Source organism: Glutamicibacter nicotianae, from assembly GCF_006539525.1.
Lineage (GTDB): Bacteria > Actinomycetota > Actinomycetes > Actinomycetales > Micrococcaceae > Glutamicibacter > Glutamicibacter nicotianae.
The window spans coordinates 228,687-344,029 of record NZ_BJNE01000001.1 but is presented as its reverse complement, the minus strand read 5'-3'; the positions used below and the strand labels follow the sequence as shown (position 1 = coordinate 344,029).

The 115,343-nt window shown below is 62.1% G+C and carries 104 protein-coding genes and 3 tRNA genes (2 of these 107 cut by a window edge); 70 read left to right on the top strand and 37 right to left on the bottom strand.

Annotated elements, in window-relative coordinates; translation table 11 throughout:
* From ANI01nite_RS01555 to ANI01nite_RS01545, 3 genes are all read left to right on the top strand, one after another.
* On the top strand, window positions 1-707 hold the end of the coding sequence (locus ANI01nite_RS01555; RefSeq protein ID WP_141355457.1) for a glyceraldehyde-3-phosphate dehydrogenase. 751 nt of this gene lie to the left of the window's left edge; only the last 707 of its 1,458 coding nucleotides appear in the window; the start codon falls outside the window, past its left edge; it ends in the stop codon at window positions 705-707.
* 145 nt (window positions 708-852) lie between these two features.
* On the top strand, window positions 853-1,479 hold the full coding sequence (locus ANI01nite_RS01550; protein ID WP_141355455.1) for a hypothetical protein: 627 nt from the start codon (window positions 853-855) through the stop codon (window positions 1,477-1,479).
* A gap of 143 nt (window positions 1,480-1,622) precedes the next feature.
* On the top strand, window positions 1,623-2,669 hold the full coding sequence (locus ANI01nite_RS01545) for a winged helix DNA-binding domain-containing protein (RefSeq protein ID WP_141355453.1): 1,047 nt from the start codon (window positions 1,623-1,625) through the stop codon (window positions 2,667-2,669).
* Window positions 2,670-2,695: 26 nt separating this feature from the next.
* On the opposite strand, the gene def (ANI01nite_RS01540) is transcribed toward ANI01nite_RS01545, so the two are convergent.
* The 3 genes from def (ANI01nite_RS01540) to ANI01nite_RS01530 all read right to left on the bottom strand — a co-directional run bounded on the left by def (ANI01nite_RS01540) (window position 2,696) and on the right by ANI01nite_RS01530 (window position 5,200).
* A complete protein-coding gene (gene def / locus ANI01nite_RS01540; protein WP_066138168.1) occupies window positions 2,696-3,268 on the bottom strand; it encodes a peptide deformylase in 573 nt (190 codons plus the stop codon).
* 24 nt (window positions 3,269-3,292) lie between these two features.
* The gene (locus ANI01nite_RS01535; RefSeq protein ID WP_141355451.1) at window positions 3,293-4,441 is read right to left on the bottom strand and encodes an acyl-CoA dehydrogenase family protein; all 1,149 of its coding nucleotides are present in this window, start codon (window positions 4,439-4,441) and stop codon (window positions 3,293-3,295) included.
* A 683-nt stretch (window positions 4,442-5,124) separates the two neighbouring features.
* Window positions 5,125-5,200: transfer RNA gene (locus tag ANI01nite_RS01530), tRNA-His, on the bottom strand.
* A 331-nt stretch (window positions 5,201-5,531) separates the two neighbouring features.
* Between ANI01nite_RS01530 and ANI01nite_RS01525 the strand changes: the two genes are divergently transcribed.
* Window positions 5,532-6,095, top strand: coding sequence for a DapH/DapD/GlmU-related protein (locus ANI01nite_RS01525; protein ID WP_141355807.1), 564 nt, complete (start codon window positions 5,532-5,534; stop codon window positions 6,093-6,095).
* Window positions 6,096-6,178: 83 nt separating this feature from the next.
* On the opposite strand, the gene ANI01nite_RS01520 is transcribed toward ANI01nite_RS01525, so the two are convergent.
* Window positions 6,179-6,254: transfer RNA gene (locus ANI01nite_RS01520), tRNA-His, on the bottom strand.
* Window positions 6,255-6,413: 159 nt separating this feature from the next.
* Complete coding sequence (orn, locus tag ANI01nite_RS01515) at window positions 6,414-7,025, bottom strand: oligoribonuclease (protein ID WP_121866784.1); 612 nt, start codon at window positions 7,023-7,025, stop codon at window positions 6,414-6,416.
* A gap of 185 nt (window positions 7,026-7,210) precedes the next feature.
* Here orn and mptB (ANI01nite_RS01510) point away from each other — a divergent pair, with 185 nt between their 5' ends.
* The 7 genes from mptB (ANI01nite_RS01510) to ANI01nite_RS01480 all read left to right on the top strand — a co-directional run bounded on the left by mptB (ANI01nite_RS01510) (window position 7,211) and on the right by ANI01nite_RS01480 (window position 15,762).
* On the top strand, window positions 7,211-8,764 hold the full coding sequence (gene mptB / locus ANI01nite_RS01510; protein WP_255314334.1) for a polyprenol phosphomannose-dependent alpha 1,6 mannosyltransferase MptB: 1,554 nt from the start codon (window positions 7,211-7,213) through the stop codon (window positions 8,762-8,764).
* A 5-nt stretch (window positions 8,765-8,769) separates the two neighbouring features.
* Entirely contained in the window at window positions 8,770-10,245 is a 1,476-nt protein-coding gene (gene mptB, locus ANI01nite_RS01505; protein WP_141355449.1) for a polyprenol phosphomannose-dependent alpha 1,6 mannosyltransferase MptB, read from the top strand.
* Between the two features lie 57 nt (window positions 10,246-10,302).
* Window positions 10,303-11,406, top strand: coding sequence for a VanZ family protein (locus ANI01nite_RS01500; RefSeq protein WP_141355447.1), 1,104 nt, complete (start codon window positions 10,303-10,305; stop codon window positions 11,404-11,406).
* 131 nt (window positions 11,407-11,537) lie between these two features.
* On the top strand, window positions 11,538-12,308 hold the full coding sequence (locus tag ANI01nite_RS01495) for a DUF2637 domain-containing protein (protein WP_052253742.1): 771 nt from the start codon (window positions 11,538-11,540) through the stop codon (window positions 12,306-12,308).
* An 82-nt stretch (window positions 12,309-12,390) separates the two neighbouring features.
* A complete protein-coding gene (locus ANI01nite_RS01490) occupies window positions 12,391-13,494 on the top strand; it encodes a GTP pyrophosphokinase (protein WP_066138183.1) in 1,104 nt (367 codons plus the stop codon).
* 150 nt (window positions 13,495-13,644) lie between these two features.
* Window positions 13,645-15,246, top strand: a complete 1,602-nt coding sequence (locus tag ANI01nite_RS01485; protein WP_141355445.1) for an ABC-F family ATP-binding cassette domain-containing protein — start codon at window positions 13,645-13,647, stop codon at window positions 15,244-15,246.
* Window positions 15,247-15,315: 69 nt separating this feature from the next.
* Window positions 15,316-15,762: a hypothetical protein gene (locus ANI01nite_RS01480; protein ID WP_141355443.1), complete on the top strand. Its 447-nt coding sequence runs from the start codon at window positions 15,316-15,318 to the stop codon at window positions 15,760-15,762.
* A 75-nt stretch (window positions 15,763-15,837) separates the two neighbouring features.
* On the opposite strand, the gene ANI01nite_RS01475 is transcribed toward ANI01nite_RS01480, so the two are convergent.
* The 3 genes from ANI01nite_RS01475 to ANI01nite_RS01465 are packed head-to-tail and all read right to left on the bottom strand — an operon-like array spanning window position 15,838 to window position 17,408.
* Window positions 15,838-16,746, bottom strand: coding sequence for an SURF1 family cytochrome oxidase biogenesis protein (locus ANI01nite_RS01475; protein ID WP_141355441.1), 909 nt, complete (start codon window positions 16,744-16,746; stop codon window positions 15,838-15,840).
* Window positions 16,747-16,992, bottom strand: a complete 246-nt coding sequence (locus tag ANI01nite_RS01470) for a hypothetical protein (protein WP_038990998.1) — start codon at window positions 16,990-16,992, stop codon at window positions 16,747-16,749.
* Window positions 16,992-17,408, bottom strand: coding sequence for a DUF3099 domain-containing protein (locus ANI01nite_RS01465; RefSeq protein WP_157801634.1), 417 nt, complete (start codon window positions 17,406-17,408; stop codon window positions 16,992-16,994). Before ANI01nite_RS01465 ends, ANI01nite_RS01470 begins: the two co-directional genes overlap by 1 nt.
* Window positions 17,409-17,623: 215 nt before the next feature.
* Between ANI01nite_RS01465 and ANI01nite_RS01460 the strand changes: the two genes are divergently transcribed.
* Together ANI01nite_RS01460 and ANI01nite_RS01455 are read left to right on the top strand one after the other, a co-directional pair.
* Window positions 17,624-18,346 (top strand): beta-ketoacyl-ACP reductase, encoded by a 723-nt coding sequence (locus tag ANI01nite_RS01460; RefSeq protein ID WP_038991000.1) that lies wholly within the window; start codon window positions 17,624-17,626, stop codon window positions 18,344-18,346.
* A 34-nt stretch (window positions 18,347-18,380) separates the two neighbouring features.
* Window positions 18,381-19,130, top strand: a complete 750-nt coding sequence (locus ANI01nite_RS01455) for an SDR family oxidoreductase (RefSeq protein WP_038991001.1) — start codon at window positions 18,381-18,383, stop codon at window positions 19,128-19,130.
* Window positions 19,131-19,276: 146 nt separating this feature from the next.
* Here ANI01nite_RS01455 and ANI01nite_RS01450 read toward each other — a convergent pair whose 3' ends face one another.
* A complete protein-coding gene (locus ANI01nite_RS01450) occupies window positions 19,277-20,917 on the bottom strand; it encodes a VanW family protein (RefSeq protein WP_255314333.1) in 1,641 nt (546 codons plus the stop codon).
* Window positions 20,918-21,186: 269 nt separating this feature from the next.
* Entirely contained in the window at window positions 21,187-22,107 is a 921-nt protein-coding gene (serB, locus tag ANI01nite_RS01445; RefSeq protein ID WP_141355437.1) for a phosphoserine phosphatase SerB, read from the bottom strand.
* 189 nt (window positions 22,108-22,296) lie between these two features.
* On the opposite strand from serB, the gene ANI01nite_RS01440 reads away from it, so the two are divergent.
* The 8 genes from ANI01nite_RS01440 (at window position 22,297) to ANI01nite_RS01405 (ending at window position 35,735) form a co-directional block, all read left to right on the top strand.
* Window positions 22,297-23,082 (top strand): ABC transporter ATP-binding protein, encoded by a 786-nt coding sequence (locus ANI01nite_RS01440; RefSeq protein ID WP_141355435.1) that lies wholly within the window; start codon window positions 22,297-22,299, stop codon window positions 23,080-23,082.
* A 28-nt stretch (window positions 23,083-23,110) separates the two neighbouring features.
* Window positions 23,111-23,908 (top strand): sulfite exporter TauE/SafE family protein, encoded by a 798-nt coding sequence (locus tag ANI01nite_RS01435; protein WP_141355433.1) that lies wholly within the window; start codon window positions 23,111-23,113, stop codon window positions 23,906-23,908.
* A 4-nt stretch (window positions 23,909-23,912) separates the two neighbouring features.
* A complete protein-coding gene (locus ANI01nite_RS01430) occupies window positions 23,913-24,830 on the top strand; it encodes a TrmH family RNA methyltransferase (protein WP_141355431.1) in 918 nt (305 codons plus the stop codon).
* A 112-nt stretch (window positions 24,831-24,942) separates the two neighbouring features.
* Window positions 24,943-26,916: a type I restriction-modification system subunit M gene (locus ANI01nite_RS01425; protein WP_141355429.1), complete on the top strand. Its 1,974-nt coding sequence runs from the start codon at window positions 24,943-24,945 to the stop codon at window positions 26,914-26,916.
* The gene (locus ANI01nite_RS01420; protein WP_141355427.1) at window positions 26,913-28,778 is read left to right on the top strand and encodes a DUF262 domain-containing protein; all 1,866 of its coding nucleotides are present in this window, start codon (window positions 26,913-26,915) and stop codon (window positions 28,776-28,778) included. Before ANI01nite_RS01425 ends, ANI01nite_RS01420 begins: the two co-directional genes overlap by 4 nt.
* Before the next feature lie 53 nt (window positions 28,779-28,831).
* Window positions 28,832-30,163 carry a restriction endonuclease subunit S gene (locus ANI01nite_RS16840; protein ID WP_174787658.1) on the top strand — a complete coding sequence of 444 codons (1,332 nt, stop codon included), beginning with the start codon at window positions 28,832-28,834 and terminating at the stop codon, window positions 30,161-30,163.
* Between the two features lie 2 nt (window positions 30,164-30,165).
* Window positions 30,166-33,102 (top strand): type I restriction endonuclease subunit R, encoded by a 2,937-nt coding sequence (locus ANI01nite_RS01410; protein WP_141355425.1) that lies wholly within the window; start codon window positions 30,166-30,168, stop codon window positions 33,100-33,102.
* 74 nt (window positions 33,103-33,176) lie between these two features.
* Window positions 33,177-35,735, top strand: coding sequence for an AAA family ATPase (locus ANI01nite_RS01405; protein ID WP_141355422.1), 2,559 nt, complete (start codon window positions 33,177-33,179; stop codon window positions 35,733-35,735).
* Between the two features lie 302 nt (window positions 35,736-36,037).
* Here ANI01nite_RS01405 and ANI01nite_RS01400 read toward each other — a convergent pair whose 3' ends face one another.
* Both ANI01nite_RS01400 and ANI01nite_RS01395 read right to left on the bottom strand, forming a co-directional pair.
* Entirely contained in the window at window positions 36,038-36,775 is a 738-nt protein-coding gene (locus ANI01nite_RS01400) for a hypothetical protein (protein ID WP_141355419.1), read from the bottom strand.
* A gap of 303 nt (window positions 36,776-37,078) precedes the next feature.
* Window positions 37,079-37,633 carry a recombinase family protein gene (locus ANI01nite_RS01395; RefSeq protein ID WP_141355417.1) on the bottom strand — a complete coding sequence of 185 codons (555 nt, stop codon included), beginning with the start codon at window positions 37,631-37,633 and terminating at the stop codon, window positions 37,079-37,081.
* A gap of 201 nt (window positions 37,634-37,834) precedes the next feature.
* Between ANI01nite_RS01395 and ANI01nite_RS01390 the strand changes: the two genes are divergently transcribed.
* The gene (locus ANI01nite_RS01390) at window positions 37,835-38,266 is read left to right on the top strand and encodes a TrmH family RNA methyltransferase (RefSeq protein WP_371858920.1); all 432 of its coding nucleotides are present in this window, start codon (window positions 37,835-37,837) and stop codon (window positions 38,264-38,266) included.
* Window positions 38,267-38,412: 146 nt separating this feature from the next.
* On the top strand, window positions 38,413-38,670 hold the full coding sequence (locus tag ANI01nite_RS01385; protein WP_038991006.1) for a type B 50S ribosomal protein L31: 258 nt from the start codon (window positions 38,413-38,415) through the stop codon (window positions 38,668-38,670).
* 431 nt (window positions 38,671-39,101) lie between these two features.
* On the opposite strand, the gene ANI01nite_RS01380 is transcribed toward ANI01nite_RS01385, so the two are convergent.
* A complete protein-coding gene (locus ANI01nite_RS01380) occupies window positions 39,102-40,700 on the bottom strand; it encodes an HNH endonuclease (RefSeq protein ID WP_141355414.1) in 1,599 nt (532 codons plus the stop codon).
* A gap of 170 nt (window positions 40,701-40,870) precedes the next feature.
* On the opposite strand from ANI01nite_RS01380, the gene lplAB reads away from it, so the two are divergent.
* Window positions 40,871-41,926, top strand: a complete 1,056-nt coding sequence (lplAB, locus tag ANI01nite_RS01375; protein WP_141355413.1) for a lipoate-protein ligase LplAB — start codon at window positions 40,871-40,873, stop codon at window positions 41,924-41,926.
* Between the two features lie 130 nt (window positions 41,927-42,056).
* On the opposite strand, the gene pepN is transcribed toward lplAB, so the two are convergent.
* Window positions 42,057-44,702, bottom strand: coding sequence for an aminopeptidase N (pepN, locus tag ANI01nite_RS01370; protein WP_141355411.1), 2,646 nt, complete (start codon window positions 44,700-44,702; stop codon window positions 42,057-42,059).
* Window positions 44,703-44,748: 46 nt separating this feature from the next.
* Window positions 44,749-45,480, bottom strand: a complete 732-nt coding sequence (locus ANI01nite_RS01365; protein ID WP_141355409.1) for a FadR/GntR family transcriptional regulator — start codon at window positions 45,478-45,480, stop codon at window positions 44,749-44,751.
* Between the two features lie 137 nt (window positions 45,481-45,617).
* Between ANI01nite_RS01365 and ANI01nite_RS01360 the strand changes: the two genes are divergently transcribed.
* From ANI01nite_RS01360 to ANI01nite_RS01315, 10 genes are all read left to right on the top strand, one after another.
* A complete protein-coding gene (locus ANI01nite_RS01360) occupies window positions 45,618-47,225 on the top strand; it encodes an ABC transporter substrate-binding protein (RefSeq protein WP_141355407.1) in 1,608 nt (535 codons plus the stop codon).
* A 118-nt stretch (window positions 47,226-47,343) separates the two neighbouring features.
* Window positions 47,344-48,300, top strand: coding sequence for an ABC transporter permease (locus ANI01nite_RS01355; RefSeq protein WP_038991012.1), 957 nt, complete (start codon window positions 47,344-47,346; stop codon window positions 48,298-48,300).
* An 11-nt stretch (window positions 48,301-48,311) separates the two neighbouring features.
* On the top strand, window positions 48,312-50,330 hold the full coding sequence (locus ANI01nite_RS01350) for a dipeptide/oligopeptide/nickel ABC transporter permease/ATP-binding protein (protein ID WP_141355405.1): 2,019 nt from the start codon (window positions 48,312-48,314) through the stop codon (window positions 50,328-50,330).
* Entirely contained in the window at window positions 50,327-51,133 is an 807-nt protein-coding gene (locus ANI01nite_RS01345) for an ABC transporter ATP-binding protein (RefSeq protein WP_141355403.1), read from the top strand. The genes ANI01nite_RS01350 and ANI01nite_RS01345 overlap by 4 nt, the downstream gene beginning before the upstream one ends.
* Before the next feature lie 60 nt (window positions 51,134-51,193).
* Complete coding sequence (locus ANI01nite_RS01340; RefSeq protein ID WP_141355401.1) at window positions 51,194-52,141, top strand: dihydrodipicolinate synthase family protein; 948 nt, start codon at window positions 51,194-51,196, stop codon at window positions 52,139-52,141.
* Between the two features lie 9 nt (window positions 52,142-52,150).
* Entirely contained in the window at window positions 52,151-53,092 is a 942-nt protein-coding gene (locus ANI01nite_RS01335) for an ROK family protein (RefSeq protein ID WP_141355399.1), read from the top strand.
* Window positions 53,092-53,784, top strand: coding sequence for an N-acetylmannosamine-6-phosphate 2-epimerase (locus ANI01nite_RS01330; RefSeq protein ID WP_141355397.1), 693 nt, complete (start codon window positions 53,092-53,094; stop codon window positions 53,782-53,784). Before ANI01nite_RS01335 ends, ANI01nite_RS01330 begins: the two co-directional genes overlap by 1 nt.
* Before the next feature lie 225 nt (window positions 53,785-54,009).
* Window positions 54,010-56,883 carry an exo-alpha-sialidase gene (locus ANI01nite_RS01325; protein ID WP_170214527.1) on the top strand — a complete coding sequence of 958 codons (2,874 nt, stop codon included), beginning with the start codon at window positions 54,010-54,012 and terminating at the stop codon, window positions 56,881-56,883.
* 120 nt (window positions 56,884-57,003) lie between these two features.
* A complete protein-coding gene (locus ANI01nite_RS01320) occupies window positions 57,004-57,579 on the top strand; it encodes a hypothetical protein (protein WP_141355393.1) in 576 nt (191 codons plus the stop codon).
* Between the two features lie 664 nt (window positions 57,580-58,243).
* The gene (locus ANI01nite_RS01315) at window positions 58,244-59,179 is read left to right on the top strand and encodes a dihydrodipicolinate synthase family protein (RefSeq protein WP_141355391.1); all 936 of its coding nucleotides are present in this window, start codon (window positions 58,244-58,246) and stop codon (window positions 59,177-59,179) included.
* Here ANI01nite_RS01315 and ANI01nite_RS01310 read toward each other — a convergent pair.
* Window positions 59,176-59,745 (bottom strand): GNAT family N-acetyltransferase, encoded by a 570-nt coding sequence (locus ANI01nite_RS01310; RefSeq protein ID WP_141355389.1) that lies wholly within the window; start codon window positions 59,743-59,745, stop codon window positions 59,176-59,178. The genes ANI01nite_RS01315 and ANI01nite_RS01310 overlap by 4 nt on opposite strands.
* 47 nt (window positions 59,746-59,792) lie before the next feature.
* Here ANI01nite_RS01310 and ANI01nite_RS01305 point away from each other — a divergent pair, with 47 nt between their 5' ends.
* On the top strand, window positions 59,793-60,281 hold the full coding sequence (locus ANI01nite_RS01305; protein WP_307723195.1) for a VOC family protein: 489 nt from the start codon (window positions 59,793-59,795) through the stop codon (window positions 60,279-60,281).
* 93 nt (window positions 60,282-60,374) lie between these two features.
* Here the strand turns inward: ANI01nite_RS01305 and ANI01nite_RS01300 are convergent, their stop codons facing one another.
* Entirely contained in the window at window positions 60,375-62,390 is a 2,016-nt protein-coding gene (locus ANI01nite_RS01300) for an acyl-CoA dehydrogenase family protein (RefSeq protein WP_141355387.1), read from the bottom strand.
* Window positions 62,391-62,441: 51 nt separating this feature from the next.
* Window positions 62,442-63,101, bottom strand: a complete 660-nt coding sequence (locus ANI01nite_RS01295) for a TetR/AcrR family transcriptional regulator (RefSeq protein WP_141355385.1) — start codon at window positions 63,099-63,101, stop codon at window positions 62,442-62,444.
* Between the two features lie 75 nt (window positions 63,102-63,176).
* On the opposite strand from ANI01nite_RS01295, the gene ANI01nite_RS01290 reads away from it, so the two are divergent.
* Genes ANI01nite_RS01290 through ANI01nite_RS01280 form a run of 3 tightly spaced genes read left to right on the top strand, consistent with a single transcriptional unit; the run spans window position 63,177 to window position 66,665 of the window.
* The gene (locus ANI01nite_RS01290) at window positions 63,177-64,472 is read left to right on the top strand and encodes an acetyl-CoA C-acetyltransferase (RefSeq protein ID WP_141355383.1); all 1,296 of its coding nucleotides are present in this window, start codon (window positions 63,177-63,179) and stop codon (window positions 64,470-64,472) included.
* The gene (locus tag ANI01nite_RS01285; RefSeq protein ID WP_141355381.1) at window positions 64,472-65,809 is read left to right on the top strand and encodes a 3-oxoacyl-ACP reductase; all 1,338 of its coding nucleotides are present in this window, start codon (window positions 64,472-64,474) and stop codon (window positions 65,807-65,809) included. The genes ANI01nite_RS01290 and ANI01nite_RS01285 overlap by 1 nt, the downstream gene beginning before the upstream one ends.
* Before the next feature lies 1 nt (window position 65,810).
* Window positions 65,811-66,665 (top strand): MaoC family dehydratase, encoded by an 855-nt coding sequence (locus tag ANI01nite_RS01280; RefSeq protein WP_141355379.1) that lies wholly within the window; start codon window positions 65,811-65,813, stop codon window positions 66,663-66,665.
* A 74-nt stretch (window positions 66,666-66,739) separates the two neighbouring features.
* Here ANI01nite_RS01280 and ANI01nite_RS01275 read toward each other — a convergent pair whose 3' ends face one another.
* From ANI01nite_RS01275 to ANI01nite_RS01265, 3 genes are all read right to left on the bottom strand, one after another.
* On the bottom strand, window positions 66,740-67,933 hold the full coding sequence (locus ANI01nite_RS01275) for a glycosyltransferase (RefSeq protein WP_141355377.1): 1,194 nt from the start codon (window positions 67,931-67,933) through the stop codon (window positions 66,740-66,742).
* Between the two features lie 63 nt (window positions 67,934-67,996).
* Window positions 67,997-68,977, bottom strand: a complete 981-nt coding sequence (locus ANI01nite_RS01270; protein WP_141355375.1) for an alpha/beta fold hydrolase — start codon at window positions 68,975-68,977, stop codon at window positions 67,997-67,999.
* 114 nt (window positions 68,978-69,091) lie between these two features.
* On the bottom strand, window positions 69,092-69,613 hold the full coding sequence (locus ANI01nite_RS01265) for a DUF2127 domain-containing protein (protein WP_141355373.1): 522 nt from the start codon (window positions 69,611-69,613) through the stop codon (window positions 69,092-69,094).
* Window positions 69,614-70,123: 510 nt separating this feature from the next.
* Between ANI01nite_RS01265 and ANI01nite_RS01260 the strand changes: the two genes are divergently transcribed.
* Window positions 70,124-70,208 (top strand) — tRNA-Leu (locus ANI01nite_RS01260).
* Here ANI01nite_RS01260 and ANI01nite_RS01255 read toward each other — a convergent pair.
* The 3 genes from ANI01nite_RS01255 to ANI01nite_RS01245 all read right to left on the bottom strand — a co-directional run bounded on the left by ANI01nite_RS01255 (window position 70,190) and on the right by ANI01nite_RS01245 (window position 73,914).
* Window positions 70,190-71,800 (bottom strand): FAD-dependent oxidoreductase, encoded by a 1,611-nt coding sequence (locus tag ANI01nite_RS01255; RefSeq protein WP_141355371.1) that lies wholly within the window; start codon window positions 71,798-71,800, stop codon window positions 70,190-70,192. The genes ANI01nite_RS01260 and ANI01nite_RS01255 overlap by 19 nt on opposite strands.
* A gap of 111 nt (window positions 71,801-71,911) precedes the next feature.
* Window positions 71,912-72,553 (bottom strand): NADPH-dependent F420 reductase, encoded by a 642-nt coding sequence (locus ANI01nite_RS01250; protein WP_038991029.1) that lies wholly within the window; start codon window positions 72,551-72,553, stop codon window positions 71,912-71,914.
* 80 nt (window positions 72,554-72,633) lie between these two features.
* Window positions 72,634-73,914 (bottom strand): Nramp family divalent metal transporter, encoded by a 1,281-nt coding sequence (locus ANI01nite_RS01245; RefSeq protein WP_141355369.1) that lies wholly within the window; start codon window positions 73,912-73,914, stop codon window positions 72,634-72,636.
* Between the two features lie 242 nt (window positions 73,915-74,156).
* Here ANI01nite_RS01245 and ANI01nite_RS01240 point away from each other — a divergent pair, with 242 nt between their 5' ends.
* The 5 genes from ANI01nite_RS01240 (at window position 74,157) to ANI01nite_RS01220 (ending at window position 79,810) form a co-directional block, all read left to right on the top strand.
* Window positions 74,157-74,825, top strand: a complete 669-nt coding sequence (locus tag ANI01nite_RS01240) for a response regulator transcription factor (protein WP_038991294.1) — start codon at window positions 74,157-74,159, stop codon at window positions 74,823-74,825.
* Window positions 74,822-76,258, top strand: coding sequence for a sensor histidine kinase (locus ANI01nite_RS01235; RefSeq protein WP_121866803.1), 1,437 nt, complete (start codon window positions 74,822-74,824; stop codon window positions 76,256-76,258). Before ANI01nite_RS01240 ends, ANI01nite_RS01235 begins: the two co-directional genes overlap by 4 nt.
* On the top strand, window positions 76,248-77,222 hold the full coding sequence (locus ANI01nite_RS01230; protein WP_141355367.1) for a TAXI family TRAP transporter solute-binding subunit: 975 nt from the start codon (window positions 76,248-76,250) through the stop codon (window positions 77,220-77,222). The genes ANI01nite_RS01235 and ANI01nite_RS01230 overlap by 11 nt, the downstream gene beginning before the upstream one ends.
* An 84-nt stretch (window positions 77,223-77,306) precedes the next feature.
* Window positions 77,307-78,623, top strand: coding sequence for a M20/M25/M40 family metallo-hydrolase (locus tag ANI01nite_RS01225; protein ID WP_141355365.1), 1,317 nt, complete (start codon window positions 77,307-77,309; stop codon window positions 78,621-78,623).
* Between the two features lie 47 nt (window positions 78,624-78,670).
* Window positions 78,671-79,810, top strand: a complete 1,140-nt coding sequence (locus ANI01nite_RS01220) for an acyl-CoA dehydrogenase family protein (RefSeq protein ID WP_141355363.1) — start codon at window positions 78,671-78,673, stop codon at window positions 79,808-79,810.
* Between the two features lie 33 nt (window positions 79,811-79,843).
* On the opposite strand, the gene ANI01nite_RS01215 is transcribed toward ANI01nite_RS01220, so the two are convergent.
* On the bottom strand, window positions 79,844-80,077 hold the full coding sequence (locus tag ANI01nite_RS01215; protein WP_141355361.1) for a DUF5703 family protein: 234 nt from the start codon (window positions 80,075-80,077) through the stop codon (window positions 79,844-79,846).
* 44 nt (window positions 80,078-80,121) lie between these two features.
* Between ANI01nite_RS01215 and ANI01nite_RS01210 the strand changes: the two genes are divergently transcribed.
* The 3 genes from ANI01nite_RS01210 to mshC all read left to right on the top strand — a co-directional run bounded on the left by ANI01nite_RS01210 (window position 80,122) and on the right by mshC (window position 82,624).
* Entirely contained in the window at window positions 80,122-80,331 is a 210-nt protein-coding gene (locus tag ANI01nite_RS01210; protein WP_038991037.1) for a hypothetical protein, read from the top strand.
* A 78-nt stretch (window positions 80,332-80,409) separates the two neighbouring features.
* Window positions 80,410-81,234: an undecaprenyl-diphosphate phosphatase gene (locus tag ANI01nite_RS01205; protein ID WP_073706253.1), complete on the top strand. Its 825-nt coding sequence runs from the start codon at window positions 80,410-80,412 to the stop codon at window positions 81,232-81,234.
* Between the two features lie 127 nt (window positions 81,235-81,361).
* Window positions 81,362-82,624 (top strand): cysteine--1-D-myo-inosityl 2-amino-2-deoxy-alpha-D-glucopyranoside ligase, encoded by a 1,263-nt coding sequence (mshC, locus tag ANI01nite_RS01200; protein ID WP_141355359.1) that lies wholly within the window; start codon window positions 81,362-81,364, stop codon window positions 82,622-82,624.
* A gap of 32 nt (window positions 82,625-82,656) precedes the next feature.
* Here mshC and ANI01nite_RS01195 read toward each other — a convergent pair whose 3' ends face one another.
* The gene (locus tag ANI01nite_RS01195; RefSeq protein WP_141355357.1) at window positions 82,657-83,565 is read right to left on the bottom strand and encodes a proteasome assembly chaperone family protein; all 909 of its coding nucleotides are present in this window, start codon (window positions 83,563-83,565) and stop codon (window positions 82,657-82,659) included.
* 83 nt (window positions 83,566-83,648) lie between these two features.
* Here ANI01nite_RS01195 and ANI01nite_RS01190 point away from each other — a divergent pair, with 83 nt between their 5' ends.
* From ANI01nite_RS01190 to ANI01nite_RS01115, 16 genes are all read left to right on the top strand, one after another.
* Window positions 83,649-84,362: an HAD family hydrolase gene (locus tag ANI01nite_RS01190; protein WP_141355355.1), complete on the top strand. Its 714-nt coding sequence runs from the start codon at window positions 83,649-83,651 to the stop codon at window positions 84,360-84,362.
* On the top strand, window positions 84,359-85,486 hold the full coding sequence (locus tag ANI01nite_RS01185; RefSeq protein ID WP_141355353.1) for a site-2 protease family protein: 1,128 nt from the start codon (window positions 84,359-84,361) through the stop codon (window positions 85,484-85,486). Before ANI01nite_RS01190 ends, ANI01nite_RS01185 begins: the two co-directional genes overlap by 4 nt.
* A gap of 42 nt (window positions 85,487-85,528) precedes the next feature.
* Entirely contained in the window at window positions 85,529-86,587 is a 1,059-nt protein-coding gene (locus ANI01nite_RS01180; protein ID WP_038991044.1) for a tRNA (adenine-N1)-methyltransferase, read from the top strand.
* A gap of 148 nt (window positions 86,588-86,735) precedes the next feature.
* Window positions 86,736-88,445: a proteasome ATPase gene (arc, locus tag ANI01nite_RS01175; RefSeq protein WP_369826762.1), complete on the top strand. Its 1,710-nt coding sequence runs from the start codon at window positions 86,736-86,738 to the stop codon at window positions 88,443-88,445.
* Window positions 88,442-90,058 (top strand): depupylase/deamidase Dop, encoded by a 1,617-nt coding sequence (gene dop, locus ANI01nite_RS01170; RefSeq protein WP_141355351.1) that lies wholly within the window; start codon window positions 88,442-88,444, stop codon window positions 90,056-90,058. The genes arc and dop overlap by 4 nt, the downstream gene beginning before the upstream one ends.
* Window positions 90,059-90,125: 67 nt before the next feature.
* Window positions 90,126-90,311 (top strand): ubiquitin-like protein Pup, encoded by a 186-nt coding sequence (locus ANI01nite_RS01165; protein ID WP_141355349.1) that lies wholly within the window; start codon window positions 90,126-90,128, stop codon window positions 90,309-90,311.
* A 78-nt stretch (window positions 90,312-90,389) separates the two neighbouring features.
* Window positions 90,390-91,763 (top strand): Pup--protein ligase, encoded by a 1,374-nt coding sequence (gene pafA, locus ANI01nite_RS01160; RefSeq protein ID WP_141355347.1) that lies wholly within the window; start codon window positions 90,390-90,392, stop codon window positions 91,761-91,763.
* A 121-nt stretch (window positions 91,764-91,884) separates the two neighbouring features.
* Window positions 91,885-92,820, top strand: a complete 936-nt coding sequence (locus ANI01nite_RS01155; protein WP_162989282.1) for an FKBP-type peptidyl-prolyl cis-trans isomerase — start codon at window positions 91,885-91,887, stop codon at window positions 92,818-92,820.
* A 16-nt stretch (window positions 92,821-92,836) separates the two neighbouring features.
* Window positions 92,837-93,232, top strand: a complete 396-nt coding sequence (locus ANI01nite_RS01150) for an FKBP-type peptidyl-prolyl cis-trans isomerase (RefSeq protein ID WP_066138294.1) — start codon at window positions 92,837-92,839, stop codon at window positions 93,230-93,232.
* 93 nt (window positions 93,233-93,325) lie between these two features.
* Window positions 93,326-95,332: a helix-turn-helix transcriptional regulator gene (locus ANI01nite_RS01145; RefSeq protein ID WP_066138297.1), complete on the top strand. Its 2,007-nt coding sequence runs from the start codon at window positions 93,326-93,328 to the stop codon at window positions 95,330-95,332.
* A 45-nt stretch (window positions 95,333-95,377) separates the two neighbouring features.
* Window positions 95,378-95,692: a hypothetical protein gene (locus ANI01nite_RS01140; RefSeq protein ID WP_143181014.1), complete on the top strand. Its 315-nt coding sequence runs from the start codon at window positions 95,378-95,380 to the stop codon at window positions 95,690-95,692.
* A 31-nt stretch (window positions 95,693-95,723) separates the two neighbouring features.
* Window positions 95,724-95,939 (top strand): Sec-independent protein translocase subunit TatA, encoded by a 216-nt coding sequence (tatA, locus tag ANI01nite_RS01135; protein ID WP_022875116.1) that lies wholly within the window; start codon window positions 95,724-95,726, stop codon window positions 95,937-95,939.
* A gap of 9 nt (window positions 95,940-95,948) precedes the next feature.
* Window positions 95,949-96,815, top strand: a complete 867-nt coding sequence (tatC, locus tag ANI01nite_RS01130) for a twin-arginine translocase subunit TatC (RefSeq protein ID WP_141355345.1) — start codon at window positions 95,949-95,951, stop codon at window positions 96,813-96,815.
* Window positions 96,816-96,843: 28 nt separating this feature from the next.
* A complete protein-coding gene (locus tag ANI01nite_RS01125; protein ID WP_141355343.1) occupies window positions 96,844-99,642 on the top strand; it encodes a DEAD/DEAH box helicase in 2,799 nt (932 codons plus the stop codon).
* A gap of 55 nt (window positions 99,643-99,697) precedes the next feature.
* Complete coding sequence (locus tag ANI01nite_RS01120) at window positions 99,698-101,302, top strand: amidohydrolase (RefSeq protein ID WP_141355341.1); 1,605 nt, start codon at window positions 99,698-99,700, stop codon at window positions 101,300-101,302.
* Window positions 101,303-101,712: 410 nt separating this feature from the next.
* Complete coding sequence (locus tag ANI01nite_RS01115) at window positions 101,713-102,441, top strand: polyprenol monophosphomannose synthase (RefSeq protein WP_038991057.1); 729 nt, start codon at window positions 101,713-101,715, stop codon at window positions 102,439-102,441.
* 255 nt (window positions 102,442-102,696) lie between these two features.
* Here ANI01nite_RS01115 and ANI01nite_RS01110 read toward each other — a convergent pair whose 3' ends face one another.
* The 6 genes from ANI01nite_RS01110 to zapE all read right to left on the bottom strand — a co-directional run bounded on the left by ANI01nite_RS01110 (window position 102,697) and on the right by zapE (window position 107,343).
* A complete protein-coding gene (locus tag ANI01nite_RS01110) occupies window positions 102,697-103,044 on the bottom strand; it encodes an RNA polymerase-binding protein RbpA (RefSeq protein WP_038991059.1) in 348 nt (115 codons plus the stop codon).
* Between the two features lie 184 nt (window positions 103,045-103,228).
* A complete protein-coding gene (locus tag ANI01nite_RS01105) occupies window positions 103,229-104,167 on the bottom strand; it encodes an SPFH domain-containing protein (protein WP_073706243.1) in 939 nt (312 codons plus the stop codon).
* 53 nt (window positions 104,168-104,220) lie between these two features.
* Window positions 104,221-104,697, bottom strand: coding sequence for an NfeD family protein (locus ANI01nite_RS01100; protein ID WP_038991063.1), 477 nt, complete (start codon window positions 104,695-104,697; stop codon window positions 104,221-104,223).
* Between the two features lie 104 nt (window positions 104,698-104,801).
* The gene (locus tag ANI01nite_RS01095; protein ID WP_141355339.1) at window positions 104,802-105,653 is read right to left on the bottom strand and encodes a putative RNA methyltransferase; all 852 of its coding nucleotides are present in this window, start codon (window positions 105,651-105,653) and stop codon (window positions 104,802-104,804) included.
* Window positions 105,653-106,294 (bottom strand): peptide deformylase, encoded by a 642-nt coding sequence (gene def, locus ANI01nite_RS01090; protein WP_038991065.1) that lies wholly within the window; start codon window positions 106,292-106,294, stop codon window positions 105,653-105,655. The genes ANI01nite_RS01095 and def (ANI01nite_RS01090) overlap by 1 nt, the downstream gene beginning before the upstream one ends.
* On the bottom strand, window positions 106,291-107,343 hold the full coding sequence (gene zapE, locus ANI01nite_RS01085) for an AFG1/ZapE family ATPase (RefSeq protein ID WP_170214526.1): 1,053 nt from the start codon (window positions 107,341-107,343) through the stop codon (window positions 106,291-106,293). The genes def (ANI01nite_RS01090) and zapE overlap by 4 nt, the downstream gene beginning before the upstream one ends.
* Window positions 107,344-107,662: 319 nt before the next feature.
* Here zapE and ANI01nite_RS01080 point away from each other — a divergent pair, with 319 nt between their 5' ends.
* Window positions 107,663-108,025 carry an ArsR/SmtB family transcription factor gene (locus tag ANI01nite_RS01080; protein WP_073706241.1) on the top strand — a complete coding sequence of 121 codons (363 nt, stop codon included), beginning with the start codon at window positions 107,663-107,665 and terminating at the stop codon, window positions 108,023-108,025.
* A 171-nt stretch (window positions 108,026-108,196) separates the two neighbouring features.
* Complete coding sequence (locus ANI01nite_RS17185; protein WP_141355334.1) at window positions 108,197-108,691, top strand: SRPBCC domain-containing protein; 495 nt, start codon at window positions 108,197-108,199, stop codon at window positions 108,689-108,691.
* Window positions 108,692-109,025: 334 nt separating this feature from the next.
* Here the strand turns inward: ANI01nite_RS17185 and ANI01nite_RS17130 are convergent, their stop codons facing one another.
* Both ANI01nite_RS17130 and ANI01nite_RS17125 read right to left on the bottom strand, forming a co-directional pair.
* On the bottom strand, window positions 109,026-109,379 hold the full coding sequence (locus ANI01nite_RS17130) for a hypothetical protein (RefSeq protein WP_307723194.1): 354 nt from the start codon (window positions 109,377-109,379) through the stop codon (window positions 109,026-109,028).
* Window positions 109,379-110,005, bottom strand: a complete 627-nt coding sequence (locus ANI01nite_RS17125; protein ID WP_307723193.1) for an arsenic resistance protein — start codon at window positions 110,003-110,005, stop codon at window positions 109,379-109,381. The genes ANI01nite_RS17130 and ANI01nite_RS17125 overlap by 1 nt, the downstream gene beginning before the upstream one ends.
* A 149-nt stretch (window positions 110,006-110,154) precedes the next feature.
* On the opposite strand from ANI01nite_RS17125, the gene ANI01nite_RS01065 reads away from it, so the two are divergent.
* A complete protein-coding gene (locus ANI01nite_RS01065; protein WP_038991071.1) occupies window positions 110,155-110,529 on the top strand; it encodes a DUF3054 domain-containing protein in 375 nt (124 codons plus the stop codon).
* Here ANI01nite_RS01065 and ANI01nite_RS16835 read toward each other — a convergent pair.
* Both ANI01nite_RS16835 and ANI01nite_RS01055 read right to left on the bottom strand, forming a co-directional pair.
* The gene (locus tag ANI01nite_RS16835) at window positions 110,518-111,060 is read right to left on the bottom strand and encodes a hypothetical protein (protein WP_174787657.1); all 543 of its coding nucleotides are present in this window, start codon (window positions 111,058-111,060) and stop codon (window positions 110,518-110,520) included. The genes ANI01nite_RS01065 and ANI01nite_RS16835 overlap by 12 nt on opposite strands.
* Complete coding sequence (locus ANI01nite_RS01055; RefSeq protein ID WP_141355332.1) at window positions 111,061-111,657, bottom strand: sigma factor-like helix-turn-helix DNA-binding protein; 597 nt, start codon at window positions 111,655-111,657, stop codon at window positions 111,061-111,063.
* A gap of 164 nt (window positions 111,658-111,821) precedes the next feature.
* On the opposite strand from ANI01nite_RS01055, the gene ANI01nite_RS01050 reads away from it, so the two are divergent.
* Complete coding sequence (locus tag ANI01nite_RS01050; protein WP_066138340.1) at window positions 111,822-112,103, top strand: Lrp/AsnC family transcriptional regulator; 282 nt, start codon at window positions 111,822-111,824, stop codon at window positions 112,101-112,103.
* An 84-nt stretch (window positions 112,104-112,187) separates the two neighbouring features.
* On the opposite strand, the gene trpD is transcribed toward ANI01nite_RS01050, so the two are convergent.
* A complete protein-coding gene (trpD, locus tag ANI01nite_RS01045) occupies window positions 112,188-113,255 on the bottom strand; it encodes an anthranilate phosphoribosyltransferase (RefSeq protein ID WP_141355330.1) in 1,068 nt (355 codons plus the stop codon).
* 287 nt (window positions 113,256-113,542) lie between these two features.
* Here trpD and ctaE point away from each other — a divergent pair, with 287 nt between their 5' ends.
* The 3 genes from ctaE to qcrA all read left to right on the top strand — a co-directional run.
* The gene (gene ctaE / locus ANI01nite_RS01040) at window positions 113,543-114,181 is read left to right on the top strand and encodes an aa3-type cytochrome oxidase subunit III (protein ID WP_038991074.1); all 639 of its coding nucleotides are present in this window, start codon (window positions 113,543-113,545) and stop codon (window positions 114,179-114,181) included.
* Window positions 114,182-114,257: 76 nt separating this feature from the next.
* Window positions 114,258-115,052, top strand: coding sequence for a cytochrome bc1 complex diheme cytochrome c subunit (gene qcrC, locus ANI01nite_RS01035; protein ID WP_073706237.1), 795 nt, complete (start codon window positions 114,258-114,260; stop codon window positions 115,050-115,052).
* A 70-nt stretch (window positions 115,053-115,122) separates the two neighbouring features.
* Window positions 115,123-115,343: the 5' end (the start) of a cytochrome bc1 complex Rieske iron-sulfur subunit gene (qcrA, locus tag ANI01nite_RS01030; RefSeq protein WP_066138349.1), read on the top strand. It continues 829 nt past the right edge of the window; the window shows 221 of its 1,050 coding nt (coding positions 1-221); it begins with the start codon at window positions 115,123-115,125; the stop codon falls past the right edge of the window.

Genomic DNA, 115,343 nt, shown 5'->3' with positions numbered 1-115,343 from the left:
TTTCCCGGGTCCTGCTGACCGCACCGGGCAAGGGCGATCTGAAGAACATCGTCCACGGCATCAACGATTCGTGGATCACCGCAGAAGACAAGATTGTCACCGCTGCATCGTGCACCACCAACGCCATCACCCCTGTGCTCAAGGCGCTGAACGAGAAGTTCGGCGTCACCCACGGGCACGTCGAGACCGTTCACTCGTTCACCAACGACCAGAACCTGATCGACAACTTCCACAAGGGCGAGCGCCGCGGCCGCTCGGCAGCGCTGAACATGGTGATCACCGAAACCGGTGCCGCCAAGGCTGTTGCCAAGGCCCTGCCGGAGTTCGAAGGCAAGCTGACCGGCAACGCCATCCGCGTTCCAACCCCGGATGTCTCCATGGCGATCTTGAACCTCAACCTTGAGAACGAGACCACCAAGGAAGAGCTGAACGCCTACCTGCGCGAGACCTCGCTGACCTCGAACCTGCACAAGCAGATCGACTACATCGATTCGCCTGAGGTTGTTTCCACCGACTTCGTCGGCTCGCGCCGCGCTGGCATCGTTGACGGCCTAGCCACCATCGTGTCCGGCAAGAATGCTGTCGTCTACGTTTGGTACGACAACGAATTCGGCTACTCCTGCCAGGTAGTCCGCGTCATCGAAACCATGGCCGGCACCCACCCAGCTGCAGTGCCTGCAGTGAAGGCAGAAGCCGTCACCGTCTAGGACCTCAAGGGTTTCCGCTGAAGAGACCATCCCAGCGCATCAAGCGTTGGGATGGTCCCTTCTTGCATGCCAGGATTGAGGCCGAACCTGTCCCAGGCGGGCAGAACCTGTTGCCAGGGTAAGTGCCCTGTGCAAAGCTCGGGGCATGATGCGATCAACGAATCCGGTTCTGCGCCACCGCGGGTGGCCAGCGGACATGTCGCTGTCCATGGATGATCACGCGCAGCCCATTACGATGCTGCAGTTCATCCGGCAGGCTTGGGGCCTGGCCGGAGATCTCGCCCTGCCCCAACTCAGCCCGTTTCCCGAGACGGGATCCTCGGCCCTGCCGGATGAAGTTGACCGGGACCTGTCGGAGCAACGATCGATCCAGACCTGGTCGAACGCGTGGGCGGGAAAGGCGCAGGGTGCCCACCGCATCCCCGGGCTGGCGGCAACTACCGCGGCAACCGGTCCAGCCACCGGCAATGATTTCTGGACCCAGCAGTACGGCGACGAGGGGATCGACCTCATCGCGTTCGAGCAATGGGAACGAATGTTCGATCTGTGGTTGGGATTGAATCCAGAACCGGTGCTGCGCAGCACGGAGGTCCAGCCGGTGCTGGTCGCCGCCTGGGAGCGCGGGCTGACGGATCTCACCGTGGTACCGTGGGCCGGGTACTGCATGTACCGGCTAGGCGATTCGCACCTGGCAACCTCCTTCGACACCGCCGCCAACTGCTCCCTGCTCAGGCAGGCGCTCGCCGAATGGATTCGCGCCCCGCTGAAGTGAGGCGTCGCCCGTTGCTGCGGCAGTCTTACGTCAACGACCATCTGCACACCACGGCGAGGCATGGCGGCTGCGGATCCGGCGGCACATCCGCTGCGCAGGGCTGCTAGGCTCTACGCCATCGGGAATGGAATCGAGGTGGACCGATGGACAGGACCAGGATGCTGGCAGCACGCATGGCCAGCCAGCTTCTGCTGGAACCGGCAGAATCCACGCTGCAAGCCTCAGAGCACATGCTCGCCTTCCAGTCCCAGGACTTCGCTGCAGGACGCTACGGGCTGGCCCAGCGCTCGACAGCCCAAGAATCCCGCCAGCAAGTCGACGAGCTGTTCACCGGCGGCCAGCTGGTCCGGTCGTGGACCATGCGGGGCACGCTGCACATCTGCGTCGCCGAGGATCTCCGGTGGCTGGTACGCTCAAGCCGTGAACGCACCCTGCGCTCAGCAGCCGCACGCCTGCGCGGACTGCAGATCGACGCGCAGGTCATTGACCTGACCGCCGGCGTCATCAGCTCGCATTTGCAGGAGTCCGGACAGGCCAGCCGAACCGAGCTCTTCAACGTGCTGAACCGGCACGGAATCGAGACGGACAAGCAACGCGGCTTGCACCTGCTGCAGATCCTTGCCCTGGACGGTTTGATCTGCCTGGGGCCCACCCCTGATGGTGCAAAGCTCACCGCCCAGGACTTCGTGCTCGTCGATCAATGGATCGCACGGCACCGGGAACCGGCGGATCCGCTGGCGGAAATATTGCGCCGCTATCTCAGCTCCCATGGGCCAGCCACCATCCGCGACGCAGCCTGGTATGCGGGGCAGACGTTTACTGCCATGAGAACCGCTGCCCAAGCCCTCGGCGACGTGCTGGTCAGCGCAGGCAGCGATGAGCGAGGAGAAGACTATTGGGTCATTGCCGGAAGCCTTGCCCACCGCGAGCTTGAATCGCCGCAGCTCACCCGGTTGCCGCTGCGCCTGCTGGGCCCCTTTGACGAGTACTACCTGGGCTATGCGGATCGGGCGCTGGCAGCCGAAGCACAGATGTCCCAGCAGATCCTGCCGGGAAAGAATGGCATGTTCCTGCCCTTCTGGCTTGAACAAGGCAGGGCGGCAAGGCTCTGGAATGCAGAAGCAGCGCCGACCGATCAACTCGGTGCGGCGCTGCATCAGCGGTATCTGGACTTCAAGACCGCCCGGTAGGCGGCTGCGTGGCAATCGACACTGGCCTAGTGGCCGAAGGGGTCCTCATCGGTACCCGGCAACCAGGTGTTGCCCGGTACGCCCCAGCCAAGAGCCTTCTTGGCCTTCTTCCACTTCTTTTCCCAGCGCGGCTGCAGCTTGTCCACGTATAGCAGGCCATCCAGATGGTCGTACTCGTGCTGCATGATGCGGGCGAACCAGCCATGGGCCTCGAAGGAGATCGGCTTGCCGAACTCGTCGAAGCCCTCCACCTTCGCGTAGTCGGCGCGCTGCAGCGGGTAGTTCAAGCCAGGTACGGACAAGCAGCCCTCCGAATGGTCATCGGGATGGGCAGGAGCCTGCGAAACCTTCGAAAGGGTCAGTTTGGGATTGATCACCACACCGCGCTCGGGAGCATCGTCCTGGTCCGCGAAGACGTAGGTGAACATGCGCAGGCCCAAACCAATCTGCGGAGCGGCCAGGCCGACACCGTGCGCCTCATCCATGGTGACGTGCATATCGGCAACGAGCTCGCGCAAGGCGTCGTCGAACTCGGTGACCTCCACCGCACGCTGGTGAAGTACAGGTTCTCCGTAAACAGTGATCTGCCGAATAGGCACGTGATCAGTTCCTTTCAAAAGTGCTTAGAGTGCTCGTCCAATAGTTTCACGCATGATCTCACTTGTGCCACCGAAAATGGTCAGCAAGCGCGAGGCGGTGAACGACTGGGCGATCGGGTACTCCATGATGTAGCCGTAGCCGCCATGGATCTGCAACGCCCGATCGGAAAGCTTCTTGGCGCTCTCACTAGCCCAAAGCTTGACCTCCGCGGCCTCTGCAGGATCCAGCTCGCCATCGTTGAACGCCAGCACAGCCCGATCCACGAAGCTCTGGGTGACATGCGCCTCAGTCTTCAGGTTGGCCAGCTCGAAACGGGTGTTCTGGTACTCGGTCAGCGCCTGGCCGAAAGTGGAGCGGTTCTGCGCATGCTCCAGCGCCTGCTCGAAGGACGCGGTGCAGATCGCCGACGCTGCTACGGCAATGGCCAAGCGGGCCTGGGGGAGGTGCGCCTTGACATAGGACAGGCCCTGGCCGACCTCGCCAACCAGATCGGCAGCCGTAACATGGACATCGTCGAAGAACAGCTCCGCGGTGTCAGAAGCGCGCAACCCGATCTTGTCGAAGGGGCTGCCATTGGTGTACCCCTCGGAACGCTCGACCATGAACAACGAGAAGGACTGCTCGGTGGCCCGTCCGCTCTCGCCATCGGTACGCGCCAGCACCAGCGCGGCATCGCCGAAGGCCGCATTGCCGATGAAAGTCTTCTGCCCGCTGATCAGCCAGTCATCTCCATCTCGGACCGCCTTGGTGCGTACGGCACGCAGGTCGGACCCCGCGCCAGGCTCGGTAAACGCGCAGGAGGTAATGGTGGAGCCATCGACCATGCGCGGCAGCCACTTGTCCTTGAGCTCGGCAGAACCGTAGGACAGCAGATAAGGCAGAACCAGATCGTCATGCAGGTGGAATGCCAATGCCACGGCCAGATGCCCGGCACGCACGAACTCCTCGTCAAGCACTACACGGAAGCGGTAGTCATCGATCCCCATGCCACCGAACTCCTCGGGCACGGCAAGACCCAGCAGGCCGTTTTCGCCGGCGGCCTGCCACACCTCACGAGGGATCTGGTGCTCCTTCTCCCACTGGGCGTATTTGCCGGAAATCTCCCGGGCATTGAACTCCGTAGCCAGTTCACGGAACTGCTCGTGGTCCTCTTCAAAGAGCGCGCGTTTCACAGGGGAGTACCTTTCGGTGGGTAGAACGAAGGCATGTAGCTCACTGGCTTGCCGAAGTACATGATCCATTATGGTTGCTCAGGCCAATTCATGCCTATTCGCCAGGGCAAACAACGATTCAAGTCACCAAATAACGCAAAAAGTCTCGAAAAACACGGGGTTAGACCTCGAAACGCCGAGTATTCGAACATACTTTCGAATCAGTGTTTCAACCTGCCGAAATATGACTTAATGCCTCATTTGGGCGGCGTTGCGCTCGCCGGTAGGGCCGAGTTTCCTGTTCATCTAGGCGCTTCCGTATCGTGCTTGCAGCTGGCCTCGGTAATGGACTGGGCTTGCCGGTCTTGCCCGTGCCTGGACTCGTGACTTTGCGTGGCGCGCAGCCCGATGCGTCTGCGCCCCCCGTGTGGTTGACGCTCCATTTGGACGGTTGATAGGCGGATTGCTGGTCGCTCTGGGCGGGGAGCAGCGAGGCAGCGTGACGAGGAGCTCGTCTGTTCAGTGAAACCGTTTTGCCCGTCTTGGGCATGACCTTGCATCTCACGGGTTCATGCGATGGCTGTCGGCGGTATGAAGTCGAACACTGAGCCAGGAAATGTGCCGCCGTGGTCATGGAGCTCCACAGTGCTGGAAGCAAAAAAGATCTGGTTCAGAATTTCCATTCCAAACCAGATCTTTCGAACTGGGGTGAGTAACGGGGTTTGAACCCGCGACCTTCTGGACCACAACCAGACGCTCTACCGACTGAGCTATACCCACCATGTCTACTTCGATACTAGTCAGAAGCTATAGCGCTCAAGATTTCGTACCGGGCAACGAAAATTACTATACACGCATTCGAGCCAGAAATACCAATTCGCCCAGTGCTGCCAATGGGATTGTGACGCGATGCTCATGATTCGTGATTGGGAACCTGTCGTGCGCTGCTGATCTGGCATAACGGGTGATGTTCAGTGCCATGTTGTTGCCCTTGCCTGCGGCGCCTGGTGCCACAGTGGTATGGCAAGTGAGGCGGACAACCTGGCTCCATGCGGATGCACGAAAGCCGCTATGGTTCGACCTAATGGCACGAATAGCTGATGGGGGAGTCATGGACGTTGATGATCTTTTGGAAGTGCTGGATTCCGGCCAGCGAATTGCCGCCGGTTCTGAGCTGCATGCTCTCATGCATAGCGCGAGCCAGGACGCGTTGCGCATCTGCGCGGAATTGAATAGCGGCTACCGCAGTCCACATGAAGTGCGCGAGCTCCTCCGGCAATTGACCGGCAGGCATGTTGACGAGTCGGTGGCGTTGTTCCCGCCGTTCAACTCGGACTTTGGACGCAATATCAAACTGGGCAAGCGCGTCTTCATCAATGCCGGGTGCAAGTTCCAGGACCAGGGCGGCATCAGCATCGGGGACGAGTGCTTGATCGGCCATAACGTCGTCGTGGCTACGCTCAACCATGATCTCGATCCTGCCCGTCGAGCTGACATGCTTCCGGCCCCGGTGAGCATTGGGCGCAATGTCTGGGTTGGCGCGAATGCGACGATACTTTCCGGCGTGACGATCGGCGACAATCCTGTGGTTGCTGCTGCCGCGGTGGTAACCAAGGATGTTCCTGCTGGTGCAGTGGTGGTCGGATCGCCAGCCAGGGTGGTGCGCACGGTCTGATCCTGCGCGGCGGCGCAATCTGGCGTGCGGGGAAAGCAAAAGGCTCGATTCGGAATTTCCATTCCGAATCGAGCCTTTACTGCTGGGGTGAGTAACGGGGTTTGAACCCGCGACCTTCTGGACCACAACCAGACGCTCTACCGACTGAGCTATACCCACCATGTTCGCTTCGATACTAGTCAGAACGCTTTTGCGAATCGATTCCGTATCGGGCAACGAGAAATACTATACACGCATTTTCCGCTTCGATGCCAATCGGAAAGCCCCTGGGCCACTGTGCAGTGCATCACCCATGCCCCAGGGGCTCATCCCTGGCAGCTAGCCGGCGCTCTGGCTGATCCCCGTGGCGATCTTCCGGGCCTCGTCGGAGGTTGGGCCTGGAGCCGGAACCATGATGGCTTGGCGGTAGTAGCGAAGCTCGTTGATCGAATCCTGGATGTCGCCCAGCGCCCGGTGGTTGCCGGTCTTGGCCGGAGCGCCATAGTGGGCCTTCGGGAACCAGCGGCGGCTCAATTCCTTCAGGGTCGACACATCGATAATGCGGTAGTGCAGGTGCTCGATGACCTCGGGCATATCGCGGGCCAAGAAGTTCTTGTCGGTTCCCACCGAGTTGCCGCCGAGCAGCGCCTTCTTCGGCTCCGGAACGTGCTTCTTGATGTAGTCGACCACCAGGCGCTGGGCTTCGGCCATGGAAATGCCGTTCTCCAGCTCGGGCAGCAGGCCGCTGGCCACATGCATATTGCGCACGAAGTCATCCATCTGCGCCAGAGCCGCCGGCTCGGGCTTGATGACAACCTGGATGCCCTCATCGACGATCTCCAGATCCGAGTCGGTAATGAGCACCGCTACTTCGATCAATGCGTCTTTAACCAGATCCAATCCGGTCATCTCGCAATCGATCCATACAATTTTTTCTGAATTACTAGCCACGCAACCAATCTACACTTCAGCGAACGCTGTGGGGGAGCGCACCCTCTTAACGGCGCGGAAGAACAGTGTCCCAACCGGACCGAAGGCATGGTGAATGCTAAAATCGTCTGAGATTTCCGGCTGTTGACGTGCCACGCTCGCAAGGGCGGAGCGCAGGTGACGCTGGCCTAATTACTCTCGAACTCATGTCCGTTACAGCCCGAGGTGCCAACGTGTCAGCCAGCAACCCAGCCGCAGTGAGCTCCCCGCCCTACGCTGGAGTGAACAGGACCCTTCTCAGCGGCGTCATCGGTTCCTCCCTGATCCTCTTCGGATCCTTCGGCACCGGCTGGCTGGCCAGCGTCTCCCCGCTGAACCGCGACCCGTTCTTCATCATGCTGCGCACCGAACCGGCCGGCGTGACTGCGTGCGTGATCCTGCTGGCCCTGGGCTGCTGGCTGCTCTTCCGCTCGTGGTGGCGGCTGGGACAGAAGCTCAAGGGCTGGGGCGAAGGGGCGCTGAAGGTGGTCCGCCGCGCCGTCTGGCTGTGGAGCATCCCGATGCTCGTCACCCTGCCGATCATGAGCCGCGACGTGTTCGCCTACATCGGCCAGGGCCGTTTGGTCGACGCCGGGCAGGATCCCTACGTTGACGGCATTTCCTCGCTGAACAACTGGTTCCAGCTGGGAACCGACACGATGTGGGCCCAGGACGGCACCCCCTATGGCCCGCTGTACCTGAGCATCGAATGGCTTGTGGTCAACATTGTCGGCGGTTCCACCGACGTGGCCATCCTGGCTTTCCGGGCCATCGCGTTCATCGGCGTGCTGCTGTGCCTGCACTTCGTTCCGAAGCTGGCCGAACTGCACGCGGTGTCCGGAGCCAAGGCCACCTGGATGACCGTGGCCAACCCGCTGTTCCTCGTCAACTTCGTGGCCAGCGCGCATAACGACTCGCTGATGACCGGCCTGGCCGTATGGGCTGTCTACCTGGCCTGCAAGCGCCACGGATTCTGGGCGGTGGTCGTGCTCGCCGCCTCGGTCGGCGTCAAGCCGATCACCCTGGTGCTGCTGCCGTTCATCGGCCTGCTCTGGGCAGGCCCGGAAGCCAAGTGGCCGCGCCGCATCCTGTACTGGTTCTACACCGGCATGCTGTTCCTCGCGCTGATGACCCTGGTGGGCTGGCTCAACGGCTACTGGTTCGGCTGGCTCTCGGTCATGCTCAACTACACCGGCGCCGGATTCTCGATCTACGCTCCGCTGGGCCTGGCGACCGTGGGCATCCAGAACATCTTCCATTCCTTCGGCTTGGATTCGGGCGGCGTACTGGACGTGGTCAAGACCGCTGGACGCCTGATCGGCGTGGTGATCGCCTTCGTGCTGATGTTCCGCGGCAAGTATTCGCACCTGGTGCAGCGCATGGCCATTGCGTTCACCGCGATCGTCGTGCTCTCCCCGGTGATCCAGCCGTGGTACCTGCTGTGGCTGCTGCCGTTCTTCGCCGTCACCGGGCTGCGCGACGACTGGCAGATGCTGTGGCTGCACCTGACCACCATCTTCTTCCTCGCCTACCAGGCCGCTGACCAGATCTTCGTCTGGCAGTTCCTGCAGGAGTCGCTGGTTCCGCGCGTCCAGCTGATTTCCTGGGGCATCTCGATTGCCTGCGCCGTGTACCTGGTCTTCTTCGATCCGAAGACCAAGAACATCTGCGCCGACCTGCTCAGCTCGACCAATTGGCTCAAGAAACGCAAGAAAGCCTAGTGGCAGTGCAGGAGCGAAAGCTGGAACCGCAACGCGCAAGCCTGCGGTCATTGTCCTGGCAAGGGTTCATCGCCTCGGCGCTGATCACCGTTGCCTCCTGGGGAATCGGCTGGTTCCCGCGCAACCAGCTTTCCCCGCTGGCCCGCACCGGCTTCTTCATCGAGTTCCGCACCGATGCGCCGGGGGTCATCATCTGCATCGTGCTGATGGCCGTGGGCATCGTCTGGCTGACCCGGACCTGGATCCTGGCCCGGCCATGGGTGCAGAGCGCAGGCGAGATCACCCGGAAAGAACTGAGCCGCCTGCTGGCCATGTGGTCCGCCCCGCTGATGCTCAGCTTCCCGATCCTCAGCCGAGATGTCTACTCCTATCTGGCGCAGGGCCGCATGCTGCACGCCGACAAATCCCCGTATGCCGAAGGCATCTCCGCGCTGCCCGGCTGGTTCGACGGGGGATCCGACGGCCTCTGGGCGCAGTCGCCCTCGCCCTACGGGCCGTTCTTCCTGGTGCTCTCGCGCATCATCTACTTCGTCTCCAACGGCATCCCCGAAGTCGGCGTGGGCCTGCTGCGCATCATCGCCGTGCTCGGCGTCTGGGGCTGCTACCACTACACCGCGAAGCTGGCAGCGAAAATGGGGCAGAGCCCCAACTGGGCCAACTGGGCGATCGTGGGCAATCCGCTGTTCCTGCTGACCATGATCGGCGGAGTCCACAACGACGCGCTGATGATTGCCGGCGTCTTCAGCGCCTTCGCCTACGCCTATGACCGCCGCCCGATGGCGGCCACCATGGCCCTGGCCATCGCCGTATCGGTCAAGCCCATCGTGCTGCTGGTGCTGCCATTCATCGGACTGGTGCTGCTTGGCCGCACCCGCACGATGCGCGCACGCTGGAAGATCTGGGTCAAGGTCGCGGTCATGTCGCTGACCTGGCTGCTGCTGATCGGCGCCGTCACCAACCTCTGGTTCGGCTGGCTGCCTGCCATGTTCACCGCGGGAGACGCGGCGTTCCCGTATGCTCCGGTCGGACTGATTGGCTGGTCGGTGAGCAACCTCGCAGGCCTGCTCGGCGCCGATATTTCGCTGGTGAATACCATCGTGGTGGCCATCTTCCAGTTGCTGTCCCTGGTGATCGTCGCGCGCTTGGCGCTGGCCAAGGACGCCTCCAGTCCGGTGCGCCTGGCGGCCTGGGCGCTTTCCGCGGTGGTGCTGCTCGCTCCGATCATCCAGCCCTGGTACATCCTGTGGCTGATTGCGCTGTTCGCCATTTCGCACAGGGTTGCCTGGGGATCGGAAAAGCTGATGATCCATGCATCGAGCATCATCCTCGTGGCGGTCTTCGTCGACCAGCTCTCCATCGAGCAGTGGCATTCGGCCTGGCTGATGAAGTCGCTGGCCGGCGTGGTGGTCCTGGGCCTGTTCGCCGCGCTCTTCACCGCCGATGCCGCCACCAAGCGGGTGCTGCGCGGGCCGGAAGCATAGCCAAGCTCACAGTCCGCGGCTCAGCTTCCTCACGGATTATTCCGCTTAGATGGAAATATGCAAACGATGTTCTGGCCAGCGACTATCGCGATCCTCGGCGGCGCCTTCTTCCTGGCCACCGCCGGCATCTTCCTGCTGGCCGTGCAATACCGCCGCCACGGACGGCTGTCCTGGCGCCGCACCATAACGACAGCCACCGCGGCGATCTACGGCTTCGGGCTCTTCAGCTACACCATGCTCCCGCTGCCCTCCTCGCGCGACGAATTCTGCCGGCCGGGCGTGGCCATCCCGCAGCTGGTTCCCGGACGGTTCCTCGACGACTTCAAGCTGGTTATCGTGGAGCGCGGGCTCAGCGGATTCGCGACCAGCTTCACGCTGTGGCAGGTGCTGTTCAACATCATCCTGTTCATGCCGCTGGGGATTTTGGCCGTGCGCTGGCTGCGCGGCAACATCATCACCGGGGTGCTACTGGGCTTCGCCGCCTCGCTGGCCATCGAGCTGACCCAATACACCGGGATCTGGGGGCTGTACACCTGCGCCTACCGCGTGGCCGATGTCGATGACCTGATCACCAACACCGCCGGCGCGCTGCTCGGCGCGGTCATCGCCTACCTGCCGATGTTCCGCTTCCTCTCGGGCCCCGTGGAAGCCGACGCCGCCCAGGCGCCGGCGCGGCCGGTCACCCGGGCCCGCCGGGCCCTGGCCAACGTCTTCGATGCGGGCTTCACCTCCGGTGCGCTGTTCGTCATCAGCGCCGCGCTGGAACTCCTTCAGCGACTGGGCGGCATGGAATTCGGCAAACAGTGGATGAACTTCTGGCTGCCGCTGATCGTGGTCTTCCTCGTCTTCTGGCTGCCGAGCCTGGCCCCGGGGCGGGCCACCCTCGGCCAGCGCTGCGCCTGGCTGATGGTCGCCAGCAAGCAGGGCGGGCCGTCCCCGGCAGGCAGGGCGTTGCTGCGCAGCCTGCTCGGGTTTGGCGGGATCAACTTCCTTTTCCAGATTTCCACCAGCATGGACGAGATCAGCGTCTACCCGCTGCTGAACATGCTTGCTGTGATCTATATCGCGATCAGCGCCTTCTACTTCATCTTCGACGCAGATCACCGGGGGCTGGCCGGAAAAATCAGCGGAACCGGATTCATCGACCGCCGCGCACTTTGACCCATGGCACCCCGGCAATGCCGGGTGCAAGCTAAAATGGAACGCGGTGGTCTGCGCCTTTCGGCGCGGTCCAGCACAACTCGCGTTTGAAGACATACCGTTAATCTCAAAAGATAGGTCTGCTCAGCAGCATGGAAGATAACAAACCAGAGGTCCCGGCCGAACCGCACCGCGCCGTCCTAGGCACGGCCGTAGGCGCGACGGTCCTCATTGCCGTCGGTGCATTCGTGCTCTCATTCGCGGCGTTGACCGACCTGGCAGAACGCTCGGGCATCAGCCCGCGCCTGGCATGGATCTGGCCAATCATCATCGACGGCATGATCGTTGCCGCCACCGTGGCCATCGTGGCCCTGAACGGCTTCAACCGCAAGGCCATGATCTACCCGTGGTCGCTGCTGTTCTTCGGCGCGATTGTTTCCACCGCGGCGAACTCCACCCATGCAATCCTGACCGTGGACTCCATCGAGAACGGCGTGCCGCCGCTGGTGTCCGCGCTGGTCGCCGCCATGCCGCCAATCGTCCTGCTGGCCATCACCCACCTGACCGTGCACATGTACCAGAAGAAGTCCGAAGCCGCGAAGCTGCGTGCCGAACTGGAGTACGACGAGGAAAAGGAAAACGCCGAGAAGTACGGCGTGGCCTATGACGATGGCTACAACGCGGCCTTGGCCGACACCAAGACCGCCGAGGAAGAACGCCTGGCCGCCCTGGAGCAGGAGCACCAGGACGCGCTGGCCCGGGCCCGCGCCGAAGGCATCGCCGCAGGCCGATCGGACTCGAAGGTCACCCCGATCAAGCAGAATGCGCAGCCAGCCAAGGAAACCAAGGCCGCCGCGCAGAAGAACGGCGAGGACAAGGCTCCATTGTTCGACGACATGGCCAAGCGCCTGTCCCGTCCATAGGACCCAGCCGCACCCGGTTGGCGCGTGAACACGAACTGAAGGACAGCATTTCAACAGAAGCTGAAGCATCCAGGAGGCATCAATGATGGATCCGGCGCAGGGCCAGGGGCACGACGAGTTCTCCGAGCAGATTGCGGCCGCCGTTGAGCAGTACAAGTCGGTGACCGGCGAACTGAATACCGTCATGTCTGCCATGAAGGCGAAGATCCGCCGGCTCTTCGCCAATTCCGAGGTGCAGCCGCTGTTCATCACCGGCCGGGTGAAATCCCCGCAATCCTTTGCGGCCAAGGCATCGCGCCGCCTGCAGGAGAATTCCGAGACCGCCCCGGTGCTCGAATTCCCCAACCCGCTGCGCGAAATCCACGACATGGTCGGCATCCGCATCATCGTGATGCTGCCCCATGAGATCCAGCAGGTAGCCAGCCTGATCAAGTCGCACCGCGACTCCTTCGACTGCCGCAGCGACCGCGAGAAGGACATCGGCTCGGTGGAGTCCGGAACCTACGGCTACTCCTCGCGCCACCTGCTGCTCAAGACCCGCAGCGAGCCGGTCGTGCGCAAATTCCAGGAAGCCCTCGGCAAGCCGGTGGTGGCCAGCGGCAACTTCGTCTTCGAGGTGCAGATCCGCACTGTGCTGCAGCATGCCTGGTCCGAAATGGAACATGACATCCGCTTCAAGCATCCCGGCGAAGCCGCCTGGAATCCGCAGATCGACCGCCACTTCACCGCGACCGCGGCGATGCTGGAGACGGTCGAGGACTACTTCACCGACATCGACGAGCTGTACCACCGGCTCAACGGCTACCACGATCAGCAGGGCGCCGGATCGGAGCCGCTGACCGGGGAGAAGATCGGCGAAATCTGGCAGACGCTGCTGCCGCATGTTGACCGCAAGCGCGATGACGACTGGTCCTGGGCCGCGGAGCTGCTCGGCGCCCACGGCATCGGCCAAACCTGGCAGCTGGCGCAGCTGCTGGACGCGAATGTGGTCACCGACGTGCGTGCCGCGCTGGACCACCGCTATTCGCCGGGCCCGGACCGGCTGCTGGACGACGTGCTCCTCTGGCGCTTCGGCAAGGACCACATTGAGAAGACCAGCGGGGGAGACCTGCGCCGCGAAGCCTCGTTGCGCCGCCGCCTGATCCAGATGATGGACTACCGCTCGCAGCTGGGCGCCAGGAACTGACCGGGCATCGAATTCTTTAACCAGCTCTACCCCGGAACTGTTAGTTTGTGCACGTTCGGCCAGCCGCGGAGCCGTTGGCCGGTAGACTAGTCAAGTTGCCCAATTTCTGGGCCGCACAGCTTTATTACCCGCGTGAAAGGGCCACACCATATGATTTCCGTAGCCAACCTTGAGCTACGCGTCGGCGCCCGCCTGCTGATGGACGAAGTGAACTTCCGCATCGACAAGGGCGACAAGATCGGACTGGTGGGTCGTAACGGTGCCGGAAAGACCACGATGACCAAGGTCCTCGCTGGAGAGACCCAGCCAACCGCTGGCGAAGTCACGCACAAGGGATCCATCGGCTACCTGCCTCAGGATCCCAAGACCCCTGACATGGAGCAGCTCGCGCGCAACCGCATCCTCGGCGCCCGTGGCCTGGATGTGGTGGTCACCAAGCTGGCCCAGAACCGCGAGGACATGGCCAGCGAGGATCCTGCGGTCTCCGCCAAGGCCCTGCGCCAGTACGACCGCCTGGAAGCTGAATTCATCGCCGCCGGCGGCTACGCCGCCGAATCCGAGGCCGCGGCCATCTGCGCCAACCTGGATCTGCCCGACCGGATCCTGGACCAGCCGCTGCGCACCCTCTCTGGCGGCCAGCGCCGCCGCGTGGAATTGGCCCGCATCCTCTACTCGGATGCCGAGACGCTGCTGCTCGACGAGCCCACCAACCACCTGGACGTCGACTCGATCATGTGGCTGCGCGACTTCATCAAGAACTACCCCGGCGGCGTGCTGATGATCAGCCACGACACCGGGCTGATGGAAGCCACCGTGAACAAGGTGCTGAACCTCGACGCGAACCGCGGCGTGGTCGATGTCTACAACATGAACTGGAAGCGCTACAAGGTCCAGCGCGAAACCGATGAGCGCGCCCGCAAGCGCGAGCGAGCCAACATCGAGAAGAAGGCCTCGGTCCTCTTGACCCAGGCGAACAGGATGAAGGCCCGCGCCTCCGGCGCCTCGGCCGCGCAATCCATGCTCAAGCGCGTGGACCGCATGCTCGCGGGATTGCAGGAAGAGCGCGCCTCCGACAAGGTCGCGGCCCTGCGCTTCCCGGATCCTGCCCCCTGCGGCAAGACCCCGCTCATGGCCGAAGGCCTGTCCAAGGCCTATGGCTCGCTGGAAATCTTCAACGACGTCTCGCTGGCCATCGACCGCGGCTCGAAGGTGGTCATCCTGGGACTGAACGGTGCCGGCAAGACCACCCTGCTGCGCATGCTCGCCGGCGTCTCCGAACCGGATACCGGGAAAATCGTTCCGGGCCACGGCCTGAAGATCGGCTACTTCGCCCAGGAGCATGACACCCTGGATCCGAATGCCAGCGTGCTGGAGAACATGCGCCGCAACGCGCCGGCGCACCTGAACGATGCTGACGTGCGTTCCATCCTCGGCTCCTTCCTGTTCGTCGGCGACGACGTCACCAAGCCGGCCGGTGTGCTCTCCGGCGGCGAGAAGACCCGTCTGGCCCTGGCCACCATCGTGGCCTCCAGCGCCAACGTGCTGCTGCTCGATGAGCCGACCAACAACCTGGACCCTGCCTCGCGCGCCGAGGTGCTCGGCGCGCTGTCCACCTTCCCGGGTGCCGTGGTCATGGTGTCCCACGATGAAGGCGCGGTCATGGCGCTGAAGCCCGAGCGCGTGGTCATCCTGCCCGATGGCGACGAGGACCTGTTCAGTGAGGACTACCTGGAATTGGTCTCGCTGACCTAGATCCTTACCAACACCAAAGAACTCTCGTAGGCTTGGCAGATCACCACCGTGAAGGGGATGTGCCAAGCCATGAGTGTTTTAAGACGCAGATTGCCGGTGCTCGCAGGCGCCGCAGCGCTGCTTGCCAGTACGCTGGCCGGTTGCGCAGTCCAGGTGCCCGACGAAGTCAACGCCCAATGGGCGCTGATCGACCCGGCTGGAGTGAATGCGTCGAGCACCAGCCTGGAACTCGGCGTGATGGGCCTTGCCTGCGCTTCAGGCAAGACCGGGGACGTCACCGCCACACATGTGGAGTTTGCCGATGGCCAGATCGCTATCGGCATTGCAGTTGAACCGCTGGAAGGCGAGGCGCAGGACTGCCAGAGCAACGAGACGGTGCCGTACACGCTTGAGCTTGGCGAGCCGGTGGGGGACCGCGTCCTGATTGATGCCTCCTGCTACGACCGGGCGGAACAGCAGGCCCCCAACTGCAGCGACGGCGGGATCCGCTGGAGCCCGCCGGCCACGCCAAGCTAAACGCCATGGAACGCGAAACCGCGCGGCACCAGGACTATGCCCACGTGCCGCGCGGTCTGCGTTTGCTGCGCACTGCTACTTCGCGGTGCCCCCTGGCGTATTCTCCGCCTCATCGAGCATTGCATCCTCGATGGCCTCGTCGGTCAGCGTGCCGTCGCGGCGGAACTTCTTCTCCTGCTTCGCCCGGATCTTGCGCACCTTGTGCATCGGCTCTTCCAAACCCAATGCCTCGGCTTCGGCCCGCTCTGCGGCTTCCTCGGCGTTCAGCTTCTTCTGCTGCCGGGCCGCATACCAGAAGCCGACGAAGGCCAGCACGCCGAAGATGTACCACTGGATCTCGTAGGAGAGGTGAGGGCCTTCGTCCATGTCCGGTGGATCGAGCTGCTGAGGCGCCTCGGCCGGGGCCGGGTCCTCTCCATACATCAGGCCGTAGGCGCCCTGTGCGATCTCATAATCCAGCTGCTTGGCATAGTCTTCGAGCTGGATGGAGGCCAACTGGCCGTCCGGGGCGCCGCGGTCCAAGCGGATTTCCGATGGCTTCAAGCGCACATCCACGGTTACCTTGCCCTCTGGCGGTGCCGGAACCGAATCCGGGTGGCCGCTTTCCTCGTTGCCGATCGGCAGGTAGCCGCGGTCGACGATGACAGTTTCGCCCTCGCTGGTCTTGAACGGCACCAGTACCTCGTAGCCGGGCCGGCCTGCCTTGATCCGGTTGCGCACGATCATGGTGTCCTCGGCGACGTATTCGCCGGTCAGCTCGGCGGTCATCCAGGTCTTGTCTTCGTCGAGATTGTGGAAGTTCTCCAGAGCCTGCTTGCCGGTCGCCGGCTCAGCGAAGTAGTTGCGGTTGACCCGTTCGATGCCTTCCAGGACGGCGTCGCGGCGGTCATTCTGCCAATTGCCCAAGGCAATGCACGCGGAGGCGAAGATGGCGACCAGTATCAGCCACCCGACCCAGCGGGTGCTCGCCAGAAAACGATACATCTACTTGCCTTCTCCTTCGTTGCCCTGCATTGGCAGCGTTTCCTTGTAGAGCAGCCGTTCCTTGAGGTAATTTTCGAGCCAGTCGCGATGTTCTTCGCAGGCCAGCCAGATTTTGCGCCGGTCCGGGGTATGGATTTTCGGATTGTTCCACAGCAGCTGGTAGTCGGCGCCTTGCCGGCAGCCCTTTCGCGAGCACTGGATTTCGGCGGCAGCGGGGAGGCCGCCTAGCGAACCTAGCAGATCCACTAGTCCTCCTTGGGGGAAGTTGTCGGGTGTTGCACTGGTTCCTCGTCATCGGCAAAGTTGCCGTCAATCACCTCTGGTTCCCGCTCCTGCTGCTGTGCGGTGTCCTTCGGCGCGTCGAGTTGATGGGCATCGGGCGCCCTGTAGAACTCGGCTGGCGGTTCACGCTTGGTCAGATCCGCACCTCCATTGGCGATCACCACAGCGATGTAGGGCAGGACCACCGCGCCAACCAGCAGGACCCAGCGAAGCCAGCCGTCGAAAAAGAAGGCGAGGACGAAGCAGACCAGGCGCACGGTCATTGAAATCGTGTATTTGCGCACACGGGTATCGCGCTCGGCGGTATGCGACTGGCGCGCTTCGGTAATGCGGTGAACTTCGGGTTGGCCGGAACCGTGGTTCATTGGCTGTGAGGACATGTAAAAGACTTCGCTTTGCAATACGGGATCTGCTCCCATTGTCTCACTTGTATCACCCAGAGGGTAATTTCTACGCGCTGTCGAAGCGGTAAAACTGGTGAGTAACTAATAGGATTGTTCACGGAGTAGCTACTTAACTAGGCAAAGTGCGCTTTCGACTGGCCCATGGAGGGTTTTCCATGCCAGGAACGCAAGCGCATGAACGGAGAAATACATTGACTACGGAACCAACCACTGGCCGCAGCGTCCTCGTGACCGGCGGCAACCGCGGAATCGGACTTGCTATTGCACGCGCATTCGAAGCCAACGGCGACAAGGTGGCCATCACCTACCGCAGCGGCGAGGTTCCCGCCGGACTGCTGGGTGTCAAGGCAGATGTCACCGACAGCGAGTCCATCGACGCAGCCTTCAAGGAAGTTGAAGCTGCGCACGGTCCAGTGGAAGTTCTTGTCGCCAATGCAGGAGTCACCAAGGACACCTTGCTGCTGCGCATGAGCGAAGACGACTTCACCTCGGTCATCGACACCAACCTCACCGGCGCCTTCCGCGTTATCAAGCGCGCATCCAAGGGCATGATCCGGCTCAAGCGCGGCCGCGTCGTGCTGATTTCCTCGGTCGTGGGCCTCTACGGTTCGCCAGGCCAGATCAACTACGCGGCCTCGAAGTCCGGTCTGGTCGGCATCGCCCGCTCGCTGACCCGCGAACTGGGTTCGCGCGGAATCACCGCCAACGTCGTGGCTCCGGGTTTCATCAACACCGAGATGACCGCCGTCTTGCCAGAGGAAACCCAGAAGGGATACCTCGAAAGCATTCCGGCCAACCGCTTTGCTGAACCAGAGGAAGTTGCCAACGTCGTCCGCTGGATCGCCAGCGATGAAGCAGCGTACATCTCCGGTGCCGTAATCCCGGTTGACGGCGGCCTGGGCATGGGCCACTAGAAGTTTTAAGCAAGAGATCTAAAGGAGTATCACCATGAGTGAATTCAAGGGTGCCGTTGTTACCGGTTCCTCCCGCGGCATCGGTGCAGTCACCGCTCAGCTGCTGGCCGAGCAGGGCATTGGCGTCGTGGTCAACTACCGCGCCAAGGCCCCACGCGCCAACAAGATCGTCGCCGCCATTGAGGAAAAGGGCGGCAAGGCAGTGGCCGTCGGCGCAGACCTGACCTCGGCCGAGGGTCCGCAGGCTCTGGTCGACGCCGCCGTGGAGAATTTCGGTTCGCTGGACGTCGTCGTGCTGAACGCTTCGGGCGGCATGGAAACCTCCATGGGCGAGAACTACGCGCTGCGCCTGAACCGCGACGCGCAGGTCGCGATGCTCCAGGCTGCGCTGCCCAAGCTCAGCGAGGGCGGCCGCGTGGTCTTCGTGACCAGCCACCAGGCGCACTTCATCAACGAAGTCAGCACCATGGACGCCTACGACGCCGTAGCGAAGTCGAAGCGTGCCGGCGAAGATGCATTGCGTGAAATGATCCCGGAGCTCGCCGAGAAGAACATCACCTTCGTGGTGGTTTCCGGCGACATGATCGAAGGCACGATCACCGCAACCCTGCTCAACCGCATGGAGCCAGGTGCCATCGACGCCCGCCGCGAAGCTGCCGGCAAGCTGTACTCCGTTGAGGAGTTCGGTGCCGAGGTAGCCAAGATGGTCTTCGCCGACGTCGAGACCGGCCACACCGAGCTGGTTGGCGGCGCGGGCGACTTCCTGACGCAGTCGGGCAAGTAGGCCCCGCAGCAACCTGCAGCAGCTGGCGGCCGGGACCCTGTTTCAGGGTTCCGGCCGCCAGCTTTTTCGTGCCGTGGCCGCAACAGCCGGCATGAAAAATCGCCGGGCACCTTCCGTAAAGGAGGCGCCCGGCGATTAGGGCAGATCTAGTCCTTCGGCTTTTCGCCGCAGACGATCTTATGCCATGGGCTGTAGGTCCAGCTCTTGGTTTCGGCCGGCAGCTTCTTGGAGCCGTCGATGGTCTCCCGGTAACGGGTGATATCGATGCTGAAGCCCTTCTTGCCGCCGGATTCCGAGACGCACTTCTCGGCCGGATTGTACTTGGTTTCCGGGTTGGTCAGGTTGTACTTCCCAGAGCTCTTCTGCGAGACATCCCAGTACTTGGTGGACCACAGGCGGGTATTGACCTTGTCGCCCGAAACCCATGCCTGGATCATCACGCCGTAGGGGGTGTTGTTCTCCCAGATCATGTCGATCTGGCCTTCCCACAGGGTAGCTTCGCGTCCTGCAGGGTAGCGTTCGAACCAGCGCGAATGCGGCTTGTGGGTGATGTCGTCGTAGCCGGCCAGGAAACCGACGTTGTACATCTGGGTGGAGATCTGCGAGAGCCCGCCGCCAACGGCTTCGGTACTGAAGCCGTTTTCCACAACCCCGGAGCTGTAGTAGCCGTTGGCCACGGTGATCGGGCCCAGGGCTTCGAGCAGCGAGAAGCGTTCGCCCGGCTTAATGATGTCCCCGTTGACGCGAGCCGAACCGGCACGCAGGTTCTTGGTGCGCACGGTGTCTGAGGCAGGGTACGGGGTGGAGAAGGTGACGATCGGTTCCTTGATGCCAAGCTTCTTCGCATCTGCGGTGGTGAAGTCCGCTTCCTTCTCGGTCATCTCGACTTCGGCAGTACGATTCTTGGCGGCCGTCGCGGCCAAGACCTTGGCACCGAGGCCCTTGGTCTCCAGCGAGATGCCCTTGGAGGACTTGATGATCGAAGGCTTGCCGTCCTTCAAGACGATCTGCGCATCCTTGGCGGTGCTGGAAAGATCGGAGTTCTTCGTTGCCGCCTTGTAGAGCTTCTTGTCGTCCAAGGCGATCGCCGGAGCACCGTCCTTGGGCGCGTAGCTGGCTGCCGCGGCAATGGATGCGACCGAGATGGTTGCTTTCTTCTTGCCCGAGGCCAGGGTGACTTCGTCCTTCAGCAGCGCCTTGACGTCCTTGTCGTAGAAGGCCTGCAGGGTGTCGGCAGAAATCTGCGGCTTGATGACATCGGCTGGCAGGGCGATCGCAGGGCCGGCAATTTCCCAGTCGTCGCTGATCAAGTCGGCGGCTTCCTCGGTCTTCAGCACGACGCCGTCAACGGGCTTGGTCAGCTTGGAGGTGCCGTCCTCGAATTCGATGGTTCCTTCGGCTACCTCGGCGTTGGCCTTCTTGGCCAGTGCATCGAGCTGCGCGGCCAGCTTGTCCTCGTCAACGTCTACTGCAGGGGTGACGTGGAACTCGCCGGTGAGGCGTTCGTAGAGTTTGACCGGGTTGACTTCGTAGGATGTCAGTTCATTGACGGTGTCTTCAACGTTCAGTTCCAGACCGGCTTTGGCGGGATCCAGTGTGTACTTTTCACCGTTGACAGTGACATCCACTGGCTCCTGAGCAAGGGGGAGAACCTCGCGTTCCAGCTCGGCGCGAGCCTGGTCCTTGTTCATGGATCCGATGTTCACACCCGCAATGGAGGCGTTGGCCGGGACCTGGGAGCTGACAAAGGCTGCTCCGCCGAAATATGCTGCGGCTACGGCTGCCACGCAAGAACCGGCAATGATCCAAGGCTTTGCCTTGCCCTTCTGCTTTTTCTTGTCTTGCTGAGAGTGAGTAGGCGTAGATGAGGAACTGTCCGGGGAGGGGGTCTGCACTGGTCTAGTAGCTCTTTCGAAAGCGATGGGGGCTCGGCGCGCGGCCAGGGCTAATGCCTCAAGCCGTTTCACGCATCAATAGAAATACTAACTGCTGGAACAACCGATCCAGATATCAAAAGCCCGTGAGCGCATAATCGTTATGCAGTTGTTGGATTCCACTAAGCCAAATCATCGAGAACCAGGTCGGCGATGGCATCCAAGCGCGAGAAGTCCAGACGCACGTCCGCTTCGTCGCGCAGGGCAGGCTTCGCGTTGAAAGCAACCCCCAACCCTGCGGCGGCAACCATGGCGAGGTCGTTGGCGCCATCTCCGGCGGCGATCGTTGCAGCCATCGGGATCTGGTGCTCCTGCGCCCAAGCGCGCAGCATTGTTTCCTTCATTTCACGGTCGACAATCTGGCCGTGAACGGTACCGTCAAGAATTCCTCCGGTGATCCCCAAGGTGTTGGCCAGCGCATGGTCCAGTCCGAGGTGGGCGGCCAGCGGATCCAGAATCTGCTGGAACCCGCCGGAAACTACACCGACCTTGTGCCCGGCCGCATGGAACCGCTTGACCAGGGATTCGGCGCCGTCGGAGAAGATAATGCGCTGGCCTACCTCGGCGAGGACATCAACTGGCAGATCCTTCAATGTAGCTACGCGCTGGATCAACGATTGGGCGAAGTCCAATTCGCCGCGCATCGCGGCCTCGGTCACCGCAGCCACTTCTTCTTCCCGTCCAGCGTGGGCGGCGAGCAATTCGATGACTTCCTGCTTGATCAAGGTGGAATCGACATCCATCAGCAGCAGGAGCTGTGGTGCCTCGGTAAGCTCGGCAGGCACCACAGCTACGCACAAGTCCGCGTAATCCAGTACCCCGTCGGCGACCAGGGCATCGACGAATTGCTTGGCAGCCTGCTGCAGCTGAGCGTGATCGGCCTGCTCGATGCGGAATTTGGCAACCAATCGCGCTTCCTTGGTTTTGATCCGGCTTTCGTCGGCATCCGGAATCAGTCCGGCTCCCGTTGCCCGCTGCAGGACAGCGGCGAAGTCGATGCGGGAAAGGGATGGGCGGGATGCGAAAACCAATGATGAAGCCATGCAACCATTTTTCATTGCCCCGGTGATTACGACCAAACATGACGTGCTGGCCCCGGGTGCAGGCACCGGTCCGATGGGCGCGAACTGGCATTGCAACAGGAGGCGATGCAGGTCAATCCGGCGATTTTTGGGACTTGCACGGCATTTCCGATTAGTGAAACAGGGGTGGAAAGTCTAATCTTGAATACCATGAGCGAAGTGCTAACTTTCAAAGATGTCAGCGTTGTACGCGGGCGAAAAGAACTGCTCAAGGACGTGTCCTGGGAAGTCAAAGAAGGACAGCGGTGGATCGTGATCGGCCCCAATGGCGCCGGCAAGTCGACCTTGATGAACATCGCAGCTACTCGGTTGCATCCCACCCGCGGTACCGCGGATATTCTTGGTGAACGCTTGGGCAAGGTTTCGGTCTTCGATCTGCGTCCGCTGATCGGCCTGAGCTCGGCCCTGGTTGCCAACTCCATTCCAGCCAACGAGACCGCGCTGAATGTGGTGCTCACTGCCGCCTACGGCATGACCGGCCGCTGGCGCGAGAAGTACGAGAAGCTCGATGAGCGCCGTGCTTTCCACCTGCTGCACAACTGGGGCATGTCGACCTTCATGAACCAGCCTTTCGGCAAGCTTTCCGAAGGCGAACGCAAGCGCGTGCTGATCGCCCGTGCCTTGATGACCGATCCCGAGCTGCTGATTCTCGATGAGCCGGCAGCTGGCCTGGACCTTGCCGGTCGCGAAGACCTGGTTGGCAAGCTGGCTGAACTGGCAGCCGACGACGATGCTCCAGCACTGGTTCTGGTGACTCACCACCTTGAAGAGGTGCCAGCGGGATTCACCCACATCTTGATGATGCGTGACGGCGAAGTCGTCGCCGCCGGCGAGATCGACTCCACGCTCAACGAAGAAAACCTGGAAGCAACCTACGGCCTGCCGCTGAGCCTGCGCCGTGAAGGTGGACGCTATTCGGCTTTCGCACGCAGCTAACAACAATAACTAAAGGGGAAAACTCCACGTGATCGAATTTTGGCGTGAAGCCCTGATCTTCCTTGGAGGACTCTGGGCCGGAACTATCAACACCGTCGTCGGGTCGGGCACCTTGGTCACTTTCCCCATTCTCGTGGCGTTGGGCACGGCACCGGTGAATGCCGTGGTCTCCAACGCCATGGGTCTGGTTGCTGGAGGGTTCTCCGGCGCCTGGGGCTACCGGCGGGAAGCCGCCAGCGTCAAGAAGACGCTGCTCAAGCTCGTGCCAGTCTCCTTGGCCGGCGGGTTGATCGGTTCACTGCTGCTATTGAATTTGCCGGAGTCGGTGTTCGGCGTCGTAGCGCCGGTGCTGCTGGTTTGCGCGCTGGTATTGGTGATCTTCCAGCCGCGCCTTTCCAAGTGGGCCAAGACCCGCCAGGCTGCGTCCGGCGGCACCGATCCGGACGATGCCGACCGTGCGCCGATTCCACTGGTGCTGTACATCCTGGTGTTCATCATCGGCGTGTACGGCGGCTATTTCACGGCCGCGCAGGGCGTACTGCTGATGGCCGTATTCGGTGTTTTCCTGCACGCTTCGCTGCAGCAGTCCAACGCCATCAAGGTAATACTTTCCTTGATCGTGAACCTTGTGGCGGCCGCGATGTACCTGATCATCGCGCCCGAGCGCATCCACTGGCTCATCGTGCTGCTGATTGCTGTCGGCTCGCTGATCGGCGGTTTCATCGGCGCCAAGGTGGGACGCAAGCTCTCGCCGGGATGGCTGCGCGCCGTCATCGTCATTCTGGGGCTGATTGCCATGGGCAACATGCTCTACAAGCTGGCGTAGCTTCGTGGCAGAAATTCTTAATCCTGCACGCATCTTGCAGGTGGCGGATCTGGAGGATCCCCGTCTCGATGAGTACCTCAGGCTCTCGGAGGCGCATCTGCGCATGCGCACCGATGTGGAAAATGGCCTCTACATCGCCGAGAGCACCAAAGTTGTCCAGCGTGCGATCAGTGCAGGCCATGTGCCACGCAGCTTCCTGCTCGCTGAAAAGCATCTGGATCAGCTGGCCGAGGAATTCAACCGCTTCCCGGACGCGCCGATATTCATCGGGGACGACCGGCAGCTTCAGGACTTGGTCGGCTTCCATCTGCACCGCGGCGCCATGGCCGCGATGAATCGTCCCGAACCGCTGGATCTGGACGAAGTGCTTGAGGCCAGTTCCCGGATTGCCATCTTGGAAGACATCGCAGACCATACGAACGTCAGGTGTTCCAAAAAATCCGGCGAGTCTGAGCTTGAGATTGAGTCTAAACGCTCACGCATCGCCGTGTTCGAGAACATTCAAGATCATACTAATCTCGGTGCGGCGTTCCGTAGTGCAGCGGCCATCGGAGTCGATGCAGTGTTGATTACGCCGCAGTGTGTGGATCCGCTGTATCGGCGGGCTGTTCGCGTATCTATGGGCACGGTCTTCCAAGTTCCTTGGGTCAGAGTAGAGGCTTGGCCTGAAGGTATTGAACAGCTCCAAGATGCGGGATACATCGTCGCTGGCATGACCCTCGCGGAAGGTTCGATCACGCTAGACGAACTGGTTGCCGAGGATCATCAAAAACTTGCGTTGGTATTCGGCAACGAAGGTCGCGGATTGAGCTCCGAAACAGAAGCAATGGTTAATCGCTGTGTCACGATTCCGATGATGGGCGGAGTCGACTCGCTGAACGTGGCTACCTCTGCTGCCGTGGCATTGTATGCGACGCGGTGATCCCGACACATGATCGTATACCGGGCGCTGATTAATTGTCTGAAAAGTATTTTGATATGTAATAGTGGATCAATCTCACCGATCGCTTTCTCGCAAACAAGAAGGAAGTCCCTTGTCGAACAGCCCTTTGGATCATGCTCGGATCGTGTCACTGATCTGGAGTATCGCCGATGACGTGCTTCGCGACCTTTACGTGCGAGGCAAGTACCGTGACGTGATCCTGCCGTTCACGGTACTTCGACGCCTAGACAGCGTTTTGGAGCCCACGCGTGACGCTGTCAAGGCGATGAAGGCGATGCTTGATGATGCGGGTATCGCCAATCAGGATGGTCCGCTTCGGCAGGCGGCGAAGCAGGATTTCTATAATTACTCCGGCTTCACCCTCAAGGATCTTCGCAGCATCTCGAATGCAACACGATTGCGACAGAACTTCGAGGCCTACCTCGATGGCTTCTCTCCGAACGTACAGGAGATCATCGATAACTTCGAGCTTCGCCACCAGCTCCCGCGCCTGACCAAGGCCGATGCCCTTGGGTCTCTGATCGAGAAGTTTCTCAGTCCCGACCTTGACTTGTCTCCGCGCGGTATTGACAACCACGGGATGGGCACCGTCTTTGAGGAGTTGGTGCGGAAATTCAACGAGGACAACAACGAGGAGGCAGGCGAACACTGGACTCCTCGTGACGCCGTGCGCTTGATGACGCGGTTGATGTTCGAGCCGATCGCTGATCAGATTCCTTCGGGCACGTACCGGCTGTACGACGGGGCCATGGGCACCGGCGGCATGCTGACTGTCGCCGAAGAGACTCTGAAGCAACTAACCGAGCCGTCAGGCAAGAAGATCTCCACGCACCTCTACGGGCAGGAGATCAACGCCGAGACTTATGCGATTGCGAAGGCTGATCTGATCTTGAAGGGTGAAGGTGCCGAAGCCGACAACATCGTCGGGGGTCCCGAATACTCAACCCTCTCGAACGACGCGTTTTCGGGGCAAGAATTCGATTTCATGCTCTCGAACCCGCCGTACGGCAAGAGCTGGAAAACGGACCAGGACCGCCTCGGCGGAGCAAAAAAGATCATCGACCCGCGATTTGTCGTTACCCACGGCGGAGACCCAGAATACTCGCTCGTCACTCGCAGCAGCGACGGACAACTGATGTTCCTGGCGAACCTCATCTCGAAGATGAAGCATGATACGGCTCGTGGGTCCCGCATCGCGTCCGTGCACAACGGGTCTTCGTTGTTCACCGGTGATGCGGGACAGGGGGAGAGTAATATTCGCCGTTGGATCATCGAGAATGACTGGCTCGAGGCCATCGTCGCGCTGCCGTTGAAGATGTTCTACAACACGGGCATCGCAACCTATGTGTGGGTTCTTTCGAATCGTAAGGAGGATCGTCGCAGGGGCAAAGTGCAGCTCATCGACGCAACCGATTGGGCGACACCCTTACGTAAGAACCTCGGCGAGAAGGGCGTTGAAGTCAGCGCAGCGGACGCCGACAAGGTGCTTGACGCCTTCGCGGCGTTCGACGACTACGCGGACACCGATCACTCGAAAGTCTTCGATGGCGTCGACTTCGGTTACCGTAAGATCACCGTCGAGCGTCCGCTCAGGCTTGCCGGGACCGATGCAAACCGTGTGTACACCGCAAAAGAGATCAAACAGTTGAAGGAAGACGGCGTGCGCGACGAGACTGCGCCGCCGGTCATCCGGAAGGCCCTCCCATATTCGGCGAAGCCTGATCCACTACATGGCCGGTACGAAGCGATCATCGACGGTCGCACCCGAGTCGTTGAGTACGAACCCGACACGGAACTGCGTGACACCGAGCAAGTGCCGCTGACCGAACCGGTTGGTGAATACGATGACGGTGTAGAAGCTTTCTTCCGCCGCGAGGTCGAGCCGTACGCGCCGGATGCTTGGATCGACAATTCGAAGACGAAGATCGGCTACGAGATTTCCTTCACTCGTCATTTCTACAAGCCTGTCCCTATGCGTTCTCTGGCTGAGATCCAGGCAGACATTCGTGCCCTTGAGGCGGAAACCGACAACCTGATCGCCGAGATTGCAGGAGACCTCGCATGAGCGAACGCGCGAACAGCATCGACGGATACGCTAAGACGATTTCGGAGGTACTGAAGGACAAGAAGTACTCGATCGACTACTACCAGCGCGAGTACAAGTGGGAATCGAAGCAGCTCGCCGAGCTTATCACTGACCTTACTGGGAAGTTCCTGCAGCTCTACAGCTCTGACCACAAGCGCACGGACGTGGGCGGCTACCCAGGTTACTATCTTGGATCGATCATCATCTCCCAGAAAGGTAATCAGCCGTTCATCGTCGATGGACAACAGCGCCTCACAACGCTCACCTTGCTCCTTACATACCTGCGACGCCTGCAGGCGGAGCTCGGAACCCCAGAAGTGAAGATCGACGAGCTAATCTACTCCGAGTCGTACGGCGAGAAGTCGTTCAACCTTGACGTCCCCGATCGCAATGACTGCATGCACGGTCTCTTCGAAACTGGCGAGTTTGAAGCGCTGCCCGAGTCCGTTGAGTCGGTGAGCACGCTCGTATCGCGGTACAGCGAGATCGAAGGGCTTTTCCCGGACGAGCTCAAGAGCGAGGTATTGCCCTACTTCATCGACTGGCTGAAAGACCGTGTCCAGATCGTACAGATCACCGCTTATAACGATGATGACGCGTACGCGATCTTCGAGACAATGAACGATCGCGGACTCAAGCTCACTCCGGCTGACATGCTAAAGGGATACCTGCTGGCGAATATTGACGACGGGAAACCGCGCGCGGCGGCTAACGATCTCTGGCGGTCATGGATGCGCCGGCTCGAAGACCTCGGCGAGGGACTTAGCTCCGACTTCCTAAAGACGTGGTTGCGCAGCCAGTACTCGACCAGAATCCGTGAGCGCAAGAAGGATGCCACACCACAGGACTGGGATCGGATCGGCACTGAGTTCCACCGCTGGCTACGTAACGATGCCAAGCGGGTCGGGCTGGAGTCGTCCGACGCGTTCAGCGACTTCGTGACCCGCAACCTGGATTTCTACGCGCGCCAGTACGAGCGCATCTCACGGGCCAAGTTATCGTTTGACGCCGCGAGCCCGCTACGATTCATCCGATTCAACGCAGATCACCGCTTCACCTTGCAAGATCAGATGCTGCTCGCACCACTGTGCATCGAGGACGACGTCGTAACCGTCGACACGAAGCTGGAAATCGTCGGCAGGTTCATCGACATCCTGCTCGCTTGGCGCATCTGGAACTCGCGTTCGACTGACTACTCCACGATGCAATATGCGATGACGACGCTCATGTTCCGTGTTCGTGGGCTCAGCGTGGGAGAACTCGCCCGGGAGCTCCACCGCTACCTATTGAACGAGGCGGAGAAGTTCGATACGAACGACGACCTAGTCGTGCACCAGCAGAACAGAGCGCAACTGCATCGGGTCCTCGCACGCATCACCGACCACGTCACGACATGCTCAGGTTTCGCATCGAACTACGTCGAGCTGACCGGAGGTAACGGCGTGCGGTACGAGGTCGAACACATCTGGGCAAACCACCCGAGCCGACACACGGACGAGTTCCCACAGGAGTCCGACTTCGCGCGCCACCGCAACCGTATCGGTGACCTGCTGCTTCTTCCTAAGCAGCACAACGGCAGCTACAACGACGACACCTACGAGCAGAAGCGCCCGCGCTACTACTCCCAGAATCTCCTTGCTGCATCGCTTGATCCGCAGGCGTACGAGAAGAATCCTGGCTTCCTGCGCTTTGTGGCCGACAGCGGACTCCATTTCCGTCCGTACGAAGCCTTCACCGCAAAGTCGATCACCGAACGTGGAGAGTTATATCGAGCCATCGCAAGCCAAGTCTGGGAACCAGCGGATCTTTACGGGAATACTGGGATCGAGGAGGGCGCGTGATGTTTAGAGACCTCCCGAGGCATGCGGAATATTCGTCGACTTCGAGTCCCTGGTTGCCTGTGATTCCTGCGCATTGGAAGACGGCGCGGACGAAGTCTCTGCTGAGTGAACGTGTGGACAAAGGCTACCCCGATGAACCTCTGTTGGCTGCTACCCAAAGTCACGGTGTGATCAGGAAGTCCGAATACGGGACGCGAACTGTAACGGCTTCCAAGGATCTTCACCTGCTCAAGTTGGTTGAAGTCGGCGATTTTGTGATTAGCTTGCGATCGTTTCAAGGAGGTATCGAACGATGCCATCATCGCGGCATCATCTCGCCTGCCTATACAGTACTAACTGCCAACAGCGACGGCTATCGCGACTATCTGACTTACCTGTTCAAATCGAAACCCTTCGTGGACTCGCTTACGCTCGCGGTGACTGGGATTCGAGAAGGTCAGAATATCGATTATTCAAAGCTGTCTGTCGAAATTCTCCCGGTCCCGCCTTTGGAAGAGCAGGCCACGATCGTGAAGTACCTCGACTACGCGAATGCCCGCATCGAAACAGCCATCGCCGCGAAGCGCCGCCTCATCGCCCTCATAGAAGAACAGAATCAACAGAGTGTCCACGAATTGATCACATGCGGTGTTGACTCGTTAGATCTTCGAGACGTTGATTTGCCGTGGGTCGACTCGATACCTAGGCGCTGGGCAGTTGCACCAGTCAAGCGGTTGTTTTCGTCCATGGCCTATGGGACGTCCGAGAGCTCAACGGGCGAAGGGCCAATCACCGCAGTTGGCATGGGTGAGATTCAAAATGGCCGTGTGAGAGTTATTCGACGCGGAGGCCTCGCCGAGGTTCCGAAAGGACTTGATCTTCGTCCGGATGATTTGCTGTTCAACCGAACGAACAGCGCGGATCTTGTCGGCAAAGTTGGCCGGGTGCTGGGTGATTGTGAAAATCTGACCTTCGCGTCGTATTTGGTGCGTTGTCGAGTAGCCAGCGACGTTGATGCAGAATGGGCCACTTATCTGTTGAACGATATTGCGTTCCTCGCATACGCGCGCAGCCAGGCACTTGTTAGCCTGCATCAGGCAAATCTTAGTTCTTCCCGCTTTGGAGCCTTACATGTGATAGTTCCTCCATATGTGGAACAACGCGAGGTTGCCGCCGCCATCGCGAAGATAAACGCTGAATCAATTTCCGTTGTCTCACGAATGACCCAGGAGCTTGCCTTACTCCACGAATTCCGGGCTCGACTGGTCGCAGACGTGGTGACGGGGCAAGTTGATGTGCGTGCCATCGCGGCGACGCTGCCAGATGCGCCCGATGTGTTTGACGAGCTTGACACGATCCTCGACGATGAATTCGAGGAAGCACTGAGCGAGAGCCTGGGGGAGTGAGCATGCAGCATCTCAACGAGGAGAGCCTGGAGACGCTTATCGTCAAGCAGATGGTCGAGGGCGGCTGGACTGAAGGCTCGCCGACGGACTATGTCGCTTCGTATGCCCTCGACCTCGGTGATTTCGCTGCCTTCCTCGAAGCCACGCAGCCGAGCCTCATCGATCCGCTCGGGCTGGCAGACGATTCCCCAGTGCGTCACAAGTTCCTGGCCCGCCTCCAGGGCGAGATCACGAAGCGCGGGCTCGTCCACGTGCTCCGCAACGGTGTCGCCCATCTCGGGCACCACGTCGATCTGTATTACCCGACCCCAGCAGAGGGTAATGTGAAGGCCGCCGATCTCTTCGACGCGAACCGATTCGTGATCACGCGTCAGGTGCACCACAGTGTCAGCAACACCGGAGACGCCGTGGACCTCGTAGCGTTCGTCAACGGGCTGCCGGTGTTCACATTCGAGCTGAAGAACAACATCACGAAGCAGACGGTCGACGACGCGGTGCAGCAGTATCAGCGGGACCGGGACCCGCGAGAGCCGCTGTTCGCGTTCGGGCGTACGATCGCCCACTTCGCGCTCGACGATCAGCGAGTGCGCTTCTGCACCGAGCTCAAGGGCCCGTCCTCGTGGTTCCTTCCCTTCGACCAGGGATTCAATGACGGGGCCGGCAACCCGCCGAACCCCGACGGGATCATGACAGACTACCTCTGGCGGCAGGTGCTCTCCCCGCAGAGCCTCGCCGGGATCATCGAGAACTACGCGCAGGTCGTCGTCGAAAAGAAACCGAGGACCGGGAAGAAAGTCTCGAAGGCGATCTTCCCCCGCTACCACCAGCTCGACGTCGTCCGGCGATTGCTCGCCGACGTTGAAGCCCGCGGTGCCGGCCGCCGCTACCTGATCCAGCACTCCGCGGGCAGCGGGAAGTCCAACTCGATCGCGTGGCTGACCCACCAGCTCACCGAGGCCGCGCACGGCGGTCGGACCGCGTTCGATTCGGTCATCGTGGTGACCGATCGCGTCGTCCTCGACAACCAGCTAACGCAGACGATCAAGTCGTTCCTGCAGGTTGGGTCTACCGTCGTTCACGCCGATCGATCTGGTGACCTGCGGCGCGCGATCACCGCCGGTAAGAAGATCATCGTCACTACGGTGCAGAAGTTCCCCTACATCCTGGATGATATCGGCGCGGATCACCGCGACCGCACTTTCGCCATTGTGATCGACGAAGCGCATTCGTCCCAGGGGTCCAAGACGTCCGCGGCGGTCTCGCATGCTCTGTCCGGTGCCAGCGCCAGCGACGAGGACACGGTCGAGGACCAGATCAACCGGATCATCGAGAGCAAGAAGCTGTTGCCGAACGCCAGCTACTTCGCATTCACGGCGACGCCGAAGAACAAGACGCTCGAAATGTTCGGCGAGCGATTCGCGCAGCCTGACGGCGAGGTCGGCCACCGGCCGTTTCACTCGTACACGATGAAGCAAGCGATTCAGGAAGGCTTCATCGTCGACGTGTTGGGAAACTACGCACCCGTCGGCAGCTACTACAAGCTAATGAAGACCGTCGAGGACGACCCCGAGTTCGATGCGAAGCGCGCGTCGAAAAAGCTTCGCGCCTACGTCGAGGGCAACAAACACGCGATCGCACAAAAGGCCGCAATCATGATCGAGCATTTCCACTCCCAAGTGGTCACCAAGCGCAAAATCGGCGGCGAGGCCCGTGCCATGGTCGTCACTGCCTCGATCGCGCGCTGCATCGAATACTTCCACGCGCTGCGAGATGCGCTCTCCGAACGCAAGAGCCCGTACCAGGTGATCGTAGCCTTCTCCGGCGAGCACGACTACAAGGGCCAGAAGGTCACCGAGGCGAGCCTGAACGGATTCCCCTCGAACGCCATCGCGGAGCACGTGAAGACGGAGCCGTATCGGATCCTCGTGGTCGCGAACAAATTCCAGACGGGCTACGACGAGCCGCTCCTTCACACGATGTACGTGGACAAGACCCTCTCCGGCGTGCTCGCCGTACAGACTCTTTCACGGCTCAACCGGGCGCACCCCGCGAAGCACGACACATTCGTGCTCGATTTCGCTAACGACGCCGAGGATATACAGCGTGCATTCGAGCCGTACTATCGGACCACACTGCTGGCGCAGGAAACCGACCCGAACAAGCTGCACGACCTCGTCACTGAGCTTGACGCAGCCCCCATTTACACGCCCGAACATGTCGACAAGTTCGTCACGCGTTACCTGGCGGGGGAGAGCCGCGAAAAGCTGGATCCTCTCCTTGACGTCTGCGTGGCCGAATACGTGGAGCTTCCTGACGAAGACGACCAAGTGTCGTTCAAGGCCAACGCCAAGGCGTTCTTGCGCACCTATAACTTCCTGTCCACCGTCCTTCCCTACGGCAGCCTCGAATGGGAGAAGCGATCGATCTTCCTCGACCATCTCGTACCGAAGCTTCCTGCGCCTAAGGAGGAGGACCTCGCAGCCGGCATTCTGGAGAACATCGACTTGGAATCGTACCGGGCCGAGAAGCAGAATGCGATGAAGATCGTGCTCGACGACGAGGACGGTGAGCTCGCTCCCGTCCCGGCTGCAGGCGGCGGGCATCGTGCCGACGCCGAGCTTGAGAGGCTTTCGGAGATCGTGAAGAGCTTCAATGACTACTTCGGGAACATCGAGTGGGAAGACAGCGACCGGATCCAGCGTCGCATAACGGAGGAAATCCCTCGCTTGGTCGCGGAAGACGAGGCGTACCGCAACGCACAGGCCAATGATGACCCCGTGAACGCCCGCGTCGAGATGAACAGGGCGCTGGGCAAAGCCATGCTCGGCCTCATATCCGACGAGACGCAACTGTTCAAGGCTTTCCAGGACAACGAGAGCTTCAAACACTGGCTCGAAGAAGCCGTGTTCAAGGCAACTTACCGGACGAACGCGGCCTGAACTCGCCGGGAGCGCTCCACGGAATTCGCACGAGCCCAGGCCATCCCTGACCACCTCATACGGAACGAGACAAAGTGACCGCTTACGAAGACGTACTCGAATGGATCGCTACCCGTCCCTGGTGGCAACAGCGCACACTGGCGCGCATCGCTGCCGGCGAAACGGTCAGCGAGAACGAATACGAAGAGATCGCCAAGAGCCTGTTCGAGAAGCCAACTGTCGCGCCTGAAGGTGGATGGCTCGCTTCGGTCACCGCCCCTGAAAGCGCCTACGACGAGCCTGTGCGCCTCCTCGCGGTCAAAGGCGTGTCGAACGTCAATCGACTGGCTGAGAACCAAGAGCTGACGTTCGCACCTGAGGGACTGACTGTCGTTTACGGTAACAACGGCAGCGGCAAGTCCGGATATGCGCGGATCTTGCAGTCAATGGTGCGGGCGCGTCACCGGGCGGACATCCTCCCTGATGTGTTCTCTGAATCCACGGGAGAGCAGTCCGGCGAAGTAGCGTTCCTCGTCGGCGAGGTCGAACAGACTTCGTCACTCGGGGCCACGGCAGATCCCGCTCTTGGTCGAGTCGCTCTTTATGACGAGCACTGCGGGGACACCTATCTCGAGAAAGAGGCGGAGATCTCTTACCGGCCCTCAGCCGTGCAGCTTCTCGACGATCTCTCGAGCGTGACCGCGGGCGTACGACGCGTCATAGACGGGTGGAAGATGGAGAAGGACAAAACCGGAACCCTCCCGGTCGTCGGCGAGCAGGGCTCGGCGGCGGTGTTCCTGAAGGCACTCACGGCGCAGACGACGGACGCAGAGATTGCCGCTGCGGTCTCATGCCCTCAAGACATCGACCGGAAGCTAAGCGATCAGGTCGACCAAGTGACTCGGCTCCGGACCGCGGATCCCGCGCAAGAGAAGCAGAGGCTGAACCGCGCGGCTGCAGCGCTCGGCGAGGTGTCCAAACACCTCAGCAATCTCGATCGCGCATTCGGACCGGACGTGCGTGGAAAGCTCGGGGAACTGCGCGAGATGGCGAGCACGGCTCAGCAGGCAGCGGATGCCGCCTCAGCGACCTCGTTCGGAGACGAACCGCTCGCCGGGGTCGGCTCGCCGGTCTGGAAAGCGCTTTGGCAGGCGGCGGAAAAGTACTCCCTCGTCGTCTACCCGGAGCACGAGTTCCCGCGTGCAGATGACGGAGCCGTGTGCGTCTTGTGCCAGCAGTCTCTCGATGGCGGAGGCGCGGAGCGGCTTGAGCGATTCCATGCGTTCGTCTCGGATACGACAGCTCAGGACGCGGAGACGGCGAAGACTGAGCTCGACGCGTTCCTGGCGGCACTTGGTCAGCAGCCGATCGAGACGCAACCCTTGGCGGTGGCCATCGCGACGATAGAACAATCGGAACCTGGATTCGCCGCCCGGATTCAGGTGCTGCTCGACGCATTCCGCGACCGGCAGGCCGCGATGATCGCCAACGAACAACTATCAGACGTTGGCGTCGCCGCTGAGATTGAGTTGCTTGACTCCCAAGTACAAGGCCTCCGGGATAAGATCAGCTCGCTCGATGCTGCTGACTTCCCCGAAATCCTTTCCCGAGCCCAGGCTGAAGAGAGCCGGCTGCGGGACAAGATCGCGATGCGCGACGGGAAGCACCTGATCGTGTCAGAGCGCGACCGGCTTCGGGAACTCATGCTGCTGAACGAAAAGTTCGCGGAGACGAATACGCGTGCCATCACTGATAAGGTCGGCCAGTTGACGAAGAAGTACCTGACAGAGGAAGCACGTGACCGTTTCACCCATGAGACAGACCGGCTGGAGCTCGAGCGCGTCACATTCAAGGCCACCAAGTCGCGTCAAGGTATGGGATTGATGCACAAGGCCGACTTTCTGAACGCGCGAACGGGCGCGCGCCTCCGGGCAGTTCTTTCTGAGGGCGAGCAGACTGCCCTTGGCTTCGCGGGGTTCCTGACTGAGGTGCATTTCGATACAAGCAAGTCCGCGCTAGTGTTCGACGACCCTGTCTCCTCGCTCGATCACATGCGACGTGAGGCAGTAGCCAGGCGGATCGTCGATCTCGCGGGAGAGCGGCAGGTCATCGTGTTCACGCATGACATCGCATTCACTATGATGCTTCGTAAAATAGCAGATGCTTCAGCTGTCTTGTTCACCACTCGCGGCATCGAACGGAAGAGGAAGGTCGGTCCCGGATTCACGACCTTGAATCACCCGTGGACAGCACAAAACGCAGCGCAGCGCGTGGACACTCTGCGCCAAGAGGTGGCGGCATTGCGTCGTGACGAGGAAGGGATGTCCGAGGCGGAGTACCAGAAGCAGACGGAGGAGATCGCAGGTCACATGTCCCAGACCTGGGAGCGCATCATCAGCCAGGTACTCGCTGAGCCCTTGGTCGACTATAAATCCTTGGAAGTCCGAGTAGGGAAGCTGCGGGTCATCGGACGCGTCACAGCTGAGGACGTAAAGACCTATGACGATTCTTACAGTCGGATCTCCGGTTGGGCGGCCCGTCACGACCCGCACCCCGAGCTGAACTACACTCCGCCATCAGTCGAGACTCTAAGGGCCGAAATCGATGTGCTCGATGGCTGGTTGAAGAGTGTCAAGAAGTACCAATCGTCCTGACACATGATGCTCCGCTGTGCCGTTTCGTAAACCTTCTATTTTCTTGAGAATTATTTCCGGGCGGTAGTGAGCATACAGGACAACGACATTATTACTGGCAGTAAATATTTCTACTTATTCATTTCTAGGCGTGATTTCGGAGAAAATTTGTCAGATTTCTTCGGTGCGACCTACGACGAGCTGTCTTCGAGGGACGAACTATGGTCCCGCAACGATGAGATTTTGGAGACCTGGCTTGACCACTAACGGTCAACAAATCTACCGATGTAGCCAGTGCCATAGCCTTCGTTGCTCGAGCAGCTCTAGGACTCGGCGGACTTCATGCGCTTCGCATCATAGGGAACACGCGACTGGTCGTCGATCAGACTCAGGTCGATGATTGTCAGTTGCGGCAGCGGGTAGTGTGTCCCGTCCGCGCCGAGGACGACCTTGTAGGGCGTCAGCCACGCGACGCAATCGATTCCGGCGGCCTGTATGATTTCGGCAAAGGCTGTATCTGCGAACCACACATGCGGCCTGCCTTGGTGATCCGGTCCGAACGCGCCGAGTGTTTCGATGTAGGCGGTGGACTCGTCAAAAATCAGAAACCCGAGATCAAAGCCGGGACGCCTCTCCCGGTAGTCGGTGACTTTCCTGGCATGATCACCGATGACCTTTGCAAACTGTGTGAGGTATGCCGGGTAGTTGTGGTCTTTATCTGTGGGAAGTTGCGTGTTTACGTTGGCTATGAGCGAGGCGTTCGCGAATATCTCTGCGAATCCGGGCTCACGTAACTCTCGCAGAACCGATCCTTCGCGGGTTCGAGTGGCATCTTTTCTTCCCGGCCGAGGATGGTCGTCTACCTGCATCGCCTCCAGCAGGAGTGAGTGTGGGAGATCCTCAAAATCGGGACGCTCGCGGTGCGTGAGAGAGGTGCCGCGCAGCGACTTAAGCACCCGGTGTGCGAGATCGCTCACAGCTGGGAAGAAGCAGATTTCGGCGTCCTCGAGCTGTTTCGCGTGATCCACGATTTCTCGCTCATCTTTGAACGCAAGCTCCATACCTGATTCCTTTCAGTCCTTATAACCGATGGCATCATACTCCTGAGTGCCTCCACCGTCCTCGGGTTGAAGAATACGATGTGGGTGATCGCCTCGATTTATAGCAGCCCGGACGGCTTGCCTTCAGCTGAAGTATATGGGCACTTGGAGCGTGTCGTCTTTCGTGAATCGCCCGTCATGCACCTTGAGGTTTTACAGTTCGTCGTGGCTCCTGCCGATAATTCGTGAAGCTGAACGCGCTACTGGGAAGTGGGAATCAGCCTCATTTTCTAGCGTTTCCTGATAGCGCTTGTACATCTAAGGTCATGCCTTGCGCAGTACCCCATGCACGCTGCCGACGGACACGCCGACTTCCTGGGCGATCGCTCGCATCGAGTTGCCGGCAGAATGTCGCAGCCTGATCGTGCGCTTCATTTCTTCGTCGATGGAGACCGGGCGTCCGTGCGTCCTTCCTCGCTCGCGCGCTGCCGTGATACCAGCCCTGATTTGCTGGACCTGGATCTCGTGGCGAACTCGGGTGAGCTCACGGACGAAGTCGAGAGCGGGGGAGCGCAGTGTGTGTTCTCCGGCGGCGATGCCGTTGAGGACCTTGACGGTGATTCCGCGGTCAATGATGTCGATGAGGACGGCGAGGCCATCATCGGTGTGCTGGGCGAGCCTGCGGGCGCGGGAGACGACGAGCATGTCGTCGGAGCCGACCTTGGCCAGTGCGGTGAGGAGCTCAGGGCGATTCTGCACGAGTCGTCGGCGGGATGCCGGTTCCCCGACAATGTCTGAACAATGGGGAGCCAACGCTTCTCTCTGTAATCGAGCATCGTCGGGGTCATCGCCAATGCGGAGGAGACCGATACGGGCCATTTTCAGTAACGCCCCTGCCGATAGCAAGGTGCTGATGGAAGAGAGATGTGGCGCATGGGTTTATTGAACACCATGTAGGCCGCGGCGGCCACTGCTTGGGAACTATAGCGCGGTGTGACTTGTGGAAACATTATGTGCTCGTGGTAACGCGTGGATGATGGTGGTCCCACTTAATGGGTGTGGATTATGGCGGAAGGGTTCATGACCATCGCCAATCTCGGCGCAATTATCCGCTCGGCCTCGGGCCTCGGGGTAGATGCAGTGCTGCTCACCCCTAAATGCGTTGACCCTTGGTACCGGCGCAGCGCGCGTGTCTCGATGGGTACGGTCTTCGACCTTCCTTGGGTACGAATGCAGTCCTGGCCAGAAGATCTCCAGACGCTGAAGAACCATGGCTATGAGATGCTCGCCATGGAACTGACCGATGACGCGATCCCGTTGAACGAAGTGGAGATCAAGGCTGGGCAGAAGGTCGCGATGATATTGGGCAATGAAGGCAGGGGAGTCACCGATGAAGCTCTCGCCGCCGTTGACCGGACCGTCATCATCCCGATGCACCGTGATGTGGATTCACTGAATGTTGGTGCCGCAAGCGCGATTGCGTTCTGGCATTTGTGCTCCGCGCCACGCTGAGAACGTTTCTGCAGTCATCGATTTTGCGATAGGATGGACTGTCTGTGCTTTGAGGTTTCTACGTGGAGCCCTGAATGCGGGACACAATTTCCGAGTAAGTAGCTGCTGGCAAAATCCAGTGGCCATAAACAAAAAGGTGTATAGCTATGAAGGCTGATATCCATCCGCAGTACGGCCCAGTTGTCTTCAACGACCTGGCATCCGGCGAAAAGTTCCTGACCCGTTCGACCGCTAAGTCGGACAAGACCATCGAATGGGAAGATGGCAACACCTACCCAGTAATCGACGTCGAAATCTCGGCAGCTTCGCACCCGTTCTACACCGGCAAGCAGCGCATCATGGACACCGCTGGTCGTGTCGAGCGCTTCAACGCCCGCTTCAAGGGCTTCGGCGGCAAGAAGTAATACTTCGCCCCTAGCAAGCTTTCGCGGCGTGTTTCCAGTTTCTGGAAACACGCCGTCGCTGCTTTAACGGACTGGCCATCACCGGATGCCGGACCTGCAATGACTGAAAAAAGTTCTCACTGAAAAATCGGCGGGACTCCGTTGAACGCAACGTGCGACGCGCCAGGTGTCTTGATCGCCAGGTGAAGACGTGACTGACTGAAAAATTCTGTCAGTGGCGAAGGCAGGGCGCTTCATGAGGCGAAGGCCGTAGAGGTCTACTGGCTGCGACAGCAAAAGTGTGCGCTGGCCTCTTGAAGAATCGATTTTGGCCGCATCGAGCTGGGCAACCGGCTCCATTGCGGTTGCCTGAAGGGTGTTCATGGGTGGTGTGGTGCTGCTGGTGACTGAAAAAGTTTGTCACCCAAGATCGATCATCCGGGCTAGGGCACTCAGCCTGTTTCCCGTTGTCCGCCCATGTGCGGGGGTTCGGTGACTGGACTCTTTTCCGGAATGTCGATGTGCGGCTTGAGCCCGAGTACCCTGCGCACTTCGGGCGTCAATCGGACATGAGGCAAGGGGATGACCCTGGGACGCTCCGGGCAATGATCGCTCACATGATCGAACTGATCTACGCGCTTTACGCTGCCCGGAACCACAATGGAATTCAGGCCATGCGGTGTCACCCACATTTTTGACCCATCGGGCCGAGCAACAACTTTCCAGCCCAATGCGTGTTTGAACATTTGATGCTGCTTGCACAGGAGTTGGGTATTCTCCCTGGTCGTGTGCCCTCCATGGGCCCAGTCGTCAATATGGTCAATCTCGGAGCGATCTGCTGGACGGCGGCAGGCAGGGAAGCAGCAATGCTCATCTCGATTCCTCAGCAGATCCTTGAGGCCCTGGGACGGGCGGTAGCTCCTGCGCTCGACATCTATTGCGGCGCCAGTCCACGGGTCGGTCAATACTCGCTGGAACGAAGGCGCATCCTTGGCCAACTGCAGCGCGGCGCCCAGCGGAATGGGACCGTAGCCTTCCAGATCGGCCACGGTCCTGGAAGGATCTGCCAGCATCTCGACCGCGGGAATAGTAATGGATACGCGAGGTTTCAGGGGTGTGCCTTCATGGCCTGGCCAGCCATTGAGGATGATGTCGGCAAAGGCATCGGCTTCTATTTGTTCCCGGGTACGGGGATCCTCCGGATCGTTGTGCTGGTCAGCCACCCATTTCACGGAGTTCTTGATTGAATGAACCACAGCGGCGCTGTTGCAGTACTTGAGCGTGGACATTCCGTTCTCGTCATCCTGCAACGTAAGCCTGCGATGCTCCTCGGACTTCTTGCGCCTTTGCTCGGCAGACTCGGGGCGCATCCGGTCATGGAATCGGCGCGCGCGTTGGTATATAGCGTCATCCGACGCTGTCTTGGCCATGGGCAATAAGAGGTGTTGCATCTGGCTGATCTGCTCTGGGAGCAAGTCTTGTGCGTACTTCACAATGTCGTGAGCAGCCTTAACGGTGATCTCGCCTGCGGCCAGGGCCATGAGAGTGTCCTTGCAAACGTAGCGGAGTCCCTTGGCATGGAACATGCGTTTGGCTACCTTGCGCGGGCTCTCGCGCAGGGCGACGGACGCTTCCGCGATGAGGTTGGAGTTGATCACCTGATCGCTGCCACGGTCGATGCCGTAGTATTCTGCGCTTCGTCGCGCTTCGCGTTCCTCCTCCTCGGTGTTCGAGTCCTGCGTGGCAATGGTATCGGCCAATGATTCACTGACTTGTTCGGCTGAGTCGGCCAGCAGCACTGAGGTCAGCGCATCAAGGCTGCTCTGCAGGCGCTGGATCATTGTCAGCCGTTCGAGGGCGTCGCGAGGGCCATTGAGCGGCCCCGCGTCGTAAAGCTCATCGGCCATGCGTTTCACAGGACCATAGAACAATTGATGTTCGATGCGATCGCTGAAGAAAGAATCCTTGTGGGATTCTGTGCGGGTGCCGGCCGGGAGCAGCGGCAGACGATGCTCATCATCGTCGTCTTGGATGAAGTCGGGTATAGCCATAGTTAATTCTCTGGCTGGGGTCGGACATTTTGGCCCGGAAATCCGCGGATTGTGGACGCCTTTTCGAAAATTTATTCGATTATTATCGTTGGGGTGTTCGTCGACCGGAAACCGTCGAGTCCACCGCTGCCCGGATTCGACTCGCGGGTGGCCGGGGATAGAATGAAACCATGATGCATCATGGTGAATACAAGGTAGTCGGTGGCAAATTAGTCGTTGTAGATCTGGATACCGCCGACGGCGTGATCACCGAAGTGTCCTTGAATGGCGACTTCTTCCTGGAGCCGGACGACGCGCTCGACGACCTGAACGATGCGATCCGCGGCCTGCCAACCGATGCCAGCCACAGCACCATTCGCACGGCGGTGATCGAGAACCTGCGTGAAGGCGCAGTGATGTTCGGATTCGACGAGGACGCCGTTGCGCGCGTAGTACGTCGCGCGCTGGGCCATGCCACCAAGTGGGAAGATCACGAGTGGGAAATCCTGGGCCCGGAGATCATCCCCATCACCGAGCAGGTGGCGCTGGATGAGGTGCTGACCCGGCAAATCGCCAAGGGCACGCGCAAGCCGACGATCCGCTTCTGGGATTGGAGCGAAGGCGCCGTGGTCATTGGTTCCTTCCAGTCGCTGAAGAACGAGGTCGACATCGAGCAGGCCGAAAAGCACGGCATCAAGGTGGTGCGCCGCATTTCAGGAGGCGGGGCGATGTTCATGGAAGCCGGCAACTGCATCACGTACTCGCTGTACGCCCCCGAATCACTGGTGGACGGCATGAGCTTTGCCGATTCCTACCCGTTCCTGGATGAGTGGGTCATGGAAGCGCTGGAAAGCATCGGACTGAAGGCGCACTACAAGCCGCTGAACGACATCGCCACCCCGGCCGGAAAGATCGGCGGGGCCGCGCAGAAGCGCCTGGCCAATGGCGCGATGCTGCACCACGTCACGATGAGCTACGACATCGATGCGCAGAAGATGACCGAGGTGCTGCGGATCGGCCGCGAGAAGATTTCCGACAAGGGCATCGCCTCGGCGGTCAAGCGCGTTGATCCGCTGAAGTCGCAGACCCAGCTGGAACGCATGGAGATCATCAAGGTCATGATGGACACCTTCGCCAAGCGCACCGGTGCCAAGCCGGCACAGCTGGATGCCGAATCCCGCCAGGCGGCGCAGGAGCTGGCGGCCGCCAAATTCGCCACCGAGCAGTGGACCGCACGCGTTCCATAAGACGGCAGGATCCAAGGGCCCGTTCTCGATTCCGCATCGAGAACGGGCCCTTGCTTCGTTTCAGGCGGCAAAAAGCCGGCCCTCTGCTTAGTGAAGCAGCGGGCCGGCTTGGAGCGCCAGCGGCTATCGGCTAGCGGCTGGCGCGGCTGTAGGCCTGGGCCTGCAGCGAGCGCTGCAGCTCGGCGCGTTCCTCCAGCAGGATGCGCTTGAGCGCGGCCGGCGCGCTCTCGTGGCGTTCGAGCCAGGAGGTGGCTGTGGCCAGCGCCTTGTTCTGCTCGATGGAGCCCTGAAGATCCTGGTGGCCTGGATACAGTCCCTCGATCACGCGGGTGGCGAATTCCATGCCCATGGTCTCGAAGACCGGCAGGATCGCGGCCCAGTAGCGCTCCTCGAATGGGGCCAGCAGTGCGGCCGAACCCAGGGTGAAGCCCAGCGCGGTAGCCGAGAGGGCGTCGTTGGACAGTTCGCCCTGCTCATCGCGGGCCATCAGCACGGTATCGAAGGCGGTCTCCTTGGCCTGCGGGTCCGGGCGGGCGGCCAGTGCGGTGCGTACCGAGTTCTGCGCCACGCTGGTGGGGTTGGCCTTAGCCGCCTCGTGCATGCGTGCTTCTGCGGCGTCATCGAGCCGGCCGGAGGCGGACAGCGCGATGTAGGAACCCCAGAGCAGCTGCTCGTCGACGGTGACCTGGTAGGCGTTGGGCTGCTCGCCGAGGAACGCATCGAGCACCTCGGGGGCCACGCCGGAGCGGGCCAGGCGGACCAGGGTGCGCGCGGTGGTGGTCTGCTGGTCGCTGCCTGCCTCGAATTCGGTCAGCCATCCGGTGAGCGTTGCGGCTGCCTGCTGGCGCAGCCCGGCGCGCAGCTCGGGAGCCACGTACTTGGCGATCGAGGTGGCCAGCTGGTCGGTGAGCACCCCGAAGACGCCGGCATCGGTGACGGTGTGCGCGTGATCCAGGATGGCCTGCACATAGCTCTGCGCGTCGAGCGTGGACGAGCGCACCGCATCCCACAGCGAGGCCCAGCATGTGGCGCGCGGCAGCGAGTCGGTCAGCCCCGAAAGGTGGCCAAGCAAGGTGGCGCGCGAGACCGGGTCGAATTCGATCAGCGCGTAGGTCTCGTCCCCGTCATTGGGCAGCAGCAGGTCCGGGACCGTGCGGCCGATAAGGAAGTCCAGGGCCACCTGTTCGCCGGCCAGTTCCACCTGCACCGAATCGGTGCGCTGCAGCTTGCCCTCCTCCAGCTCGTAGGCGCCCACGGAGAGCACGTGCGGGCGGGCGATCGGCGCTGCGGTAACCGGGTCGGTGCCCGACTGGATCAGCGAGGCCGAGGTGATGGTGCCCGACTCGTCGGTGTCGTACTGGACGTGCAGCTTCGGCACGCCGCTGGTCTTCAGCCAGGCGTCGGCCCACTGGCCCATGTCGCGGCCGCTGGCGGCTTCCAGCGCTTCGAGGAAGTCATCCAGCGAGGTGTTGCCGTAAGCGTGCTTGCGGAAGTAGGCGCGGGCGGCGTCGCGGAAGGCATCGGCGCCAACGAAGGCAGCCAGCTGCTTGAGCACGGACGCGCCCTTGGCGTAGGTGATGCCGTCGAAGTTCTGGTCCGCTGCCAGCAAATCGGGGATGTCGGCGACGATCGGGTGAGTGGTGGGCATCTGGTCCGCGACGTAGGCCCAGGCCTTGCGGCGCGCGGCGAAGGTGGTCCAGGCAGTGGTGAAGTCGGTGGCCTCGTCGTTGGCCAGGGTGCCGATGTAGTCGGCGAAGGATTCCTTGAGCCACAGGTCATCCCACCACTTCATGGTGACCAGGTCGCCGAACCACATGTGCGCCATCTCGTGCATCAGGGTGTTGCCGCGCTGCTCGTACTGGCCTTCGGTGGCGTGCGACGTGAACACGTAGCGTTCGGTGAAGGTGACCAGGCCCGGGTTCTCCATGGCGCCGAGGTTGTACTCGGGGACGAACGCCGAGTCGTACTTGCCCCACGGGTAGGGGTAGTCGAACAGCTCGTGGTAGTAGTCAAGGCCCTGGCTGGTCAGCTTGATGATTTCCTCGCCGTCGAAGTGCTCGGCCAGTGACGCGCGGCAGGTGGCGGCCATCTGAATGGACAGCTCTTCGCCGTCGGCCAGCTGCTGCACGTGCTCGCCGCGCACCACGTGGTACGGGCCGGCCAGCACCGCGGTGATGTAGGAGGAGATCTTAGGTGTGGGGGAGCAGGCGACGGTCTTGGTGCCGTCCTCGTTCACGACCTCATCGACGATCGGCTGGTTGCTGGCCAGGTGCCAATCGGCCGGACCGGTGAGCGTGAAGCGGTAGCTGGTCTTCAGATCCGGCTGTTCGAAGCAAGCGAAGACGCGGCGCGCCTCGGAAGGCTCGAACTGGGTGTAGAGGTAGGTTTCGCCGTCCTGCGGGTCCACGAAGCGGTGCAGGCCCTCGCCGGAGCGCGAGTAGATGGCCTGGCCGGTGATCTTCACGGTGTTCGGCGCATCGGTGCGCAGGTTATCGAGGTAGATGCGCGCATCGAGCACGGCTGTGTCCAGGTCGATCGCGGTGCCGTTGACCAGCACCTCGGCCACCGATTCGTGGATGAAGTCGATGAAGGTCGCCGGTTCCCTGGAGCTGAAGTTCAGCGTGGTGATCGAGGTGAAGCTGGTGGCGTTGCGGTCGGCGGCATTGGCCAGGTCGAGCTGGACTTCGGCGAAGTGCCATTCGATATTCCGTGCGCGCCAGGCCGCTTCGTCGCGCCTGAGGTTTTCATTGGGTGCATAGCGTTGAAGTGTGTCCACCATCCCAGCTTAGCTGTGAAAGAACCGTTTGAGACCTATCCGGCGATCATTTCTGCAGTGATTGGCGCGCGTCGAGCAGCGAGCGGATCCCGTCGAAGTGCGAGGAGATCAGCGAGCGGGCGGTGGCGATGTCCTTCGCCTTGACTGCGTCGAGGATGTCCCGGTGGTCCTGGGCTGTCTTCGCAGGCTGGGTTGCGCGCGGGTCGGTGTCGACCGCGTCGTAGATCGAGCGGTACACGTCCCAGAAGACCCCCAGCAGGTTGCTCAGCAACCGGTTGCCCAGCGGCTCGAAGAGGATCCGGTGGAAGGCCTTGTCCTGCTCGACGAATTGCTCGCCGCGGGCCGCGCGCTCCTCCATCTGGACCACGCACTGCTCCAGTGCTTCCAGGTGCTCCTCGGCCACCGCGGCGATGGCCTGGCCGATCAGCCCGGCTTCCAGCGCCTGGCGCACGTCGACCAGCTCATTGGCCTCGTGCCCATGGTGGCGCAGCGACATCTGGCCGCGGAAGGCCAGCGAATCCTCCAGCGCGTTCAGATTGTCCTCGGCGACGAACATGCCGAAGCCGTGCCGGGTGTCGATGATGCCCAGGGCCTGGAGCACCTTGATGGCTTCGCGCAGGGAGTTGCGCCCCACGCCGAGCTCGGCCATGAGCTCCTGCTCGGTGGGCAGCGGGTCGCCGGGCAGCAGTCCGCGTTCCAGGATCAGCGCGGTGATGTCATTGGTCAGGGCGCGCAGGCGCGCACGGGCGTCGCTGCGGCGAACTGGTGGTGTGCTCAACTGGCCTCTTCCGGGGGTTCGGGCCAGCTGCTGGTGTGACGCAGTTGACCAATGGATGTGATTGCTACTACAGTCTAGTCCATAGATAGGACATCCTACGTCCCATGTTACAAAATTGATCACGAAAGGTGGCACCGATGGCACTGAATGAATTGGCCAGCAAGCCCTTCGCACGTCGAGATTTCCTCCGGTACAGCGGCATGGTAGGTGCGGCAGCGGCCTTTTCCGCCAGCCTCGCCGCCTGCTCGTCTACTTCGGGCAGCACCGCCGGGGGAGCCTCCGCCGGAACTGGCACCATCGAGGCGGGCATCTCCTACTCCCTGTCCACCGGCTTCGACCCGATGACATCCTCGGGCGCGACCCCGTACGCCGCCAACATGCACCTTTTCGAAGGCCTGGTCGACTTGCACCCGGCCACCCGTGAACCCTACCTGGCCCTGGCCGCCGCCGACCCGGTCCAGGTCGATGACACCACCTGGGAAGTCACCCTCCGCGAGGGCGCGAAATTCCACAACGGCGACCCGGTGACCGTGCAGGACGTCGTGTACTCCTTCGAGCGCGTTCTGGACAAGCAGAACGCCTCGCTGTTCGCCCAGTTCATCCCGTTCATCAAGGCCGCCAAGGCCAAGGACGAGAAGACCGTGTCCTTCGCCCTGAACTACGCCTTCCCGCTGTTCCCCACCCGCATCTCGGTGGTCAAGATCGTCCCGAAGGCCGTGGCCTCCAAGGATCAGGCAGCCTTCGATGCCGCCCCGGTGGGCTCGGGCCCGTACAAGTTCGTCTCGGCCACCAAGGACGACAAGATCGTCTTCGAGAAGTTCGCCGACTACAACGGCCAGTACCCGGCCGCTGCCAGCGGCATGACCTGGTTCCTGCTCTCGGATGCCGCGGCGCGCGTGACCGCCATGGAGTCCGGCCGCGTGGCGGCCATTGAGGACGTGCCCTACCTGGACATGGACCGCCTGAAGTCGAAGGTCGACGTTGAATCCGTGCAGTCCTTCGGCCTGCTGTTCCTGATGTTCAATTGCAAGGAAAAGCCCTTCAACGATGTCAAGGTGCGCCAGGCGTTGCACTATGGCCTGGACACCGAGTCGATCATCAAGACCGCGCTGCTGGGCAATGCCAAGGCCGCCACGTCGTACGTGCAGGAAACCCACCCGCAGTACATGAAGGCCGACACCGTCTACTCCTACGACCCGGCCAAGGCCGAGGCCCTGCTGAAGGAAGCTGGCGTCAGCTCGCTGAACTTCGAGCTGCTGACCACCGACACCGCCTGGGTGAAGGATGTCGCCCCGCTGATGCTCGAATCGTGGAACAAGCTGCCGGGCGTGAACGTGACTATGCAGAACCTGCAGTCCGGCGCGCTGTATGCGGATAATGTCGACTCCGGCAAGTTCACCGTGGTGGCCGCTCCGGGCGACCCTTCGGTCTTCGGCAACGACCTGGACCTGCTGCTCTCCTGGTTCTACCGCGGCGACGTCTGGCCCAAGTCCCGCTTCCGCTGGAACGAGACCGAAGAGTACACGGCGCTGCAGAAGGAACTGGATGCCGCGGTCAAGGCCAAGGACGAATCCGGAGCCAAGGCCGCCTGGGCCAAAGCCATCAACCTGGTCGCCGAGCAGGCCCCGCTCTACCCGATCCTGCACCGCCAGCTGCCCACCTCCTGGGACTCGGCCAAGCTCGATGGTTTCCAGCCGCTGCCCACTACCGGCGTGTCCTTCATCGGCGTAGCCCCGAAGGCCTAGGCCCGCCCGTCCCGTCCCTGGGGACCAGGGCGCGGTGCCTGGGCGCGGACCGCACCCGCGCTCAGGCCCCGTGCCCGCCCGCAGAACCATCCTTCCCAAACCCCAACGGAGTTATCTCGTGGGAAATTTCCTGAACTTGCTGCTGCGCCGGCTCGCCGCGCTGCCGGTGATGATCCTGGGCATTTCGCTTCTGGTCTTCATCATCCTCAAGCTCGCCCCCGGCGACGAGGCCACCAGCGCCCTGGGCGAAGGCGCCAGCCTGGCCGCCAAAGAAGCCTACCGCGAAGAACGCGGGCTGAACGACCCCCTGTTCATCCAATACTTTTCCTTCCTCGGCCGCCTGATCCAGCTGGACTTCGGCACCACCACCCCGCCGGCCCAGTCCGTCACCGGGATGATCGCCAAGGCCTTCCCGCTGACCTTGCAGCTGACCTTCCTCGGTGTGGTGATCGCCGTGGTAATCTCCCTGGCCTTCGGCATCCTCGGCGCCCTGTACCGCGACCAGTGGCCCGACCAGCTGGTGCGCATCTTCTCCATCGCCGCCATCGCCACCCCGTCCTTCTGGCTCGGCATCCTGCTGATCCAGTGGCTCGCCCTGGGCAGCAATCCGCTGTTCCCCTCCGGCGGCGCCGCTCCGGCCGGATCCGGTCCCGGCGCTTGGCTGCAGCATATGGCGCTGCCCGCCCTGGCGCTGGCCATTCCGGTCTCCGCCTCGCTGATCCGCGTGGTGCGCACTTCCATGGTCGAGGAACTGGACCGCGACTACGTGCGCACCGCCATCGGCAACGGCGTGCCGCGCGGCGAGGTGGTCAGCCGCAACGTGCTGCGCAACGCGCTGGTCACCCCGGTGACCGTGCTGGGCCTGCGCATCGGCTATCTGCTCGGCGGCGCCGTGGTCATCGAGATGATCTTCTCCCTTCCAGGCATGGGCCAGCTGATCATGAACGGCATCACCAACCAGGACACCAACCTGGTCCAGGGCGTGGTGCTGGCGATCGCCATCACCTTCGTGCTGGTCAACATCGCCGTCGACCTGCTCTACCTGCTGATCAACCCACGAATTAGGACGGTGTAGCAATTACCATCATGGCACCGCGCAACAAGCTCGTGCAGCGTCTGTCCGACTCCGGCGCACGCTTCACCTCCCTGCCCATCGGGTCCAAAATCGCCCTGGCCTTCCTGCTGTTGGTCGGCATCGTGGCGCTGATCGCCCCGCTGATCGCCCCGCACAACCCGCTGGCCACCGGCCTCCCGGCCCAGCCGCCGGGTGCCGAGCACCTTTTCGGCACCGACCGCCTGGGCCGCGACATCCTCTCCCGCCTGCTCTACGGCGCGCAGTCCTCGCTGCTGGTGGGCCTGGGCTCCGTGGCTTTGGCCCTGGTGGCCGGCGGCCTGCTCGGCTCGCTGGCGGCCACGGGTTCCAAATGGGCCAACGAGACCATCATGCGCATCATGGACATGCTCATGGCCTTCCCCGGCATCGCGCTGGCTGCCGCGCTGCTGGCCTCCCTAGGCAACACCCTGCCGGTGATCATCATCTCCATCGCGGTGATCTACACCCCGCAGATCGCCCGCGTGGTGCGCGCCAACGTGCTCGCCCAGTGGGGCGAGGACTACGTGCGGGCCGAACGGGTCATCGGCGCCGGGCGCTTCACCATCCTGCTCACCCACGTGGTGCGCAACTGCGCCGCCCCGGTGCTGGTCTTCGCCACCGTGATGGTCGCCGACGCGATCATCCTCGAAGCCTCGCTGTCCTTCCTCGGCGCCGGCATCCAGGACCCGGCACCGAGCTGGGGCAACGTGATCTCCTACGGCCGCACCCTGGTGCTCAACGGCGCCTGGTGGGCCACCACCTTCGCCGGCGTGACCATTCTGCTGACCGTGCTGGCGCTGAACATCCTGGCCGAAGGCATGACCGACGCGCTGGTCAACGTCAAGGGCTCGGCCAAGAAGAAGGCCGCCGGCGAGGAAAAGGCGCAGGTCGCCAAGCAGGCAGCCGACACCGCCGAGACCGAGCGGCTGGACGCCGAGCTCGCGGCGCTGGCCCGCACCGAGGCTGCGCGCACCGACCGCCTGGTGCTCGACACGTCCTCAAGGGTTCCGCGCACTATCCTGCAGGTCGAGAACCTCTCGATCCGCTTCCCTCAGCGCTACGGCGACACCCCGATCGTGCAGAACGTGTCCTTCGCGGTGCGCGAGGGCGAGACCATGGCGCTGGTCGGCGAATCCGGTTGCGGCAAGTCCATCACCTCGCTGGCCATCATGGGCCTGCTCGGCAAGAGCGCCAAGATCTCCGGCTCCATCCGCTTCGAAGGGCGCGAGCTGCTGCCGGCCACCGCGGACGGCGGCACCCTGGCCGGGGACGACAAGGTCTACCAGGGCCTGCGCGGCGAGCAGATCGCGATGGTCTACCAGGACGCACTCTCATCCTTGAATCCTTCGATGCTGATCGGCGACCAGCTGCGCCAGCTCACCCGCCGCGGCGGGCGCAAGAGCCCGGCGGAACTGCTGACCCTGGTGAAGCTGGATGCGGCGCGGACCATGAAGTCCTACCCGCATGAGCTCTCCGGCGGGCAGCGCCAGCGCGTGCTGATCGCCATGGCACTCTCGCGCAGTCCCAAGCTGGTGGTCTGCGACGAGCCGACCACTGCGCTGGATGTCACCGTGCAGAAGCAGGTCGTCGACCTGCTCAACGAACTGCGCGAGCAGCTGGGCTTCGCGATGGTCTTCGTCTCCCACGACCTGGCCCTGGTGGCCTCGCTGGCGCACCGCGTCACGGTGATGTACGCAGGCCAGGTGGTGGAGTCAGGGCCGATCAGCGACGTGCTGATCAACCCGCACCACGAATACACCCGCGGCCTGCTCGGCGCGGTGCTCTCCATCGAATCGCAGGCCTCCCGCCTGCACCAGATCCCCGGCACCGTGCCCAGCCCGTATGACTTCGCCGACGGGGACCGCTTCGCCGAACGCTCCCAGCGAGTTGGCGCGGACCCGCAAGCGCACCTGGCCTTCGTGCCGGTGGCGCCGGGCAGCGAGCACCGCTGGGCCAGCCACCTGCCGCAACCGGCGGCCAGCACGCCAGAACAGTCAGGAGCAGCGCGATGAGCCAGCACCCCTCAACCCCGGTGATCGAACTCAAGGACATCCACGTCCACCACAAGATCCGCGGCTCCAAGCTGTTCTCCCCGCGGCTGGTCAAGGCCGTGAACGGCGTGGACTTCACGGTGCGCCGCGGCGAGACCGTGGGCATCGTGGGCGAGTCCGGCTGCGGCAAGTCCACCCTGGCCTCGGTGCTCGTCGGCCTGCAGGAGCCCACCCGTGGCACCGTGCTGTTCCAGGGCGCCCCGGCAGGACGGCGCAACGCCGCCGCCCGCAAGCAGTTCGGGCGTGCGGTCGGCGTGGTCTTCCAGGACCCGTCCACCGCGTTGAATCCGCGCATGAGCATCATGGACACGCTCACCGACCCGCTGCGCGTGCACGGGATCGGCACCGCCGCCTCCCGCCGGGCCACCGCGCTGGAGCTGCTGTCCGTGGTGGGCCTTCCGGCTTCGGCGGCCTCGGCCCTGCCCAGCCAGGTGTCCGGCGGCCAGCGCCAGCGCGTGGCGATCGCCCGCGCCCTGGCCCTGGAGCCGGAGGTGATTGTCGCCGACGAGCCGACCAGCGCGCTGGATGTCTCGGTGCGCGCCCAGGTGCTGAACCTGCTCACCGACCTGAAGGCGCAGCTGAACCTGGGGATGGTGTTCATCTCCCACGACATCCAGACCGTGCGCTATGTCTCGGACCGGATTTGCGTGATGAACGCCGGGCAGATCGTGGAACAGGGCGATGCCGCCCAGGTCTTCGACACCCCGTCCAACGACTACACCCGCACCCTGCTCGGCGCCGCACCGGCGCTACTGCAGCACTAGGCATCCAAGAAATTCCCGGTCCGGCCGATGCCGGACCGCCAGTAGAAAGAACCAAGTCCCGTGGCTTTTGCGAACAACCCCAAATACACCGGCGTGATCCCGCCAGTCATCACCCCGCGCACCGCAGACGGCGTGATCGACACCGCCGGCCTGGAGGCAGTAGTGCAGCACCTGCTGGCCGGGGGAGTAACCGGCCTGTTCGTGCTCGGCTCCTCCGGCGAGGTGCCCTACCTGTCGAATGCCGAGCGCGAGCTGGTGGTCTCCACCATCGCTGCGGCCAACGACGGGCGCGTGCCGCTGATCGTGGGAGCCAACGAGCAGACCACCGCCCGCGTCATCGAGGAGGGCCGGCGCATGATCGAGCTCGGCGCCCAGGCGCTGGTGGTCACCACCCCTTACTATGCGCTGTCCAATGCCGCGGAGATCGAGGCGCACTTCCGCGCCATCCACGCCGCCCTGGATGTGGACATCTTCGCCTATGACGTACCGGTGCGCACCCACGTGAAGCTACCGCTGGATGTGGCGATCCGCCTGGCCAAGGACGGGGTTATCGTGGGCGTGAAGGACTCCTCCGGCGACGACGTGTCCTTCCGCCAGCTGCTGCTTGCCACCGGCGGCATCGAGGGCTTCTCGGTGTTCACCGGGCACGAGGTCGTGGTGGACGGCGCGCTGCTCGGCGGCGCGCACGGCGTCGTGCCTGGACTGGGCAACGTGGACCCGGCCGGCTACCGCCGGCTGTTCGACGCCGCAGTGGCCGGCGACTGGGCGCAGGCCGCCAAGGAGCAGGACCGCCTGGCCCGCGTCTTCGACATCGTCTACACCCCTGATTCCTCCCGGGTTTCCGGCGGCGCCGCAGGCCTGGGAGCCTTCAAGACCGCCCTGGTCGAGCTGGGCATTATCGGGAACAACACGATGAGCACCCCGATGGAATCGCTGAACGCCGCCGAGGCCGCGGCCATCCGCGCGATCCTGGCCGAGACCGGCCTGCTCGCCGCGGTAGCCGGCTAGGCGCGCGCGATGCTGGACGCCGAACGCGGCGCGGTCATCGCACTGGACGTGGGCGGGACCAAGATTGCCGGCGCGGTGCTAAAGCCCGAGGGCAGGATGCTGGCCACCGGGCAGCTGCCCACCCCGGCCGCTGACGGGGCGGCGGCGGTGCTCGATGCCATGGCCCGGCTCGTGGACGAGCTGCGCGCCCAGTCGGCGGTGCCCGTGGCCGGGGTGGGACTCGGGGTAGCAGGGGTCATCGACCCGGCCACCGCCCGGGTGCTCTCGGCCACCGACACGATCGCCGGCTGGGGCGGCACCGACCTGGCCGGCGGGCTGCGCGAACGCACGGGCCTGGCCGCCCGGGCCGTCAACGACGTGCACGCCCACGGCCTGGGCGAGGCCCGCTACGGCGCCGGCGCGCACGCAGGCAACGTGCTGCTGCTGGCGGTGGGCACCGGTGTCGGAGGATCCCATGTGATCGGCGGGCGGGCGCAGTACGGCGCCCACCGGGTCGCCGGGCACATGGGGCATATCGATTCGCCGCTGGCCGCGGGCCTGGCCTGCTCCTGCGGGCGCACCGGGCATGTGGAGGCCATCGCCTCCGGCCCGGGCATCCACCGGCACTACCTTCGCCTGGGCGGGGACCGGCAGGTCGCCGACACCCGGCAGGTCGCGGCGCGTGCCGCGGACGGCGACGAGCGGGCCGTCGAGGCCCTGCGCACCGGGGCACGGGCCGCGGGCCTGGCCGCCGGCTCGCTGGCCAATGCGCTGGACCCGGAGCTGGTCATCATTACCGGCGGCATGGCCGGGGCCGGCGAGATCTGGTGGAATGCGCTGCGCGAGGGCTTCGCGGACAGCGCCATCGACGCGCTGCGCGGCACCAGCCTGGTGCCGGCGCAGCTGGGCACCGCAGCCGCCTTCTACGGGGCGGCCAGCCTGTTCTGGAAAGAGGAAGGGAAGGACGCCTGATGCTGCTGTCCAAGGAGCAACTCGAAGCACTGCGCGGGCAGCTGGTGGTCTCCGCCCAGGCCTATCCGGGCGAGCCGATGCGCCACCCGCAGACCATGGCCCAGATGGCTGCCTCCGCGGTGATCGGCGGGGCCGCGGCCATCCGCGTGCAGGGCCTGGCTGACATCCAGTTCACCCGCTCGGCCGTCGAGGTTCCGGTCATCGGCCTGTTCAAGGACGGGCACGAGGGCGTGTTCATCACCCCGACCGTGCACCATGCGCTGGCCGTGGCCCAGTCCGGGGCGCACATCGTGGCCCTGGATGGCACCCGCCGCGAGCGACCGGACGGCAAGAGCCTGGCCCAGACCATCAAAGCCGTGCATGAACTCAGCGGCGCGCTGGTGATGGCCGATTGCGGCAGCCTGGACGATGCGCTGGCTGCCGCCGAGGCCGGGGCCGACCTGGTGGGCACCACGTTGGCCGGCTACACCGGCGAGCGTCCCAAGACTGACGGTCCGGATCTGGAGTTGCTAGAGCAGATCGCCGCGGCCGGGCTGGAGTGCCCGCTGGTGGCCGAAGGCCGCATCCATACTCCGGCCCAGGCCCGCTTAGCCCTCGAGGCCGGCGCTTTTGCCGTGGTGGTCGGGACCGCGATCACCCATCCGGCCACCATCACCTCCTGGTTCAGCGACGCGTTGGGCGGCGGTTCCTGACGCCGGAAGCCGGGGGTACCCCAGGGGCGGAACGCACAGCGTTCCGCCCCTGGGGTTTTTCTATTTATTCAAACAAAGTACTTTTGACGTGGAGATAATTATTCAGATTAAATCGGAAACCACTAGCCAAGGTAATGCACGCCACATACACTGGGGGTGACGTCCTACGTCATACCTCTAGCGGATCACCGCGATCATCCCATCCCCAGTGAGAGGACTCCGCCCTTGAAACCTGTTATCCACCGATCACGCCGGCGCCGGCCGCTGGCCCTGGCTGTGGCAGCCGCGCTGCTGGTGCCGCTGTCTGCCGCCTCGCCAGCGCAGGCTGCCGGTTCGGCCACCGAAGCCGACCCGGGCGCCGCGCCGGGGCAGTTCACCGAGACCAACCTCGGTGCGGACCGCACCGAGGCCGATTTCTTCTACCGCATCCCGGCGCTGCTGCACCTGGGCGACGGGGTGGTGCTCGCCTCCTGGGATGCCCGGCCGGGCAGCGCCGCCGACGCGCCGAACCCCAACTCCATCGTGCAGCGCCGCAGCACCGACAACGGCAAGACGTGGGGGCCGATGACCACGATCGCCGCCGGGTTCGCCGGCAGTGCCGAGGAAGGCAAGTACGGCTATTCCGATCCCAGCTACGTCCACGACGAGCAGACTGGCAAAGTCTTCGCCTTCTTCGTCTACTCCAAGGACCAGGGCTTCCACGGCAGCACCTGGGGCAATGACGACGAGAACCGCCAGGTGATCAGCGCCGCGGTGGTCGAATCCTCCGACGGCGGGCTGACCTGGAGCGAGCCGCGGCTGATCACCGAGGTGGTCAAGCCCGGGGACGGTGCCGTGCCCGGCGCGGTGCGTAGCACCTTCGCCACCTCCGGCGCGGGCATCCAGCTGTCCCGCGGCGAGTACGCCGGCCGGTTGATCCAGCAGTATGCCGGGGATGTCATGCAACCCGACGGGTCCCGCAGCATCCAGGCCTATTCGGTGTACTCCGACGACCACGGTGCCACCTGGCAGCGCGGCGAATTCACCGGCAGCCGCATGGACGAGAACAAGGTCGTGGAGCTCTCCGACGGCCGGGTCATGCTCAACTCCCGCGATTCGGCAGGCGACGGCTACCGCAAGGTGGCCGTATCGGAGGACGGCGGCCACAGCTACTCCCAGGTTTCCGCGGACCATCAGCTGCCCGACCCGACGAACAACGCCCACATCACCCAGCTGTATCCGGGCGCCGAGGCCGGCAGCGCCGAGGCGAAGAAGCTGCTGTACACCGGGGCCAATTCCAAGACCGGCCGGCAGAACGTCTCCGCCCGGGTTTCCTGCGACGACGGGCAAACCTGGCCGGGGCTGCGCACCATCCGGCGCGGCTTCTCCGCATATTCGGTGGCCAGCGCCCTGGACGATGGACAGTTCGGCGTCTTCTATGAGGGGGGCTACACCGACTCCATGCAATTCGCGAGCTTCGACGAGCAATGGCTGAATTACGTGTGCGCACCGCTGGCCGCGCCGGAACTCACCGCCGCAGCCGGGGAGCAGGCCGAGCTGGAGGTGACCATCGCCAACCAGGAGGACCGCGCCATCAGCGGCACCTTGGCGCTGGCCGAAAGCAGCCAGGCCACCGCCGAACCGCTGTCCATCGAGCCGCTGGAGGCCGGGCAGTCGCGCACCGTGGCCCTGCCGGTGGACATCTCGGCGCTGGCCAATGGCACCCAGCAGCTGCAGCTGGTGTTCACCGAGGCCGACGGCACCCAGTCCCAGGGGCTGGTCGACGCGCAGATCAACGGCCAGGAGGTCACCGGCATCGAGGTGACCGGTCAGCGCGCCGACTCCGGCCGCGACCTGGCTACCGACCCTTATGCCGAAGGCGAGAAGGTGCCGTACAGCTTCACCGTGAAGAACACCGGCAACATCAACCAATGGGTGGTGCCCACCGAGGGCAACTTCGCTCCCTTCGCCGCGAAGCCGGTCGGCGAGCCCAGCGAGGCCGGCAACTGCCGCTACTCCAACCTCGCTGCCGGCGCCTCCTACCAGTGCACCACCCCGCGCCATGCGGTGACCGCCGAGGACCTGTCCAACGGATACTTCACCCCGCAGACCACCTGGACATCCGGCAAGCTCGGGGACTACGCGACGGTCGCCAACGAATACCGGATCATCGGCGACGAGGTCGACCTGCTGGTCCGCGCCCCGGGCCTGGAAGCCCGCGCCGGGCAGCCGGTGCTGGCCGACCTGGACGATGACGGCTACGCATCTGCCGGAGACACCGTCAGCTATGAGGCCACCGTTCAGAACACCGGCAACGTGCGGCTGACCGGCATCACCGGCGGCGGGATCGAGATCCCGGAGCTGGCCGCGGGGCAGAGCGCCACGGCCACCATCACCCGCCAGCTGCAAGCCTCGGATATCGAGCAGGCCAAGCTGGCTGAAGCCGCCGAAACGCTGGCCGGGAACAACGGGGCCAAGCAGGCCACGGCCGAACTGGTGCTGCCGGCCTTGGACCTGCCGGTGCAGGAACAGGAGGAAGCCTCCGGCAAGCCGGGCAAGGCCGTGCTCTCGCACGACAACGGACAGGACAGCGGGCTGCAGGACGGCGACTACACGATCACCATGGATCTGCGCTACGGTGCCAACGCCACCGAGTTCATCCTGTATGAGAACGGCGAGCAGATCGCCCGCCAGCCGCTGGCTGCGAACGGCCAGGAAGCCCAGCAGGCCAGTGTCGGCATCACCGGCAAGGCGAACGGCACCTACAAGTACCAGGGCGTGCTGCGCAACGCTGCCGGCCAGCGCAAAACCGCGGTGCTGGCCGTGAAGGTCACCGATGCCGCGCCGGGTGCGCCGAAGCTCAGCGCCCAGGTTGATGCTCAGGCCGGCACGATCACGGTGAGCAGCGAGCTGCGGTGGGGCACCAACGCCACCAGCTACCAGTTATTCGAGAACGGCAAGCTGGTCGATGAGCAGCAGCTGGACGCCGACACCCCGAACGCGCAGCAGGCCACGACGGTTCTGGAGGACCGTGCACCGGGAACCTACCGATACCGGGCGGCCGTGGCGAATGCCGCCGGTTCCACCGATAGCAAGCAGCTGGTGGTGCGGGTGAAGTAGCACGGTGGCAGGCCGGATCCTGGTTCCCGTCGCCAACCCCGCCGCCAGCAGGGCGCGCGTCCGTTTCCGGGCGCGCGCCCTTCTCGCCTAGGCTTGGGAGCGAGAATTGTGTTGAACAGCATGAACGGAGAATCAGTGGACGTCTTTATCAAAGGCCCTTCCAAGCGCGACGTAGCTGGCATGAAAGCGGCCTTCGGCGAGGTCCAGGGCGGCGATGTCCTATCGGTGCTCTACAAGACCGAACGTTTCGGCAACTTCTTGATTACCGGGGCCGCGCACGCGACCGTGCTCGATGACGTGATGGTCGGCGGGTTGAACGCGGCCGCGGCGAAGAAGAAAGCCAAGGACGCCGAGGGCGGCGAGATCATGCAGCGCCAGCCTGACAAGGACGTGCGCGCCTTCCCTGCCGTCTTCGAAGGCGATTTCGCTCCGGAAGACATCGAGGTTTCCGAGCTGTCGCATGGCGATCTGGTGGTGGCTTCCTTCAGCCAGGAACCATACGGCGATTTCGTGGTGACCGGGGTGGTCACCGAAGCCGAGAAGGACCGCGGCTACCTGATGGTCGGCCCGTGGATCCTGCAGACCGCGGATGGACCAGCATCACGCTTGCTGTCGGTGCAGCGGGTCGCGGCCAACGGCACGCACGTGGCACCGGTGCCTACGCGTCGCGGCCTGGTCGAGGTCGACGGGCTTTAATCCGCGAAGATTCCCGGGGGACTGGGGTGAATGAGCTGATCCGCCATTCACCCCAGTCTTCTTTTAAGGCGTGGTGATGGTGGCGGTTTTCGCGTCTGGCTGCGGCCAATACCCGGGAAATGGTCCAAGAGATCAGCGCCATTCGCGAATCATGGAATACCCGCTCCTTTTCGCGAGTGAGCAGCAACGCCTGGAGGATCCTGGATCTGCTGATGCAAAAACCAGTGATTGCAGCAGCCTCCGCGGCCAGAGTCCGGGCGTGAAACCGCCAAGCATCTACCCGCCTCTTCAAGCGCTCACGAACTGCGGCATCTTGCAGTCCAAGAAGGAACACAAGCTCGGCCCAATCTGGCGCAGCGATGAGATCCTGCACGCTATCGATCACTTTGCTGAACGTGCCGGGCGCAACCGGCAGGTTCAAAGCAAGGCAAATCGAGCACAGCCTACTGGAGGCAGCATTCGCCAGCAGTTTTTGAAATCAGGGACCCAGACGCATATTGATGCGCAACCAGTCTGTGCTCCCGGAGCGGAGGACCTGGCCATGGGCCGGGATGCTGCTGCACGCACGTCGGCATGCCCAGCATACTCGGCGGGTGCGTGGTCATCGCCTGCGCAGTGCTGGACGTAAGATCAAGGAACCAGCATAGTGAACAGGACTTCCATGATGACATCGCCAGATAGCACCGGCACGGTGCCCGTGACTGCATTGACCGGGCTCAGCGCCTTTCCGCTCACCCCGTTGAAAGACGGCCAGCTCGATCAGACCGCCTTCATCGGACTGGTGCAGCGCTTGGTTGCCGCCGGGGTGGATTCGATCACCGTACTGGGCTCGACCGGTTCGTACATGTACCTGGATCGTGCAGAGCGCGAGCGCGTCATCCGATTGGCAGTGCAGCACGCTGCCGGGATACCGGTGCTGGCCGGCGTCGGCGCCATGCGCACAGAGCACGTGCTGGCGCATATTGATGATGCCCGGGCCGCCGGCGCGGCCGGAGTGCTGCTCGCCCCGGTGGGCTACCAGCGGCTGGATGATGACGAGGTCTTCGAGCTGTTCCGGGCAGCCACCGGGCGCAGCGAGCTGCCAGTGGTCGTCTACGACAATCCGTCAACCACCCATTTCACCTTCAGCAACCAGCTCTACGGGCGGATCGCGCAGTTGCCCGGGATCATTTCCATCAAGATTCCCGGGGTTCCGGCAGATCCGGAAAAAGCGCGGGCGCATGTTGCCGCGATCAGGGCGGTGCTTCCCGAGCACGTGGGCATTGGCGTCTCCGGCGATGCGTTCGGGGCAGCCGGGCTGATCGCCGGGTGCGATACATGGTTTACCGCGGTGGGCGGGACGATCCCGGTACCGATGCTTGGGATCACGCGTGCGGTGCAGGCGGGTGAGCCCGCGAAGGCGCAGGCTCTCAGCGAAGACCTGCAACCTCTGTGGGAGCTGATCGGGCAGTGCGGCAGCCTGCGCGTCAGCGCCGCCATCGCCGAGCGTCAGGGATTGGCTGCGCCCGATTGCCTGCCGTTGCCGGTCCAGGGGCTGAAACCGGATCAGCGCGCCCAGCTAGCGCTGATGCTCGACCGGTTGGGGCTGGCAAGTCTCTAGCGAGTCGGAGCCAGATCCAGTTCCGCCAGGTCCAATTCCACCAGGGCCAGGCTCCTGTTGCGGTTGACGACAGTGAAGCCGGCAGCTTCGAAAGTTGCCAGGACACCGGTAAACAGTCCGGCACTGTCCTTGGCATTGATGCTGGTATCGGTGGGGCGGGCGCGCAGCACGCTGGCGCCGTTCGCGCGGGCATGCTCGATTGCGCCGGCCAGCAGCTGGGCCGAAATGCCTTGGCGGCGGAATTCGGGGCGGATAACGAAACAAGTCAGCACCCAGATGGATTCGCCGGCCTGGTGCCCGCGGGGGCGGAAGCGCGGGTACCGCCCGCTGGGCCCGACCTGCACCCAGCCTGCCGGCTGGCCATCGGCATAGGCGAGCAGGCCGGCGGGAATGCCGGGGGCGCTGACCTGTTCGCGCAGGGCAGTATCATTGCTGGCCGCGCCGCGGTTCCATTGCTCATCGATGAAGTACTGGCATTTGCACCACGAGGGATCGCCCCGCACACCGAAGATGAGTGCCAGGCCATCCCAGCGCGAGGCATCTGCAGGCAAGATTTCTAGTTCCATCAAGTCTTCTTCGGGGACTGGTTCCGGGCGCCTGTGGGGCGTACCCTGTGGCTAACTGGATGTCGATCAAGGAAAGCGTGCCCACCACCATGCCACGAATAATCCGTTTTGACCATATCGGCATCACCGTTGCAGACCTCGATCTGGTGACCGCCTTCTTCATTGGCCTGGGCCTGCATGTCGAGGGGAGAGTCGACGGGATGGAAGGCGAGTTCCTGGAAACCGTGTGCGGGGTCAAGGACTCGCGCACGAACATCGTGATGCTCAAATCCGAGGATTCCTCCGTCGGCATCGAGCTGTCCAGCTTCGAGAAGCCCGCGCACGAACCGGGCAACCCGCACGCCATGGCCAATGAACTCGGGATGCGCTCGATCGCGTTCGAGGTCGACGATCTCCAGGAGATGCTCACCGGCCTTGAAACCCAGGGCTATGGGCTGATCGGCGGGGTCGGCGAATACGAGGGCATGTGGAAGATGGCCTACGTGCGCGGTCCCGAAGGGCTGACCGTGGCGCTGGCCCAGCGGCTGGACAATTAATCCCAGCAGCCGCGACTACTGTTAAACGGCCGGAGCTCGGCCCCGCGGAATTTCCCCGGGGCCGGGCACCGGTGACCTGGCCTCAGGCAGGTACTAGCGCTTGGCCTTCTGCAAGGACTTCTCGCTGATCGGCGCATTGTCGCTGGCGCGCAGCTTGCGGAAATACTCCATGGCCTCGTCTTGGCGTTCTGCTTCGCCGCCCGAGGAGATGTCCGCACGCAGGTGGTCCTGGGTGTAGCCGAAGGCGTCCACCAGGTCCTGGGCATGCGGGCGCAGGCGGGCGAGCAGGCGGTTGATGTAGCCGGACAGGGTGCGGGCACGCTGCATCGAGAGCAGGCCGTTGGCCAGGTACCAGCCCAGGTCGTCCTCGATCAACGACAGCGCGAAGACATCGCGCAGCCAAGTCAGCACCTCGGTGGTGGCCGGATCGCCGGTCTTCTCGATGGCCGCGGTGAATGCCTCCCAGCGCAGCAGCTGGCCGTGATCGCGGGCCGCGGAGATCAGCAGGTCCTGGTTCTCGTTGAACGCGGCGGCGCCCTTGGCCTTGTCCTTCCCGGCGGCGCGCAGGGCGTTGGCTACCGAGGCGACCTTGGCATTGATGCGGTCGGCAAGCAAGGCTCGCTGGTTCTCCGGGTCCTTGAAGAAGTTGGCGCTCTTGCGCTCATCGGAGATGTCCGCGAAGGCCTGGCCCACGCTGCGCAGCCCGGAGCGGTGCAGTGCGGTGGTGCCTGCCTGCTTGGCCGCGTACAGCGCCATCGCGCCGGTGTCGAGCTTGCGGAACTCGGCCGCATAGTCGGTGAGCAGGCGCTTGCCCACCAGCTGCAGCAGCACATTGTTGTCGCCCTCGAAGGTCACGTAGACATCCAGGTCCGCGTAGAGCTGGGTGAAGCGGTTCTTGGCGATGAAGCCGGCGCCGCCACAGGCTTCGCGGCATTCCTGGATGGTGTCCAGTGCGTCCCAGGTGCTCAGCGGCTTCAGCGCGGCGGCGAGGGTTTCCAGGTCCTGGCGGTCGTCGTCGCTGTCGGCGCGGCCGGAGAACACCGCATCGAACTTGTCCAGCAGGCCGTCGTGGGCGAAGGAGGAGGCATAGGTGCGGGCCAGCCGGGTGATCAGCCGACGCTGGTGGCGCTGGTAGTCCAGCAGGGTGGTTTCCTCGGTGTCCGAGGTGGAGTTGAACTGGCGGCGCTGGTTGCCGTAGGTCACGGCGATCTGCAGGGCGATCTTCGAGGCGTTGGTGGCGGCGCCATCCAGCGAGACGCGGCCCTGGACCAGGGTGCCGAGCATGGTGAAGAAGCGGCGGCCCGGCGAGGGGATCGGCGAGGAATAGGTGCCATCGGCGTCCACGTTGCCGTAGCGGTTGAGCAGGTTGGTGCGCGGAACACGCACGTTGGTGAAGTGCAGCCGGCCGTTGTCGATGCCGTTCAGCCCGCCCTTGAGCCCGTCGTCCTCGCCGCCGACGCCGTCCAGGAAGTTGCCGTCCTCGTCGCGGATCGGCACGTAGAAGCAGTGCACGCCATGGTTCACGCCCTTGGTGATCAGCTGGGCGAAGACGGTGGCTGCCTTGCCGTGCAGCGCGGCGTTGCCCAGATAGTCCTTCCAGGCGGCCTTGAACGGGGTGTGGATGACGAATTCCTCCGTGGCTTCGTCGTAGATGGCAGTGGTGGCGACCGACGCCACGTCCGAGCCGTGGCCGATCTCGGTCATGGCGAAGGCGCCCGGGGTCTTCAGGCTCATGGCATCCGGCAGCCACTTGGCGTGGTGCTCTTCGCTGCCCAGGTGCAGGATCGCTCCGGCGAACAGGCCCCACTGCACCCCTGCCTTGATCTGCAGCGATGGGTCGGCTGCCACCAGTTCCTCGAAGGCGGCCAGCGAGCCGCCGTGGTCATCGAAGCCGCCGAATTCCTTGGGGAAGGCACGCTGCACGGCCTCCTGCTCGACGAGGATGCCCAGCTGGCCGAGCACCCGTTCGCGATGCTCGTCCATGCCCAGCAGCGGGTCGCGCTGCAGCTGCGGATTGGCGGCGCGGGCGCGCGAGGCCTTGCGGATTTCGGCGTAGGGGCCGAGCAGCTGCTCGGAGAGGGCGGTGACGTTGATGCGGTTCTCGCTCATGGCGTGCCTTTCATTTCGGTGGTGTCGGGTTAGGGATGCACTCAAGGTGCTTCAGCGGGTTGTCGGTGTCCGGGTGGAGGCGATGCCGTAGGCCAGCCAGTTGGTCAGTTCGGTGGCCAGCGACTGCAGCGACGGCTTGTTGGCGCCGGGCGGCTGGCTCAGCCATTGCTCGCCGGCGGCGCGGACCATGCCCAGGGCCGCACGCGGCCACAAATCGAGGGTGGCGGCGGTGGCGCGCTGGTCGTAGAGCTTGAGCAGGCGTTCGCTCATCAAGCTGGAGGCCTCCTCGAAGAAGGTGTTCAGAGCCCCGGCCGACTCGTCATCGGCCGAGCGCGGGGCGGAGGTCACGAAGAAGTACAGGTTGGGGCTGTTGTCGGCCAGTCCCAGATAGGAGGAGACCATCGCGTGCAGCGCGCTGATTTCGTCTTCCTTGGCCAGACCCGCGGCGATGACGCGTTCGCGGAAGTCGTTGATCACCATGGCGCTTAGCGCCTGGCGCAGTCCTTCCTTGTCTCCGAAGTACCGGTAGTAGACGGGCTTGGAGGTGCGTGCGTGCCCGGCGATGTCTTCCATCGAGACCTGCGGGCCGAGCTCGTGCACTGCCTTGCGTGCCAGCTTGAACAGCTCCTCGTGGCGCGCGGTGCGATGCGCTTCCCAGCGGGCTGCCCGGCCGTCGGTCTCGCGGTCGAATTCTTCGGTGATCTTGTTCACGTAACTCAGAGTATCATGTACTCTTGGTTACAGTAATACTTGTCACACCAGAATATTTACAGGAGTTCAACGAACATGAGCCAGCCCTCTGTGCGCAATGCCGTGATCATCGGTGGAAACCGCATTCCCTTCGCCCGTTCCAACACCGCCTATGTGAATGCGTCCAACCAGGACATGTTCACCGCCGCACTGGAGGGCCTGGTTGCCCGCTACGGACTGCAGGGACAGCGCATCGGTGCAGTCTCCGGCGGTGCGGTGCTCAAGCACTCCAAGAACTTCAACCTGATCCGCGAAGCGGTGCTCGGCTCCTCGCTGGATCACGCCACCCCGGCCTACGATGTGCAGATGGCGTGCGCCACCGGCATGGAAGCCATCGGCTCGCTGGCCAACAAGATCAAGCTCGGCCAGCTCGAATCCGCCATTGGCGGCGGCGTGGACACCACCTCCGACGCGCCCATCGCCGTATCCGATTCGCTGCGCGCGATCCTGATGGAACTGTCCCGGGCACGCACCACCAAGGCCAAGCTGGGCGCGCTGGCCAAGATCCGTCCCGGCCACCTGGCCCCGGCGGCCCCGGGAACTGGCGAACCACGCACCGGACTGTCCATGGGCGACCACCAGGCGATCACCACCAAGAAGTGGGGCATCACCCGTGAAGCGCAGGATGAGCTGGCGCTGGCCAGCCACAAGAACCTGGCCGCCGCCTACGACCGGGGCTTCTTCAACGACCTGATTACCCCGTTCAACGGCCTGGCCAAGGACAACAACCTGCGCGCCGACTCCAGCATGGAAAAGCTCGCCAAGCTCAAGCCGGCCTTCGGCAAAAACCTGGGCGAGGAAGCGACCATGACCGCTGGCAACTCCACCCCGCTGACCGACGGCGCCTCGACGGTGCTGCTGGGCAGCGAAGAGTACGCCCAAGCCAACGACCTGCCGATGCTGGCGAACTTCGTCGACTTCGAAGCCGCCGCGGTGGACTTCGTGCACGGCGGTGAAGGCCTGCTGATGGCCCCGGCCTACGCCACCGCCCGCATGCTCAAGCGCAACAACCTCACCTTGCAGGACTTCGACTTCTACGAGATCCACGAAGCCTTCGCCGGCACCGTGCTCTCCACTCTCAAGGCGTGGGAAGACGAGGAATTCTGCCGCGAGAAGCTGGGCCTGGAGGCGCCGCTGGGCGCCATCGACCGGTCGAAGCTTAACGTGAATGGCTCCTCGCTCGCAGCCGGACACCCATTTGCCGCCACCGGCGGCCGCATTATCGCCAGCACCGCGAAGATGCTGCACGAAAAGGGTTCGGGCCGCGCACTGATTTCGGTCTGCGCAGCAGGCGGCCAGGGCGTCGTCGCAATTCTGGAGGCTCGCAACTAATGGCAGACAAGTACATGGAACTGGTCAACACCGGCCTGACCAAGAAGCTGGCCACCATGCTGGGCCTGCCGCGTCCGCCGCGGCTGCGCCGCTACAGCCCGGATGCCGCGCTGCTGCCCGGCCCGGTATTGATCCTCGGCGCTTCGGCCAAGGCGCAGGAATTGAGCGACACCTTGGTCTCCTGGGGTCTGGATGTGCGCCGGCATGACGCAGGGGAAGCCAAGCTCGGCGGCCTGGTGCTGCTGCTCGACGAGCTCGAGCGCCCGACCGACCTCTCGCCGCTGATGCTGGCGGCCGGCCAGGCGCTGCGCAAGCTGCTTCCCGGCGGCCGCGTGGTCGCTTTCTCCCGGCCTGCCGGGGATGATGATGAGCCCCAGCTGTCAGCCGTGCGCCAGGGCATCGATGGCGTGGTGCGCTCGATGGGCCGCGAAATGCGCGGTGGCGCGACCGCCAATGGCATCGTGCTCGAAGCTGGCACTACCGTGGCCAGCCCGAGTGCGCTGGCCGCCTTGCGCTTCTTCTTCTCCGGGCGCAGCGCCTATGTGGACGGCCAATTCCTGACCGTGCGCACCAACGATGGCGTGCTTCCGGCTGACTTCGCCAAGCCGCTGGCCGGCAAGGTGGCAGTGGTGACCGGGGCCGCCCGCGGCATCGGCGCGGCCATCGCCAAAACCCTGTCCCGCGATGGGGCGCAGGTGGTCGTGGTGGACATGCCGGCCGCCGGCGAAGCGCTGGCCAAGGTGGCCAATTCCATCGGCGCCACCACCTTGCAGCTGGATGTCACCGCGGAAGATGCAGCGCAGCAGATCATGGATCACGCGATCGGCCGGCATGGCTCGCTGGATCTGGTGATCCACAATGCCGGAATCACCCGCGACAAGCTGCTGGCCAACATGGATGCCGGCCGCTGGGATTCGGTGATTGCCGTGAACATCGCCTCGCAGCTGCGCATGAACGAGGCCTTCCTGGCGGCCAAGCTGCCGGGCCTGCGCATCGTGTCGCTGGCGTCCACCTCCGGGATCGCCGGGAACCGCGGGCAGACCAATTATGCGGCTTCCAAGGGCGGGGTGATCGGCATGGTGCACGCCAGCGCCAAGCTGTTCGCCGAGAATGGCGGCTCCATTGCCGCGGTGGCCCCGGGATTCATCGAGACCGAGATGACCGCAAAGATCCCGCTGGGCACCCGCACCGTGGCCCGCATGGTCCTGCCCTCGCTGATGCAGGGCGGCCTGCCGGTGGATGTTGCCGAAGCCATCAGCTTCCTCGGCTCGGATGCCGCGGCCGGGCTGAACGGCCAGGTGCTGCGCGTCTGCGGCCAATCGCTGGTAGGTGCCTGAGATGGGTGCGCAGATCGTTACCGGAATTCCGTCGATGGCCTCGGTCTATGCCCAGTCCGTCAAGACCCTGAAGCGCAAGCCGAAGAACCCGGTGCTGCCCGAAACCGTGCTGGTGTTCCAGGGCGCGAAGGCCGATCCGGCGAAGCTTGCCGAGTTCCGCAAGGCCGTGGACGCACCGGTGAACGGTGTGCTGCCGAGTCTCTACGTGCACTCCTTGGCGTTCCCGCTGGCGATGTCCTTGATGGTGCGCGACGATTTCCCGTTGCCGCTTCTGGGAATGATCCACCTGGTCAATCAGGTGGAGGTCCAGCAGCCGCTGGGGGAGGACGAGGCATTCGACATCGAGGTGCACAGCGAGAACCTCGCGGCCCATCCGCACGGGGTGACCGCCGACCTGGTGATGCGCATTGTGGTGGATGGGCAGGACCGGATGCTGCTGCGCAGCACGTTCTTGGCCAAAGGCGTGCGGCTCGATGGGACCACGCCGGAGAAAAGCGCGCGCCCTGACTTTGCCGCACCGCAGCGCACCGCAAGCTGGAAACTGGATGCTGGAACCGGACGCCGCTGGGCCGCGGTCGCCGGGGACTACAACCCGATCCACCTGGCTGCGCTCAGCGCCAAGGCATTGGGCATGCCGGCGGCCATCGCCCACGGCATCTACCTGGCGGCCCGTGCGCTGGCGGGGATCGAGCCTGCTGGCGGAAGCTACCGCTGGAGCATCGAGTTCAAGACTCCGGTGGTGCTTCCGGCTTCGGTAGACCTGGCCTTCCAGCCGAACTCCGACGGTTACACCATCCAGGCGTGGAATGCGCGCAAATCCAAGCCCCACTTCGAAATGGAGCTGGTGCGCGGCTAGGTGAAGTCACCAGTGCCCTGGTCATCGACGCAGTCGCGTTGACGGCCAGGGCACTGTGGTGCCACCGACCTTGACTAGGCTCGGTGTCGCACGGACTGGGCCATGCGATAGCTGGCCAATGTAGCGACAGCGGCGCGCTCCCAGGTGAATAGTCCCGAATGCTCCAGTGCGCCATGGCCGGCGGCAGTAATCTGTTCAGGATCCCGGGCAAGCTCAAGCAATTTTTCGGCCCACAGCTGGGCATCGGGCTCGTCCATGAGCCACCCTGATTCGCCGTCGTTCACGGCGTACGCCAAACCGCCCACGGCATTGGCCAGAACCGGAGTGCCGCAGGCCTGCGCTTCGGCAGCTACCAGGCCGAAGGTCTCGGAGAGCGAAGGGACTGCAACGACGTCGGCGTTGGCGAAGACGAGTGCCAATTTCTCGGGGGAGAGCGGATCGAAGAAGCGGACGACGTCCTGAAGGCCGTGGCGTTGCACGAGCGATGGCAGGTCGTAGTTGGTTTGCCCGGACAGGGCGCCGAAGAGTGATGCGGTGATGCGCAGGCTGGGGTCCTCGCGGCGCGCGATGCCCATGGCTTCGAGCAGCAGATGCGCTCCCTTCAGCGGTTGCATCCGTCCGGCATAGACCAGATGCAGGTCATCCTCGCCCAGCGGGCGGCGCACCTTGTCCTGGTCCGGATGGAAGATTCGATGGTTGACGCCGGGCAGCACGATGTCGAGCTTTTTCGATTCCACGGCGTAGAAGCGCCCGAGCTGCTTCGCTTCCACTGGAGTGTTGGCGATGATGCGCGCGCATTCGGAAAGCAGCTGCTGCTCGGCTTCCTTGCGGTACCCGGGCTCGGGGATGCCCGATTCGTGCTCCTTGGCCGCGGCCGAGGTGTGCATCGACACCAGCAGGGGAGCGTCCCACCGTGCGGCCAGCTGCAGCCCCACCATTCCCGAGAGCCAATAGTGGCCATGGATTACATCGATCTTCACGCCGTGCAGGTGGGTGGCTATTTCTTCCGCGGCTTCGTCGATGATTTCGGGCAGCTGCTCCTTGGCCAGGGTCCGGTTCGCGGCTACCTGCACCTGGTGCATCCATACGCCCTCACTGACCTGCAGCGACTCTGATTCCCCGGCGGTGCGCGTGAGCATATGCACTTCGTGGCCCAGCGCGCCCAGCGCATAGGAAAGGTTCTGGATGTACACGTTCATGCCGCCTGCATCGCCGGAGCCGGGTTGCTGCATTGGCGAGGTATGCAGGGAAAGCATGGCTATGCGCATGATCGGTACTCCCAAGGTGCTGTGCTGGTGACGGAATTTTTCGTTCGAAACTCCGCTTCGATGCTACCAAGAAGCCAAGTCGAGCATCTTCGCGTTTGCGGATGTCCAGTGATCCACCATGTCCGCTCCTCCGTGGCCGTCTTTTTCGCAGATGACCAGCGAGGAAGCCGGCCAGAGCTGGTGCAGCTTCCATGCGGTTCTTGCAGGGCCGGAAACATCGGCGCGTCCGTGGATCAGGACGGCCGGAAGATGCTGGATCTTGGCCATGTTCTCGAGGATCGGTGGCTGGCAGAAGCCGTCGTGGGCCCAGAAATGCGTCGTCATCCGGGTCATCGAATGCCGAAAACTGCGCTCTTCCCAGCGCGGATCCCGAACCACTTGCTCGGAGCCGAGGGAAATGTGGGTGTCCTCCCACAGGGCCCATTCGCGGGAGGCCGCGTCGCGAAGTTCAAGATCGCTGGAGCTGAGCAGTTGCGCGTAGGCCTCGACCAGCCGCAACTGTCCGGACGCATAGGCAGGAACATGCCTGCTGGCGAATCCCGCGAGCCGGTCCCATGCCTCGGGAAAGAGCGCTCCGACGGTTTCGGTGATCCATTGGACTTCTTCACGGCTGGTTGTCGTCACCGCGAACAGCACGATGCCGATAACACGTTCGGGATGCGCCTGCGCGTAGGCGAGCGCCAAGGTCGAGCCCCAGGACACGCCATTGAGGATCCATTTCTCGATTCCCAGCCCGATGCGCAACGTTTCGATGTCGGCAATGAGCCGCGGGGTAGTGAATGATTCCATCTCCACGTTTGCATCTGCAGCCGAGGGGAGGGAACGGCCGCAACCGCGCTGCTCGAAACCGATGAGGCGCGTACGGGACAGGTCCCAGCGGTTTCGATAGCCGCTGGCGCCGAGCGTTCCTCCCGGGCCGCCGTGCAGATGCAGTGCCGGGATTCCGTCGCGGCGTCCGAACTCTTCCCAGTACAGCTGGTGGCCATCGTCGGTCGGCATCAGCCCGTGATGGATGGGATTGCTGCCGAGGGAAAAATCAGTCATGTACGCACTTTACGGGAAAGCGGGCCAACGAGGGCTTCATCCAAAGTTGCTTCAGCTCTTCTGGATCTCCTTGGCCGGCCATCATTGAAAATGCGGGGAGCTCGGCTGGAGAGTTCAAGCTGTCCGTCGATGAAGTTGATACTCGCGCCATGTCAGTACAACGATGAATGCGTCGAAAACTGTGAGCCCGATGAGTCCCCAGCTGAAGCTGATAAACAGCTCGTAGATCTGGTACACGATGAATGCAATCAGGAATCCAATGAGCCACGGATAAGCCCACAATTGGTTTCTCAGCACTGCCCACACCAGCACCACCTTTACTATCCCATGGAATAGCAGGTAAGCCGCTGCAAAGAGTGTTGCAGAAACATCTAGGCGTTCAGCCAAACTGACCAGAAAGCGGGCGATGAAATCCTGCGGATCTTCGGAAAGTTCGTGGTGAGTCACTGCACTTACGAACACCATGATCTGAGATGACCCGGCAAAGAGAAATATGGTGCCGGCCACGAGTTCCGAAACGCCCGTGATGCCCTTGAGGATCAGGCCCACGTAAAAAGTTCGGTCAAGCAATCTGCGGCGCTTGCCTTGTCCTGGTGCTGATTCCGGATGGTTCATGGCCCGCTGTGCTTTCTTCATTGCTTGACAAGCATTAACGATGATCTGAGCTTACTTCTCAAAGCGCGACGAATCGCTATGGACTATCTGAGCGCTGGCATGCTGCCAATTCGATTCCACGTGGCGAGCGATGTTCATTTTCAACCAATTTTCGTTCCGGAATGTCGTAGGGAGATCAGGCGCTGATCGAAGCCACGAGGACAGTGAGCCGTCGCTTCGCCTAATTGATCAACGAAGGACAGTGGGCACCCGCGTCATTCGCACGCCTGCGCGAGTACAGTTGATTGCTCGAATCGCTGGCAACTGGCATCACGGTCGCCGAAAACTTGCAATTCTGCCGAAAATCTTGTGACCCTTGACACGAAATTGCAGTGAAAATGCTGAAACCTCCTACTCAAGGCCGAATATTCCGCGAATTTACGGGCGTTTCGACGACTTCGGGGCAGTTGGTGGCCGATTGGAATTCACGCGAAAGCGGTGGTAGAGTTTTACTTCGTTGCCAGCGATAACAACGCGAACAACGAACAACCTGCGCGGGTGGCGGAATAGGTAGACGCGCCAGCTTGAGGTGCTGGTCCTCGAATAGAGGGTAGGGGTTCAAGTCCCCTTTCGCGCACAGGTAAATCCCCGGTTGACTTCGGTCAACCGGGGATTTTTCACATCTGCCAGAAATCTTGGCCCGCTGGGGACGGAATCAATGAGCCGCGGCTCCCTGCGCCATCGCGATACCACCCGGGACTTTGCTTGCTGTGCCGCGCTGATTCCGGCGCGGCGGCCAAAGAAGCTTCCATCGCCCAGGCTGGTACCGCTGGCGTAGCCGCCGGCGCAGACCCCCGAAGTGCAGCGTCCCGCCGCGAACAAGCCCGGGATCGGTGCGCCCGAAACATGCAGTACCCGTGAGTCGGCATCGGTCTTCAGCCCGCCCAGGGTGAATCCTCCGGTGCGGCCACGCAGGTCGATTGCCGCCAGCGCACCGCGCAGTGGCTTGACCCACTTGGGGTTCTTGCCCAGCAGGGGATCGGTGCCCTCGGCCGCGAAGCGGTTGTACTGCTCGATGGTGGCCTGGAGGCTGCCTGCAGACAGTCCCATCTCGGCTTCCAGCTCGGCGGCGTTGTCGGCAACCCAGGTAGGCTGCATCAGCAGTTCCGGACTGGAGGTTTCGCTGGCCGAGCCTTCTTCGAATGCAGCCTCGTCGATGACCAGAAATGCCTGGTTCTCCTGGTGGAACAACGTCGCCTGGCCGTGCCGGCCCGGGTAGGTGTCTTCATTAATGTAGCGCTGGCCGCGGCCGTTGACCAGGATGCCGCGCACCAGCAACTGCGGATCGCAGAAGAATGCGACCTCGGTGGCGTCCATGTGGGCGGTCGCTGCGCCAATCGACTGGCCCATTTGGATGGCGCGCCCGTCGTGCGCCTCAATGGATGCCGCCGGGCGGCCCAGGATGCGCGGCGCATTGGCACGGACCATTTCTTCGTTGAAAGCGAAGCTGCCCATGGCCAGTACCGCGCCACGACGTGCCTTTACGTAGAGATCCTTGCCATAGCGCGTGGCGCCGATGCCCACCACGCGTCCATCGGACTCGACGACCAACGATTGCACCCGCAGGTCGTATTCGGCGCGCGCGCCCAGGGCTTGCGCGGTCTCGACCAGCGGTTTCATGAGCATGTAGCCGCCGCCCTGCTCGCCGGTATTCTTGCCGGACATCTGCGGAACGTGCCCGCGCGGAGCCGGGGAAATCGAGGTGCTGAACGGGGCTGCGTTCTCGCCGCCGGAGTACATCAGCCCGTCATCATGGGGAGGTTCCCAGCCTGGCTGGCCCCAGAACGATTCCTTGAAGACCACACCCGCGTCCACCAGCCAGTTGTAATGATCCACGCTGCCTTCGCAGTAGGCATCGATCTTCGCATCGTCGGTCCCCGGGCCGAGGGCGGCCCTCATGAAGGACTTCATGTTCTCGACGGTGTCTTCGAAGCCCAGAGCCCGCTGCAGCGGAGTGCCGCCGCCGAGATAGACGAAGCCGCCGGCCATGGAGGCGGCGCCGCCCCAGCCTCCGGAACGTTCGATCACTAGCACCTCGGCTCCGGCGCGTGCAGCCTCGATGGCGGCGCTCACCCCGGCGATGCCGTAGCCGGCAACCACCACATCGGCCTCGTAATCCCAATTGCTGATGCTGCTGGCTGAAATGTTGAACGAGCTGCTTTCGGACATGTGCGGGCATCCTATCGAAATAGGCTAAAAAGTATCCAGAAGATTAGCTGTCCACTGCCGATCCACTGCGAAGCAGTCCCACTGGATGGAACCGTCGTGCCTTGAACCCAGCTACCCTTGGGTTCCGCTGAGCCGGCGCAGGCTCTCGGCATCCAGCACCTGGTTGAAGACCGGTCCCTGCGGTTCCAGCACCCGGCCGGCGGCCAAGCTGGGCAGCTGCACCGGGGAGAAACCCAATGCCTTGGTGAGTTCCGAAACCATCTGGGCATCCTGCGCGTTATCCGCGGCGACGCCCAGGGCACGCTGCGCAGATTGCTTAGTTGCCCGATCCGCATCCATATCCCAATGGCTGATGTGATTCAGTGCCTTGACTACGCGCGAGCTCTTGAAGCGGGCCGCGATGCCCTCGGAACTGGACAGACCGGCATCCAGCGAGGCTTCCAGCCAATCGGGAAGCGGCTCATCTTCCCAGCGGTTGGTCGCATCCACCAGCAGGGTGCCAGCCAAGGAGGAGACATCGATGTCGCCGAGTTCTTCCTGCGGCACCATGAGCACCACCAAGTCGACATCCTCGGCGATCTCCTCGGCCAGCACGCCGGTGGCCCGGGATGCATACTGCGCCAAGTGGTATTTCATCATCCGCGGGGGCCGCGAGCCCGCGATGCGTACCTCAATGCCGGCAGCTGCCGCTGCCCGGGCCAATGCCGTGCCAGCTCGTCCTGCGCCCAGGATTCCAATCCGCTTGATGCTCATAGCTCCAGCCTAGACGCGAAGGCCGTGGTGGCATGCAATTCATTGCATGCCACCACGGCCTTCAACTTAGCGGAAGCTTGTCAGCTCCAGAGCGGAGCCAGGGACTTGAACAGCTGCTGCACGCCCAAGATGATGAACAGCACCGCGGTAATCGCCAGCGCCGTATTGGTGTGCCAGCGGTTCGCCCATTCCTTCGGGATGCGCTTGCCGTTGAGCAGGCCCAAGAGGGTGACTGCCAGGAACGGCATGAACAGTGCGCCGAGGACGCCGTAGGCCAGGATCAGGGCGATCGGCTTGTCCAGCAGGAACAGCACCATTGGCGGGAAGGTCAGCCACAGGACGTAGAACTTGAAGTACTTGCCGCCGGTCATGGTGTCCGGGTGGTTTGCAGGCTTCTTGCGCATGTGGCCCCAGAAGTCAGCGAACATCAGCGAAACGCCGTTCCACACGCCGATGATCGACGAGAAGGACGCGGCCCAGAAGCCTACCAGGAAGCCGTTGCCGACAACATCGCCGTACTCGGCCTTCAGCACATCGCCCAGTTCCAGCAGTCCCTTGTCGCCACCGGAAATGGTGACGCCAGCGGCGCGAACAACTTCTGCGCCGACGATCAGCATCGCGAGCACGAAAATGCCGGTCATGACGTAGGCCATGGTGTTGTCGATGCGCATCACGCGCATCCACTTAGGGGTGTACCAGCCCTTTTCGCGCAGCCAGTAGCCGTAGGCGGCCAAGGTGATGGTGCCGCCGACGCCGCCGGCCAAAGCCAGGGTGTAGACCACGCCGCCCTGTGGAATCATCGGGATCAGGCCCTTGAGCATCTCCGGAATGTTCGGCACAGCGATGAAAGCCAAGCCCACCACGGTCACGAACATGATGCCTACCAGCACGGCGGTGATCTTCTCGAAGAAGTTGTACTTGCCGAACCAGACCATCACGAAGCCCAGCAGGCCCATGAGCACTGCCCAGATCTTCAGGTCCACTGCCGGCATCAAGGCTGCCAGCGGCAACGCGGCAGAGCTCATCGCGGTAGCGCCGTAGACGAAGCCCCAGATGATGATGTAGGGACCGAAGTACCAGGTGGTCCACTTGCCCAGGGTGCTCCAGCCTTCGAAAATGGTCTTTCCGGTGGCCAGGGTGTAGCGGCCGGCGCCTTCAACCAGAACAATTTTCAGGATCACGCCGACAATCACTGCCCACAGCAGGGCATAGCCATACTGGCTGCCTGCTACCAGGGTGGCTACCATGTCGGCTGCGCCAACGCCGGTCGCCGCAACGACCAGGCCCGGGCCAATGACCTTCCAGCGCGGTGGGCCGCCACCGTCCAGATCGGCGCGTTGCGCCTCGATGTTTTCACTCATTTGATTTTCCTTTGCCGCAATGCGATGCCGCCGCGGCATCGCATCTACGGTGATGCGGACCACGGGGGTGTGAGATCGTATTCAATCTTGGTAGTGATCTTTCTTACTGGCAAACTCGCAGTCAACTACTAACACTTTCTTAAGTTTGAGGGTGACGTGAGAAACACTGCGTACTCGAATTGCTAGAATTGACCAGTTACCTGCGGGCTTCGCGCCCGGATCTGATCACCGAGGATGATGCCGTGCAGCTGTTGATCGTCGAAGACGACGAGGCCGTCGCCCGCGCCCTGATTGATGCGGTGAGCGCGGCCGGCCACCTGGCAGAGCATGTCAGCCGCGGTGCCGACGCGCTGTTGAAGCATCGCAACGCACAAATGATCCTGCTGGACCTGGGCCTGCCGGACATGGACGGACTTGAGGTCCTGCGCAAGCTGCGCCAAATCAGCGACGTTCCCGTCGTCATCCTCTCGGCTCGCAATGACGAGCGCAGCGTGGTCCGGGGGCTGCGCCAGGGCGCAGACGATTTCCTGGTTAAGCCCATCGGCCTGGCAGTTCTCCTTGCCCGTATTGACGCGGTGGCGCGCCGGGCAAAGGTGCTTGCCGACGACAACGACGGCGTGCTCATCGCCGGCGGGCTGCGCGTGGATACCGGCAAGCACGAAGCGGTACTCGACGGGCGGGCGCTGCATTTGACCGCCAAGGAATTCGACTTGCTGGCGTTGCTGGCCCAGCACGCCGGATCGGTAGTCACCCGGGAGCAGATCCTTGACCGCCTCTGGGGCGACGCATTCATTGCGGTTTCGCGTTCCTTGGATGTCCACCTCACCGGCTTGCGTTCCAAGCTCGCGGCGCCGGGGATGATCGTGAACGTTCGCGGAGTCGGCTACCGGCTGGAAACGCCAAACCCGTGAGGCTGCGCGTACTGGGAATCCTGGGCACTCTGCTGCTGGCGATCGTCGCCATCGCCAGCGCGATGCTGCTGCAGAGCGTGAGCCGCGATGCCACCGCGGACCTGCAGCTGAACCGGATTTCGGCATTGAACCGCTTTGTCCAGCTTGCCACCCATGCCGACCTGAACAGCGACATGTCGCTGCTTCAGCTGGAGATGGATACCTATAGCGATCTGTATGGCGAGGGACTGCTGATCAATCTCGGCCAGCGGCAATTGGTCTCGGGGAGCATCGACCCGCAGGACCCCGAGGTTGCGCAGGCCGTCCGCAATGCCGAACTGAACCTCGGGCTCCTCCAGCTTCCGCCCATCGATCCCTTCTCCGATGCCACTGCATTGCTTTCGCAGCCTTTCGGCAATTCCGCCCAGGTGCTCGGCTCGGTCACGATGCAAGTGAACCTGGAAACTGCACGCACAAAGGTGCTGGAAAAGTCCAGCGTGCTCTGGCTCATGGTCATCTCCCTTGGTGCCGGACTGCTGCTCCTGGCCGACCGCCTCACCTCTTGGGTGCTTCGCCCGGTGCACCGGCTCAACGACGCGGTCAACGACATTGCGCAGCACCAGGCACCGGTGCATCTGGAAGAGCAAGGCCCTCCCGAGCTGCGCCAGCTGTCCCGGTCGCTGAGCCGCATGGCCCAAACCATGGCCGAGAGCCTGGAGCAGCAGCAACAGCTCATCGCCGAGACATCCCATCAGCTGCGCAACCCGGTAGCAGCCTTGAGGCTTCGCGTGGATCTGCTGAAGATGCGCCTGGGCGAGCAGGCGGATCCCGCCGGAGTGCACGCCGTGGAAAGTGAACTGGATCGGGTCGAGACCCTGCTGGATGGCGTCATGCGCTTGGCCAGCGCCGAGCATCGGCTGACCGAGCAAAGGGCCGGGGACGCGCTGCCCGACGCAGCTGTGCGCGGCCAGCAAATCGACGTCGGGCAGATGCTTGCCGAAGAAGTCGAACGGCAATCCGAAGCTGCCCGGCTGCTAGGCAACCAGCTGGTGCTCGATGCCAGTGCCACCTCGGAACCGGAAGCCATCGCGTGGTGCAACGGCTTCGATTTGCAGCAGATGCTCGCAGAACTGGTTGAGAACGCCTTCAAATACGCACCCGGCAGCAGCATCGTGATGGGCCTAGAGCTCCACCAGCGAACAATAGAGATTCAAATCCAAGACCATGGTCCCGGCATGAGCGCCGCTGAACTGGAGAACGCCGCAGATCGGTTCTGGCGTGCAGAACAGGTGCGGCACCGCCCGGGAACAGGGTTGGGACTGGCGATCGTCGATCGCCTGGCACGCGTCAATGCCGGTGGACTCACGCTGGAATCTTCTCCGGGCCAAGGGCTGAAAGCCACAATAAGCCTCCCCCGGCACACCAAGGAATCAGAGGTCCACGATGAGTCCTGAGCCATTGCCATCGCGGCGGAATCTGCTCAAATACCTGCTTGCGCTCCCGGTGGCTGCCACGATCCCGGCCTTGGGTTCTTGCACTTCGCGGGCCAGTGCAGGCCGACTGGATATCGCGTCAGGTGAAGATGGGGGAATGTACTTCCAATTTGCCTCCTTGCTCTCCAAGGCGCTGGTGGCCAACGGCGTCGCCGAGCAGTCCAGCGCCTTGAACACCCAAGCTAGCGCCCAGAACCTGGCAATGCTCGCAGGCAACGAGGCCGAGCTGGCTCTGGCGCTGGCCGATACGGCGGACCAGTATCGGAAGGATCATGGCTCGCAGACCCAGCCGCTGGCCCTGGGCCGCGTCTACCAGAACTACTTCCATTGCATCCTCCGTCCTGGAACCGGCATTGAATCGCTGCACGATCTGGCAGGACGCACCATCGGAACCGGCGCCCCGGAATCCGGTACGTGGGTTACCGGCCAGCGGATCCTTGAAGCGGCGAAGCTCAAGAACAGCGCGAATGCGCCCACGGAGCTGCAGTACGGGTACGCGGCAGGGCTGGACGCGCTGAGCCGCGGAAGCATTGACGCGCTCTTCCTTTTCGGCGGCCTGCCGGTGATGCCACTGAGCGAACTCGCGTCCAGCATGGATCTGGAACTGCTCGACGTGTCGGGGGTCCTGCCGCAGCTGCGTGAGCGGTACCCGGACCTGTACGATGCGGTTGTCATCCCGGAGGGAACCTACCACGGCGTCAAGTCCGTCCAGACAATCGGGGTGGGCAACTTGTTGATGGCGCGCGCGGATATGGCTGATGACCTGGCCGGAGCCATCGTCAAGCTCCTGGTCGACCACGCTGACCAGCTGGTCCCGGACTCCAGCGCCGGCATACAATTCCTGACCACTGAAACCTTGATCAGCACCGGTGGCCTGCCGTTGCACCCGGATGCGCGCACCGCCTACCGGGAACTGCACGGATAAGCTCGCGCACGCCGGTACGAGACGGCCGGGGTCTTGGCCGACTAGTGTGTATGGCAGAGCACTGCTACGAGAGGATCAATTGCGATGCCCACTGCCGACGCCATTGCACGCATGGAAAATGAAGCCGTCGAGATTTGCCGGAAACTGATCCAGATCGACACGACGAACTACGGTGGCAACAAGGGTGCAGGTGAGCTGGAGGCCGCCGAATATGTTGCCGGTTTGCTCCAGGAAGTTGGCCTGGACGCCAAGATCTACGAATCTGCTCCCGGGCGGGCCAATGTGCTCACCCGTATTCCGGGTGCCGACCCGGCGCTGCCGGCCCTGGTGGTGCACGGCCATTTGGATGTCGTGCCGGCCATCGCCGAAGACTGGAGCGTGGATCCCTTCGGTGCGGAGATCATCGACTCGATGATCTGGGGACGCGGCGCGGTAGACATGAAGAACATGGATGCGATGATCATCGCCGCCATCCGCCATCTGCAGCGCGAAAAGATCACCCCACGGCGCGACCTGGTCATCGCCTTCTTTGCCGATGAGGAAGCCGGCGGGGACTATGGCGCAGGCTGGATGGTGCAGAACCATCCCGAGCTCTTTGCCGGCGCCACCGAGGCGATCAGCGAAGTCGGCGGGTTCTCGGTCGAGATCAACGGCCGCCGTGCCTACATGCTGCAGACCGCGGAAAAGGGCATCGCCTGGCTGAAGCTGACCGCCCAGGGCATGGCAGGGCACGGTTCGCAGCTGAACGGCGACAATGCGGTCACACATCTGGCAGGAGCCGTGCACCGCATCGGCGAGCATCAATGGCCGCTGTCCTATACCAAGACCACGCGCGCCCTGCTGGAACAGGTAGCCGAGCTGTCCGGGCTGGACTTCAATGAAGCAGATCCCGCCCCGCTGCTCTCGGCCATGGGCAACGTCTCGAGGTTCGTCGGCGCGACCTTGCAGAATACCGCGAACCCTTCCGCCTTGGACGCCGGCTACAAGCACAACGTCATTCCCGGCCAGGCTGAAGCCCTGATCGACTGCCGCACCTTGCCCGAGCAGCACGAAGCCACGGTGCAGACCCTGCGCGAATTGGCCGGGGAACATGTCGAGCTGTCCATGGTGCATGAGCAGGATTCCCTTGAGGTGCCGTTCGCCGGGGCGCTGGTGGATTCGATGATCGAATCGCTGCTGTCCGAGGACCCGGATGCGGTGGTCCTGCCCTATATGCTCTCCGGCGGCACCGATAACAAATGGCTGGCCAAGCTGGGGATCACCGGCTACGGATTCGCGCCGCTGCAGCTTCCCGCCGAACTGGACTTCACCGGAATGTTCCACGGCGTCGATGAACGAGTGCCGGTGGACTCCGTCAAATTCGGCGTCCGGGTCCTGCAGAAGCTCTTGCAGGACTACTAGAAACATCCTGCTCCCAGCGAGCACAAGAGAAACCAGGAGCAGAATCCTTGTCCATCGAATCAGTACTGACCAACGAGCTGCTTGAACGCTTCCGCGGCCGGGCCGCCGGCTATGACGAGGCGAACGCGTTCGCCATCGAGGACTTCAACGAGCTTGTGGAACTCGGCTACCTCAAGGCGCTGGTGCCGGCGGATCGCGGGGGACTGGGGTGGAGTTTCGACACCCTGGCGCTGGCGCAGCGCCGCCTTGCCACTGCCGCGCCGGGTACGGCGCTGGCGATCAACATGCACCAGGTCTGGGCAGGCGTCGCCTATCTGCTGCAGGCCCGCGGGGACCGGCGCCTGGACATGGTTGCCGATTGGATTGCCGAGGGCGAAGTGATGGCCTTCGGGATTTCGGAACCGGGCAACGATGCGGTGCTCTTCGACTCCAAGACCAGTGCGGCCACCGCTGCCGATGGTTCGGTGGCATTCACCGGCGTGAAGATCTTCACCTCGCTTTCCCCGGCGTTCACCCGTCTGGGGGTGTTCGGCAAGGACCAGGACTCCGGGGAGCTCGTCCACGGCTTCGTCGCCCGCGGCGAAGGCGTGCAGTCGATGGACGACTGGAACACCTTGGGCATGCGGGCCAGCCAGTCGCACACCACGAAGCTGGAGGATGCGGTGGCTCCCAGCGATTGGGTGCATAGCCGACTGCCGGTCGGCCCGAACGCGGACCCGCTCATCTTCGGCATCTTCGCGTCCTTCCTCACCCTGACCGCGAGCGTCTACGTGGGCATCGCCGATCGTGCGGTGACCCTGGCGCAGGAGGCGCTGAATGATCGAGTGCACCAGGACGGGACCAAGTATTCGCAGGATGTCCGCGCCCGCGGCCTGCTGGCGGAGGCGGCCATGCGCCTGCTGTCCCTGGATGCCCTCCAGCGCTCGGTGGCCGGCGACCTGGAAGCCAAGGCGGACCACCAGGGCGCCTGGTTCCCGAAGCTGGTGACGCTGCGGACCATTGCTGGGGACACCGCACGGGAAAACGTCCAGGTTGCCGGCCAGCTGCTGGGCGGCGGCGGGTATTTCCGCGGCTCGGAATTCGAACGGCTCTACCGCGACGTGCAAGCCAGCTGGTACCACCCGTCCAATGCGGCGTCGGCTGCCAACACGGTGGCCTCCTGGCTGGTCGGCCCGCTCGACAGCTAGGCCGAGGCCCGGCGCAGCCTGCCTAGCGGCGGTTCAGGGAGCCAGCGTGCTGCGAATGCGCATCACGCGGCGGCGCAGCCAATACTTGTAGGCGCCGCCCTCGTAGCGGCAGGTGCGCATGAGCTCCCATTTGCCGTTATCCGCATGCTCGCGCAGGGCTGCCCGGGCTACATGCTTCGGCTCGCCGGGGAAAGAGGTGATGACCAGGTATTCGAAGCGCTGGTCATCGGGATGATGCAGCGGCGGCTTAATTCTTTCTTCGAGCATCCTGCCCCCTATCTAAAGAACGCCATGCGTTGTAGCCTCATGCTATGAGTACTGATCCGAGTTTTGCACTGCAAGCATTTATTGCCCGCCTGGAGCAGCATCTGGCAATTGTGTCGCAGAGCCGCGGTGCCGCCGAGGCTTCCGTCGACGCCGCCTTTGGCGCGTTGGCCGATGCCTTCGAAGACTATGAGGACGCCCTCTATGAACAGTATTCCGAGCTTTTGCCCTTCACCATACCCTCGGATGATGCGTGAGTACGACCACGGGGTGAATTTTTCGCATTACGTGTTTCTGAGTCCGGATACTCGCAATCCGTGAAGTAATGTCGAGGGGTGAATTGGTTTGAAGCAGCTTTCCTAGGATTGATCCAGGGCCTGACCGAGTTCCTCCCGATCTCGTCCTCCGCCCACTTGCGCATCGTTGGCGAACTTTTGCCTAACGCCCAGGACCCCGGTGCGGCTTTTACCGCCATTACCCAGCTGGGTACCGAAACCGCGGTGATCGTCTTCTTCTGGCGTGACATCGTGCGCATCATCGGTGCGTGGTGCAAGGCCTTGGCCGGCAAGATCCCGCATTCGGATCCGGATGCCAAGATGGGCTGGCTGATCATCGTCGGCTCCCTGCCCATCGCGATCCTGGGCCTGCTGCTGGAAGACTACATCGATACGAACTTCCGTTCGCTGTGGATCGTGGCGACAACCCTGGTGGTCTTCGGCCTGATCCTGGCCATCGCCGACCACTACGGCAAGCAGCAGCGCACCTTGGAGAAGCTGACCGTCAAGCACGGCATCTTCTACGGCTTCGCGCAGGCCATGGCCCTGATTCCGGGCGTCTCGCGCTCCGGCGGCACCATCACCGCGGGCCTGCTCATGGGCTACACCCGCGAGGCGGCGGCCCGCTACTCGTTCCTGCTGGCCATCCCTGCGGTGTTCGCCTCGGGACTCTACAAGCTGGCCAAGTCCTTCGATGAGCCGGGGGTCTACACCCTGGCGCAGACTGGTGTCGCCACCGTCGTCGCCTTCATCGTCGGCTTCCTGATCGTGGGCTGGTTCCTGAAGTTCGTTTCCACCCACTCCTACCGCTTCTTCGTCTGGTACCGCATCCTGCTGGGCCTGGCGCTGTTCGTCGCTCTCGGATTGGGCTGGATGGCCGCCTGATTCATCCCATGAAAGATGTCCGTGGACTGCTTCACGGACATCTTGCAGTTAACGGGAATAAACCTTGTCCTGCTTCACTTGGACTTAAAGGAAGAAATACGTCGCATCTGCGAAAGGATGTTCATAAGTGCACGCGTGGAAAAACCCTGAGGTACCTCAGGTGGCTGGTTCAGCACCGACACTGGAACTTTTCAACACCGCCACCGGTACCCAGCAGGCGACTGCGCCAGCGGATGAGGCTCTTGCGCCGGCAAGCATGTACGTTTGCGGAATCACCCCGTATGACGCCACCCATATGGGCCACGCCGCCACATATGTCACCTTCGACCTGGTGCAGCGCACCTGGCTCGACGCCGGGCGAACCGTGGCCTACACCCAGAACATCACCGACGTGGACGATCCGCTGCTGGAGCGCGCAACGGCCACGGGCGTCGACTGGCGGGAACTGGCCGAGTCGCAGATCCAGCTCTTCCGCGACGACATGGAAGCGCTGAATGTCATCCCGCCGCAGAACTACATCGGCGCCGTGGAATCCATCGGCTGGCTGGTCCCCGTGGTCGAGCAGCTGCTCGACGCGGACCTGGCCTACCGCGTGCCAGCCGGTGCCGATGGGGTCGAAGGCGACGTGTACTTCGACACCATGGCCGCGCAGAACGATGCCTGGACGCTGGGATCGGTCTCCGACTACGACCGCGAGACCATGCTCGGCTTCTTCGCCGAACGCGGCGGCGACCCGGACCGCGCAGGCAAGCGCGACGCGCTGGATCCGCTGTTGTGGCGTGCCGCCCGCGAGGGCGAGCCCCGGTGGGATGGCGGCACGCTGGGCGAAGGCCGCCCCGGCTGGCATATCGAATGCTCGGTGATTGCCCGCAAGACCCTGCCGGCTCCGTTCACCGTCCAGGGCGGCGGCTCGGACCTGATCTTCCCGCACCACGAATTCTCCGCGGCCCACGCGGCCGCCGGCGACCATGCCGAACTCGCGCAGGCCTACGTGCACACCGGCATGGTGGGCCTGGACGGCGAGAAGATGAGCAAGTCCCTGGGCAACCTGGTGCTGGTCTCCAAGCTGCGCGCCGCCGGCGTCGAGCCGGTGGCGATCCGCGCCGTGCTGCTCTCCCAGCACTACCGCAGCGACTGGTTCTGGACGGATGAACTGCTGGCCACCGCGCAGCAGCGCGTGGCGGCCTGGCGTGAGGCGCTGGCCAGCGCCAGCCTCGAGGATGCGGCCAGCGTGATGGCCCAGATCCGCAAGCACCTGGCCAATGACCTCGATGCGCCCTCCGCGCTGGATGCCATCGACCGGTGGGCCGCACAGCCTGCAAGCTCGAATGGCGAGGGCGCCAACGCCTTGCGCGACGGCATCGACGCGCTGCTCGGGCTCAAGCTCTAGCACGCTGCTTCGCACGCAACCCGGGGTCCGCCTCAGATATCGTAGTCGGACCCCGGGCCGTCCGTGCGGTACTTTCCGCGGCGGCGCAGGTAGCGCTCGAACTCCCGGGCAATGGATTCGCCGCTGGCCTCGGGCAGTTCGCTGGTGTCGGTGGCCTGCTCCAGCTGCTCGACATACTTGGCGACATCCGGATCCGCCGCGGCCAGCTCGTCCACCCCATGCTTCCAGGCCAGCGCATCCTCGCGCAGCTTCTGGTCGCGCACGGAGACCGGGAGGATCTCCTCCAGCAGCTCGATGATGGCCAGCTGGACCCGCGGGCTGGGGGACTGGGCGACATAGTGGGAAAGCTGCGCCCAGAGCGAGAGGCTCGGGATTCCGTAGCGTTCGAACTCCACACCGAGCACCGAGGGGATTCCGGTGGGCCCCTCGTAGCTGGAGGCGCTGATCTTCAGATGCTCCTGCAAGCGCGCATCGTCGCTGGCCAGCGAGGTCGGCACCGGGCGGGTATGCGGCACGTCGGCCAGCAACGCGCCCACGCTCAGCACCGCGTGGACGTTGTGCTCCTGCGCCACCTTGATGATCCGGGAGCAGAACGCCTGCCATTTGAACGTCGGCTCGACCCCGAGGACCACCAGCAGGTCGGCGGCCGCCTGCGGCAGCGCGATCTTGAACAGCTCGGTGCGCGGCCATTCCACCACGCGTCCACTCTCGGTGCGCCGGGTCTTGGGCCTGGTGAACTGGTAGTCGTAGAAGTCGTCCTCGCCCACCGTGGCCAGATGCTCGTACTCGTGGGATTCGAGCAGCAGGCGGACGGCATCCGTCGCCGCCGAGCCGGCGTCGTTCCACCCCTCGAAGGCGGCCAGGACAATGGTGGGGCGAATCTCATGCTGGGTCTTGGCGATATAGCTGTCCAGCGTCGGGGCGTGGTATTCCTCGTTCATTGACGACTCCTTGGCAGCACTCGATGTACCCGGCGTGGCTCGCCGAGGCGGCTTAGCCCCACTCTTCCATCTAGAATGGACTCATGCCAAGCACCAGTTTTGACTTTGCCGCCGGAACCAAGCCCGCAACCCCGCAAGCCGTGTTGTGGGATATGGACGGCACGCTGATCGACACCGAGCCCTATTGGCTGGCTGCCGAAGCCGAGCTGGTGGTCTCCCATGGCGGAACCTGGAGCCATGAGCAGGGCCTGGCCCTGGTCGGCAACGCGTTGCCCGATGGCGCCCGCGCCCTGCAGCTGGCCGGGGTGCAGCTGGAAATCCGCGAGATCATCGACTGGCTCTCGGCCCGGGTGGTTGCCGGCATCCGCCGCGAAATCCCCTGGCGCCCTGGAGCGCGCGAGCTGCTGGCCGCCTGCAAGCAGGCAGGGATCCCGCAGGCCTTGGTGACCATGTCCGAGCGCAGCATCGTCGACGAGCTGATGCTCGCCATCCCCGAAGGCACCTTCCAGGCCAGCGTGACCGGCGAAGAGGTGGCCCAGGGCAAGCCGCACCCCGAGCCATACCTGCGCGGACTGCAGCTGCTGGGCGAAGCCACCGGCCAGCAGCTGTCCGCCTCCCAGTGCATCGGCTTCGAGGATTCGGTGCCGGGCATCGCCTCGGCGTCCGAGGCCGGGCTGCATGCGGTGCTGGTTCCCAACGCCACCGACCCCGGCGAGGGCAAGTGGCGCCGGATCGACTCCCTGGCCTTAGTGGATGTGGCCGCAATGTCCCGCTGGCTGGTGCAGGTCAGCGCGTGAGCGGTACCCAGGAAAAGTCCCCCGGAATCAAGCTGGGCCGCATCGGCGGCGTCCCGGTCTACCTCTCCAGCTCGTGGTTCATCATCACCGCGGTGATCACCTTCAGCGTGGGCATCCAGCTGGCGCGTGGCGGCATTATCCCGCCGTTGAGCGCCTACCTGATGGGCCTGGCCTGCGCCGTGGCCATCGCCGTGGCGGTGCTGGTCCACGAGGTGGCCCACGCGATGACCGCGCGCGCCTTCAAATGGCCCGATGCGCACATTGTGCTGACCCTGATGGGCGGGCACACCCAGTTCGGCTCCTTCAAGGCCAAGCCCGGCGCGTCGCTCTGGGTGGCGCTTTCCGGGCCGCTGTCCAACTTCGTGCTGGCCGGATTGGGCTGGCTGGTGATCCAGAATGCCACCCTGGGCGTGTACCCGAACCTGCTGCTCGACTTCTTCGTCTATGCCAACCTGCTGCTCGGCGCGTTCAACGCCCTGCCCGGGCTTCCGCTCGATGGCGGTCGGCTGGTCGAGTCCATCGTCTGGAAGGCCACCGGGTCCCAGTTCAAGGGCACCATCGCCTCGTCCTGGGTGGGCCGGGCGATCGCCGTGGGCCTCATCGGCTACTTCGTCATCTATCCGCTCATTCGCGGCGAGCAGCCGCAGATCATCACCGTGGTGGTCGGCATCATGGTGGCGATGTTCATGTGGCAGGCCACCACGCAGCTGATCGCGCACTCCAAGATGATGCTGAACCTGCCCACGGTGATCGCCACCGACCTGATGCGCCCGGCTTCGGCCATGGTCTCGCACGCCAGCGTTGCCGATGTGCTGGCGCGCCAGGCGGCACGCGGGGGAGAGATCATCCTGGTGGACCCGAAGGGGATGCCCGTAGGGGTCATCGACGCGCAGGCCTTGTCCCGGGTGGATCGAAGCCAGGCGGCGCAGGTTCCGGCGCTGGCGGTCTCCCGCGCCCTGGGCCAAGGCGCGATCGTCGCCGAGGATTCGGACGGGCGCGCGCTGATCGACTACCTGGCCAGCGTGGAGAGCGCCGAATACGCGGTGATCAGCTCCACCGGGAACGTGGTGGGCCTGCTGCACCAGCGGCAGATCGTCAACGCCGTCACCGGACGCCGCAAGTAGACTTCTAGACAGACTGAAAGCACCAAGAAAAGGATCACATCAGTGAGCGAAGCCATCAGCCAGGCCCCCCACGGAGCGGCAGCCCGCCGCGGCCCCTTCCGGGTCGGGGACCGCGTGCAGCTGACCGACGAGAAGCGCCGGATCAACACCATCACCCTGCAGCGCGGTGGCGAATTCCATACGCACAAGGGCGTGCTGCCGCACGAGGACATCATCGGGTTGCCCGAGGGCTCGGTCATCGAGAATGCCGACGGCTTCCGCTACCAGGCCCTGCGCCCGCTGGCCAAGGACTTCGTGCTCTCCATGCCGCGCGGAGCTACCGTGGTCTACCCGAAGGACGCGGCGCAGATCGTGCAGTTCGGCGACATCTTCCCCGGCGCCCGCGTGGTCGAGGCAGGCGTCGGCTCCGGCGCGCTGTCCATCTCGCTGCTGCGCGCAGTAGGCGACGAGGGCTTCCTGCACTCCTTCGAGCGCCGCGAGGAATTCGCCGACATCGCCCGCGGCAACGTCTCCACCGTCTTCGGCGGAGACCACCCGTCCTGGCAGATCTCCATCGGCGACTTCCAGGACAAGGTTGTAGAGCTCGAAGAGCCAGGCAGCATCGACCGCGTGGTGCTGGACATGCTCAGCCCCTGGGAATGCCTTGACGCGGTAGCCACCGTGCTGGCGCCGGGCGGGGTGTGGACCAACTACGTCTCCTCAGTGACCCAGATGTCCCGGGTGGTCGAGGCGATTCGCGCCTCCGGCCAGTTCACCGAGCCCGAATGCTTCGAAACCCTGGTCCGCGGCTGGCACGTCGACGGCCTCGCGGTGCGCCCGGACCACCGCATGGTCGCGCATACCGCCTTCCTGATCACCTGCCGCCGGCTGGCCGACTCGGCTGACGGCATCCCGAAGGCCAAGCGGATCAAGGAGCACTCCTACTCGGACGAGGACCTCAGCGCCTGGACCCGCGATCACGCTGAGGACGAATGGACGGCAGAAGCCCTGGGCGAGCGCGGCCTGTCGGACAAGAAGCTGCGCCGTGCCGCGCGCGACGCCAACCAGTCGGTGCGCGTGCGCGCAGCTGAGGAAAACGCCGAAGGCGCCGGCGGCGCCTGAGCAGCATCCGCATGCTGAGACGCAACGTCTCATTATGCGGTTTCAGGCCCCGGGTGTTCTGCACTCGGGGCCTTCAGTTCCTAGTATGGAAGCAAGCCGGTGCGCCATGCACTGGAAAAACTTCATCAGGCTCCCAGAACGGGCCCGGATGGCGTTGGATGTTGGAGGTTGGAACGTGAACGATAATCGCGAAGCAGAACAATTGGCCGAGCGGCTGCAGATGACCGAACGCCAGGTCAACGTGCTGCGCGACAAGAACCGCAACCTCGACAAGCAGCTGGCAGGAATCAGCGGGAACAACAAGCGGCTGGTCGCCCTGCTGGAAACCACGCGCGAGCAGATCATCAACCTGAAGGCCGCGCTGGAAAAAGACGGCGACACCCCCTTCAGCCACGGCACCATCGTGGCCAAGCACCCGCGCAAGCATCCCGAACCGGGCCTGGGCATCGAATCCACCGGCGCGCAGGCGGCCGACGTGATCTACTCCGGGCGCAAGATGCGCGTGGCGGTCAGCCCGCTGCTGGACTTCGAGAAGCTGGTCATCGGCCAGCAGGTGCTGCTCAACGAAGCACTGGTGATCGTTGCCGCCCTGGGCTTCGAGGAAACCGGGGAACTGGTCACAGTCAAGGAACTGCTGGAAAACCACCACGCAGTGGTCATGGCCCGGGCCGATGACCAGCGCGTGATCGAGCTGGCCGGACCGCTGCGCGAGATGCACCTGCGCGTCGGCGACCAGCTGTCCATTGATTCCCGCTCGGGCATGGCGGTCTCCCGCGTCCAGCTCACCGACATGCAATCCCTGGTGCTCGAAGAAGTGCCGGACATCGCCTACTCGGATATCGGCGGGCTGAACTCGCAGATCGAAGCCATCAAGGATTCGGTGGAACTGCCCTTCACCCATCCGGAACTGTACCGCGAGCACGGGCTGAGCGCGCCCAAGGGGATCCTGCTCTACGGCCCTCCGGGCTGCGGCAAGACGCTGATCGCCAAGGCCGTGGCCCACTCGCTGGCCCAGCGGGTCGCCGAGCGCAAGGAAGGCACCAGCAACCGCAGCTATTTCCTGAACATCAAGGGCCCGGAGCTGCTGGACAAGTACGTGGGCGAAACCGAACGCCACATCCGGCTGATCTTCGCCCGCGCCCGCGAAAAGGCGCTGCACGGCGATCCGGTCGTGGTGTTCTTCGACGAGATGGAAGCGCTGTTCCGCACCCGCGGCACCGGCGTCTCCTCGGATGTCGAGACCACCATCGTGCCGCAGCTGCTGGCCGAAATCGATGGCGTGGAGCGGCTGGACAACGTGATCGTCATCGGTGCCTCGAACCGCGAGGACATGATCGACCCGGCGATCCTGCGGCCCGGACGCCTGGATGTCAAGATCAAGATCCGCCGTCCCGACGCCGAGGGCGCCGCGGAAATCTTCAGCAAGTACCTGACCACGCAGCTGCCGCTGCACGCCGATGAGCTCGCGGCCGATGCCGGCGATGCCTCCGCCACCATCGCCCGGATGATCCGCGAGGCGGTGAAGGCCATGTACTCCACCGAACGGATCAACGAATTCCTCGAAGTCACCTATGTCACCGGCGATACCGAGGTGCTGTATTTCAAGGACTTCGCCTCCGGCGCGGTCATCCACAACATCGTGGACCGCGCCAAGAAGCACGCCATCAAGGCGCTGATCACGGACAACGAACGCGGCCTGAAAACCGAGTACCTGCTGCGCGCGGTCCGCGAGGAATTCGCCGAGCACGAAGACATGCCCAACACCACCAACCCCGATGACTGGGCGCGGATTTCCGGGCGCAAGGGCGAGCGGATCAGCAACATCCGTTCCCTGGTCAACCAGCAGGCCGGCAAATGAGCGCCCGTCGGCTGGTCGGCCTGGAAACCGAATACGGGATCATCCGCCCGAACATGCCCAAGGCCAACGCGACGGTGCTCTCGGCGCAGATCGTCGACGCCTACGCGCAACTGGTGGCCGAGCAGGACTCGGCGGCCAAGGCCGCGCGCTGGGACTATTCCGACGAATCCCCGCTGCAGGATGCGCGCGGCTTCGCCATGGACCGCGCGCAGGCGCACCCGAGCCAGCTGACCGACGTGGAACCGGGGCTGGAGGACGAGGGCATCTGGACCGCCGAGTCCATTGCGCTCGACGGCAATGACGCGCATTTGGGATCCACGCTCTACCAGGAGAAGGACTCCACGGATGTAGTGATGAATATGGTGCTGGGCAACGGCGCACGCCTGTATGTGGACCACGCCCACCCGGAATACTCCAGCCCGGAAACGATGACGCCGCGCGACGCGGTGCTCTGGGACCAGGCCGGCGATGAGGTGATGCGCCGCGCCGCCCAGGCCGCCGCGCGCCTGGGCAGCGGGGAACTGCTGCTCTACAAGAACAACACCGACAACAAGTCGGTCTCCTACGGTTCTCATGAGAACTACCTGATGCCGCGCGGCATCGAGTTCTCCGCCATTGCCAGCGGGCTCACCCCGTTCTTCGCCAGCCGCCAGATCTTCTGCGGTGCCGGGCGGGTAGGCCAGGGCATGCTCAACGAACGGGCCGCCTTCCAGATCTCCCAGCGCGCCGACTTCTTCGAAGCCGAAGTGGGGCTGGAAACCACGATCAACCGCCCGATCATCAACACCCGCGATGAACCGCACGCGAACTGGGACAAGTACCGGCGGCTGCACGTGATCATCGGGGATGCGAACCTCGGACAGATCTCCACCCTGCTGCGCGTGGGCACCACCAACCTGGTGCTCTCGCTGATCGAAGCGGGCATGGCCCCGCAGCTGGAACTGGCCGAGCCGGTCCTGGCCTTGCAGCAGATCAGCCACGATCCGACGCTGAAGGCCAAGGTGGGATTGCGCGGCGGGGTGCAGCTGACCGCCATCGAGATCCAGCGCCATTACCTGCACGCGGCGGAAAGCTACTGCGCGGCACGGGGGATTGCGGATCCGGATACCACCGAGATCCTCACCCGTTGGGCGCAGATGCTGGATCTGCTCGAGCGCGACCCGATGGACGCTGCCGACCAGATCGACTGGATCGCCAAATACCAGCTGGTCAACGGGTTCGCCCAGCGCCACGGAGTGGAGCTGTCGGATCCGCGCGTGGCGATGCTCGATCTGCAATGGGCGGATCTGCGCACAAACAAGGGGCTGTACTACCGGCTGGCCGAACGCGGAGCCATCCAGACGCTGTTTAGCCAGCAGGAGATCAACCAGGCGGTCAGCGCGCCGCCCGAGAATACCCGCGCCTACCTGCGCGGCATGACCCTGCAGCGCTATGCGCCGTATGTGGTCGCGGCGAACTGGGATGCGCTGTCCTTCGCCGTGCCCGGGGCGCGCAAGATCAGCCGCTTCCACATGCCCGAGCCGCTGGCCGGAACCCGGGCGCAGGTGGGCGAGCTGTTCGAGGCCGAGTTGGAGATTGCGGAATTTATCGACGAATTGGCGCGGCACCGCTAATCGGCGCAGAATAGGTATGAGTCCCGGTGCGTAATTCCGGGATTCGCGACTACGTCAGGAGAAAACGATGACCCAGGAAAGCTTCTCGTCCCGCCGCAACACCCATGGCCAGCAGGCCGAAGCCGAGCAGGTCCAGGTGAACACCACCGGCCAGTCCGCCGGCGTGGACGACCTGCTGGACGAGATCGACTCGGTGCTGGAATCCAACGCCGAGGAGTTCGTGCGCGGATTCGTGCAAAAGGGCGGCCAGTAAGCCCCCGCGGGCTTTCGGCTTTGGACATCGTGTTCTGCCACCCGGCGCAGAACCGCAGTTGAGGGGAAGTAGCTTCGCGTGGATCGCAGAATTTTTGGTCTGGAAACCGAGTTCGGACTGAATTATGTCCCGTCCGATGGGCGGCGGCTCACCCCGGAAGATGCCGCACGGCACCTGTTCAAGCCGGTGGTCAGCTGGGGGCGCAGCTCGAATGTCTTCCTGGAGAACGGCTCGCGCCTCTACCTGGATGTCGGCTCGCACCCCGAGTACGCCACCGCCGAATGCGACCAGCTCAAGCAGTTGATCGCCCATGACCGCGCAGGCGAAGTCTTCATGCTCGACCTCGTCGACCAGGCCGAAGACCAGCTGGCCGAAGAAGGCCACGAAGGCCGGATCTACATGTTCAAGAACAATGTGGACTCCGCCGGCAACTCCTACGGGTGCCACGAGAATTACCTCATCCCGCGCAAGATCGAGTTCAAGCGCCTGGCCGACATGCTCATCCCCTTCCTCGTCACCCGCCAACTCTTGTGCGGTGCAGGGCATCTGATCACCGATGAGGGGGAAACCAAGTACGTCTTCTCCCAGCGCGCCGACCACATGTGGGAAGGGGTCTCCTCGGCCACGACGCGCTCGAGGCCGATCATCAACACCCGCGACGAGCCGCATGCGGATGCCGAGTACCACCGCCGGCTGCATGTCATCGTGGGCGATTCGACAATGAGCGAAACCACCCAGCTGCTCAAGATCGGCGCCACCGACCTGGTTCTGCGGCTGATCGAATCGGGGGAGATCTACCACGATTTGCGGCTGGAAAACCCGATCCGCTCGATCCGCCAGATCTCCCATGACTTCACCGGCCAGACCGTGGTGCGGCTGATGGGAGGCGACGAGCCCACCGCACTGCAGATCCAATGGATCCTCTTCGAATCGGTCAAGGAATTCATCGCCCGCCACGGCGCGCACCACGACCAGGTCGACACCGTCCTGGAATTATGGGAACGCACCCTGAACGCCGTAGAGAGCCAGGACTTCTCGCTGATCGACAAGGACATCGACTGGGCCATCAAGCACAAGCTGCTGATGGGATATGCGCGGAAGAATTCCCTCGAGCTCTCGTCCCCGCGCCTCGCGCAGCTGAACCTGACCTATCACGACATCGATCCGCAGCGCGGGCTGTTCCACCTGCTCAAGCGCCGCGGCCTGGCCAGCTCGGTGGTCACCGATGCCGAAATCCTGCAGGCGGTGAACAACCCGCCGGCCACGACACGCGCGGCGCTGCGCAGCAAATTCATTCGTGCCGCACGGGCCAACGGACGGCGCTACAGCGCGGACTGGGTGCACATGAAATACGAGGACGGTCCGGGCGGCATCGTGCTGTGCAAGGACCCGTTCGCTACCAGCAATCCGCAGATCGACGAGCTCATCGAGCTGATGGGCCAGCAGCAATAGCAAGCTGGAAACAAGTATTTACACAGCAAAAACATCTATGCTGGACGCAGGCCATTTCGAGCCATGCCCTTCAGGCAAGCCCGCAATGCAAGACCAGCTAATCCAACCGGAAAGAAGATTCGTGCGAAAAGTTTTGGCAGTATGCGCCACCGCGTCCATCCTTGCCCTGGCGTCCTGCGGTTCGGGTTCGTCAGCCCTGAGCGACATCGACGTCAAGCCAGCAGCAGATGACAAGACCGCACCGGAGGTCAAGTTCGATGCCCCGTTGCTGACCGAGAAGGCAGAAGCTGTCACCGTGGTGGAGGGCGAGGGAGCGGACGTCAAGGAAGGCGACACCATCCAGATCCAGTCGGGCCTCTACAAGACCATTGACGGCCTGCTGACCAATGAGAACTTCACCGCCGATCCGTCGCCGATGAAGGTTGACGAGACGCTCAAGGAGCAGATGCCCGAGCTGTACGACACCCTGTTGAAGTCCCAGATTGGCGACTGGATCGCCTATGCGGCGATTGAAGGCGTGCAGCAGGCAGATGGTTCCGTGGCCGAACCGGCCGAGGGCTCGCGTGCCGAACGGCTGATCGTGATCAAGATCGCCGATTCCAAGAGCCCTAGCCAGACCCTGGGCCAGGACGAGGTCAAGAAGCTCAAGGACGCGGGCAAGCTCCCCACCGTGAAGACCGGCAAGGGCGATCCGCAGATCACCATCCCGAAGGACACCGAGGCTCCTGAAGGGCTGGTCGTGGACGTCCTTGAAGAAGGAGACGGGCCAGCCGTTGGCGAAACCTCGAAGGTCACCGCCCACTACCACGGCGTGCGCTGGGAAGACGGCAAGAAGTTCGACGGCAACTTCGGCAGCGAAGAAGGCTTCGAGGCCGATATGGCCGGAGGCGTGATCGAGGGCTGGCTGCAGGGCTTCCAGGGCCTGAAGGAAGGCAGCAAGGTCTTGCTGACCATCCCGACCGACTTGGCCTACGGCGAAAACGCTGAAGCCCAGGGCCGGCCTGCAGGCCCACTGGTCTTCTACGTAGAATTAGACAAGGTAAGCGAAAGCAAGTAACAGAAAGGCCGTGAGCATGTCGTTCGGAGAACGCAACTACGACCGCACCAAGCCGGAGATCGATTTCCCGGGCACCGACGCTCCTGAAGAACTGGTCATCACCGACCTGATCGAGGGAACCGGCGCTGAGGTCACTCCAGGCACCACCGTCCAGGCGCACTACGTAGGCGTCGCCTGGTCAACCGGCGAGGAATTCGACTCCTCCTGGGGCCGCGGGCAGACCCTCGACTTCCCAGTGGGCGTCGGAATGGTCATCCAGGGCTGGGACCAGGGCCTGCTGGGCATGAAGGTCGGCGGCCGCCGCCGCCTGGACATCCCATCGCACCTGGCCTACGGCGAGCGTGGCGCCCCGGGTGCCATCGGTCCTAATGAAGCGCTGATCTTCGTTGTCGATTTGATGGGCACGAAGTAATTCCATGTGCTGGCAACGGCCCCGATTCACGAATCGGGGCCGTTGCTGTCTTAAAAGTCATCGTTGCAAGTGAAAATTGGTTACTGTAGGCACGTGAGCACAAAGCAAACTCCTGGACCCAGCAAGGCTGAACGCCTGACCAGCCTCATCTATGCGCTGGCTACCAAATCACGGAAGTTCAACGCCGAGCGCATTGGATCATACCTGGTGCCGGAAGGCAGCAAGGAAACCCGCGAGAAGGCGCTGGATCGCCTCAAGGATGACATCCGAAATGACTTCGGGCTGCAGCTGGACAAGGAAGTGATCGACGATGTCACGTACTACAGCATCGATACGACCGATTGGTTCCTGCCGCCGGTGGAATTCAGCCCCGCGGAAGCCGGCCTCGTCGCCTTGGCCGCGAGCCTCTGGAAAGACACCAAGCTGCAGACGCTCGGGCTCAACGCAGCCGCCCGGGTCACCGGGCTTGAAGGCGATGCCGCTCCGGTCGCCCCGTTGGCCGGCTCACTGGTTCCGCGCCTGTCCATGGATGAACCGAACTTCCGGGAATGCGCCCTGGCCGTCTTCAACCGCAACACGTTGAAGTTCGCTTACACGTCCTCCAACGGAACGCGCAGCGACCGCATCGTCGATGTGTGGGGGATCGGCCAGCGCTACGGCAACTGGTACTTCACCGGCTACGACCATACGCGGGACGACACCCGCGTCTTCCGCCTTTCGCGGGTGCAGGGCAAGTTCGCCAACTTCCGGCATGGCGGTGCTGGGTCCAACGGGCAGTATCGTGCCCGTCCGGCAGATTTCGACATGACCCGGGTGCTGCAGGACTTCGACCTGCAGCATCCGGGGCTGATGGCAACGGTGCTGCTCCTGGGCGATGACGCCATTCCGCTGCGTGCCCAAGCAGTGAATGGACGCAGCGACCAGGATGAGCTGCAGATCGGCTATGCGGATCCGCATTCATTTGCCCGGCAGCTGGCCGCCTACGGTCCGGCAGCCAAAGTCCTGGCGCCGGCCGAACTCGTAACGCAGGTGCAGCAGATTCTGCGCGACGCACGCACCGCCCAGAGCAGCCAGGGCACCGAGGGCGACTTTGCAGACGTGAAATTCCGTCCGCATCGCGCCACCGGCCGTGGCACCACCACGACCCAGGTCATGCGGAATATCGACATGATCCAATATGTGCACGCACACGGTGTCGTGGAAATCGGGGAGCTGGCCGAACGCTACGCCATGAGCGTTGCCAAGGTGCGCGAAGAATTGGCCATGATCATGATGTGCGGCGTGCCAAACGGCCAGCACGATGAGCTGATCAACGTCAACGACGGAGATGTCGAGTCCGATACCGTGACGATCTCCAATGCGGCACTGCTCGCCGAGCCGCAGAAGCTGGCACCGCTGGAGGCAGTGGCCGTGCTCGGCGGGCTCAATGCCCTGGCGAGCATTCCCGAGTTCGAGCACCAGCAGGTGCTCGATGCCGCGCTGGCCAAGGTCAACTCCGCCGTGGCCCGCTTTGACGGCTGGAGCGGGGCGCTGGGCTTCGCGCTCTCCAAGGCGCGGGAGAACGACATTCCGCAGCAGCTGGTCCAGGCAATACGGTCCCAGGACGTCGTGCGCATCGACTACTACTCGGCCAGTTCGCGCACGCACCAGCTTCGCGATGTGGAACCGATCCGGCTCATTGAAGATGGCGCAGTGCAGTATCTGCGCGCATGGTGCCGAAAACGACACAGCGTATTAACTTTCAGGGTGGACCGGATGTTAAGCGTGGAAACTATCGGTGAACACTTCGAGCTGGAATCCCGGCATGAAGACCAGCAGGATGTCCAGATCCGCTACGAGTCCAGCGACGAGGATCTACAGGTCATTGTCCATGTTGACGCGGAAATCTTGCCGGTTATCGAAGCATTCCATCCGTCATCCTGGTCTACGGGAAGGATCGGTGCGGGATATTTGGCCAAGGTCCAGTTCTCGGATCACCAAGTAGCTGCGCCGCTGGTGGCTCGCCATAGCGGTAAACTGACTGTGGTCTCTCCTGACGCTACGCGCGAACATGTAGTGGGTTGGTTGGACGAGGCTATCGCAATGTATGAGGATAAGTAGATGCTTCCTTGGTGGTTCTGGGTCCTTTTGTGGACTGTACTCGTTTTGGCAACAGTACTTGCAGCAGTGATTGCCGGCTTCCGTTTATTCAAACGAGGCATGGCGGTCGTTGAGGGCCTTGGCGACGCGGCTGATCACATCAGTGCCGGTTTAAGCCAAGAAGGCAGCGTCGTCGAATACGCTGCGAACCCGCGTCGCTACCCGCACGGAACCGATGCGACGCATGGGGATCCGGAGATGATCAAAGCGCTTCGCGATCAGGGGAGAGCCGAAAGAATCGAGGCGCGTCGAGTTCGACGTGTCGCACGTCGCGCACAGCGCGGCCAGGCTCAGAACATGCGTGATCTGCGCCTGTTCTGACGTAGACTTAAGGAAAGAGAAGGGAATCCACATGGGTGGCTTACAGGGATGGCATCTGGTCATCATTATCGTGCTGGCGCTTCTGCTGTTCGGCGCTCCAAAGCTTCCAGGCTTGGCTCGCTCGATGGGTCAGTCGTTACGCATTTTCAAGTCCGAGGTTCGCCAGATGAAGGACGACGATCCTAAATCGGAAACCGTTGATGGCACCGTCAATGAACCGAACCCCAACGAAAAGAACAACTCGTAGACCTCTTCAGTGGCAACAAATAAAGACAAGAACCCGCGCGGCAAGAAGAAGCGGGTCAAGAACGACGAAGGTCGGATGGCTCTTAAAGAGCATCTGATTGAAGCGCGCAACCGGTTATTCAAGTCGCTCATTGCGCTGACCTTGGGTACGGTTGCCGGCTTCTTCGTTTACGACTGGCTGCTTGCCTTGCTCATTGCACCTGTGAAAGATGCAGGCGGCTCGGTAGTATTCACCGCAGTGATGTCGCCCTTCGACATCATGATCAAGGTAGCGCTCTTCGTTGGCCTCATCGTTTCCTCCCCGGTATGGCTCTACCAGTTGTGGGCATTTATCGTCCCGGGGCTGAAGAAGAACGAGCGCCGGTTGAGCTACAGTTTCGTCGCCGCTGCGGTGCCGCTGTTCCTTGGCGGCGTCGCGATGGCGTACTTCGTTCTGCCTTTCGCACTGGAATTCTTCATCAGCCTGTCGCCGGAAAACTCCGATAACCTGCTGAACATTTCAGAGTACCTGCCCTTCATCTTCCGCCTGCTGCTGGCATTCGGCCTGGCCATGCTGGTGCCCGTGCTGATGGTCGGCCTGAACATGGTGGGCATCCTGCCAGCCAAGCTCATCTTGAAGCACTGGCGCATCACCGTCTTCCTTATTGCGCTGGTGGCCGCCATGGCTGCACCGGGCGGCGATGCGATCACGATGTTCGCGTTGGCTGGGCCATTGTTCATCACCTTCGCGGTGGCTACCTTGATCTGCCACTTCAATGACAAGAAGCGCGCGAAGAAGATGGCGGCGCAGGAAGCCGAGAATGAGCGCCTGGCCAGTGGCGAAACTTCTGGCATTGATACCCCAAGCCCGATTGACGAACCGAAATCCCAGCTCTGAACCAGGGCGAGAAAGTGAACGACCACAAGTGACTTCACCCGCGGAACGCTACGCGATTTCCAAGGCACGGCAGGTCGAAAACGGCACTGCACTTCCGGAATTCCGAGCCAGCATCTCCTTCGACCTGGATCCGTTCCAGGCCGAAGCCTGCCAAAAGGTCGCAGAAGGGCACAGCGTCCTGGTCGCCGCACCCACCGGCGCCGGCAAGACCGTAGTTGGCGAATACGCCATCTACCAGGCGCTGGGTGAGAACCGCAAGGCTTTCTATACCACGCCGATCAAGGCGTTGAGCAACCAGAAGTATTCGGAACTGGTCAACCGCTACGGTGCCCAGAAGGTCGGATTGCTGACCGGCGACACGTCGATCAACTCCGAGGCGCAGATCGTCGTGATGACTACCGAAGTGCTGCGCAACATGCTCTATGCGGATTCCCAGACCCTCGACGGCTTGGGTTACGTGATCATGGACGAGGTCCACTACCTTGCGGATAAATTCCGCGGCGCCGTCTGGGAAGAAGTCATCATCCATCTGCCGTCCAACGTGCAGATCATTTCGCTCTCGGCTACCGTATCCAACGCCGAAGAATTCGGCGGCTGGCTGGATACCGTCCGTGGCCAGACCGACATCATCGTTTCCGAGCATCGTCCGGTGCCGCTGTTCCAGCATGTCATGGTCGGCCCCAATGTGGTGGACTTGTTTGCCGAGGATGTGGCCTTCGACAAGGTCGCCGAAGACGATTCAAAAGCCTCGGTCAACCCCGAACTGCGCAAGCTCGTCCGCTCGCACAGTCCTGGAGGACGCGTGCAGCGCGGCCGCGGAAACGGCGGCCGAGGCCGTGGCGGCCGCGGACCCCAGCGTGGATCCGGGATGGGGCATCGCATCAGCCGCCCTGCGGTGATCGGCAAGCTCGACCGTGCCGCTTTGCTGCCAGCGATTTTCTTCCTTTTTTCGCGCAAGGGCTGCGATATGGCGGTCCAGCAGTGCGCCATGGCGGACCTGCGCCTGACGACCAATGAAGAAGCGTCCGAGATTGCCCAGGCTCTGGATGAAGTTGCCTATCGGATCCCCAGCGAAGACCTGGACGTTCTCGAATTCTGGTCTTGGCGCGATGGACTGGTTCGCGGATTTGCCTCGCACCACGCAGGCCTGCTGCCGATCTTCAAGGAAATCGTCGAGGACCTCTTTGCGCGGAACCTGATCAAGGTGGTGTTCGCGACAGAAACCCTCGCGCTGGGCGTGAACATGCCGGCTCGTTCGGTTGTGCTGGAGAAGCTGGTGAAATTCAACGGCGAATCCCATGTGCAGATCTCCTCGGGGGAGTACACCCAGCTCACCGGGCGTGCGGGGCGACGTGGCATTGACGTTGAGGGCCATTCAATAGTCCTCTGGAACCCTGATCTGGAGCCAGAGTCCTTGGCAGGCCTCGCATCGAAGCGCACCTATCCGCTGAATTCCTCGTTCCGCCCGACCTACAACATGTCGACCAATTTGCTGGCGCAGTTTGGCCGTGAGCAGACCCGGCAGATCCTCGAGTCGTCCTTTGCTCAGTACCAGGCGGACCGTTCCGTGGTGGGGATGGCCCGCCAGGTTCGTTCCAAGGAGGAATCCCTGGCTGGCTACGCGAAGTCGATGGAATGCCATCTCGGTGATTTCACGGAGTACCTGAAACTGCAGCGGAATCTGGCGCAAGTAGAGAAGAATGCTGCCAAGGACCGCCGCCACCAGCGCCGTTCGGCAGCAGAGCAGTCCTTGCAGGCAGTGATCCGCGGAGATGTGGTTGACTTGCCCGGGGGACGCCGCTTTGGCCGTGCCGTGGTCGTCGAGCTTGATAAGGCAATGTACAACCCCCGCCATACGGTCCTGACCGAAGAAGCGCAGCTTCGCCGGCTCTCGGTAGAAGACCTCAACGGGCCAGTCCAGATCATCTCGAGGATCAAGATTCCCAAGGGCTTCAGCGGGCGTACGCCGAAGGAGCGCCGGGACCTCGCCTCGTCCCTGCGCAACGCGATCTACGAGTCGCGTCCTCCGCGCCAGGATGCCCAGAGCTTCGATTTCGAAGGATCGGATTCTTTCGAACGTGAAATCAATGCGCTGCGCCTTGAGCTCAAGGACCATCCTTGCCACGCCTGCTCGGAGAAGGACCAGCACATGCGCTGGGCCGACAGGTACTGGAAGCTGAAGAAGGATACGGACAAGGCCCGTCGCGCCATCCGCGGACGGACCAATACCATTGCCACGCAGTTCGACAAGGTCTGCAAGGTGCTGGAGCAGTTCGAATACCTTGTTCCATCCGACGGCGGCGAAGATTTCGTGCTGACAGACTCGGGCCGCCGGTTGCGCCGGATTTATGGCGACCGCGACCTGCTCACCAGCCAGATCCTGGAGACCGGAAAGTTGACCCAGCTCAAGTCCGAAGAACTTTGCGCAGTGGTGGCCAGCCTGGTCTACCAGGCGCGCCGGGATATGGATCGTGCCGATCCGAAAATGCCCACGGGCAAGATCGATGACATCTGGAACACCACCATCAAGATCTGGGGCGAACTCTCGGATGCTGAAGAGGCGTTGAACCTCGACCCGACCGCTCCGCCGGAATCCGGCTTGATCTGGCCGATGTACAAGTGGGCCCGGGGATCAAGCCTGAACAGCGCGTTGCGCGGTACCGATCTGGCACCGGGCGACTTCGTGCGCTGGGCCAAGCAGGTCATCGATACGCTGGACCAGTTCGCCAAGAATTCCGACCTTCCGCCCTTGCTGGTGCGCAACGCCTACAAGGCAGTGGACCAGATCAAGCGCGGCGTCGTGGCCTACTCGAATGTGCTGGACTAGCCAGGTCGTCCAGTCGAATACTTATTAGCCAGTGCAGGAGAAAAGGGAGACGCTGATGGCAAAATCACTCTACCGAAACGGGTCCATCTATTCGGCGGCCGATCCATTCGCGACCGCCATGGTGGTGGACGGCGACACCATTTCTTGGTTGGGCGGCGAGGACGCGGCTGAACGCCACGTGGCGGCCGTCGACGAAGTGATCGACCTGAAGGGCGGCCTGGTCACCCCCGCCTTCGTCGAATCCCATACCCACCTTGCCGCACTGGGCCGGACCCTGTCGGGCGCCGACCTGGGGGCAGCTACCTCGGGTTCGTCGCTGCTGTCCCTCGTCGCCGAGCAGGCGCAGAAGTCTACCAAGCTGGTACTGGCCCAGGGCTGGGACAACTCCGCTTGGGCCAACCAGGAACTGCCTGCGGAAACCGACCTGACCAGTGCCGCTGGAGGCCGTGGCTACTATCTGGCCCGCCGGGATGTGCATAGCGCATTGGTGAATCGGGAACTGCTGGATTTGCTGGATCTGGGGCACCTTGTCTCCGGCATCGTTGCCGGTGCGGATCACGACGCGGTGCGTGAAGCACTGGCCGGCGCGCAGAAGGCCGAACAGGAATACCAGCGCCTGGCACTGGAGCACTATGCCTCGCGTGGATTCGCCAGCGTTGTGGAGATGGCGGCCCCGCATATCGAAGGCCGCGAGGCACTGGAACAGCTGCTGTCCATCGACAACCCTGAGCTGCCGCAGGTGCATGCCTACTGGGGTGAACTGGTCAGCGATCCGGACATCGCCCAGGAAATAGTCGCGTCGTTCCCGCAAGGCAAGCTGCTGGGCTTGGGAGGCGACCTTCGCGTGGATGGTTCGCTGGGCAGCCACACGGCATACCTGCGCGAGGAGTATAGCGATCTGGCAGGTGAACGTGGCTGCTTGTACCTGAAGCGCGAGGAGATCGCGGCCCATCTGGTTGCGTGCAGTTCCCGGGGAATCCAGGCAGCATTCCATGTCATCGGCGATGGCGCCCTAGACGAGGTCTTGGCAGGTTTCGATCTGGCCGCCGAGCAGATTGGCGTAGCCAAGCTGCAGATGTGCCGCCACCGTCTGGAACACGTCGAGATGGTTGATGACGCTTCGCGGGCCCGTTTGCTGAACTACGCCATCATGGTTTCCATGCAACCGGTCTTCGACCAGGCGTGGGGCGGTTCGAACGGCATGTATGCGCAGCGCCTGGGGGAGCGCGCAAGCTCAATGAACAACCTCTCGGCCATGCTCTCCGCCGGTGTCCCACTGGTGCTTGGTTCTGATGCCCCGGTCACCGAGGTCGACGGCTGGCAGGTTGTGCGCGCCGGCATGAACATGGCGAATGCCGACGCGCGAATCTCTGCACGTGCGGCCTTCCTGGCGCAGACTCGATCCACCTATCGAGCCATGGGCGAGATGAACCCATTTGCCGGGCAGCTCGTGATCGGTGCACCGGCGACCTTTGCGGTGTGGACTGCCTCTGAACTTGCTGTGCAAACCCCGGATGTCCGAATTAGTTCTTGGAGCACTGACGCCCGTGCTGGGACTCCGATGCTCCCGGTGGTTGATGAGGAGATTCCACAGTGCCTGCGTACAGTACGCGCTGGAGTCACGCTTTTCAATGCGCTCGAACCAGCGGAATTAGCCTAAAGCGAAACAGTTGCTCAATAAGTGGAATAATTTCACGAATTTTATCCTGACTAGTGCTGTCTAGATAAAGAGTGAAGTCATTTGATGGTTGACAGGCTAGGTGGGGTACGCACTAGGCTGGACTAAGCGCCTCTTCGAGATGCACATTCATTGCGTTGGAAACTACGCAATTTATACAACGATCCTCAGTGACCTTAGATAACATTCTCTGTGCTTTTCGACGTAGAGAATAGGGCCGAAGTCACTGAGGATCGTTCGTTAACACGGTGTCCGAAGATCGCTGGCTTGCAATTGATGACTATAATTTGAGTTTGGATTAACTCTTGTTGGCCTAGATTCCTGCTGAAGCCATGGGCCGAAGCCGAGCAGGCAACAAGCTTTGTGTCGAATACCAAGAAAGGTGCCGCCGCGTGCGCGTCATTACAATCATTCCGACTTACAACGAACTGGAGTCGCTTCCGCTGACCGTAGGACGCTTGCGTACCGCAGTTCCTGACTCGGATGTATTGATCGTCGATGATAACTCGCCCGACGGCACCGGAGAACTGGCAGACAAGATGGCTGCTGAGGACTCGAATATCCATGTGTTGCACCGTACCGGCAAGGATGGCCTAGGCGCCGCATACATCGCAGGTTTCGAATGGGCCCTGGCACGCGACTACGACGTGCTGGTTGAGATGGACGCTGATGGCTCGCATATGCCAGAGCAGCTTCCACGCCTTCTGGAGGCAAGCGCTGCAGGTGCGGATCTCGTGATCGGTTCGCGCTGGGTCAAAGGCGGCGAAGTAGTTAACTGGCCGTTGCTGCGCAAGATCATTTCCCGCGGCGGCAGCTTCTACTCGCGTACCATGCTGGGCTTGCCGCTGCGTGACATCACCGCAGGCTACCGTGCCTTCAAGCGCGAAACCTTGGAAGCCATCGACTTCGATGCAGTTGAGTCGCGGGGCTACGGCTTCCAGGTCGATATGACCTTCCGCGTGGCCATGCTGCGCAAGAAGATCGTTGAAGTTCCGGTCACCTTCGTAGAGCGCGAACTGGGCGCCTCGAAGATGAGTGGCAACATCGTATTCGAAGCAATGTGGAATGTCACCCGCTGGGGCTTGGGCGCCCGGTGGAAGAAGCTGACTTCCAAGAAGTAAATACTTGGCATAGGGAACTGGCGTGCAACGAAGAATCGTTGCACGCCAGTTCCCTTTAACCCAGAAGTATCGGAAAGCTTAAAGCATCCGCCTTACAGCGTCCGCAAATTACGCATCACCATCGGCGTTTGGGCTCAAGCCATTCGGGTACAAGTTCGAGGGCCCGGTTTGACAGCAATAATGCTGTCAAACCGGGCCCTCGACTAAAACCCTTGCGGACTTGCCAAAACGGCATCCAACCGGCAGTGGGGGAGATTAGACGGCTTCTCCACGCGCAGCACGCAGCTGCTGGAGGCGGTCAGCCAGAGTCTTTTCCAGTTCTTCCTCGGAACGGCGCTCCAGAAGCATGTCCCAGTGGGTACGGACAGGCTTCTCATTGCCTGGTTCTTCGGCCTTGGCTTCGCCATGGACGAGCTTGGCTTCCTTACCGGTCTTGGTGTGCCAGGTCGCTGGAATTTCAGCTTCTGCAGCGAAGACGACGAAGACGGTCTCGCCCTCTTCGGTACGGTATTCCACGCGCTGACGGGCAGCCGGCTCCACACCTGCCTCAGATTCCATGCTCTGTGCACCCAGGCGCATGCCTCGTAGGCTGCGATCGCTCATGTTTTCCCTCCGCGATGTTTGAAGAATTCGCTACACGTACCAACGTTTGGCATTCGAAAATCATTCCCTCCGACTAGAGGTGAAGATAATTCTTGGTGCCAAAACATCCATTATACGCGTCTGCGGCGAGGTGCATCGTATGCACCTCGCCGCAGACGGCTATTCGGTTCTCAACCGGTTGTCGCTAGAGGTTGCTGTCGGGAGCTGATGGCGATTCCGGAGCCGCAGGTTTGCTGCTTGAACCGTTGCCGCCCAGTGCTCCGCCGATGCCCTTGAGCGCTTCGGTCAGTTCACTCGGAATGACCCACAGGGTGTTCGAAGTGCCTTCGGCAAGCTTCGGGAGGGTCTGCAGGTACTGGTAGGCCAGCAACTCGTGGTCCGGGCGTCCTGCGTGAATTGCGTCGAAGACCTTCTGGATAGCTTGGGACTCGCCATCCGCGCGCAGGATGGCTGCCTGTGCGTCACCTTCGGCTTTGAGAATCGCTGCCTGGCGCTCACCCTCGGCGGTGAGGATATCGGACTGCTTGGTGCCCTCAGCGGTCAAGATGGCCGCACGGCGGTCACGCTCGGCACGCATCTGCTTCTCCATCGAGTCCTGGATCGACAGCGGTGGATCAATGGCCTTCAGCTCGACACGGGAAACACGGATGCCCCATTTGCCGGTGGCCTCGTCGAGCACGCCGCGCAGCTGGCCATTGATCTGGTCGCGGCTGGTCAAGGCCTCTTCCAGATTCAGGCCACCTACGACGTTACGAAGCGTCGTGGTGGTCAGCTGTTCGACAGCTTGGATGTAGTTGGCGATTTCATAGGTGGCCGCGCGTGGCTCGGTGATCTGGAAGTAGACCACGGTGTCAATCGAAACGACCAGGTTGTCTTCGGTGATGACTGGCTGTGGCGGGAAGGAAACAACCTGTTCACGGAGGTCCAGCAGGGGCAGCAAGCGATCCACAAAGGGTATCAAGATCGTCAGGCCGGGGTTTAGGGTTCGGTTGTACTTGCCGAGCCGCTCAACGATGCCAGCACGTGCCTGTGGCACGATACGCACGCTGCGCAGCAGGACGACAATCACGAAGATTGCCAGAACGACAAGCACAATAGTCAAGCCAAAACCATCTGAATTCATGGTCGTACTCTCTTTCTTTGTGCAGTAGTGATGAATTTGGGGCGTCAGGCTATTTAGCCGTTTGCGGGGTCCGGGGACTTCGCGGTCAGGTACGCAGTTGCCCCGTCGATACGGGAAACCACGGCATACGTACCGGGATTCATGGTCGGAACGCTCGAATCAGCGCGGGCAGTCCAAATCTCTCCATGGATCTTGGCCGAACCCGACATGCGCGAGGTCGGTTCAAGAATTAGTGCATCCGCACCAATGAGCCGCTCGATGTTCGTGCGGAATCCCTCGGGTGATTTCCGTAGATGCTTGACCGCGATTGGTCGAACCAAGAAGATCATCAACAATGAAATAACGCAGAATACGAGGACCTGCAGCCATATGGGTCCACTGAGCAGTGCGACCGCTACGCCACCTAGGGCCCCGACGCCGAGCATGATGAAGTAGAGATCAAGAGATAGCATCTCGATGATCGCCAGCAGCAAGAACAGTGCCAGCCAGATCACCCAAGCGTTGCTGATGATCCATTCGGCGGTTGTCATGGCATTCACCTAAATTCTGTTAGGACCCTGACCAGCCGTAACTGGTCTTTCCTACATTCTGCCGTAGATGTCGGGTAAGGAGTGTAGTCATTTTGGGGTATTTTCTAGCCCTGCGTGACGAATGCGTGTACTCCGAAGGAGGCGGTTACCGCCTGGTCACCCAGTTCGACAGCTTGCTGATGCAGCAATTCGGGCGAGAGGTGGTGACCGGATGGACCCATGAATGCAAGTTGAAAGAGATCATCCGTATTCAAATTCATTCGATAGGACAGCTTCGTGGATTCGAGATGGCGGAATCCTTCGGCATCAAATTTTTCAATCAGGGCTGCTTGCTTGCCTGGGGCGACGGAGAGCATGCCCAGCGGCTCGATGACTTCGTTCAGATGCTCTGGTTCTCCGGTCACGACAATGCATATCCCACCGGGACGGAGCACGCGCTGGAACTCGGCGGGGTTATGCGGAGCGAAGCAGTTGAGCACCACATCGCGTGATCGATCAGCCGTGGGCAATTTTCGCCAGACATCCCAGACCACGGCGAGCGTGCTGGGAACTTTCGCGGCTCGACGCATTGCAAAGCGCGAGATGTCCAAGGCCAACGCATCACGTTCGTCAGCAGGGGAGTGTTCCAGGATTCTTGCTAGGTAGTAGCCAGTACCTGCGCCCGCATCCAGCACGTCGAGAGAACTTCCGTGGTGATGACTATTGATCAGCTGGGACAGCACGAGCGCCAGAGGCTCGTAATGCCCCTTGGCTTGGAACGCATCACGGGCCTGAACCATGGCCGAGGTGTCTTCGAGGAAATTGGTTCCCTTGCCAGTCAAGAAATTGAAGTAGCCCTGTTTTGCGGCATCGAAGCGGTGCCCTGCATCGCAGCTCAGGGTTCTGCCCGGGGTTCCTGTGTAGCCTAGGGGTTGCTCGCATACCGGACAGGTAACGCTGGTAGCGCCGGAGGACATTAGAATTTCAGTACCTTTTGTGCAGTTGCGACGTCCATGCTTTCATGGCGCCACAGTTCGGACTCGTTGATCAAGGAGCGGGTTACGGCCTTGTCGATGTAGACGGTGCCCGACAGGTGATCGGTTTCGTGCTGGAAAATGCGGGCCTGCCAGCCGGAGAAGTTGCGCGTGATTTTCTGGCCGTCGCGGTCTTGGTAATTTGCGGTGATATCGGCGGGGCGGGTGACTACGCCTTGGAACCCCTCGAAGGACAGGCAGCCTTCATAGAACACTGCTTCACGATCCGTGGCGGCAGCATAAGCAGGGTTGAAGATCTCGAAGTAATCCAGCGGTTCACGCTCTCGTTGCGCAGCAATTTCCTCTGGAACTGGATAGAGATCTTCGAGTACCGCGATCTGCAGGGGGATACCCACCTGAGGCGCTGCGAGGCCTACGCCAGGAGCATCGTACATGGTCTGGCGCATCGCATCGAGCAGTTCTTCGAGCAATTCCTGTGGCAGCTGGTGGTCGTAGGCTTCGGCCTGCTGGCGGAGAACTGGATGACCTAGCTGGACGATTGGCAAAACGAGATCATCGTTTGCCGTGTCCAGGACTTCTCGAACCAAAATCTCGATGTCCTGGGCGGTGTATGGGGTGTTCATCGGGAAACGCAAGTCCGTTCGTACTCGTTGAGCTGCAGTTGGGCCAGGCGCGAAGTGAGTCGAGCCCTTTCGGTGTCATGCAGCATATGGCCAAGATCGCCGAGATTGTCCGCGGCGTACAGGTGCACTTCCACGTTCTTGTCATAGAAGATATCGATGAGATTCGCTAGTCGACGTTCCTCATCCATCGGCAAGGTGGAGCTCGCTGGGATGGAAGTTATATGCCAGCACGAATACCGGCTTGCCAGCTCCAGATAGTCGGCAGTATTGCGGCGGGTTCGGCAGATTTGATCGAAGCTGATCCAGATTTCATCCGCCCTCAAGTGCACAGGACCGATTTCGTCGTAGCCGATCTCGACCATCGTATCGTGAACTGGCATGTCGTCTGGCGTCTCGAAAAGATTCAGTGAGCCTTTCCGATACCCGTCAGGAACGAGCCCTGGATCGGATTCGAGCTGGCGATAATCAACTGAATGATCCAGGGAAAAAACGATGAAGTCCCGTTGAATCCGGTCAATGGTTGGCTGCACCAGGTGATGGAACGTGTCATCATCCAACAGGTTCTCCGGACCGTAGTTCGACGTGGTGAACAGTTGGATTTCATGCTCCGTGCAATGCCGGATGAGTTTTGCCATGAACATCGCATCTCCGGGTTCGGTGCAATGGAATTCATCGAAAACCAGGACTTCGATTCCAGCAAGTTCGCGCTCAAGCCCTTGCGCGAAGATCGCCCCCAGTGGCTGTCCAGGGACGCGGTTGACCGGCGAATTCAAACGCTGGAAGAACTCGTGGAAATGGAAGCGCGCCGTGGTGGCGTTTGGCAAGACGGAGACCAGGGTGTTCATGATGAGTGTCTTGCCGCGGCCTGGAGGGCCGTAAATATAGACACCGGGGTGTTTGGCGGGCGACTGCGCGCGCAGAGTGCGTTCAAGAAGGTCGATCAGTTCACTCTGGACCGCATCAGCTTCGATATGTTGCAGCTTGAGCGATTCATGGATCCGACGAGCGTACTTATTCCTGTGGGGAATGCCTAGCAGCGGTTTAGCCATATCTAAATTTTGCCACCGGGCACTGATACGACCAATCTTCTGTGATGCAATCGCCACCTTTGGAGACGGCATGAAAGCTTTGTGCTAGGAAATTCTGGTCAAAACTACTAGTCACAGGTTATGTCGTGTATAACTAAATGGATGATTTAAGCAGGGGAGTGCTCACAGTTTTGACCATGAACCCGCGCAAGCCATGTGAATTTTTTGCCTATCTATCGCTTTATCGCGATCCGTGGCCATAATGGACACACCCATAGGGCTGGACCGCAATGGTTGGATCAGGCCAGGGCGGGCGAATGGCGGAGAGGGAGTGCGTGAGATGACCAGCGAATTCATTGTCCCAACGACTGAAGACGGGATCGTCTCCAGTGATCTCTTGGACATGTCGGTAACCGTGCTCAAGACCTTGTCTGATCCGGCAAGACTTCAGATGCTCTGGGCGTTGTCCATGGAGGACCTGTCGCTGTCTGATCTGGCCCAGTTGATTGGCGTCAGCCCAACGGTCGCCAGCCAGTTGCTGTCCAGGTTGCGGGCCGCGGGTGTGCTTCAAACAAGGAAGTCCGGACGTCACGTAATTTACTCGATGCACGACGAGCGATCGCGGGAGTTCATCCGGCAGACCTTGGACTTCGCGAAGCATCGGCTTGATCTGCAGGATGCGCGCCTAGAGGAAGACCAATAAGCAACTGTGGAAATGCATGGTCAATGGGACGAGTGCAGCCACTTCCAGCCGTATTTCTGATAAGCCGATAATCTACATTATGTAAAGTAGTGGAAATCTAGGCCTCCCCGATTCGGGTTTCAGTGCGCTATTTCCCTTGGCGACGTCAAAGTATCGACGTAGTGTCTTCATATGCCACTCATCCGAAAGTTCGCGGACGATTCGTCGGGTTCGGTAGTTCTTCGATGGTGTTTCAACGTATCGGCTGACCGACTCTGGAATGTGCTGACTGGCTGCCAGACCTTGCCACTCTGGCTGGGTACCCACCGCGCTGGCAACCTTGTCGTGGGTTCGACTGTGAAAATCGAACATGCGGAAGGCTATATCTGCGAAAGCCTGATTGAGCGGATTGATCCAGCGACGGCCCTTGAGATGTCCTGGAAGTTTCCAGAAGAATCGGAATCGAAGGTTAGTTGGATTCTGCGGTCCGTCCCGATCGGAGCTGAACTCGTGCTCACCCACTCAAATATCAGCGTTGACGTCGCAACTTACTTGGCTGGGTGGGAAACGCATCTAACCTATCTGGAGTCCGTCTTGCTGGGAGCGCCGCGGTCGATGGATCAATTTTGGGATCTATATCGGGAGATATACGAGAGTTTAGGCGATTCGCCTGCACCTCTCCCCTAATCTTTTTGCCGACAGGTGGTTCCGATTTCTCTAGACTTTGCGGACGGTTTGCATGACCGTGCAGAAACACCACCTGGGACGAAGCTGATGCTCACCTCGCCTTCGCCGTGCAGGGCCGCGATCGGTGGTCTGCTGGTCTTACTCTCGGCCATCTCGGCGCTTTCTCCCTGGAGGGATAGGCGACGAGGCCAGTGCTCATCGGATTGATTCAACGATCGAATATTATTGTGTCTGGTGGCGCAATTGCCGCTCTGGTCGTGCAGGATGGGCACCCCCCATCCGCTCATTTCAAGGACCCCAACGACGGTGCATCATCATATTCGAGATGTATTGCTTATAGTTTGGATTGCAATGTGGTGCTTTGTTTCGGCGTGAAGCGAACCATCACCAACATGCCAAGCAGCTCTACCAAGGTTTGGCTCACGACTACGGCAGAGGCTAATTCCAGCTCCGCCGGCAGGGCCAGGGCCAGTGGAAGCACTACCAGTGAATTTCGGGTGACGCCGCTGAATGTCGCGGCCCGCAGTGAGGCCATGGGTAGCTGGAAGAGTTTTCCTGCAGAGTATCCAAGGATGTTCATCAGGCCTATAAAAAGGACAAAAACAAGGATGCCCAGCGCCAATTGGGCAAAGCTGGACTGCACCGTGTAGATCTGCGAACCGACCACGCAAAACAGCGTTCCCATCATCAAGGGAACCATGAGGTAGTCGGCCCAACGCCGATGCACTCCATCCGTGCAAAGCGCGTTGACAGTGCTTGGGTGAGTGCTGCTGCGAGCAAGGGAAGCGTAATGAGCCCCAACAACGCCATCAGGAAAGGCCCTGGAACGATCATGCTGATTGCAGAAGGGCCAGCAAACAAGTAGAGGTATGCCGGCACAAGCACCATCTGTAAAATCAGCAAAAGGGGTGTGGCGGCCAGCAGCCTTTGGCTGTCTCCCCCAGCTAAGCCGGTAAACACGATGACGTAGTCGATGCAGGGTGCCAGCAGGACCAGTAGAACCCCGAAGAGCAGAGGCTGTTCCCCCGCCACCAGACGCGATAAGCCGAACGCCACGATCGGCACTACGACAAAATTGATGGTGCACAGTGCACCCATGAACCGGATGTCCCGGAAGGCCTGGGGCAAACGTGTTAGCGGCATGCTCAGGAAAGTAGCGTAGAGCAGCAGACCCAAGATTGGATTGACCGTGAATTCAAGCGCCTTGCTGGCTGAAGGCAAAACCAGGCCGAAGACGCATCCGGCCGCGATCGCGGTGAGATAGAGAGCGATCTGGTGAGCTTGCATCCATGCATTGCCAGGCCACGTCTTCATGGGACTAATGCTAGAGCAGACCTTGCATCAGGAAGGAATGCCAGGGCATTTGTGGCGAGCCTTCATCAGGCACGCGTGTGTCTGAACCGAGATCGCTCGAAACAGCACCAGATTATTCATGGTCCGCAGGGTAAACCTATGATGAGTACATGAAGGAATCTATTCGTATGTGGCCATTGTGGATGGCTGTCGACGTTGTTCTGATTGTTCTCTTCGCCCTGCTCGGCAGGCGTGAACATGAACATGCCTTGAGCTTTAGTGGCATCTTGATGACAGCCCTGCCGTTCTTGATCGCCTATGTGGTGATGACCTTGCTGTCCAGGCCATGGTTCACGATCAATAAGCTCTTCCCTGCAGGCGTACTGGTCTGGGTAGGGACCGTAGCAGCTGGGCTAGCGCTGCGCATCGCTTTTGGTTCCACCGCAGCTGTCCCATTCATTATCGTTGCTTCGCTGGTCCTGGGCCTGTTCTTGATGGGGCGTAGGCTGTTAACTTCGTTGGTGGCCAAGCGCTTAGATAAATAGCAGTCCAAGCCCGTAGGAACCTGCGGCAACAAGGCCGCTGGCGAAAGTCCCCAGGATGAACTGTTCAGCGGCGCGATGATCTTTCAGTTCCGAGAACCGCCCGAGACCCTTAACCGCCAGAACGACCGCAATGCCTTCTGGCCAACCAGCCCAGAGGCTTCCGACAATTGCCGTCCGTTCCAGAAGTCCGATCCAAAGTCCGCCACGAAGCGGTGAAGGGTCGGACTCTTCCTTTTGGAGCTCGACGTCATTCTTGGCAGCAAGCCGGAAAGTCAGCTCCGTAAAAGGGCCGCCGAAACTAATGGCAAAGATGGAACTCAGGACGATAGCGTAAACCGGTGGAATCCCTTGCGTCTGCATCGATGTTTGGGAGACTGCAGCCAGCAGTGCCGAAAGCAGTGCGAACAAGCCAGAACCAACTACGAGCCTGTCACGAACGCGAGCTCGTTTGCCCATGGCATGACCGAGGTAGGCGGATATGCACGAGACGAATGCCGCTAGGCAAAGACTCCCCCACGCGATCCAAAGCATTTACTGCTCCTTTAACATCTTGAGCTGACGGGTTAGCGATTTCGCAGCTTCATCCATCATCCGATTCGCTTCAAACCATAGTGCGGCCGACAGCCGAGAAGAGACGGCTTGCTGAGTGATTCCAAGTTTCTTGGCAATCTGTTGCTGGGTCATGCCCTCGTCAGCCAATGTGCCGGCTTCCCAAGCTGTGGCCCTTCGCTTGGAAACGATGCAGGCAGTTAACTGGAGCTCAGCTTCCAGACGGGTGGCTTCATGCGATGGCCCGTGAACAGCGATATGTGCGTTGGTGTTCTTCGCGCGTTCCACGGCAACACGGGCATACTCAAAGGCCGGTCCTCGGCCAGCCCGGGTCTCTTCCGGCAACGGCGTTTCGACCTGTCCGAAACCAAGGCCAACGCTCCAGTCCCCTGACGCCGCCATCATCACTGCCAAGCGAATTGCTTCATTGGCATCATCCAAGACAGCCTGAACCTCATCGCCGGCGGTTCGCTGGAACGGGCGGACCACAGTGACGGTAGCATTAGCCTGCTTGACTAGTGCTTCCACCTTGTCTTCGGTGGATCGGGAACGTCGCTGGTCAATAGTCAAGACAATCATGGAACAATCATAAAACTTTGTATTCATATCTACAAATTAAAATTCTTGTACTTTGCTAAGTCTGGTGATGCAGCCATGCCTGCCATTCTCGGCTTTTCGACTACAGTTGATTCCAGATCAACCGCCTCTTGCCAGGCGGCAAGTTAGAACCGAAAGGCATAGTGATGGTCACCGCATTCGTCATGATCCAGACTGCAACTGACAGTATCCCCGAGTGCGCACAGCAGATCTCGGCAATCTCGGGCATCAGTGAAGTCTACTCCGTCGCAGGCGACTGGGACTTGATTGCCATTGCACGGGTCAACAAGCACGAGGATCTCGCCGAAGTCATCGCTAATAAGCTTTCCAAGATTCCAGGCATCCGCGGCACCCAGACCCACATCGCTTTCCGCGCTTACTCCGAGCATGACCTCGAAGCAGCTTTTTCCCTCGGGCTAGACGACTAAGCGGTATCGAAAACAAAGCCGGTCTTTGGTTCACTGATTGTAAAGTCGTGAACCAAAGACCGGCTTTGTCGCTGCCTGCAGGAGCTACTCCCCTACGATCGCCTGGGTCGTTGACGACCAAGCGTCCAGGGCGGACTTCGCCGCACCGGAATCGATCGAATGTGCTGCCTTTTCAATGGCGGCCCGCATGCGATCTTCGAAACTGCCCTCAGCAGTATCGCTGTACGCAATCATTCCTGCGGCCGCGTTGAGGAGAACTGCGTCCCGAACAGGGCCGGTCGCTCCCGAGATGACATCGAGTACAACCCCTGCGTTGTGTTGCGCATCCCCACCGCGGAGATCATCGAGCGTCGCCCGGGCGAGTCCAACATCTTGGGCGTCGAACGTGAACTCGGTGACTTGGCCATTGCGCACTTCCCAGACTCGGTTGGCAGCCGTGGTCGTTAGTTCATCCAGTCCGTCGTCTCCGCGGAAGACCAGGCCGCGCACGCCACGGCTTGCAAGCACGCCAGCCATGATTGGTGCCATGACCAGGTCGGAGCATCCGATGGCGGATGCGGTTGGTAAGGCGGGATTGGTCAACGGGCCCATGAAGTTGAAGGCGGTAGGTATCCGCAATTGACGTCGTGCTCCGGCAACGTGGCGCATTGAGGGGTGGAAGACATTGGCGAAGCAGAACGCAATCCCAACCTTGTCGTACACCTCTACAAGGCGCTCGATTGGTACCTCCAGGCGGACCCCTAGTGCTTCGAGCACGTCGGCCGATCCTGAGGATGAAGAGGACGCGCGGTTACCGTGCTTAACTATGCTCACGCCGGCACCAGCGCAGACCAACGTGGACATCGTGGAGATATTGACCGTGTTCTGGCGATCGCCGCCCGTGCCGACAATGTCCAAGGTTTGTGCGTCAATGGTCAATGGGCGCGCGTTGGCCACCATGGAGTCCACTAGGCCGGTCAATTCGGCCACGGTTTCGCCTTTGGAACGCAGTGCAACCAGGAAGCCGGCGATCTGCACGTCGCTCGCCTCGCCGGACATGATCTCATTCATGGCCCAAGCGGCCTGTTCGCGGCTGAGATCGCCACCGTCGATCAGGGTGGCCAATAGATCTGGCCACGTCGGGAACTTTTCGTTTACAAGGCTCGTTGACACATGAGAAAGCCTATCGAGACACTGGCCGCGCCACCCAATTCATGTCGCTAAATGATGTGGCTCAAGTCGCTAAAATCGCCTAGTTTCCAAGGTTAAATACGCAACACTTTCATTGCATAAATGATTGTTTCGTGAGACGCGCCGAATGAAGCTCTACGAATTGTAGAAAGAGTTTTCTCCGTAATTCCGCATGTTTCCGCGGATGTTGCCGTGATGTGGCGCAACAAACCTCCGTGAACCCGCTTTTGCATTGGTATCTGAGGGCCATTTAGAGACATAATGTCAGTGTGACAACTGCGACTCATGCCCCAAATACGACGGCGCCACATGCGCCGAACCGCCCAAACATGGTGTCGGTGGGAACGATGGTGTGGCTCTCCAGCGAGCTCATGTTCTTCGCCGCCCTCTTCGCCATGTACTTCAGCCTCCGGGCTGCCGCGCCCGAACTATGGGCGACTGAAACTGCCAAGCTCAACGTGCCGTTCGCGCTGGCTAACACCATCATCCTGGTGTCCAGCTCGTTCTCCTGCCAGCTAGGCGTGTTCCGTGCCGAAGAATTCAAGCCTCGCCGCTCTGGCGGGCTGTTCAACTTCAAGGAATGGGGAATGATTGAATGGTTCATTCTCACCTTCATCCTTGGTGCGATCTTCGTTTCGGTCCAGGCCTACGAATACGCTGTCCTCGTTAGCGAGGGCGTGGCCATCAACTCGAACTCCTACGCTTCGGCCTTCTACATTACGACCGGCTTCCACGGCATCCACGTCGCTGGTGGTCTGATCGCATTCTTGCTGATCATTGGTCGTGCGATGCTGGCTAAGAAGTTTGGTCACTTCGAAGCAACCGGCTCCATCGTGGTGTCCTACTACTGGCACTTCGTTGACGTTGTTTGGATCGCCCTGTTCGCGATCATCTACTTCTTGAAGTAGCAGCTTAAATTCATTAGTTGCCTCAACAAGAAGTACGGCAACACCACACCAAAGAAACTAAGTGAGGAACCAGCAAGTGAAGGCTCTTTCGAAAAAGCGCCGCCACCCGCTCGCCGCTGTGGCCCTGCTTCTGTTCGGATTGCTGATTACCGGCAGTCTCTACACTGCAGCCGGTAACATCAGCGAAGCGAAGGCAGCTGAGACCACTACTGCATCGCAGGCCGATGTAGAAGAAGGTCAGAAGCTTTTCGTCGCCAACTGCGCTACTTGCCACGGCATGAATGCCGAAGGCTCCGATTCCGGTCCATCGCTGATTGGCGTTGGCGCGGCATCCGTGGACTTCCAGGTCGGCACCGGCCGCATGCCGATGCAGATGCAGGGACCACAGGCCCAGGTCAAGCCGGTGCAGTTCGACGACGAGCAGATCTCCCAGCTGGCAGCATACGTTGCAAGCCTGGGTGCAGGCCCAGCGATCCCTGATGAGGAATACTTGGATACCACCCAGGGCGACGCCGCCCACGGTGGCACCGTCTTCCGTGTGAACTGCGCGATGTGCCACAACGCGGCTGCTGCCGGTGGTGCGCTGACCCGCGGCAAGTTCGCACCAACCCTGACCGGTGTATCCGAAAAGCACATCTACGAAGCGATGGCTACCGGCCCACAGAACATGCCAGTGTTCAACGACTCGAACATCACCCCAGAAGAGAAGCGTGATGTCATCACCTTCCTGAAGACCATTGAAGCCAATGGTTCCGCTGGCGGTGCAGCCCTGGGCTCCCTGGGTCCAGTTGCTGAAGGCCTGTTCACCTGGACCGCAGGTCTGGGTATCATCATTGCCTTCACCATTTGGTTGACCTCGCGTCCTTCCTAAGGCAAACCACGGCCACGGCCGTAACCATCACTACGTACATAATTTCCTAACAGAAGGATGAGAGAGAAACATGGGCGACCATAGTCACGGCAGTCCCGAAAACTCGGGCACCGTTGCTAAGGCTGACGATGTAGCTCAGGATCGTTTCCCAGATCCGGGCCTACCACCGCATCGTCCGCGTCTCGCAGACCGCGATCCGCGCGCAGCCAAGCGACATGAGCGTCAAGTAGCGCTCCTATTTACCATCTCCATCATCGGCACGCTCTTCTTCTTCGTGGCCTACTTCGTCCT

Bases quoted from the DNA above. Each gene is read 5' to 3' on its own strand.
- ANI01nite_RS01550 (WP_141355455.1), top strand. From the start codon at position 853: ATGATGCGATCAACGAATCCGGTTCTGCGCCACCGCGGGTGGCCAGCG.
- ANI01nite_RS01545 (WP_141355453.1), top strand. From the start codon at position 1,623: ATGGACAGGACCAGGATGCTGGCAGCACGCATGGCCAGCCAGCTTCTG.
- ANI01nite_RS01525 (WP_141355807.1), top strand. From the start codon at position 5,532: ATGGACGTTGATGATCTTTTGGAAGTGCTGGATTCCGGCCAGCGAATT.
- mptB (WP_255314334.1), top strand. From the start codon at position 7,211: ATGTCCGTTACAGCCCGAGGTGCCAACGTGTCAGCCAGCAACCCAGCC.
- ANI01nite_RS01500 (WP_141355447.1), top strand. From the start codon at position 10,303: ATGCAAACGATGTTCTGGCCAGCGACTATCGCGATCCTCGGCGGCGCC.
- ANI01nite_RS01495 (WP_052253742.1), top strand. From the start codon at position 11,538: ATGGAAGATAACAAACCAGAGGTCCCGGCCGAACCGCACCGCGCCGTC.
- ANI01nite_RS01490 (WP_066138183.1), top strand. From the start codon at position 12,391: ATGATGGATCCGGCGCAGGGCCAGGGGCACGACGAGTTCTCCGAGCAG.
- ANI01nite_RS01485 (WP_141355445.1), top strand. From the start codon at position 13,645: ATGATTTCCGTAGCCAACCTTGAGCTACGCGTCGGCGCCCGCCTGCTG.
- ANI01nite_RS01480 (WP_141355443.1), top strand. From the start codon at position 15,316: ATGAGTGTTTTAAGACGCAGATTGCCGGTGCTCGCAGGCGCCGCAGCG.
- ANI01nite_RS01475 (WP_141355441.1), bottom strand. From the start codon at position 16,746: ATGTATCGTTTTCTGGCGAGCACCCGCTGGGTCGGGTGGCTGATACTG.
- ANI01nite_RS01465 (WP_157801634.1), bottom strand. From the start codon at position 17,408: ATGTCCTCACAGCCAATGAACCACGGTTCCGGCCAACCCGAAGTTCAC.
- ANI01nite_RS01455 (WP_038991001.1), top strand. From the start codon at position 18,381: ATGAGTGAATTCAAGGGTGCCGTTGTTACCGGTTCCTCCCGCGGCATC.
- serB (WP_141355437.1), bottom strand. From the start codon at position 22,107: ATGGCTTCATCATTGGTTTTCGCATCCCGCCCATCCCTTTCCCGCATC.
- ANI01nite_RS01440 (WP_141355435.1), top strand. From the start codon at position 22,297: ATGAGCGAAGTGCTAACTTTCAAAGATGTCAGCGTTGTACGCGGGCGA.
- ANI01nite_RS01420 (WP_141355427.1), top strand. From the start codon at position 26,913: ATGAGCGAACGCGCGAACAGCATCGACGGATACGCTAAGACGATTTCG.
- ANI01nite_RS01410 (WP_141355425.1), top strand. From the start codon at position 30,166: ATGCAGCATCTCAACGAGGAGAGCCTGGAGACGCTTATCGTCAAGCAG.
- ANI01nite_RS01400 (WP_141355419.1), bottom strand. From the start codon at position 36,775: ATGGAGCTTGCGTTCAAAGATGAGCGAGAAATCGTGGATCACGCGAAA.
- ANI01nite_RS01395 (WP_141355417.1), bottom strand. From the start codon at position 37,633: ATGGCCCGTATCGGTCTCCTCCGCATTGGCGATGACCCCGACGATGCT.
- ANI01nite_RS01390 (WP_371858920.1), top strand. From the start codon at position 37,835: ATGACCATCGCCAATCTCGGCGCAATTATCCGCTCGGCCTCGGGCCTC.
- ANI01nite_RS01385 (WP_038991006.1), top strand. From the start codon at position 38,413: ATGAAGGCTGATATCCATCCGCAGTACGGCCCAGTTGTCTTCAACGAC.
- ANI01nite_RS01380 (WP_141355414.1), bottom strand. From the start codon at position 40,700: ATGGCTATACCCGACTTCATCCAAGACGACGATGATGAGCATCGTCTG.
- lplAB (WP_141355413.1), top strand. From the start codon at position 40,871: ATGATGCATCATGGTGAATACAAGGTAGTCGGTGGCAAATTAGTCGTT.
- ANI01nite_RS01360 (WP_141355407.1), top strand. From the start codon at position 45,618: ATGGCACTGAATGAATTGGCCAGCAAGCCCTTCGCACGTCGAGATTTC.
- ANI01nite_RS01350 (WP_141355405.1), top strand. From the start codon at position 48,312: ATGGCACCGCGCAACAAGCTCGTGCAGCGTCTGTCCGACTCCGGCGCA.
- ANI01nite_RS01345 (WP_141355403.1), top strand. From the start codon at position 50,327: ATGAGCCAGCACCCCTCAACCCCGGTGATCGAACTCAAGGACATCCAC.
- ANI01nite_RS01335 (WP_141355399.1), top strand. From the start codon at position 52,151: ATGCTGGACGCCGAACGCGGCGCGGTCATCGCACTGGACGTGGGCGGG.
- ANI01nite_RS01330 (WP_141355397.1), top strand. From the start codon at position 53,092: ATGCTGCTGTCCAAGGAGCAACTCGAAGCACTGCGCGGGCAGCTGGTG.
- ANI01nite_RS01320 (WP_141355393.1), top strand. From the start codon at position 57,004: ATGAACGGAGAATCAGTGGACGTCTTTATCAAAGGCCCTTCCAAGCGC.
- ANI01nite_RS01315 (WP_141355391.1), top strand. From the start codon at position 58,244: ATGACATCGCCAGATAGCACCGGCACGGTGCCCGTGACTGCATTGACC.
- ANI01nite_RS01310 (WP_141355389.1), bottom strand. From the start codon at position 59,745: ATGGAACTAGAAATCTTGCCTGCAGATGCCTCGCGCTGGGATGGCCTG.
- ANI01nite_RS01300 (WP_141355387.1), bottom strand. From the start codon at position 62,390: ATGAGCGAGAACCGCATCAACGTCACCGCCCTCTCCGAGCAGCTGCTC.
- ANI01nite_RS01290 (WP_141355383.1), top strand. From the start codon at position 63,177: ATGAGCCAGCCCTCTGTGCGCAATGCCGTGATCATCGGTGGAAACCGC.
- ANI01nite_RS01285 (WP_141355381.1), top strand. From the start codon at position 64,472: ATGGCAGACAAGTACATGGAACTGGTCAACACCGGCCTGACCAAGAAG.
- ANI01nite_RS01280 (WP_141355379.1), top strand. From the start codon at position 65,811: ATGGGTGCGCAGATCGTTACCGGAATTCCGTCGATGGCCTCGGTCTAT.
- ANI01nite_RS01275 (WP_141355377.1), bottom strand. From the start codon at position 67,933: ATGCGCATAGCCATGCTTTCCCTGCATACCTCGCCAATGCAGCAACCC.
- ANI01nite_RS01270 (WP_141355375.1), bottom strand. From the start codon at position 68,977: ATGACTGATTTTTCCCTCGGCAGCAATCCCATCCATCACGGGCTGATG.
- ANI01nite_RS01265 (WP_141355373.1), bottom strand. From the start codon at position 69,613: ATGAAGAAAGCACAGCGGGCCATGAACCATCCGGAATCAGCACCAGGA.
- ANI01nite_RS01255 (WP_141355371.1), bottom strand. From the start codon at position 71,800: ATGTCCGAAAGCAGCTCGTTCAACATTTCAGCCAGCAGCATCAGCAAT.
- ANI01nite_RS01250 (WP_038991029.1), bottom strand. From the start codon at position 72,553: ATGAGCATCAAGCGGATTGGAATCCTGGGCGCAGGACGAGCTGGCACG.
- ANI01nite_RS01245 (WP_141355369.1), bottom strand. From the start codon at position 73,914: ATGAGTGAAAACATCGAGGCGCAACGCGCCGATCTGGACGGTGGCGGC.
- ANI01nite_RS01230 (WP_141355367.1), top strand. From the start codon at position 76,248: ATGAGTCCTGAGCCATTGCCATCGCGGCGGAATCTGCTCAAATACCTG.
- ANI01nite_RS01225 (WP_141355365.1), top strand. From the start codon at position 77,307: ATGCCCACTGCCGACGCCATTGCACGCATGGAAAATGAAGCCGTCGAG.
- ANI01nite_RS01215 (WP_141355361.1), bottom strand. From the start codon at position 80,077: ATGCTCGAAGAAAGAATTAAGCCGCCGCTGCATCATCCCGATGACCAG.
- ANI01nite_RS01210 (WP_038991037.1), top strand. From the start codon at position 80,122: ATGAGTACTGATCCGAGTTTTGCACTGCAAGCATTTATTGCCCGCCTG.
- ANI01nite_RS01195 (WP_141355357.1), bottom strand. From the start codon at position 83,565: ATGAACGAGGAATACCACGCCCCGACGCTGGACAGCTATATCGCCAAG.
- ANI01nite_RS01190 (WP_141355355.1), top strand. From the start codon at position 83,649: ATGCCAAGCACCAGTTTTGACTTTGCCGCCGGAACCAAGCCCGCAACC.
- arc (WP_369826762.1), top strand. From the start codon at position 86,736: ATGGCGTTGGATGTTGGAGGTTGGAACGTGAACGATAATCGCGAAGCA.
- dop (WP_141355351.1), top strand. From the start codon at position 88,442: ATGAGCGCCCGTCGGCTGGTCGGCCTGGAAACCGAATACGGGATCATC.
- ANI01nite_RS01165 (WP_141355349.1), top strand. From the start codon at position 90,126: ATGACCCAGGAAAGCTTCTCGTCCCGCCGCAACACCCATGGCCAGCAG.
- ANI01nite_RS01150 (WP_066138294.1), top strand. From the start codon at position 92,837: ATGTCGTTCGGAGAACGCAACTACGACCGCACCAAGCCGGAGATCGAT.
- tatA (WP_022875116.1), top strand. From the start codon at position 95,724: ATGGGTGGCTTACAGGGATGGCATCTGGTCATCATTATCGTGCTGGCG.
- ANI01nite_RS01120 (WP_141355341.1), top strand. From the start codon at position 99,698: ATGGCAAAATCACTCTACCGAAACGGGTCCATCTATTCGGCGGCCGAT.
- ANI01nite_RS01110 (WP_038991059.1), bottom strand. From the start codon at position 103,044: ATGAGCGATCGCAGCCTACGAGGCATGCGCCTGGGTGCACAGAGCATG.
- ANI01nite_RS01105 (WP_073706243.1), bottom strand. From the start codon at position 104,167: ATGAATTCAGATGGTTTTGGCTTGACTATTGTGCTTGTCGTTCTGGCA.
- ANI01nite_RS01100 (WP_038991063.1), bottom strand. From the start codon at position 104,697: ATGACAACCGCCGAATGGATCATCAGCAACGCTTGGGTGATCTGGCTG.
- ANI01nite_RS01095 (WP_141355339.1), bottom strand. From the start codon at position 105,653: ATGTCCTCCGGCGCTACCAGCGTTACCTGTCCGGTATGCGAGCAACCC.
- def (WP_038991065.1), bottom strand. From the start codon at position 106,294: ATGAACACCCCATACACCGCCCAGGACATCGAGATTTTGGTTCGAGAA.
- zapE (WP_170214526.1), bottom strand. From the start codon at position 107,343: ATGGCTAAACCGCTGCTAGGCATTCCCCACAGGAATAAGTACGCTCGT.
- ANI01nite_RS01080 (WP_073706241.1), top strand. From the start codon at position 107,663: ATGACCAGCGAATTCATTGTCCCAACGACTGAAGACGGGATCGTCTCC.
- ANI01nite_RS17185 (WP_141355334.1), top strand. From the start codon at position 108,197: ATGCCACTCATCCGAAAGTTCGCGGACGATTCGTCGGGTTCGGTAGTT.
- ANI01nite_RS17130 (WP_307723194.1), bottom strand. From the start codon at position 109,379: ATGATGGGAACGCTGTTTTGCGTGGTCGGTTCGCAGATCTACACGGTG.
- ANI01nite_RS17125 (WP_307723193.1), bottom strand. From the start codon at position 110,005: ATGAAGACGTGGCCTGGCAATGCATGGATGCAAGCTCACCAGATCGCT.
- ANI01nite_RS01065 (WP_038991071.1), top strand. From the start codon at position 110,155: ATGAAGGAATCTATTCGTATGTGGCCATTGTGGATGGCTGTCGACGTT.
- ANI01nite_RS16835 (WP_174787657.1), bottom strand. From the start codon at position 111,060: ATGCTTTGGATCGCGTGGGGGAGTCTTTGCCTAGCGGCATTCGTCTCG.
- ANI01nite_RS01055 (WP_141355332.1), bottom strand. From the start codon at position 111,657: ATGATTGTCTTGACTATTGACCAGCGACGTTCCCGATCCACCGAAGAC.
- ANI01nite_RS01050 (WP_066138340.1), top strand. From the start codon at position 111,822: ATGGTCACCGCATTCGTCATGATCCAGACTGCAACTGACAGTATCCCC.